This is a genomic window from Kitasatospora purpeofusca (assembly GCF_000718025.1).
GTDB lineage: Bacteria > Actinomycetota > Actinomycetes > Streptomycetales > Streptomycetaceae > Kitasatospora > Kitasatospora purpeofusca.
Genome location: NZ_JODS01000008.1, coordinates 167,758 through 254,065, shown reverse-complemented (window position 1 = coordinate 254,065; position 86,308 = coordinate 167,758). Strand labels below are relative to the sequence as shown.

The window sequence follows — 86,308 nt, the reverse complement described above, 5'->3', positions numbered from 1 at the left end:
CCCACCCACACCGCCCCCGACACCCCCGCGGCCGCCACCCTCCTCCTCACGCCCCCGTGACTCAGGACCCGGCGACCCGGTCGAAGAGCTCCAGCCGCGCCCAGGTGGCATCCTCGAACACCGAACACAGCCCGGCCCCACCCGGACTCCCCTCGGCGAACAGCCCCGCACGGTCGGCTCGCACGACCAGCACATCGTGGGCGTCGACGAAGTCGCAGACCCCCCGGTTCTCGATCGTGTCCCACAGCGCGTCAAGGCTCCGCCCCTGCCACCTCGGCAGCGCCCGCGGCTCGACCGCACGGATCGCATCCCGAAAGTCCTCGAGGCACTCGACCCGGTACCCCCGGACATCAATCACCAGCTCACTCACACCCACCGCCGCCCCCTACCCAGCCCGCACCGGCCCACCCCCGCCCCGAAGAGTCGTACACAGCGCCGACGAGGTCGCCCGCCGATCACCCGCACGACAGGAGCGAAGTGCGTCCGCAGTGACGAAGCCCACGCCGACCCACCGGCGGTCGAGCACCCCGGCGACGCCCCGACTGCCCCTGGTCCGCGTCCGGTCCGGAACCACCGACCAGACGGGAAAACCTCATCCGACGGAGACAGGGGCGCCGATGAGCGTTCGAGGGAACGAAAACAGCCCCTGACATGCGTTTCCGCATGTCAGAGGCTGTTTCTCTATCCTGTGGTTGGTGCAGGGTTCGAACCTGCGTAGCTTGCGCGACAGATTTACAGACCGCTGACCAGGCGAGCCCTGACCTGGCCACTCTCGATCGGAGCCCGGATCCGGTCCGCCACTGGTCCGGATCATGATCGGATCCACGACACCCGACCACAGTCCGGCACGGGTCCCCTCTGCCGTCAGCGTGGCATTCCCTATCCCCGATCCACTCACATCAGCAGCACCACACCCTTGGCCACGACACGGCCAGCCACCTGTCCCGCCTCACCCGCACATCGGCCCGCCGAACCTGTGCCTTCAGTCGAACTGATACGACATGCGCACCTCAATAGGGAACTTTTCGCATAACCAGTACAGACCTCGAGGACGAGGTCTATCATTTGCGACCAAAGCCGACCTCTCGCACCATGTGATCGTGGAGAGTACATGAGCTCGACCGCAACCCGCCTCACTTGCTTCGCCCTCCTGTCCTCGATTGAAGAGGACCTAAGATTGGCCATCTTGCGAGTCTGTGAGGACGGTGCGGATGATGCCCTTTCCATCCTCGGTGGAGAACGTCACGAAAAAGCTATCTCGCGGATAAGTCGGGACATTGGCACACAGTCCTCGCCCTCGCCCATTTCAACACTGGTCAATTATCTTGACTTCGCGGACGCATTCGAGGTTCTTTCTCGCCTAAAGTCCCGCCTGGACGAAGACCTCCAAACCTCACTCGCCAAAATTTCTCCCAACTTTTCGAAGATCATACAGATCCGAAACCGGGTGGCTCATTCGCGCCCAATGGAGATAGATGACATGGCATCTATCTACGATGTGGCGAAAGACATTTGCAGTTCCTACCCTCAACTCTGGGGCCTGACGTCAGAGACCATGCACAAACTTGAGCGCGAGCCAGCTTATGTGCTGGGCCTCAAGATTAACCTTGTCGCAGACCCCGACAGCGCACCACAGCACAACCTTCCCGCACCAGAGTTCGATGAGACCGGATTCTTTGGCCGACGGAAGGAGCTAGACAGAATCAAGAAGGCAATCAAAGGCGCCTATCCCGTAGTTTCAATTCTGGGCGACGGAGGTATCGGCAAGACCTCTATTGCCCTTAAGGCAGCCTATGAACTTCTAGATGACCCAAAGAACCCATTTGACGCTTTCGTTTGGGTCACTGCGAAAGCTACTGCACTCACCGTTAACGAGATTCAGAGAATCAGTGGAGCGATCGAAAGCTCGCTTGGCCTATTTGCGTCTGCCGCGGAGCAGCTCGGCGGAGAAAAGGCGTCTCAGGCGAGCGATCCAATTGGCGAAGTCCTATCGTATCTTGAGCACTTCAAGGTCCTTCTGATACTCGACAACCTTGAGACTGTGCTCGATCAAAGGCTGCGCGACTTCCTACTCGACCTTCCTCTCGGCAGCAAGGTCATGATCACAAGCCGAATCGGGCTCGGGATTGAAAACCCGGTTGCCCTTTCCCCGCTTTCGGATGATGACTCCACTCGTTTGTTGCACGCGCTAGCCCGTGTTCGGGAAGTGACGGCACTCAAGGGGCTGCCAGCCTCCAGTATTGCCAGGATGGTTCACGCTATGAAAGGCCATCCCGCGTACATTCGCTGGTTCGTGGCCGGCGTGCAGGCAGGGCGACGCCCTGAGGAACTGCTCCACGGGAACGACCTTCTGCTGGACTTCTGCATGTCCAACGTCTACGAGTACCTTGGTGGCGAGGCACGATCGGTTCTGCGCTCAATGCAGGTTCTGCCGGGACGCCGGAGTCAGGCCGAGCTTGCGTTCCTAAACAGCTACTCCGCAGGAAAAATTCAATCCAGCCTACTGGAGCTCATGACAACAAACTTTGTTCAGATGCAGGGCTCATCTTTCGGCCCTACAAGCGAGACCACTTATCAACTCACCGACTTCGGAAAGCAATATCTTGACAAGCGGCACGCAGTGCAAGCGAATGAGCGCCAGTGGTTCGAAAATCGAAGCAGGGAACTGACTTCTCTTGGCATGACACTTCAGGCCGAAAGCACCGCATCGCCGTATGATCCGAAAACAATTGATATTCAGGGGCCTGGAGACTTCAGCGTAGCTCGCCTACTTCGTGAAGCACTTCGCGAATATGATCAGGGAAACTACGACGGTGCGCTCATAACGTGTCGCGAGGCCCAGCTACTCGCACCCAATTATCATGAATCCTGGCGGGTTGAGGCATTCATTCACCTTGCGCGCAGGGATAACTATGCCGCAAATGCCGCATACGAGCGAGCGCATGAATTGGCCCCCGATTTCGCCACTCTGAACTATTTCTATGGCACCTTCCTGGTCGATGAGGCAATTAACCTTGAGCTAGGCCTCAAGCTCCTCCAAAAGGCAGCGGTGACAGAAGATGTTCCCCCTGCCGTAATTATTCAAATCGTTTGGACTCACATTCAGCTCGGCGACTTTCCTTCTGCTGTTGCAAGCGCTTCCCATGCATTGTCGATTAGGCCTACTATCGCCGACGGCGAAGTGGCGCTCACCATGGGATGTCGCGCAGGATTTTATGGCGCCAAGAACTTCCTTGACGGATTCCAAACTGGTGCAGCTGTCGAGCTTATCGAGGCTGTCGTTGAGATCGCTGATATTGCTAAGGTTGAGATGATCGCGGCAGAGGCATCTGACCGTCTCGTGCAACTCATCGAAATCAGCGATTCATTGAGCAGGAAGCTCGACGAAGATTTTCTTGCAGCTAGCTGCGACGGCTTTTCTTCCCGCCTCAGAGATCGCATTAGGGCAGCGGACGTTGGGTTTCTTGAGCGAAGGACCGGGAGCGTCAAGGCTGTCAAGCAGGACAAGATGTTCGGGTTCATCGAATCATGGGGCCGAGACTACTTCTTCCATCTGAACGACCTCTGTTCTGCCAGTGACTGGCAATACCTCGCCGAGGGAGTGACTGTGGCATTTACTCCGGATGAGGAAAATCTTCGGGGGCCACGCGCCGCCGACCTTCGATGGCTGGGCTAGCTGTGCTGCTAACTGGTTAGCCGCGGTACCGACCGGCTAGTTTTAGCTTGACGCTGGGCCAGAAACTCCATTTTACGCCGTGAAGGCGAGTTCGGTCTGGGGGGCGGTTTGCCGCCCAGACCTATGGCTCGTGCTCTAGTTGCGCTTCTGGCATCGGTTGACGGTGGTCAGGCCGTGAACATCAGGCCAGGCCATCCGCAATGAGCTCCATCGAATGCACAATCACAACAGCGCCGGCGGTGGCCAGCTTGGCGTCCTTCCCCGGCTTGTTGGCGTAGCCGATCGTCGCGACACCGGCGGCTTTCCCGGCTTCAACATCACGCGCCGCGTCGCCAATGAAGATGCAGTGCTCCGGCCCAGTCCCCGCGGCCTCCATGGCTTGTAGTAGGAGGCGCGGGTTCGGCTTCATCGAGGAGGGGTCACCCGGGGTACGACCGAAAACGCTGGCCATGTAGTCGCCGAGGCCGTGCTCGGCCAAGTACGCCTCGATGGCTCCGCCGGCGTTGTTGCTGACTACGGAGACCAGGCGACCAGAGCGGGCGGCAGCCCGCAGAACCGATTCTCCGCCTGCGGTCGGCCGGGCGACCCGGACGGCTTCAGTCTCCAGCGCGGCCAGCGCGGCGTCCGTGGTCGCCGTGAGGTCGGGCCGGGCGTCCGCGACCAGGCGGAGCAGGGCAAGCGGGTCGGCCTCCTCCTCCGCCCCGGCCAGGGCCTGCTCGCCCGCAGCGAGCAGGCCCTCACGGAGTCGGCGCGCAACCTCCGGGGCGGGGAGGCCGGCGAAAACCGAGCAGACCGGACCGTCAAAGTCGAGGAGCACGTGCTTCACCGGCCGCAGCACGTCGGCGAGTTGCTGAGGAGTGGCGATCATGACTGCCGCTCGTAGGCGATCGTGCTCCACACGCTGTCGAACCACATCTGGGCCTGCTGGACGTACTGCGAGCCGAGCGAGGCGTCGTCGGGGCCGGCGGCGTGGTGGAACAGGGTGGTGTCCTTGCCGGTCACGTCGTAGAAGGTGTGGTCGGTGTCGTCGATCGCCACGGTGCGCTCGCGGAGCGGGTAGAAGCCGAAGAACGCCTCCTGCCGGTTCAGGATGTACAGCTTGAACAGGCTGGACGCCCGGTGGACCTTGACCTGCACGCTCGCCTTCTGGACGAGCCCCAGCTCGGCCAGCATCTCCACCGAGTGAGCGATCCCGCCGGCATTCGTCAGGGCGATATTGCGGGCGCGCTGCCGGAGGGCGGCCTCGTCCTGGAGCCCGTCGACAAGCACCGGCACGGCCATGGGTGCCGTGGTGTCCGGCAGCAGCAGGCGGACCGTGATGGACTCCGGGGCCAGCCGGCCGGAGCGGACCTTGTCGAGCGGCTCCTGCAGCGCGTTGTGCAGCGTCTCGCTGGAGAACCCGGCGAAGTCGAGGGTCACCTGCTGCTGCTCGAAGGCCGCTTCGAGGTGAGGCCGCAGCCCGACCGGCCGAGATGTCCGCTCCCGCACGAAGGAACCGCTCCCCTGTCGGGTCACGATCAGCCCCTCGGTGCGGAGCAGGTCGAGCGCCTTGTCCACCGTGCCGCGCGCCACGCCGAAGTGCTTCGCCAGCTCGGGGCCTGAGGGGAGCTTGTCGCCGGTCTCGAAGCCCGGCTTCTTGGTGAGGATCGAGGCCCGCAGAGAGCTGCTGACCTGCTGATACGGGGGGCGAGAGTCGTCCGGGTCCAGGGCCATGCGGCCATGCTAGTCGTGTTGTGCAACACGAGCGAGAAACCCAACTCTCTTGAGCTGCCTAGGCAGGTTCTCTATGTTGTGAGTGTCGCACCGAGTGAGACAGGGGTGACACGGAGGGGCCTTCTTTGGGCTGCTCTGACCTGCACGAATGCGCCCGTAGATGGCCGGCCTTCCGCCGCGCCCAGGGCGAAGGGGCCCGGGACAGATCGGGCCGAGGCATCCCGGCGCCTTGTCAGATCGGAGACCTAGATCAAAAGGCCGCGCCCGCCTGCAAGGTCGCAGACCTGCTGGCCGTCCTGGGCAACCGGGACGGCCAGTGCTGTTGATCAACGTTGGCCGGGCCTGTGAGAACGGGGCCGCCGCGCCTTCCTTGGCCGGAGCGCGGCGACCCCTCACGGGCCCACACCCCAGAGAAGAGGTAGGCCCATGAGGCTGATTATCGCGGGCCAGACGGCCGCGGACGAGGACGAGTGCGCCGAGCTGGCGCTCGGCGTGGACGAGCAGCTGTTCGCCGGGGTCGCCGGTGAGGGTGAGATCGAGCGCGAGGCCCGGATGGACGCGGCGCACGCGATGCTGGCGGACCTGCGCCGGGAGGACCCGGAGCTGGCCGCGTCTGCTGCGGTCGGCGCCGGTGCCGTTGCGGCGCCCGGCGGTCGTCCGCCGCACGGCGAGCGCCGTCCGGGTGGCGGCGTGAACGCCGGCGTGTTCGCCGCGCTCGCGGCTGCCGTGAGCGCGCTCACCGGCCGCTCGCAGCGGCCGGTTCGGGGGCCGCGATGAAGGCGACGATGAGTCCCGCTCAGATCCGCTCGGCCGAGCGGGCGCTGTCCGTCGGGACGTGGGCGATCACGTTCGGCGCGGTCCTCTACAGCGTGCTCACGGTGACCCCGCTCATGGCCGGCCACACCCCGAAGGGCTGGGAGTGGACGGCGCCGATCCTGCCGCTCGTCGTGGACGCGGCGGTGGTGATCGTGGTGCGGATGGACGCCACGCTCGCCCGGCTGAACGGTGACGGCGGGCGCTGGCCGGTGGTCCTGCGCTGGATGACCGGCCTGATGACAGTGCTGCTCAACGTGGGTCTGTCCGCCCTGGACCGGGACGCGGTCGGGGTGGCGGTCCACTCGGTGGCGCCGCTGCTGCTGATCGTCACGGCCGAGACGTCGCTGGCCTACCGGCGGGCGATCGGCGCCGCGCTGGCTGCCCGTGAGGTCGCTGAGCGGGCCGAGCGCGAGCTGCGCGAGCAGCGGGCGGAGGCCCGGCGCCGGGAAGAGCGGGCCGACCGCATGGAGCGCTTCGAGGCCGCCGAGCGGGCCGAGCGCGAGCGCCGTGAGCACGAAGCCCGGCTCGCCCGTGAGCAGCGTGAGCACGACGCGAGCATGGCCCGCGACCAGCGCGCGGAGACCGCCCGCCGCGAGGCCGCGGCGCGCGAGGAGCAGGCCCGGCAGGAGGCCGCCGAGCGGGCCGAGCGCGAGAGGCGTGAACGGGAGGCGAGCGAGCGTGAGCGCCGTGAGCACGCCGCCCGGGCCGACCGTGAGCGGCGTGAGCGGGAGGCCGCCGAGCGGGCCCGCGCCGAGCTGCTGTCCGCCGGCCCGGCCGCCGAGCGGCTGCCGGAGGAGCGGGCCCGCGAGGTGGTGAAGGCCGCTGCCGAGGCCGGGTTGCCGCAGCGCCAGGCGGTGGAGCTGACCGGCTGGTCCGTCGGCTGGATCGCCGCCCGCTACAAGGAACACCCCGCCGTCCGGCCCGCCCTCCACGCCGTCCCCACCACGACCGCCGAGGAGCAGGCATCGTGACCGAGTCCGTGTCCGACCCGCAGTTCGTCACCTACATGGCCGCCTTCCGGGCCGCCACGGAGCACACCGCCACCTGCCCGTTGTGCCAGGACGGGCGGCCGTGCCCGGTCGGCGACCCGATCCACCGCGTCTTCCTCACCGCGAAGGCCGCTTGGGAGGGTGAGCAGAGGTGAAGGCGATCACTTCCCTGCCGCTGGTCGGCACCGTCCGCCGTAACGGCGTCGCGTACCGCGTCGCCGACCCGGTCCCGCTGGACGTGGTCAGCGGCCTGATCCGCGAGCCGTGGTGCTCGCGCCTGGTCGTCACCGACGCCCGCAGCGGCGGCGCGTGCCCCGGCGAGTTCACCGCGATGTGCGTGGTCGACGGCGAGCCGTTCGTCCTCGTCGGCCGCATCGGACGCAGGACCGACTGATGTTCGGCCGCGACCCGAAGCCGCCCCAGTCCGGCCAGCGGCGGCGCGCGAAGGCCGTCCGCGAGGCGGACCGCGCCGGGCAGCGCCGGATCGACTCCCGCCGCACCAGCCGGTCCACCACCGCCTGGCACCGCACCGAGGCGCCCCGCGCCTGGTGGCGCTCCTCCTGACCCACTCCCCGACGCGCGCCCCGCACACCCTCGGTGTGCGGGGCGCGCATCCTCTCCGACCCGGGAGTTTCCATGGGCTACCTGCTGAGCCTGTTCCTCGTCCTCCTCGACGCCGCGATCGCCGGCGTCGCCGTCCGCGAGCTGATCCGCCGGGGGCCGAACCGATGACCACCCCGCACAACGGCGACTGGGACGACGACCTGGCCGACGTCCTGCAGAGACTCGTCACCCTCGCCCCTCCCACCTCCGCCCCGCCCGTTCCGCCAATGCCGTCCACGCCGCCGACGGTCCCGCCCCAGAGCCCGCCCGCCGCGGCGGGCACCGGTCCGGTGGTCGACGAGTGGTGGCGCAAGTCCGGCCCCGTCGTGCACACCCCCGTCCCGCTCGGCGGCGACCAGCCCGCCGGACGGCCGTCCTTCGAGGCCGCCGCGCAGGCGTTCTGGGCCCCCGTCGGCCGGATCCTCACCGAGCAGGTCCCCACCATCGCCTCGCAGGTCGGCCAGCAGGTCACCCAGCTGATGACCGAGACCGAGGCCCAGCGCGCGGCCCGCGAACAGGTCCAGTACGAGACCCTGATCGCCCAGCAGCGCGCCGAGCGCGACGCCGCGTTCGCCACCGCCGGCGAAACTGCCGAGCAGCGGGCCGAGCGCCACCGCGTCGAGCAGGTCCTCGAGCCCGGCCACCGCCGGGACGATCTCGTCGGCATGGTCGACCTGCTCGCCGATCGGATCGGCGAGACCCCCGACGAACGAGCCGCACGCCGCCGGGCCGAACACGAACTGGACCGGCAGCGGACCCGCGCCCGGGAGGACGCCGCCCGGGCCGCCGCCGGGGAGACCCCTGAGCAGCGCACCCGCCGCCACCGCGAACAGCAGCTCGCCGACCGGCGCGAGGCCCGCACCCGGGCCCGCCGCCAACGCCGCCGCGCCGCCCGCACCACCGGCCCCTCCGACCGCGTCCGGCGCTTCCGCCGCTGGTGCGTCCTCACCGCGATCAGCGCCACCGGCGGCTGGGCGACCGGCCTCGTCTCGCTGATCGCCCCCGGCGGGCCCTTCGTCGGCCTGCTGGTCGCCGCCTTCGGTTGGGCCCTGGACCTCCAGGTCCGCGACCGCGGCCGCCAGCGCGTCTCCGAGGTCACCGGCCCCTTCCCCCTGATCACCCTGATCACCCTGCGCGTCCCGGTCGCCTCCGGCCTCGCCGTCGCCCTCGGCCTCGGCCCCGTCCTCGCCGCCCTCCCCCTCAACTGAGCCAAGGAGACACCCATGAGCAGCCTCATCGCCCTCGGCACGGGCGGCGCCGCCACCGTCACCACCATGTACCTCTACGTCGGCGTACGCGGCAAGAACAAGATCAACGTCGCCGACGAGCACGTCCCCTACTGGGCGTTCGGCATCGGCCTGCTGTCGGCCAACGCCGGCACCGCCTTCCAGCAGCTCGCGGGCATCGGCCAGCAGCTCAGCAGCTCCTTCCAGGGCAACGCCGCCCTCGGGGAGTGGCAGACCGGCGCCACCGCCGCCGTCCTGACGATCGCCGTGTTCGGCCTCAAGCCCAAGCCGTGGAAGGACGCGCTGTGCGGCGCCGTCGCCCCGTCCCTGTTCGCCGCCGCCGGCGGCCTCTGGGCCCTGCCGGCCAGCATCCTCAGCGGGCTCATCACCTCGTTCATCGGCTGACCGCCATGACCGAGAAGATCTTCCCCACCGACACGGTCGTCGCCACCATCCTGTATCCCTTCACCGGCCTGGTCGCCGGGACACCCGTCCTTGTGCGCAAGCTGATGGCACCCCAGCGCGAGCGCCGGGCCGAGGCCACCGCGCTCAAGGGCAAGCAGGACGAGATCGCCGCCCTGGCGGCCGAGGCCACCGAGGCCGCGTTCGCCAGGAGGCTCGCGGCCGAGCCCGACGCGGCCAAGCGCGCCGCGATGCTCCAGGCCCAGGAGGCCGCGCAGGTCACGGCCCGCCAGGTCGAGCTGGAACGTGCCAAGGCCGACCGCAAGGCGAAGCGCGGCAAGCTCGGCGACGCCGCCGGCGCGGCGGCCCTGCTGCTGATCGTCGGCGGCCCGCTGGTCTGGTCCCTCGTCGGCCCGTGGATCCGGCCCGCGATCGGGCTGCTCATAGGCGGGTGGTGGATCGCCGCGCTCATCCACGCCCCTTCCCGTGTGAAGGCCCCCGAGGCCACCAGGGAGGACGTGGACGAGGGCGTCGACGCCCCGGCCACCGACGCCGACCAGGAGCAGCCCGAGCCGTCCTACGCCACCCTCTCCCCCGACCAGTTGGTGGCCGCGGTCGAGCGCATGGTCGCGATCCGCGCGCTGAGCGACGGCGGAGCCGGGAAGGTCCACCTCTCCGAGGTCCTCGCCAGCCTCCAGCGGCACGGCCTCTACAACAGGCTGGACGCCCGCGATTTCGGGGCCGTCGCGCGGGCCGCCGGCCTTCCTTTCGAGAGGGGCCTGCGAGTGAAAGGCAAGGGGGTCTCCGTCGGCCTCACCGCGGCGGCGTTGAGGGACTACCTCGGGTACACCCCCCGGCTGCCGCCCGAGATGGTCACCGACCACACCTCCGCTACCGCCGTCTGACCGTCCCGCCACCGGTCCTTCCCGGGCCCAACCGGACGGAGCTCTCGCGGACCTCCCGGCGCCCCTTCCTCCACCCCGCTCCCCCGCCCGTCCCAGGCCCCCTCCCGCCCGGCAACACCCGGCTCGTGACCTGCGACAACAACACAGCAACACCCCCGACAACACGCCGACTACACCCCCGGCAACACCTTCCGACCGCCCTCCTCTTCGGCCCGCGCCCGGTACCGCCCGGGCGCGGGCCGCCCCGCTCCGCACGAAAGAAGCCGCGTTGAGCACCCAGCCCACCCACCCGAACGTGATCCCGTTCCGGCCCGAGCCCGCCGAGATCAAGGCCGCCGAACAGGCCGTCATCGGCGCAGCCTTGCTCGACCCCGTCCAGATCCCCGCGCTCGCCGCCCAGCTCGGGGACCCGGGCGCGTTCTACCACCCCGCGCACGAGACGATCTGGCGGGCCATCACCCGCATGGCCGACGGCGAGCGCCCGGTGGACCCACTGCTGCTGACCGGTGTCCTGCGCGCGCAGGGCGACCTCGGCCGCATCGGCGGCCCCGGCTACCTGCACGCCTGTGTCGAGGCGACCCCGACCGCGGCGAACGGCGACTACTACGCCGAGATCGTGCGCGCGGCAGCCGAGCGGCGCCGGATCAACACCGCGACCAGCCGCCTGGCCTACATGGCCGGCGACGGATCGGCCGACCTGGACGACGTGCGCGCCGCCGCCCTGGCCGCGCTCGCCGACCTCGCCACCGGCGAGAGCTGGCTCGACCCCGTCCCGCTCGGCTCCCACACCGGCCTGCCCACCTTTCCCGTGAAGGCCCTGCCCGGGTGGGTCGGTGCGTACGTCGATGCGGTTGCGGAGTTCACGCAGACCCCACCCGATGCCGCCGCGACCATGGCGCTGGCCGCGCTGTCGACGGCCGCCGGCGGGCGGGTCGGCGTGGAGATCCGGCCCGGCTGGCGCGAGCAGTCGAACCTTTACCTGACCTGCGCGATGCCCCCGGCCAGCCGCAAGTCCGACGTCTTCGCGTTCACCATGGGCCCGGTCTACAAGGTCGAGGCCGAGCTGCAGGCCGACGCCCGGGCGGCCGTCATCGAGGCCGAGACCACCCGGGACGCCGCCCTCGCCGAGGTCGAGGCGCTGATGGCGAAGGCGCGCAAAAACCCGGAGGCCGACCGGACCCAGCTCGTCGCGGAGGTCTCCGCCGCGAAGATGCTCGCCGAGCAGATCGTGGTCCCGCCGACCCCGCGCCTGACGCTGTCCGGAGACATCACCGCCGAGACCGTCACCCACCATCTCGGCGTCCACCGGTGCCTGGCCGCGCTCTCGCCCGAGGGCGACCTGTTCGACAGCATCGTCGGCCGCTACAGCAGCAAGCCCAACCTCGGCGTCTTCCTCCAGGCCCACAAGGGCGAGCGGCTCCAGACCGACCGGATCACCCGCGAGCAGCCCACCGTCGACAAGCCCGCGCTCACGATCGGCGTCACCCCGCAGCCCGCCGTGCTCCAGGAGCTCGGCGCCGCTCCCGGCGCCCGGGACCGCGGCCTGCTCGCCCGCTTCCTGTACTCCCTGCCGCCCTCCAACCTCGGCTGGCGCAAGGTCCGTACCGACCCGATCCCCGACGCCGTGGCGAACGCCTACGACCGCAACCTGACCCGCCTGCTCCGCGCCATGACCGACCTCCCCGAACCCGTGGTCGTCGTCATGGACCGCGCCGCAGACCTCGCCGTGGAGAAACTGCAGGAACGCGTGGAGGTCCAGCTCCGCCCCGACCAGCCGCTCGCCCACATCAAGGACTGGGCAGGCAAGCTCGTCGGCCACATCGCCCGCATCGCCGTCCTGCTCCACCTCGCCGACCACATCGCCGGCGACCAGGACAGCAACGCCTGGCGCGCCGACCTGCAGGCCGCCACCGTCGACCGGGCCGCCGAGATCGCCGACTACTACACCGCGCACACCCTCGCCGTCTTCGACCTCATCGCCGCCGACCCCGCCACCGAGGACGCCCACGCCCTCCTCCAGTGGCTCCGGCGTCCGAAGAAGGACGGCGCCCACCGCACCCACATCAAGGCCCACGACGCCGTCGCGTCGTCCCGGCGGTTCAAGAAGGTCGCCGACGTCGAGCCTGCCCTCGCTCTGCTCGAACAGCACGGCTGGCTCCGCACCGACCAGTCGCCCGCCGGCGGCCAGCGCGGACGCCCGCAAGCCGTCACCTACCGTGTCCACCCCGCCGTGAGCACCCCCACGGACGGGGCCGAAGCCCCGTAATCGTCAGGGATGTCAGGGCAAACCCCTGACCAGCCAAAACAGCTCCGGACACGACGTCAGGGATTGTCAGGGATGTCAGGGAAAGGGGCTGTTTCCCTGACATCCCTGACAATCCCTGACGCCCTGCCAGGAGCCAAAACCGCAGGCCAGCGATTTCCCCTGACATCCCTGACACTTTCCGCCCTCCGTGCCCATCCGCGACAGGGCCAGTAACACTCCGCAACCACCATTCGCACTCGCCGATGGAGTCGCCGCCATGCCCACGCAGGACCCGAAGCTCAAGCTCGCCGAGGTACTCGACGAGCTGGAGATGTCCCGCTCCGCCTTCTACCGCATGGTCGCCCGCGGGAAGGGCCCGAAGCTCATGAAGCTCCCCAACAACCAGATCCGCGTCCGCCGCAGCGACCTCGACGCCTGGTGGGCCGCGCAGGAGGTCGCCGCCTGATGCCCACCTCGTACAAGGTGAAGTTCTGGGACCACCGCCACCGGCCGGACCGGCGGACGCCGTGGATGGTGCGGTGGACGGTGGCCGGCCGGGAGTTCTCCGAGTCGTACCTGACGAAGACCCAGGCCGACGGCCGGAAGGCCGAGCTGCTGGTCGCCGTCGCCTCCCACCAGCCGTTCGACGTCGAGACGGGCCTGCCGCTGGCCGAGCTGCGGAAGCGCCAGCAGGAGGAGAACGCCGTCACCTGGTACCAGCACGGCCGGAACTACGTAGAGGCCCGGTGGGACGGGGCTCCGGCGAAGACGCGGACGACCTGGGCCGACGCGCTGGCGAGCGTGACGTTCGAGCTGGTCAGCAGCAAGGTCGGGATGCCGGACAAGCGAGTCGTCCGGCGGGCGTTGTACGGCTGGGCCTTCAACGTGAACCGGTGGAGCGAGGAGCCGCCGGCCGAGGCCGCCAAGGCGCTCGCGTGGGTCGCGCGGCACTCGGTCGACGTCTCGGAGTTGGAGGACCCGAAGGTGGTCCGGAAGCTGCTCGCCGCGCTCTCGGTGAAGCTGGACGGCACCAAGGCCGCCGCGTCCACGATCCTGCGTAAGCGCCGGATCCTCCACCATGTCATCGGCCGGGCGGTCGAGGACGGGCTGCTGACCGCCAATCCTCTGCCTCTGGTCCAGTGGCAGCCGCCACAGGTCGAGGAGGAGGTCGACCCCGAGTACGTGATGAGCCCGGAGCAGGCCGCCGCGATGCTGGAGGCGGTCGGGCGCCAGGGGCGGCGCGGGCCGCGGCTGGTGGCGTTCTTCGGGTGCATCTACTACGCGGGGATGCGCCCCGGGGAGGTCGTCCACCTGCGCAGGGACCGCTGTGTGCTTCCTGCGGAGGGGTGGGGGAAGCTCAACCTCAACGGGAACAGCCCCCGGGTGGGATCAGCCTGGACCGACAGCGGCACCTCGCACGACCCCCGGGGCCTGAAGCACCGCGCCGAGAAGGCCACCAGGCCGGTCCCGATCCCGCCGGAGCTGGTGGCTCTGCTGCGGGAGCACATCGAGGCGTACGGCACGGCGCCGGACGGCCGGCTGTTCCGGACCTTCCGCGACGGCATGGTGCAGGAGAGCGGTTACGGGGTCGTCTGGGCGGCGGCCCGGGCCGAGGTGCTCAGTCCGGACGAGCAGGCCACCCCGCTCGCGAAGCGGCCGTATGACGGTCGGCACGCCGGGATCTCGCTGTGGCTGGCCTCCGGGGTAGCGCCCGCCGAGTGCGCCCGTCGGGCCGGCCACAGCATCGCCGTCCTCCTCCGCGTCTACGCGAAGTGCATCCACGGTGACGAAGACCACGCCAACGAGCTGATCGCCGAACGCCTCCAGCGCAGGCCCCGCTGATCCTGGTCCGCGCCTGGTCCGGAACCGCTGGTCAACGCCGGGATCCGGGCGGAACCAGGTGAGACAAACCGCCCAAAACAACCAGACATCAATATCACTGTTCGACCATGACAGAAGGGCCCGTGAGCTGCGTTTCCGCAGGTCACGGGCCCTTCTCTATCCTGTGGCTGGTGCAGGGTTCGAACCTGCGTAGCTTGCGCGACAGATTTACAGTCTGCTCCCTTTGGCCGCTCGGGCAACCAGCCAGGATGTTTGTCTTGCGGGGCTTGCCCCGTTCGACTGGGTAAACCTTACCCGATGCCGGGGGGTGGTTCGCCACCTGGTTCCGCGGGGCCGGATGGGCGGGTGCGGTGCGGGCGTCCCGGGCGGGGGTGGGGGTCGGCTGGATAGGCTGGGACGGCGGACGCCCGGTGGGGCGGGCCGTGTCAGTGCAGCCAGAACATCAAGGAGACCAACACCCATGGCCGACTCCAGTTTCGACATCGTCTCGAAGGTCGAGTGGCAGGAGGTCGACAACGCGATCAACCAGACCTCCCGCGAGATCTCCACGCGCTTCGACTTCAAGAACGTCGGCGCCGAGATCAAGCGCTCGGGCGAGACGATCGAGATGAAGGCCAACGGCGAGGAGCGCGTCAAGGCGATCCTGGACGTGCTGCAGAGCAAGTTCATCAAGCGCGGCCTGTCGCTCAAGGCGCTGGACGCGAAGGAGCCGCAGCTGTCCGGCAAGGAGTACAAGATCTTCGCGGACGTGAAGGAGGGCATCTCCCAGGACGATGCCAAGAAGGTCGCGAAGATCATCCGGGACGAGGGCCCGAAGGGCGTCAAGGCCCAGGTCCAGGGCGACGAGCTCCGGGTGACCTCGAAGAGCCGTGACGACCTCCAGACCGTGCAGGCCCTGCTCAAGGGCAAGGACCTGGACTTCGCGCTCCAGTACGTGAACTACCGCTAGTCGCGGGTCGCCGCCCGCGCGGCGACCGGTCGAGGGCGTGGTGACGAGGGCAGCCTCGTCGCCGCGCCCTCGTCGCGTTTCTCCCGGTCGGCGGTGGGGGTCCGGGCAGCGGACGGCCCCGGTCGGGAGCCCTGGGTGGGCTTCCGGCCGGGGCCGTCGTAGAGCAGGCCGTCGTGGAGCGGACCGTCGTCAGCGGGTGGCAGCTGCGGCGGCCGCCGCGTCGCCGAGGGCCTTGGTCCGGTCCTTGAGGGTGGCCAGCTGGTCCGTCAGCGAGGCCGGCGGGGCCGGGGGCGCGAGGCCCGGGGCGGTGACGGTCGGTGGCGGGGTGGGGAGGGTGGGCGGCGTCGGGAGCTGGCCGAGCAGGCCCTGGAGGGTGCTCTCCAGCGAGGCGAGGAGCTGCTGGACGGCACCGAGGTCGACTCCGCCGAGCAGGGCGGGGACCGCCGAGAGCAGGCCGCCGACGAGGTCGAGGACACCGCCGAGGGCCGAGGTCGGGTCGGGGGCGTCGGCCGGGAGCGCGGGGGCGGACGGCAGCCCCGGGGCGGAGGGAGCCGCGGGAGCGACGGGAGCGGCAGGGGCCGCCGGAGCCGCCGGGATCCCCGGAGCCGTGGGCAGCGCGGGAAGTCCGGGGAGTCCGGGGAGACCCGCCGACGACATCGGGGCGGCCGGGAGGCCCGGGACGGTGACGGGGGTCACCGAGCCCATGGAGAAGGTGGTGCGGTGGGGGGCGTCGGCTCCGGTGCCGACGGCGGCGGAGGCTGTCGCGACCGGGGTCAGCGCGAGGGCTGCGGTCAGCGCGGCGGCCATCCAGGTGGTGCGCATGGGGGATGCTTTCCTCTCGGTACAGATCGGGCGTCAGGCCCGGTCGGAGACCGGGCATCAGGCCTGATTCACACCGTGGGGCAGCCCCGTTGGCCCAGCCACCGCGTGTACGCCGAACGGTGCACGACACGCGGCGACACGCGACGACACGCGGTGGCCGGGCGGGCGGGCGACCGGACGTCAGGTACCGGAGACCCAGGAGGCCGTGGCCCGGTGGGCCCCGAGGCCGACCGCGTCGAACTCGTCGCGGGCGGCGCCGTCCTCCCCCACCCGGGCGCCGAGCCGCCGCAGGACCCGGGAGATCGGGCTTCCCTCGGACGGGAAGGGTTCGAACTCGCCGCTGGCGATGGGGCCGAGGTCGAGTCGGCCGTCGGCCCAGACGGCGGCGCGCTGGGTTCCGGTGCCGCCGAAGTAGTCGGCCTCGACGCAGGCGATCGGCGCGGCCTTGGACCAGGCGGCGAGCCGGCGTTCGAGGCCGTCCGGGAACCAGTCGAACGGGACCGTGCCGACCGCGCGCGGAGCCGCCGGAGCGGACGGGGCCCCCGGGGCGGACGGCGTTCCCTCACCACCGCGGAAGGCGGCCAGGAATTCGGGGGTCGCCGGTATCAGTGCCAGCCCCTGGGCGAGCGGCCGCGGGCGGGCGGCCGGAACCTCGGCGGCCGCCACCGCGACCAGCTCCGCCGGGCCGATCAGCGCCTGAAGTTCGTATGACATTCAGTCATCCTGAACCATGGCACCGACAGTCCGCCCGGCGTTTACGATTCCGTGCCCGGGCCGCCGTCGTTCCGGGAGCCGACGGCCGGAGTCGGCACTGAGGCAGGGTCCGAGGCAGGGGCCTCGCCGGCCGCCGGGGCGGGGCCGACGCCGTACAGCAGGGTGAACATCGTCACGTCCACCGCGTCCTCGGCGGTGCTGTTCCCCTCGGCGTGCAATTCGTTGATCACCGCCGCGAGTTGGCCGCGCAACCGGACCAGTCGCTCGGGGGTGACCCGGTAGGTGAAGTGCGAGAACAGGCCCGACTGCGCGCCCGAGTCGTCCCGGGAGAAGTCGACCCGACCGGCCATCGCGGCGGCGCGGAAGTCACCGCGGACCCGGTCCATCGCGGCAAGCATCGCGTCGTAGGCGTCGACCCGGGTCGGGGAGTCGGACGAGAAGATCTCCGGGGCGAGCCGGAGCGACTCCTGGGCCGGGCTGTAGCGGCTCTCGACGATGCCGGAGACCAGCCGGGTGCCGGCGACCCGGATCAGCCCGGCCTTCTCCAACTGCTTGATGTGGCGGTAGAGCTTGGTCTGCGGCTCGTCGAGCGCGGCCGCGATCTCCTTCGCGGTCAGCGGACCGGTTGCGGCGGAGGTCACCAGGACGTCGAGGATCGCCAGCCGCAGCGGGTCGGCCAAGGCCTTGAGGGTGGCGGCGTCCTCCACCCGGCGCTCCTTGAGCACGGCGGGACCGGCGCTGTCCCCGTTCTCGGCGTTCTCGGCGTTCTCGGCGTTCTCGACCACGGCCTCACCCTCGCAGATGGCCGATGCTCCGGGCAATCGCACCTTCACCCTTGCGCAAGCGCTCACCATCACGCCATCATTCACGATGTTGTGAATGGTTACGCCGCAGTGATCGGCGGCCGACGGAGGGGCGGGCGAATGAGCACGGGCACCACGACGACGAGCACGAGAACCAACGCGGCAACGAACGCGGCTCCGGCGGCCCCGCCCGTCCCACTGCGGCGCAACTGGCGCTTCCAGGCCCTGTGGGCCGGTCAGGCCGGCTCCACCCTCGGCCTGCAGATCATCGACACCGCGTACCCGCTGCTGCTCCTGGCGCTCACCGGCTCCTCGACGCTCGCCGCCGCGTTCGGGGCGCTGCAGATCGGCGCGTCCGTGCTCTTCGGCATCCACGGCGGCTCGGTCGCCGACCGCTACGACCGCCGCCGGATCCTGATCGTCGGCGACACCACCCGGCTGATCGCCTGCGCCAGCGTCCCGCTCGCCATGGCGCTGGGCCGGCTCACGGTCGCGCACAGCCTGCTGGTCGCCGTGGCGGTCGGCGCGACCATCGCCTACACCGGGCCGGTCCGGCTGCTCGCGGTGCGCTCGGTGGTCCCGCCGGAGCAACTGCGGCAGGCGCTGGCGCAGGACGAGGCGCGGATGAGCGGGGCGGGCCTGATCGGGCCGCCGCTGGCGGGCGCGCTGTTCGGGCTGGGCCGGGCGGCGCCGTTCGTCGGGACGGCCCTCACCTCGTTGCTCTCGCTGGTCGTGGCGCTGCTGGTCCGCTTCCCGGGCCGCCCGCAGTCCCCGTCCGACACCGGCGAAGCCGACGGAACCGGCGGAACGGGCGGGACAGCCGGAACCGGCGGAACAGCCGACACCCGCTCCGCCAAGGGCGCCGCCCTGGCCGGCTACCGCTACCTGGCAGGCAGCGCCCTGCTCCGCCCGATCCTCGCCGTCGTCCTGCTGATCAACCTCGCCGGCACCGCGATGCTGCTGCCGGTCATGGTCGTCCTGCGCGGCCAGGGCACCTCGGACGCCGGGATCGGCCTGGCGCTGGCCGGCGAGGCGGTCGGAGCGCTGGCCGGCGCCCTCCTGGTGCGCCGGCTGCACCGGCTGGCCGGGCCCGGGGCGCTGCTGCTCGCGGTGTCCTGGCTGACCGTCCCGGTGATCCTCGCCCCGCTGCTGCCCGGCGGGCCGGTCACCGTCTTCGCGGGGCTGTTCCTGGTGGGCCTGGGCGTCCCGACGCTGCGGGTGATGATCGACCTCCTGGTGTTCCAGCAGGTCCCGGACGCCCTCCGGGGCCGGGTGATCGCCGCGACGATGACGATGTTCACGGTCGGGATGCCGGCCGGGATGGTCGGCAGCGGGCTGCTGCTCGACCACCTGTCGCCCGCCGCCGCGCTCGGCACGGTGGCCGCGCTGCTCGCCGCGGGCCTGGTCCCGGCGACGGCCGGGCGGACGCTGCGTCGCGCCACCTGGCCGGACCGGACGGCGGCGTGACCCCGACGCGGGACCACCGGCCCCCACCGCCCTCCTGACCACCGCCCTCCTGACCCCCACCCTCCTGACCCCCGCTCACCCGGCCGGCCGCACGCCGCATGCGCCCGCATCGCCAACCGGGTGAACTGGCCGGGTACGGCCCGCCCCGGGGCCACCCCCGGACCAGTGCTGTCGGGCCACCCCAGGAGGACCCATGAGTTCCATGGACATACCGTCGTCCGGCCGGGGCAGTCCCGGCACAGGCGCCCCGGACGGCCCGTCGTCGCGGTCGGCCCGCGAGCGCACCGGTGCGGTGGCCACCAGGATCGCGAACGCGCCCCGGATGTCCTGGCTGACGCTCGCCCTGATGACGACCAGTTCGGTGGCCAGCCTGCGCGCCGCGCCCACCATGGCGGTCTACGGCCTCGCCTGCGTCTTCCTCTACCTGCTCCCGGCCGTCGTCTTCCTGCTGCCGACCGCGCTGGTCTCGGCCGAGCTGGCGTCCGGCTGGGAGGGCGGCGTCTACCGCTGGGTGTCGGAGGGCCTGTCGAAGCCGCTCGGCTTCCTCGCCGTCTGGTGCCAGTTCGCGATGACGATCTTCTACTACCCGTCCCTGCTCGCGTACGTGGCCTCGACCATCGCCTATGTGGTCAATCCCGCGCTGGCGAGCAACGGCCTGTACACCGCGATCGTGATCATGGTGCTCTACTGGGCCGGCGTCTGGGTGTCCTCCCGGGGCACCAAGGCGGTGGCCGGTCTCTCCTCGATGGGCCTGGTCATCGGAACGCTGATCCCCGGCACGCTGCTCGTCGTGCTCGGCATGGTCTTCCTCGGCCAGGGCAACCAGTCCGCCGCACCGATGAACGCCGCGCACCTGTTCCCGCAGTGGACCGGCCTGGCCAGCCTGGTGCTGATCGTCAACAACTTCCTCAGCTACTCCGGCATGGAGATGAACGCGGTGCACGTCTCCTCGCTGCGCGACCCCGCCAAGGAGTTCCCGCGCGCGATGTTCACCGCCTCGGGGATGGTGCTGGCGATCTTCATCCTCCCGGCACTGGCGATCAGCTGGGTGGTGCCGTCCGCCGAGCTCAGCCTGACGGCCGGCGTGATGCAGGCCTTCGACTCCTTCTTCCAGTACTTCCACATCGGCTGGCTGACCCCGGTGATCGCGGTCGCCCTGGTCACCGCCTCGCTCGGCGGCATGCTCACCTGGCTCGCCGGGCCGTCCAAGGGCCTGCTGCTGATCTCCCGCCAGGAGGGCTACCTGCCGCCGTTCCTGCAGCGGCTCAACAAGGAGGGCGTCCAGCAGAACCTGCTGGTCACCCAGGGTGTGGTCACCACCGTCATCGCCCTCGCCTACGCGCTGATCCCGAACGTCTCCAGCGCCTACTGGATCTTCTCGGTGATCACCACCCAGGTGTACCTGATCGTCTACCTGCTGATGTTCGCCGCGGCGATCCGGCTGCGCCGCACCCAGCCCGACCACCCGCGCGGCTACCACGCGCCGGCGCTGGTGCCGATCGCCGTCACCGGCCTGGTGGCCTCGGCGGCGGCGATGGCGATCGGCTTCGTGCCGTCCTCGCAGTTCGGCAGCGGCTCGGTCTGGTCGTACGTGCTGATCGTCGGCGGCGGCCTGCTGGTGCTGGGCCTGCTGATCCCGTACCTGTTCCTGCGGCTGCGCAAGCCGGAGTGGCGCTCGCCCGACGCGCAGGCCGAGCTCGCCGCCCAGGAGGCCGCCGAACTCGGCGGAGCCGGGGCGGACGGCCCCCGCAAGGACGGAGGTGCGGCATGACCAGCCTGATGGCCTCCCGGCACCGCTGGATCTACCTCGGCGCGATCGTCCTGCTGGTCGGCATGCTGATCACCGGCCTGCTCACCTACACCCAGCTGCACCAGACCAACGAGGCCAACCGCAAGGCCCAGCAGCTGAGTTCGGCACTGAGCGCGGCCGGCTACCCGGTGCCGACGCAGAACCAGATCGTGCACACCCTGGGCGAGGACGGCGGCGCCGTCTGCGAGGACCCGGCCAACGCGCTGAAGCAGGCGCAGTGGACGTACGGCATGTCCAACGGCGCGTCCGGCCCGGGCCAGCGCCCGGTGCTGTCCGACCGCGAGGTGGTCTTCGCCGAGTCGATCGTGCTCTCGGTGTACTGCCCGGACAAGCTCGCCGCGATCAAGGACAAGATCGACGACCTCAAGCTCCACGACACCGTGCGCAACTGACGCCCGGCCACAGCTCCCGGAGGAGCCCCCATGACCGACGAACTCGCCCGCCGGATCGCCGACCTGATGCCGCGGGCCAAGGCCGACCTCGCCGAGCTGGTCGCCCTCCCCTCCGTCGCCGACCCGCGCCAGTACCCGCCCGAGAACTGCCGCCGGGCCGCGGAGTGGGTCGCCGCGGCCTTCACCGAGGCCGGACTGCGCGACGTCCACCTGGAGGAGACGCCGGACGGCAGCCACGCCGTGGTCGGCCACCGCCCGCCGCCGCCCGGCGCGCCGACCGTCCTGCTCTACGCCCACTACGACGTCCAGCCCCCGCTCGACGACGCCGCCTGGACCTCCCCGCCGTTCGAGCTCACCGAGCGCGACGGCCGCTGGTACGGGCGCGGCACCGCCGACTGCAAGGGCAACATCGTCATGCACCTCACCGCGCTGCGGGCCCTCGGCGACGACCTGCCGGTCGGCCTGAAGCTGGTCGTGGAGGGCTCGGAGGAGCAGGGCACCGGCGGCCTGGAGGCCTACGTGCCGCCGCACGCCGGTGAGTTGCACGCCGACGCGCTGCTGGTCTGCGACACCGGGAACGCCGCCGTCGGCGTCCCCACCGCCACCACCTCGCTACGCGGGCTGGCGAACGTGGTGGTCACCGTCTCCGCGCTCGGCGGCGACATGCACTCCGGCATGTTCGGCGGCCCGGCCCCGGACGCGCTGGCCGCGCTGATCCGGGTGCTCGACTCGCTGCGCGACGCCGACGGCGGCACCCGGATCGACGGGCTGGACTGCGCCGGCACCTGGGTCGGGGTCGGCTACGACGAGCAGCAGTTCCGCACCGACGCCGGCGTGCTGGACGGGGTCCGGCTGACCGGCTCCGGCACCGTCGCCGACCGGCTGTGGGCCCGGCCCGCCGTCACCGTGCTCGGCATCGACTGCCCGCCGGTGGTGGGGTCCGCCGCCGCGATCCCGGCCACCGCCCGGGCCCGGGTCAGCCTGCGCGTCCCGCCCGGGACCGACCCGGGCGCGGCCCGCGACGCGCTCACCGCGCACCTGGAGGCCGCCGCGCCGTGGGGCGTGCGGATCGAGGTGACCCCGGAGAGCACCGGTTCGCCGTTCCGCGCCGCCACCGGCGGGCCCGCGTACACGGCGCTCGACAAGGCGATGCAGGAGGTCTACGGGCGGCCGATGTCCTTCCTGGGCCAGGGCGGCTCGATCCCGCTGTGCAATGTGTTCGCCCAGGCCTTCCCGGAGGCGGAGATCATCCTGATGGGCGTCGAGGAGCCGCGCTGCCTCATCCACGCGCCCAACGAGAGCGTCGACCCCTCCGAGATCGAGCACATGGCCAACGTGGAGGCGCTCTTCCTCCGGCACTACGCCGACTCGCACCGGCCGTGACCGAACGTCACCCGCACCCGAACCCGGACCCGTACTCGTGACGAACACGCACCACCCGTGCTGGAGTTGACGCGCACCCGGCCCGCCCGTCGACCGCCCCGCACAGTCAGGAGACCCGCATGCCCCCGCCTGGAGAGTCCCGCATGCCCCGCCCCTTCACCGCCGAGGACTACCGCACCCGCCTCGACCGGGCCACCGCCGCCGCCACCGCCGCCGGACTCGCCGGACTGGTCGTCGGCCCCGGCCCCGACCTCGTCCACCTGACCGGCTACCGGCCGACCGCGATCACCGAACGGCTCACCGCCCTCGTCCTCACCGCCGGACGCGAGCCCGTACTGATCGTCCCCGCCCTGGAGCGCCCCGACGCCGAGCGGGCCGAGGGCGCCCCCGCCGTCCGGCTGCTCGACTGGACCGACGGTCAGGACCCGTACGCCGCCGCCGTCCCGCTGCTCGACCCGGCCGGGCGCTACGGCGTCTCCGACAACACCTGGGCGATGCACCTGCTCGGCCTCCAGTCCGCCCTGCCCGGCACCGGCTGGACCTCGCTCACCGAGACCCTGCCGATGCTGCGCGCGGTCAAGGGCCCCGACGAGCTGGAGCGCCTCGCCGCGGCCGGCGGCGCCGCCGACGCCGCCTACCGGGGCATCCTGGAGGTGGAGTTCGCCGGCCGTCGGGAGACCGACGTGGCCGCCGACCTCAGCGCGCTGCTGATCCAGTACGGGCACAGCCAGGTCGACTTCACCGTGGTCGGCTCCGGCCCCAACGGCGCCAACCCGCACCACGAGGCCGGCGAGCGGGTCATCGGGGCCGGCGACACCGTCGTCCTGGACTTCGGCGGCCTCAAGGACGGCTACGGCTCCGACACCACCCGCACCGTGCACGTCGGCACCGACGTCCCGGACGAGGTGCGGAAGGTCCACGACGTCGTCCGGCAGGCGCAGCAGACCGCGTTCGAGGCCGTCCGGCCCGGGATCGCCTGCCAGGAGATCGACCGGATCGCCCGCCGGGTCATCACCGAGGCCGGGTACGGCGACTACTTCATCCACCGCACCGGCCACGGCATCGGCATCACCACGCACGAGCCGCCGTACCTGGTCGAGGGCGAGCAGCAGCCGCTCGTCCCCGGCATGTGCTTCTCGATCGAGCCCGGTGTCTACCTGCCGGGCCGGTTCGGGGTGCGGATCGAGGACATCGTCACGGTCACCGAGCAGGGCGGCCGACGGTTCAACAACACCCCGCACGAGCTTGGCATCGTGTCCTGAGGCCGAGCCGGGACCACCCGGTCGGCCCCTGCCGCACTGCACCAACCGGGGCAATTCTGAACCCTTCCTGAACGGACCGGACGTTCGCACCGAGAGTTCTCCAAGAATGCCTTGCTAGCTTCGATCGGCATGACCAGAATGCTCCGCCCGGCGCCGCCCACCCCGTCCGCGAGCGCCGGGCGGCTGCGTCCGGCCACCGGCTCCCGGAGCGGCCCGCGCACCGGCGCCGCCGCCCGCCTCCGGCTGCTGGCGTGGCCGCTCTACCTCGCCGCCCTGCTGTGGTACCTGCGCGCCTACGGCCTGCCGTACACCAATGACCTGGTCTTCCTGTGGCTGATCGGCGCGCTGCTGGCCGCCGGTGTGCACAGCGGGCACGGTCCGCGCGGGTTCCTGCTGGTGCTGCGCGACTGGGTCCCGGTGATGGCCGTCGTCTGGACGTACTCGCTGCTGCGGGGCTACGGCGCGCGCACCCCCTGGGGCCCGTACCTGTGGCCGCAGCAGCGTGCCGACGAACTCCTCGGCTTCGGCGAGACCCTGACGGTCCGGCTCCAGCACGGGCTGTACACGCCGGGCTCGCCGCACTGGTACGACTACGCCGCGGTCACCGTCTACATGTCGCACTTCTTCATGGTCTTCGTGGTGCTCGCGGTGCTCTGGCGCCGCCGCCACGACCGGTTCCGGCACCTGCTCACCTGCTACCTGGTGCTGACCTTCGCCGGTTTCGCGACGTACATCCTCTACCCGGCGGTGCCGCCGTGGCTGGCCTCCCAGGAGGGGCACCTGCCGGCCCTGACCCGGGTGGTCTCGGACGTGCTCGGCCAGAGCGGACTGCCCCGGGCCGCCTCGGTGTTCGAGAACGGCAGCCAGTTCGCCAACGACGTCGCGGCGATGCCCTCGCTGCACTCGGCGTACCCGGCGATGCTGCTGTTCTTCTTCTGGCCGACCGCCGCGCGCTGGCTGCGGGTGCTGCTGGTCGCCTACCCGCTCGCGATGACCTTCACCCTGGTGTACGGGGCGGAGCACTTCCTGGTGGACGTCTTCGTCGGCTGGGCGTACGCGGCGGTGGCGGTGTACGGCGTGCGGTGGCTGCGGGAACGGCGGCGGACCAGGTCGCTGGCGGCGAGCCGGCCGGCTCCGGCCCCGGCCGCTACGGGGGCGGGCGTCCGGGAGGTCGTCCGCACCGGCAGACTGGACCCGTGACCGAAAAGCCGACCAGGGCCCCCGCACCGGGCGCGGTGCCCAAGCCGACCGCCGAGCAGCTGCTCGCCGCCCGTGACAGCACGATCGAGGACATCACCGCCCCCGGTCTGCGCGTCCTGTTCTGCGGCATCAACCCGGGGCTGTGGTCCGGCGCCACCGGCCACCACTTCGCCCGGCCCGGCAACCGCTTCTGGCCCGCGCTGCACCGCTCCGGCTTCACACCCCGGCAGTTCCGCCCGGACGAGCAGCGGCAGCTGCTCGACCTCGGCCTCGGCATCACCAACGTCGCCCCGCGCGCCACCGCCAAGGCCGACGAGCTGACGGCCGAGGAGCTGCGCGCGGGCGGCGCGGCGCTCGCCGAACGGGTGCTGCGGCTGCGGCCGCGCGTCCTGGCGGTCCTCGGCATCGGCGCCTACCGCACCGCCTTCGGCCGGCGGACGGCGTCGATCGGACGGCAGGAGCAGGGCATCGGCGACACCGCCGTCTGGGTGCTCCCGAACCCCAGCGGCCTCAACGCCCACTACACCCTGGACGCGCTGGCGGCGGAGTTCGCCGGGCTCCGCGCGACGCTGGACCACGCGGAGCCGGACCGTACGGACGCGGACACGGCCGACCCTGCGGCCGGCCGCGCCTGAGCCTCAGGCCGCCGCCAGCCCCTCCGGCAGCTCCCGGCCGCGCAGCTCCCGCAGCTCCCGGATCAGCGCCCGCACCGCCGCCGTGCCCGCGAGCTCCGGCGTCGTCACATACCCGACGTAGCGGCTCGGCGGGTTCGGGCCGAGGTCGGTGACGGCCAGCCCGGGCGGGGCGCCGAGCAGGGCGGTCCGGGGCATGATCGCCATCCCGAGGCCCTGGGAGACCAGCGAGACGGCCACCGTGTCGTCCTCGACGTCGATGGTCGAGGGCGGGATCCAGTCCTGCCGGCCCCACCAGTCCCGGGTGTAGGAGCCGCAGTTCTCGTCCCAGTCGACCAGCGGGAGCCCGCGCGGCGCCGGGTGTCCGGCCGGGTGCGCGAGCGCGTAGGTCTCCTCGAACAGCCGGGCCGCGACCAGGCCGGGGACGGGCAGCGGCGCGGCGGGGTCGAGGGTCGCGAGGCCGAGGTCGGCCCGGCCGTCCGCGACCTCCCCGGCGGTGCCCCGGCCGATCTCGCGGACGATCCGCACCCGCGGCGTCAGCCCCGGGTGATGTGCGGTCAGCCGGGCCAGGACCGGCGGCAGCAGATGGGCGGCGACACTGCGGAACGCGGCGATCCGCAGCGTCCCGGTGACCTCCCCGGCCGGGTCGCCCGCACCGGTCGCCCGCACCTCCGGGCCCATCACCGCCAGCAGCCGCAGGATCCGCCGGGCGTACGCGACCGCCCGTTCCCCGGCCTCGGTGGGGCGCGCGCCGTGGCGCCCGCGCTCGAACAGCACCGCGCCGAGCTTCCGTTCGCAGGCGCGCACGGCGTGCGAGACGGCGGACTGGCTGCTGTCCAGGCGCGCGGCGGCGGCCGTGAAGCCCTGCTCCTCGGCCACGGCGACCAGCACGCGCAGTTCGTGCGGGGCGAGATCGGTCATACGGGTGACGCTACCGGATCCATCGATTCCGTTCATGGAACCGGCCCATCCATCGACGGCGGCCCCTGCCCGGCCGCCCGCCGGCTTCCTACGGTGATCTTCACCGCCCCGTTCGCACCCCCTGGAGCTCCCGTGTCCCGCCCCACCGCCCGCGTCGTCCACCTCGTCTCCCGCCCGACCGGCGAGCCCACCGCCGACAACTTCGCCTTCGTCGACGAGACCGTCCCGCCGCTCGCCACCGGCGAGGCCCTGGTCGAGAACATCCACCAGTCCGTCGACCCGTACATGCGCGAGGAGATGGACGAGACCGGCGGCTGGCAGCTGCACGCCCCGCTGGAGGGTCGCACCCTGGGCCGGGTCGTCGAGTCCCGGACGCCCGCGCTGCCCGTCGGCACCCTGGTCCACCACCGCCGGGCCTGGCGCACCCTCTCCGTGGTCACCCCGGACGGGACCACCGTCCTGCCGGACTTCGCGGGCGTCCCGCTCAGCGCCCACCTCGGCATCCTCGGCGGCACCGGGCTGTCCGCCTGGGTCGGCCTGACCCGGATCGCCCGGCTGCGGCCCGAGGAGACGCTCTTCGTCTCGGCGGCCGCGGGCGGCGTCGGCACCGCCGCCGGCCGGATCGCCCGGCTGCTCGGCGCCGGCCGGATCGTCGGCAGCGCCGGCTCCGCCGCCAAGGTCCGCCACCTCACCGAGCACCTCGGCTTCGACGCCGCGTTCGACTACCACGAGGCGCCGATCGCCGACCGGCTGCGCGAAACCGCCCCGGACGGCCTGCACGTCTACTTCGACAACGTCGGCGGCGACCACCTGGAGGCCGCCATCGACACCCTGCGCGACGGCGGCCGGATCGCCTGGTGCGGGGCGGTCGCCCAGTACAACAGCCTCCAGACGCCGCCGCCCGCGCCGCGCAACCTCTTCGACGTGGTCGGCAAGAGCCTGCGGCTGGAGGGCTTCCTGGTCCGGAACCACCTCGATGCCCGGCCCGAGCTGTACGACTTCCTCGTCCCGCACCTGCGCTCCGGCGCCGTCCGCTCGGACGAGACGGTCGTCCGGGGCTTCGAGCACGTCGTCGACGCCTTCCTCGGCATGCTCAAGGGCGCCAACACCGGCAAGATGATCGTCCAGCTCGCCGACGAGCCGCGCTAGGACGCGTCCCGGCCGGGCAACGAGAGCTCCAGCGCCGCCAGCCGTGCCGGGTCCGCGACCACCTCGAACCCGGCCACCCGGCCGTCCGCGACCTCGAACCGCAGCAGCAGCCGCAGCCGCCCGTCCGGCGCGATCGCCGCGCAGACCTCGCCGTCCACCAGCACCGGCGCCGCGAACCGCGCCCGCAGGCCGATCACCCGGGTCTCCCGGGCCACCGCCCCGGCGCCGCGCAGCAGCGCCGGCCGCCCGGCGGGCAGGGCGGCCGGGTCGGCCCGGCGCACCACCTCCGGGGCGAGCACGGCGAGCAGCGCGTCCAGGTCGCCCCCGCGGGCGGCGGCCAGGAACGCCTCCACCACCGCCCGCCGCGCCGAGCCGGACGTGCCGCTCGCCGTGCCCGTCGACTCCCCCGTGCCCGTCGCCTCCCCCGTGCCCCGGACCCGCTGCCGGGCCCGGCTCGCCAGCTTCTTCGCGGCCGCCGTGTTCCGCCCGACGATCGCACCGATCTGCTCGAACGGCACCGCGAAGCCGTCGTGCAGCACGAAGGCGACCCGCTCCGCCGGGCCCAGCCGGTCCAGTACCACCAGCATCGCCCGGCCCACCTCCTCGACCAGCTCGGCCTCCGCCTCCGGGCCGTCCACCGCCTCCTCGACCACCACCGCCTCCGTCCGCCGCCCCCGCAGCACGTCCAGACAGATCCGCGACACCACCGTGGTCAGCCAACCCGGCAGGTTCTCCAGCTCCGCCGCGTCCACCCGCTCCAGCCGCAGCCAGGCCTCCTGCACGGCGTCCTCGGCCTCCGCCGTCGACCCGAGCATGCGCCGCGCCACCGCCCCCAGCCGCCCCCGCTCGGCCTCGAACCGCACCGCCAGCTCCTCGCGCCCGTCCATCGGTCACCTTTCCGTCCGCGCCCTCGTCACGGGGTTGACGATGCCCGCTCCCCGAAGGTGACCAGGAGACCTCCGATGCCCGCCTTGCTCCACCTCGACTCCAGCGCCGGCCCGCTCGACCGGTCCGTCAGCCGCCGCCTGACCGCCCGCTTCGCCCGCGCCTGGCAGGCCCGCCACCCGGACGCCGACTACCGCCACCGCGACCTCGCCGCCGACCCGGTCCCGCTCGTCGGCCCCGGCTACGCCTCCCTCGGCATCCGCGTCGAACGCCGGTCCGCCCCCGTCCCGCTGCCCGACGTCCACACCCTCGCGGCCACCCCCGACGAACAGCACGAGTGGTTCCTCACCCACCCCCTGATCACCGAGCTGCACGCCGCGGACACCCTGCTGCTGGGCGTCCCGATGTACAACTTCACCGTCCCCGCCGCCCTCAAGGCCTGGATCGACCGGATCACCTTCCCCGGCGCCCACACCGGCCGCCTCACCGCCACCCGCGTCGTCGTGGTCACCGCCCGCGGCGGCGGCTACGGCCCCGGCACCCCGCGCGAACGCTTCGACTTCCAGACCCCGTACCTGCGCGCCTGGTTCACCGAGCACCTCGGCGTCCCGGACGCCAACCTCCGCTTCGTCCACGCCGAACTCACCCGCGCCGCCGACATCCCCGCCCTCACCCCCTACCGCGACCTCGCCACCATCTCCCTCGGCACCGCCCGCACCACCCTGACCGCCCTCGCCGACGCCTGAGCCCGGCGCCACCGCCCTGGGCCCGAGTCCGGCGCCCGAGTCCGGGGTCCGAACCCGGCGCCCGAAACGAGGGAGGGCCGGCGGGAACTCCCGCCGGCCCTCCCTCGACCGTTCCTACCGCCCGCCCCAGGGCTCGTCCGTCGACACGATCTCCCGCCCCAGCGGCGTCAGCGACACCGGGATGAGCTTGAGATTGGCCCACCCGAACGGGATACCGATGATCGACAGGAACAGCGGAATGCTGGTGATCAGATGCATCAGCGCCAGCCACCACCCCGCGCACACCAGCCAGATCACATTCCCGACGCACGACGGAGCCCCGGCGTCCGTCCGCTCCACGGCCTTGCGCCCGAACGGCCAGATCACGAACCCGGCCAGCCGGAACGACGCGATGCCGAACGGGATGGTGATGATCAGGATGCAGCAGATGACGCCGGCGATCACATAGCCGATCGCCATCCAGATACCGCAGAAGATCAGCCAGATCACGTTGAGAACGAAGTCGATCACCTTCATGTCCGGCACCCTCTCACGCGCGACGACTGGCCCCTACGACCCCGATGCCCGCTGAGCTGCGTGTCTACGCACCCGGGGACCGCACCTCAGGGAGAACTCGGGGTGCGGGCACGGGGCGGTCAGCGCTTCCGGGCGCGGTGCTCCCTGAGCAGGGCGGTGAGGCGGGCCGGGTCGGCGCCGCCGTTGAGCTCGGCGAGGAGCGCGTCCGGGCAGAGCTCGTAGTGGTCGCCCCACCAGCGGCCGGCCTTGTTGTCCCATATCCGGTAGCCGCCGGGGACACCCCGGGCCACATAACGACGTTTGGCCATGGCCGGACGGTAGACCGGGGGCCGGTCCGGCCGCCACCGGGTTCAGAGCGGGGTGACGGCCTTGAGGATGAGCAGGAGGGCGACGGCGGCGTTCAGGGCGGAGAGGGCGGAGGCGGCGGTGCCGAGGGCGGCGACCAGGGCGGCGAGGCCCGCGGGGGTCCGGGCGGGGGGCCAGTTGCGGGCGGTGGGCACGGGGCCGAGGAGGGCCGCGACCCGGCGGGGGACGGGGCCGGGGGCGGCGAAGGCGGGGAACACCGTGTAGGCGGCGGGGGCCGTGCGCGAGGCGAGGGCGGCCCGGGCGACGGCGCGGGCGGTGACCCGGCGGTCGCCGACGGCCTGCGCGGACTCCTCGTCGGCCCAGCGCTCCGCGCTGTAGGCGACGGCCCGCTGGAGCGGCCGCAGGAACGGGTTGACGCAGCCGGCCAGCTGGGTGGCCAGCAGGTGGCGGTGGTGCCGGTGGGTGAGGTGGGCGCGTTCGTGCGCCAGCAGCGCCGCGCGCTCGTCCTCGGCCAGGCCGTCGAGCATGCCGGTGGAGACGACCACCCGCCCGGGCGAGCGCGGCGAGCCGGGCAGCGCGTAGGCGTACGGGGCCGGGTCGGGCAGCAGGGCGACGTCGGAGGCGGCGGGCAGGGCGCGGCCGAGGGCGCGCCGGGCGCGGGCCCGGATCCGCAGGTGCCGGACCAGGGTGCGGCCCACCGCGAGCAGGACGACGGCGAGGACGATCAGCGCCGCCGTGCCGACGGTCTCGTGGTACGGCAGGGCGTCCCTGACCTCGGGGTCGGACCAGCTGTCGGGCAGCGGGTTGCCGGGGAGCTGCGCGGTGCCGACGACGCCGATCAGGCCGAGGCTGACCGCGCTGCACAGCGCCATCACGATGCTGAACCCGGTGAGCAGCCGGGCGGCGCCGCGCGGGTGGAGGTGCTGCTCGGTGAGACGGGCGATCGGCAGCGCCGTCAGCGGCAGGACGAGCGGGAGGAAGACGAAGAAACCCACGGTGAGGAGGTCAGCCTTCGCGGTCGGGGGCCGGGGCGACGGCACTGTCGAGCAGGGTGCGCAGCAGTTCCTCGTCGTGCGGGAGCAGGGCGGTGACGAAGCTGGCGAGCACGGCGTCCCGATCGGGTTCGCCGTCCAGGACGCGGCGCATCCGCAGGGCGGCGAGGCCGGCGGCGTCCGAGGAGGCCTGCCAGAGGTAGGAGCGGCCGGCGCGGGTCCGGCTGACGGCGCCCTTGGCGTGCAGCCGGGAGAGGATCGTCATCACGGTGGTGTAGGCGAGGTCGCCGTCGAGACGTTCCTGGACCCAGCCGGCGGTGGCGGGGCCGGGGGCGTGCTGGAGCACCGCCAGTACCTGGGCCTCCAGTTCGCCCTGGCCGCGCCGCCGGGCCCGCGGGTCGCCGGCCACCGGGGCGTTGGTGTCCTCTGCGGTGTCCGCGGTGTCCTCTGCCATGCCGGTCATCCTAACGAGAGGGCGCGGGGCCCGGAATCAGCGCTGTGGTTCGCGGACGTTCCGCTGCCGGTCGAGTGCGGCGATCTCGGGGTGGTGGAGGTCGAAGGCGGGCGATTCGGAGCGGATCCGGGGCAGGGTGGTGAAGTTGTGCCGGGGCGGCGGGCAGGAGGTGGCCCATTCCAGCGAGCGGCCGTAGCCCCACGGGTCGTCGGCGGTGACCCGCTGCCCGTAGCGGGCGGTGTGCCAGACGTTGTACAGGAACGGCAGGGTGGAGATGCCGAGCAGGAAGGAGCCGATGCTGGAGACGGTGTTGAGGGTGGTGAAGCCGTCGGAGGCGAGGTAGTCGGCGTAGCGGCGGGGCATGCCTTCGGCGCCGAGCCAGTGCTGGACCAGGAAGGTGCTGTGGAAGCCGACGAAGAGGGTCCAGAAGTGGATCCGTCCGAGCCGCTCGTCGAGCATCCGGCCGTTGAACTTGGGCCACCAGAAGTGGAAGCCGGCGAACATCGCGAAGACCACCGTCCCGAACACCACGTAGTGGAAGTGCGCGACGACGAAGTACGAGTCGGAGACGTGGAAGTCGATCGGCGGCGCGGCCAGCAGCACGCCGGTGAGGCCGCCGAAGAGGAAGGTGACCAGGAAGCCGACCGTCCACAGCATCGGGGCCTCGAAGCTGAGCGAGCCCCGCCACATGGTCCCGATCCAGTTGAAGAACTTCACCCCGGTGGGCACCGCGATCAGCATCGTCATGACCGCGAAGAACGGCAGCAGCACCTGTCCGGTGACGAACATGTGGTGCGCCCAGACGGTGATCGACAGACCGGTGATGGCGATGGTGGCGGCGATCAGGCCGCTGTAGCCGAAGACCGGTTTGCGGCTGAACACCGGGATGATCTCGGTGACGATGCCGAAGAACGGCAGCGCGATGACGTAGACCTCCGGGTGCCCGAAGAACCAGAACAGGTGCTGCCAGAGCAGCGCCCCGCCGTTGGCCGCGTCGAAGGCGTGCGAGCCGAACCGCCGGTCGGACTCCAGGCAGAGCAGCGCGGCCGCCAGCACCGGGAAGGCGAAGAGCACCAGAACGGCGGTGAGCAGGATGTTCCAGACGAAGATCGGCATCCGGAACATCGTCATCCCGGGTGCGCGGAAGCAGATGATCGTGGTGACGAAGTTGACCGAGCCGAGGATGGTGCCGAAGCCGGAGAAGGCCAGGCCCATGATCCACAGGTCCGCGCCGATGCCGGGGCTGTGCTCGGCGCTGTTGAGCGGCGCGTAGGCGAACCAGCCGAAGTCGGCCGCGCCGTCCGGGGTGAGGAAGCCGAGGACGGCGATCAGCGAGCCGAACAGGTAGAGCCAGTAGGCGAGCGCGTTCAGCCGGGGGAAGGCGACGTCGGGGGCGCCGAGCTGCAGCGGCATGATCCAGTTGGCGAACCCGGCGAACAGCGGGGTCGCGAACATCAGCAGCATGATCGTGCCGTGCATGGTGAAGAGCTGGTTGAACTGCTCGTTGGAGAGGAGTTGCAGCCCGGGGCGGGCCAGCTCGATCCGCATCAGCATCGCCATCAGCCCGCCGACCAGGAAGAACGCGAAGGCGGTGGTGAGGTAGAGGGTGCCGATCCGTTTGTGGTCGGTGGTGGTCAGCCAGCCGACCAGGGCCCGGCCGCGCCGGCGGCGGGCGGCGGCGCGGCGCCGTTCCAGCCGCGGGGAGCGCGAACGGCGTGGGGGCTGCTCCACGAGGTCCTTCGGCAGAAGCGTCACGTGCCGCGCCTTCCAGGTCCGGGGCAGGGGTCGGACCAGCAGTACCGCTCGGCCCGCCGGGGCGGCCGGGGGCGCGCGGGGCGGGTCACCCGAACAGGTGCGGTCGGGTTGCCGGGCGGCGGGCGGGGTCGGACGGTCGAAGTCCGTACGTCACTCCGCACACCTGTCCGGGGCGCTTGTCGGGCCCCGGCGTCCGGTCCTGGAGGAATCCATGAGCAGCAGCACGTCGTCCACGCCTCCCGACCAGCCCCCGCCCTGGCGCTCGGGCACGGGCCAACCGCCGCCGACGTCGCACGGCGGGTTCCGCGACTGGGCGCCCGGCTTCGTGGTGTTCGCGGGTGTCCTGATGCTGATCAACGGCATCATGGAGGTCCTGCGGGGCATCATGGCGGTCCACGACGACGAGGTCTTCCTGACCACCGACCGCTACGTCTTCCGGTTCGACCTCACCGGCTGGGGCTGGATCCACATCGTCGTCGGCGCGCTGGTGGCGCTGGTCGGCGCGTTCCTCCTCACGGGCGCCACCTGGGCCCGCTACGCCGGTATCGCGCTCACCGCGGTGAGCGCCGTCGAGAGCTTCCTGGCGATGCCGTACTACCCGGGCTGGTCCATCGTGGTGATCGCGCTGGACGTCTTCATCATCTGGGCGTTGTGCATCCACAAGCCCGACGCCGCCGGGCACTGATCCCGCCGACCTTGGTGGTCCGGACCCCGCCCGGGTCCGGACCACCACGTGTCACGCCCGTGCCCGCTGGGTGAGCGCGATGCAGAGCAGCACCACCACCGCCGTCACCGGCGCGGCGGCCGGCAGCACCTCGCCCAGCAGCAGCACCGACCAGATCAGCGTCAGCAGCGGCTGCGCCAGCTGGAGCTGACTCGCCCTCGGCACGCCGATCGCCGCCATCCCCCGGTACCAGACCACGAACCCGCCGAACTGCGACACCACCGCCGTGTACGCCAGCCCGGCCAGTGCCTTCCCGCCGAGCTCCACCGGCTCGGCGGGCAGCGCCAGCGCCGTGGTCAGCGCGGTGACCGGCAGCGCCGCGACCACCGCCCAGCCGATCACCTGCCAGCCGGGCAGTTCCCGGGAGATCCGCCCGCCCTCCGCGTACCCGGCCGCGCAGATCAGCAGCGCCGCGAACAGGTACAGGTCGGCGAGGCCCGGCAGCCCGTGGCTCTGCAGCAAGGTGAAGCCGAGCACGGCCACCGCCCCGGCCAGTGCCGCGCCCCAGAACAGCCGGGACGGCCGGGCGCCGGAGCGTCCGGCCCGCAGCGCGGCGACGGCCGCGGTGGCCAGCGGCAGCACCCCGATGACGACCGCCGAGTGCGCGGTCGAGGAGGTGCGCAGGGCCAGCGTGGTGAGCAGCGGGAAGCCGAGGACGCAGCCCGCCGAGACCACCAACAGGCCGGGCCAGTGCCGGCGCTCGGGCAGCGGGACGCGGGCCGCCGCCAGGCAGAGCGCGGCGAGCACTCCGGCGAGCAGGCCGCGCAGGCCGGTCGCGCTCCAGGGGCCGAAGCCGGTCAGCGCCCAGGCGGTGGCGGGGAAGCTGAAGGAGAAGCAGAGGACACCCAGGGCGGCCTGCGCGGTACCGGCGGAGCCGCCGGTACCGGGTGCGGCCTTCGGCGGCGCGGCGGCCGGAGTCGCCGTGGCCGACGCGGTCGACAGGGCCTCGTCAGTCGCGTCTGCGGTCGCCCCTGTGGTCGCCCGGGCCGTCGTCCGCGCCGTAGCGGGCCGGTCCGCTATCGCCGAACCGAGGGTAGCGCTATCTTGTGCTCTCATGAATGAGCGTAGCAGTGTGACCGAACTCGCCGACAGTCTGCGACGGGAAGTCGAGCGCTACCCGGAAGGGCGGAAGCTGCCGTCGAGCCGGGCCCTGATGGAACGCCACCAGGTCAGCCCGGGCACGGTCTCCCGCGCCATCGCCGTCCTCGCCGCCGAGGGCCTGGTGATCTCCCGCCCGGGCGCCGGGGTGTTCCGCGCGGCGGCCTTCACCACCGTCCCCGCGGCCGGCGCCCGCAGGGCCCCGGCCGGTACCGCCCGCCCCGGCGACCTCTCCTGGCAGGAGATCGCCCTCAGCAGCGAGACCGGACCGCGCGACCTGCTGGCCGCCCCGGTGTTCGCCACCCTGCGCGTGCCGCCGCCCGACGTCATCGACCTCAACAGCGGCTACCCGCACTCCTCCCTGCTGCCCGAGCGGCTGCTCGCCGCCGCCCTGGCCCGGGCCGGACGCCGCCCCGGCGCCTGGGAGCGCCCGCCCACCGACGGCCTCACCGAGCTGCGCGGCTGGTTCGCCCGCGACATCGGCGGCCACGACGGGCCGATCGCCACCGGGGACGTCCTGCTCACCTCCGGCGGGCAGAGCGGCCTCACCGTGGCGATGCGCTCCCTCGCCGCACCCGGCGCCCCGGTCCTGGTGGAGTCGCCGACCTACCCGGGCATCCTGGCGGTCGTCCGGGCGGCCGGGCTGCGGCCCGTCCCGGTGCCGGTCGACGCCGACGGCGTCCGCACCGACCTGCTGGCGGAGGCCTTCGAGGCCACCAGGGCGCGGGTCTTCGTCTGCCAGCCGCTGTTCCAGAACCCGACCGGCGCGGTGCTCTCCCCCGAACGCCGGGCCGAGGTGCTCCGGATCGCCCGGGCCGCCGGGGCCTTCGTCGTCGAGGACGACTTCTCCCGACTGCTGGTGCACGCGGACGCCCCCGCCCTGCCCCGGCCGCTCGCCGCGGACGACCGCGACGGGGTGGTGGTGCACCTGCGTTCGCTCACCAAGGCCGCCTCGCCCAACCTGCGGGTCGGCGCCCTCACCGCGCGCGGCCCGGCGCTCGCCCGGCTGCGGGCCACCCAGGTGGTGGACAGCTTCTTCGTGCCCCGGCCGCTCCAGGAGGCGACGCTGGAACTCGTCGCCGACCCGGGCTGGGCCCGTCATCTGCGCACGCTCGGCACCGAGCTGCGCAACCGCCGCACCGCCGCCGTCGCCGCCCTGCACCGCGAGCTGCCGGGTGTGCTCGGCAGCTACCGCCCCGGCGGCTACCACCTGTGGCTGCGGCTCCCCGAGGGCGTCGACGACGGTGTGCTCACCGCCGCCGCCATGCGGGCCGGCGTCCAGGTGACCCCCGGCCGGCCGTACCACGCCGCCGAACCGCCGGCCGCCAATCTGCGGCTCAGCTACGCCGCCGCCGAGAACTCCGCCCAGGTGGTGGAGGGCGTGCACCGGCTCCGGGCGGTACTGGACGAGGTCGCGACGGGCTGACGGCCGCCGCGCCCTTCCCGGCGTCGCTACCGGAGCCGCTACCGGTGGCCGGCCATCCGCTCCAGCCGGGCGATCCGCTCGGCCATCGGCGGATGGGTCGAGAACAGCTTCGTACCGGCCTCGCCCGGGCGGAACGGGCTGGCGATCATCATGTGGCTGGCGGTCTTGATCTGCGGCTCCGGCGGCAGCGGCAGCTGCCGGGTGCCCGCGTCCAGCTTGCGCAGCGCGCTCGCCAGGGCCAGCGGGTCGCCGGTGATCCGGGCCCCGTCGGCGTCGGCCTGGTACTCCCGGGAGCGGCTGACCGCCAGCTGGATCAGCGAGGCGGCGACCGGGCCGAGGATCATGATCGCGAGCAGCCCGAACAGGCCCGGGCCGTCGTCGTCGTCACCCCGGCCGAACGGGATCAGCCAGGCGAAGTTCACCAGGAACATCACCACCGAGGCGAGCGCGCCGGCCACCGAGGAGATCAGGATGTCCCGGTTGTAGACGTGGCTCAGCTCGTGGCCGAGGACACCGCGCAGCTCGCGCTCGTCGAGCAGCTGCAGGATGCCGTCGGTGCAGCAGACCGCCGCGTTGCGCGGGTTGCGGCCGGTGGCGAAGGCGTTCGGGGCCGGGGTCGGCGAGATGTAGAGCCGCGGCATCGGCTGGCGCGCCGAGGTGGAGAGCTCCCGGACGATCCGGTACAGCCGCGGCGCCTCGATCTCGCTCACCGGGCGGGCCCGCATGGCGCGCAGGGCGAGCTTGTCGCTGTTCCAGTAGGCGTAGGCGTTGGTGCCGAGGGCGACCAGCAGGGCGATCACGAAGCCCGTACGGCCGAAGAAGGAACCGATCACCAGGATCAGCGCCGAGAGGCCCCCGAGCAGGGCGGCGGTCCTCAGTCCGTTGTGCCGGCGATGCACGGGTGGCCCTCCAATGGTGCGTGGGGAAGCCCTTTCTGCCTCGTCCCTCCTGCCCGGTCAACGGGTGGGGGCCGGGGCCTTGTTCCCTTGTGACCGGCATGACACCCGACCGGGGGACCCGGCCCCGCCCCGGCGCGTCCGCCGGGCGGGGTTCAGAACAGCGAACCACCGACCACCTGGAGCACCAGCTGCGGGGCCACCGAGAGCACCACCGCGACGGAGGCGGTGAGGCCCAGGGTGGCGGTCAGCGACACCGGCAGGCGCCGCTCGGGGGCCGTGGCCGCGCGCTCCCCCGCCCCCTCCGCGGGGGCCGCGTCCGGGGCCGGGGCGAACAGCACGGCGGTCCAGCGCAGGTAGTAGTACAGCGCGACGACCACGTTGACGGCCATCACCACGGCCAGCCAGCCCAGCCCGGCGTCGACCGCGGCGCGGAACACCACGACCTTGCCGAACAGGCCGATCACGCCCGGCGGCAGCCCGGCCAGGCAGAGCAGGAAGAACGCCAGCGCCAGCGCCGTCCAGCGGCGCCGGGCGAACAACCCGCGGAAGTCGTCCACCCCGGCCTCGGAACGACGGCCGACCGCCGCCACCACGCCGAAGGCGCCCAGGTTGACCACGCCGTAGATCAGCGCGTACGCGGCGGTGGCGCCCAGCGGGTCGGTCGTGGTCGGCGCGTAGCCGGCCGCGGCCAGCGGCACCAGCAGGTAGCCGGCCTGGCCCACCGAGGACCAGGCGAGCAGCCGGACCGCGCTGTAGCGGGTGTCGAAGCGCTGGCGCAGCGCGCCCGCGTTGCCGACCGTCATGGTGACGGCGGCCAGCACCGCGAGCACCAGGCCCCAGGTGTGCGCGTACGGGCGGAAGGCGATGGTGGTGACCAGGGCCAGTCCGGCCAGACCGGCCGCCTTGCCGACCACCGAGAGGTAGCCGGCCACCGGCAGCGGGGCGCCGGTGTAGGTGTCCGGCACCCAGAAGTGGAACGGCACGGCGGCGACCTTGAAGGCGAAGCCGGCCAGCGTGAGCACCGCTCCCGCCTCGGCCAGCGGCTTCAGCTGCGCGGGGGCGTGCTCCAGCCCGGTGGCGACGGCGCCCAGGTGCAGGCTGCCGCTCGCCGCGTAGACGAAGCCGATGCCGAGCAGCATCACGGCGGTCGCGGTGACGGAGGACAGGAAGAACTTGAGCGCGGCCTCGGCGCCCCGGCCGTCCCGGCGCAGCGCGACCAGGGCGAAGGCGGGCAGTGAGGCGACCTCCAGGGCGATCACCAGGGTGGCGAGGTCGCGGGAGGCGGGCAGCAGCGCGGCGCCGGTGGCGCTGGAGAGCAGCAGGAACCAGTACTCGCCGCCGGGCAGCTCCTCGCGCTCCACCGTGTGGGCGGACAGCAGGGCGGCGATCAGCGCGCCGCCGAGCGCGAGCAGCTGGAAGACCAGCGCGAAGTGGTCGGCGACGTAGGAGCAGCCAGCGTTGTCAGTGGCCCCTGTTACGTTCTGCGCACAGAAGGTGGCTCGGGGTGATCCACCGATGAGCGGGAGGAGCGAGACGATGGCCAGGGCGAGTGCGGCGGCGGTGAGCCGGCCCAGCCAGCGCTTGTGCCGCGCGGGCAGGAAGAGGTCGGTGACCAGCACGGCGAGGGCGGCCAGCGCGGCGATCAGCGGGGGCGCGATCGCCACCCAGTCCACGGACTGGATCAGGCTGCCCGGGTTGGCGACGGCGAGGGAGGTCACAGTGGTCTGCCCCGTGGAGTGAGATCCGAGTGCGGTGCCGAGCATGGTCAGCCACCGCCGAGCAGGTGCTTGACGGCGGGGTCGGAGAGGCCGAGCAGGAGCGCGGGCCAGAGGCCGGCGAGCAGGGTGAGGGCGGCCAGCGGCGTCCAGCTGACGGCCTCGTAGGGGCGCAGGTCGGCGAGCTCGGCCACCGGCGCGGGCTGCTTGGGGTCGCCCATGCAGACGCGCCTGACCACGATCAGCAGATAGGCGGCGGTGAGGAGGGTGCCGAGACCGGCCAGGACCATGTAGGTGACGAACGCGGGGCGCGAGAGGCCCTCGGCCGGGTCGAACGCGCCGAACATCGCGAGCAGCTCGCCCCAGAAGCCGGCCAGGCCGGGCAGGCCGAGGCTGGCGACGGCGGCGAAGGCGAGCAGCGCGCCGAGCCGGGGCGCCCGTCCGTAGAGGGCGGCGCCGGTGGCGCCGGCCAGGGTGTCGAGGTCCGCCGTGCCGTAGCGGTCCTTGAGCGCCCCGACCACGAAGAACAGCAGGCCGGTGATCAGACCGTGCGCGATGTTGGCGAACAGCGCGCCGTTGACCCCCACCGGGGTGAGGGAGGCGATGCCCAGCAGGACGAAGCCCATGTGGCCGACGGAGGAGTAGGCGATCAGGCGCTTGAGGTCGCCCTTGGCACCGGTCCGGGCCAGGGCGAGGCAGGCCAGCGAGCCGTAGACGATGCCGACGGCGGCGAACGCGCCCAGGTAGGGGGCGAGCGTCGTGGTGCCGTCGGGGACGACCGGGAGGAGGACCCGGACCAGACCGTAGGTGCCCATCTTCAGCAGCACACCGGCGAGCAGGACGGAGCCCACCGTCGGGGCGGCCGTGTGCGCGTCCGGGAGCCAGCTGTGCAGCGGCCAGGCGGGGGCCTTGACCGCGAGCCCGACCATGATCGCCAGCGCGGCGATCACCTGGGTGGAGTGGCTCAGGCCGGAGCCGTGGGCGGCGGCGAGGGCCTGCATGTCGAAGGTGCCCGCCTTGAGACCGACCAGCAGGAAGCCGAGCAGCATCACGGCCGAGCCGAGCAGCGTGTACAGGATGAACCGGTTCGCGGCCGGCACCTTCGCGCCGCTCCCCCAGCGGGCGATCAGGAAGTACATCGGGATCAGCACGATCTCGAAGGCCAGGAAGAAGAGCACCAGGTCCAGCACCGCGAAGGTGGCCAGCATGCCCACTTCGAGGAGGAGGAACAGCCCGACGAAGGACCGGGCCGAGGGCACCCCGGCCCCGGACGGCAGCCGCCGCTCCGAGTACAGCGCGCAGAGGAAGGTGAGAAGCGAGGTCAGCACCAGCAGCGGCAGCGAGACGCCGTCCACGCCGAGGTGGAGGCGCACCCCGATGGCCGGGATCCAGGCCAGATCGGTGGTGGCCTGCATCCGGGCGGGCTCGTCGTGGTCGAAGCCGACCGCCAGGGCGACGGTGAGCACCAGGACGGCGCCGGTCAGCACCGTGCCGAAGCGCAGCGCGCGCCGGTCGGCGGCGGCCGGGTCCGGACCGAACACCGGGGCCAGGGTGAGCGCGGCGCCGAGCAGCGGCAGCACCAGGAGGGCGATGAGGACCGCGTTCATCGGGGACTCCTAGCGACAGCGACAGCCACGGCAGCGGACGAGGACGGGAGGTACGGCATCGGCTACACCGCCACCAGGACGGCCAGCAGGACGACACCGGCGAGCAGCGCGCTGAGATAGGTCTGCGCGTTGCCGGTCTGCGCCAGCCGGACGACCCGGCCCAGCAGCTCGGCCCCGGCACCGCTGCCGCGCACGTACGTCTCCACGACCTCGCGGTCGAGGAAGCGGACGAGCCGGGCGGCGGCCTCGACCGGGCGGACGAACAGCGCGCTGTAGAGCCGGTCGACGCCGAAGCCGTGCCGGGCCGGGCCGAACAGCGGGCCCAGCAGGGCGCGCCCGGGATCGGCGACGATCACCTCGGCGGCCGGGGCTCCGGCCTGCTCGGGCACCCGGCCGGGCTCGGCCGGGGCGGGCAGGCCCTCGGTGGTCCGGGCGGTGGCCGCGCGCCAGGCGCCGTAGGCCAGCAGCACACCGACCACGGCCAGTCCGGTGCCGGTCACGGCGGTGACCGCGGAGGGCTTCAGCGAACCGCCGTCCAGCAGCGCGGGCAGCCAGTCCGAGCGCAGGCCGGCGATGCCGAAGCCCATGGTCGGCACGGCCAGCACCCACAGCGGCCAGCGCATCGCGGGCGGCTCGGCGACCGCCGGGTCGGCCTCGTCCGGCTCGGGCGAGTACGGCGCGTCGGGCTCGTGGTCGGCGACGGCCGGGGCCCCGCCCGCGGCGGGGAGCGCCGCGCCCGCCGGGCTGTGGAAGGTCACCAGGAAGAGCCTGGCCGCGTACGCCGCCGTGAGCAGCGCGGTGAGCCCGGCCGAGATCAGCACGATCCAGCCGGCCGCCTGCGGCACCGCCGAGGCCGGGCCGAGGCCGTTGGTCAGCGCCTCGCCGTTGGCGGCGTGCTCGGCGGCGGTCAGCACCGCCTCCTTGCTGAAGAAGCCGGAGAACGGCGGCAGGCCGATCAGGGCGATCAGCGCGATGGCCATCGTCCAGTAGGCGTCCGGGACGCGCTTGCGCAGCCCGGGGATCCTGGACATCGCGGAGATCGAGTTGGTGTGCGCGGCGTGGATCACCACACCGGCGGCGAGGAACAGCAGCGCCTTGAACGCGCCGTGGCTGACCAGGTGGAAGACCGAGGCCTCGCGGTCGCCGCTGGCGAGCGCGCCGGCCATGTAGCCGAGCTGGCCGACGGTCGAGTAGGCGAGCACCCGCTTGAGGTCGTCCTGGGCCAGCGCGCAGAGCGCCGAGCCGATCATCGTCACGGCGGCCATCACCGCCAGGACCACCAGCGCCGCCCCGGACAGCAGGAAGACCGGCAGCAGCCGGGCCACCAGGTAGATGCCGGCCGCGACCATGGTGGCGGCGTGGATCAGCGCGGAGACCGGCGTCGGACCGGCCATCGCGTCCGGGAGCCAGGTGTGCAGCGGGAACTGCGCGCTCTTGCCCGCCACCCCGGCCAGCAGGAGCAGCGCGATCAGCGTCGGATGGCCGAGCCGCCCGTCGCCGGCGGCCCGCAGCACGTCCTCGATCCGGAAGCTACCGGCGTCGGCGCCGAGCAGGAAGATGCCGAACAGGAACGGCACGTCGCCCAGCTTGGTGACCAGGAAGGCCTTCAGCGAGGCGGAGCGGGCGTCCTCGGTCTCCCAGTGGTGGCCGATCAGGAAGTACGAGCAGATGCCCATGACCTCCCAGCCGACCAGCAGCACGATCAGGTCGCCGGAGTACACGACCAGGAACATCGCCGCCGTGAACAGCGAGACCAGCGCCGCGTACGAGGGGTAGCGCGGATCGTCCTTGAGGTAGGCGGTCGAGTAGACCTGGACGCAGGTGGCGACCAGGCCGACCAGCACCGAGATCAGCGAGCTGTAGCCGTCCAGGTGGATCGCGAGCGAGATCTCCGGTCCACCGGTCGGGGTGAGCCGGGTGGCGGCGTCCAGCACCTGGCCGGTGCCGAGCTGGATCGCGACCACCAGGGCGAGCACGGCCGAGACCGCGACCGGCACGATCGCCAGCGGCCGGGCCAGGCCCGGGGAGCGCCGGCCGACGGCCAGGGTGGCGGCCGCGCCGAGCGCGGGCAGGGCGGGGACGAGGGCGGGCAGGGCGAGGTTCATGCGGTGGCCCGGCCCTTCAGCGCCTCGGTCCCGACCGGCGCCTCGTCGACGTCGGCGGTGGATTCGGCCGGGTCGCCGAGCGCGATGGCCCGGTCGATGTCCGCCGTGCCCCGGGCCCGGAAGAGCAGCAGGACGATGGCGAGCCCGAGCCCGATCTCGGCGGCGGCGATCGTGATGGTGAACAGGGTGAGCGCCTGGCCGGCGTGCAGCGAGTCGCGCAGCCAGGCGTCGAAGGCGACCAGGTTGAGGTTGACGGCGTTGAGCATCAGCTCGACGGACATAAGCACCAGGATCACGTTGCGCCGGGCGAGCACGCCGTAGACGCCGACGCTGAACAGCAGCGCGGCGAGGACGACGGGGTAGGCGAGGTGCATCAGCTCTCCTCCGCCGGAGCGGTCTCGGGGGCCTCGGCCGGGGGCGCGGCGGCCGCCCGCTGGGCGACCGTCCCGTTGGAGCCCACCGGACGGCCGGCCCGGATCCGTCCGGACCGGGGCGCCGGGACCCGTCGGCCCGCGCCGCGCGACAGCACGATGGCGCCGACCAGCGCGGCCAGCAGCAGCACCGAGAGCGCCTCGAAGGGCAGCACCCAGGTGCGGAACAGGCTGGCACCGGTCACCGCGGCCGAGCCGCCGCCCGCGCCGAGGTCGATCCAGGAGGTCCGGAAGGCGTCCACGACCAGGGTCACCAGGGTCCCGGCCGAGGCCAGCGCGACCACCAGGGCGACCCAGCGGTTCTTCGAGTCGGCGTCCGGCGAGCGCCCGATCGGCGCCTTGGTGAGCATCAGTCCGAACAGCACCAGCACGACCACCGAGCCGAGGTAGATCAGCACCTGCACCCAGGCGACGAACTCGGCGGTGAGCAGCAGGAACTCCACCGCCAGCCCGCCGAGCGCGGCGACCAGCCACAGCGCGGCGTGCACCAGCTGCTTGGTGGTCACGGCGACCACGGCCGAACCGAGCACGGCGATGCCGACCAGCAGGAAGACGATCTCCACCCCGGTCGGGGAGAGGAAGGAGCGCGCGGCCGGGTCCAGCGGCCCGGTCGCGGCGAGCAGGGCGGCGGCGCTCACTGCGCGTCACCCCCCTGTTCGAGAGCCGCGGCGGCGGCCGCCGCGAGCTTGTCGGCGGCCTTCCGCGCGCTGGCGATCTCCTTGGGCTCCTCGGCCGCCGGGTCCAGCGCCGGCGGTACCGGCACCGTCCACATCCACTCCCGGAGCCGGTCCCGCTCGTGGGTCAGTTCCAGGATGTCGGTCTCCGCGTACTCGAACTCGGGCGACCAGAACAGCGCGTCGAACGGGCACACCTCGATGCAGATCCCGCAGTACATGCAGAGCGAGAAGTCGATGGCGAACCGGTCCAGCACATTGCGGGTGCGGGCGCGCGCGTTCGGGTCGGCGGCCGGCAGCGTCTCCTTGTGGGAGTCGATGTAGATGCACCAGTCCGGGCACTCACGGGCGCAGAGCATGCAGACCGTGCAGTTCTCCTCCAGCAGCGCGATCACCCCGCGCGAACGGGGCGGGAGCGAGGGCTGCGCGTCGGGGTACTGCGCGGTGACGGTCTTCCTCGTCATCGTCCGCAGGGTGACGGCCAAGCCCTTGGCCAGGCCCGCACCGGGGAAACTCATGAGATCGCCACCTTGATGATGCCGGTGAGGGCCAGCTGGACGAGGGCGAGCGGGATCAGCACCGTCCACGCGAAGCGCATCAGCTGGTCCTCGCGCAGCCGGGGGTAGGTGACCCGCAGCCAGATCACCACGAAGGCCAGCGCGAAGGTCTTCAGCAGGGTCCACAGCCAGCCGAGCTGGTCCGGCAGCGGGCCGTGCCAGCCGCCGAGGAACAGCACCGCGGTCAGCGCGGAGACCACCAGGATGCCCACGTACTCGGAGAGCAGGAACAGCGCGAAGCGCAGCCCGGTGTACTCGGTGTACGCGCCGAAGATGATCTCCGAGTCGGCGACCGGCATGTCGAACGGCGGGCGCTGCAGCTCGGCCAGACCGGCCGTGAAGAACACGAAGGCGCCGATGATCTGCCACGGGATCCAGTACCACTGCCAGGCGTCCACGATCCCGGGCAGCGAGAGCGTCCCGGCGGCCATCGCCACCGAGGCCGCGGCGAGCACCATCGGCAGCTCGTAGGACATCAGCTGCGCGGCCGTGCGCAGACCGCCGAGCAGCGAGAACTTGTTGGCCGAGGCCCAGCCCGCCATCAGCTTGCCGATCACGCCGACACCCATGACGGCCAGCACGAAGAACAGTCCGGCGTCGATCGCCTGCCCGACGAAGCCGTCCGGGCCGACCGGGATCGCCAGCAGCACGAAGAGGTACGGCAGCAGCGAGACGGCGGGGGCCAGCTGGAAGATCCGGCGATCGGCCCCGGCCGGGACGATGTCCTCCTTCTGCGCGAACTTCACGCCGTCCGCGATCAGCTGCGCCCAGCCGTGGAAGCCACCGGCGTACATCGGGCCGAGCCGGCCCTGCATGTGGGCCATCACCTTGTGCTCGGTCTGGCCGATGACCAGGGGGAGGGTGAGGAAGACGACCAGCGTGGCGACGCAGCGCAGCACCGTGTCGAACAGGTTCACGCGCCGTCTCCGTCCTGGCCGGCCGACTCGGCCGGCGGCTCACTCGTCTTCCGCTCCCCGGCGGCGGGCCCGTCCGAGGGCTCGGACGCGGGCTCGGACGCGGGCTCGGGCTCGGTCGGCCCGTCCGAGGGCTCGGCAGGCTCTGCGGCGGGCTCGGCCGTCGGCTCGTCGTGGGCCGGCACCGGGTTGTGCCAGGGCGCGTCGGAGGACCGGGTCCGGGACGGCGCGGGCCGCGCGGGCCCGGGCTCCGGAGCGTCGGCGGCCGCGTCGGCCTCCGCCTGGCTCACCGAGCCGTCGGACACCGACCTGGTCCGCCGGGGCCGGTCCGCCCGCACCGGCGGTGCGGCGGCGCCCTCCACGGCAGCTCCCTCGACGGCAGCGCCCTCGGCAGCAACACCCTCGGCAGCGGCTTCCTGTGCCGGAGCGGCGGCCGCCTGGCTCGCCGACCCGTCGGAGACCGACCTGACCCGGCGCGGACGGTCCGCCCGCACCGCGGCAGCGCCCTCGGCCCCGGCAGCACCTGCGGCACCGGCCGCGCCCTCGGCACCCGCCGCACCCGCCGCACCCGCGGCGGCCCGCGGCGTCCGGGCCGCGCCCGCGGCCCGGGCACCCCGGGCGGGACGCTCGGCCACCGGCGGCAGGGTGCCCTTGAGCGGCCCCCACTCGTTCGGGTCCGGCACCCCGGCCGGCTGCATCTTGCGCCGCGCCGGCCCGTCGCCCTCGGACTCGCCCGGCTCCTTGGCGCCCGGCCAGGCCTTGGCGACCCGCGCCGCGAGCACGAACTCCTTGCGCAGCGGGTGCCCCTCGAAGCCGTCCGGCAGCAGCAGGGTGACCAGGTGGGGGTGCCCGGGGAAGTCGATGCCGAACATCTCGTGCGTCTCGCGCTCGTGCCAGGCGGCCCCGGCGTACACGGCGACGGCGGTCGGCAGCGCGGCACCGGCGCGCGGCACCCGGGTGCGCACCGCCAGGTGGCGCACACCGGGGGCGTCGACGGCGGCGAGGTGGGCGACCACCGAGAAGCCCTCGGCGAGCTCGTCGACGGCGCTGAGCCAGTCGAAGAAGGTCAGGCCCAGCGTGTCCCGGGCCGCGGTGAGCGCCTCGATCCAGTGCTCGGCGGGCACGTCGACGGTGATCAGCCCGTATGCCTCGGCGCCGGTCGCCCACTCCCCGACCGACGCCGCGTACTGCTCGGCCGTGGTCACGAGACCCCTCCCTCGACGGTGCCGGCGGCCCCGGCCGGACCGGTACCGGCATCGCCGGCGGCCCCGGGCCCGGGCACCGGCGGACGCCGCAGCGCCGCCGCGGGCGCGGCGTAGCGGTCGGGCAGCGACTCGGCGGCGATCTTCTCCTGGAGCTTGAGGATGCCCTGGAGCAGCGCCTCGGGCCGCGGCGGGCAGCCGGGCACGTAGACGTCGACCGGGATGATCTGGTCGACGCCCTTGGTCACGGAGTAGGAGTCCCAGTACGGGCCGCCGGAGTTGGAGCAGGCGCCGAAGGAGATGACGTACTTCGGCTCGGGCATCTGCTCGTAGAGGCGCTTCACGGCGGGCGCCATCTTGTCGGTCACCGTCCCCGAGACGATCATCAGATCGGCCTGCCGGGGGCCCGGCGCGAACGGAATGACACCCATCCGGATGAAGTCGTGCTTGGCCATCGACGCGGCGATGAACTCGATCGCGCAGCAGGCGAGGCCGAAGTTGAAGCACCAGAGGCTGTAGCGCCGCCCCCAGTTGAGCACCACCTTGACCGGGTCCGGCGCGAGCCGGGCCAGCGGGCCGATGCCGCGCCGCTCCGCGGCGGCACCGGGGCTCGACGGGTCCGGCACTCCCAGCGGAACCGGACCGCCGGCGGCGCCGTGCCCGTGCGAGTGGGTGTGCGTCACGTCCATTCGAGAACGCCCTTCTTCCAGGCGTAGAGCAGGCCGACCGCGAGGAAGCCGATGAAGACGAACATCTCGACCAGCGTCCCGGCGCCGTACCCGGCGGTGGCGAAGACGGTCGCCCACGGGAACAGGTAGATCGCGTCGACCGCGAAGATCACGTACAGGAAGGCGTAGACGTAGTAGCGGACCTGGGTGTGCGCCCAGTCCTCCCCCACCGGGTCCACGCCGCACTCGTAGGCGAGGAGCTTCTCCGGCGAGTACACCACCGGCCGGAGCAGTCGGTTGGCGGTGAACGCCACCGTCACGAAGAGCACGCCGACGACGGCGAGCAGGCCCATCGCGGCGTACGCGTCGAAGTAGCCGCTGCCGGCCGCCGGGTCGGCCGCGACCGAAGCCGCCTGCTGCCCCACCATGCCTCGCCTCCACATCGGCCGCGGAACCCGCCCTCGGGGCGGTTCTACGACGTTCCTTTACACGCCCATAACCATCGCCAGTGCGTGAGTCTAAGTGCACGGCCCCCGTGCCCGGCATCCTGCCCGGTCCTCAAGACATCCGATGGACGGCCGGTGGACACCCGGCGGCACACGGCGGTCACCCCGTCGTCACCCGGGCGCCCGGAACCGGCCGGTCGGCGCGGGGTGGGGATAACCCCCGGCCGGGGAGACGGATCACCCCCATGGCCCCGCCCGCCCCCGACCGGCGAAGCTAGGGGCACAGCTCGACCGAGAGGGACGGAAGACCGAGATGAAGCCAAAGGACCGCCACGCCGGGGACACCGGCACGCAGACACCGCCCGCCGGACGCACCCCGCTGTACGGCGCGCGGATGTGGCGGCAGGTCGGGCGGCTGCTGCTGAACCTGCCGGTCGGCATCGCGGGCTTCGTCTTCACGATCGTGACCCTGTCGATCGGCCTCGCCCTGTCCGTCACCGTGATCGGGCTGCCGCTGCTCGCCGCCGGCCTGGCCGGCTGCCGGCGGATGGGCGGGTTCGCCCGCGGTCGGGCCCGTTCCCTGTACGGCTCCGGGGTGCACGAGCCGGAGCCGGTGCAGCGCCGGCCGGGCGTCACCGGCTTCGCGATCGCCCACCTGACCGACTCGCTCTCCTGGCGCTCGGCGCTCTACCACGTACTGATGCTGCCGTGGGGGATCCTGAGCTTCGCCGTGACCATCGTCTTCGTGCTGGTCGGCTGGCCGGCCCTGCCCTGGGTGGTCCGCGCCGAGTCGGCGGTGGACCGGATGCTGGTCGAGGTCCTGCTCACCCCGGGCGCGCTCTCGGAGCGGGTGCGCGAGCTGGAGGACGACCGCGGCACCGTCGTCGACACCGCCGCCGCCGACCTGCGCCGGATCGAGCGCGACCTGCACGACGGCGCCCAGGCCCGCCTGGTGGCGCTGGCGATGGACCTCGGCATGGCCAAGGAGCGGCTGCTGGAGCCCGAGAACCCGCAGGACGTGGCCGCCGCCGCGAAGATGGTGGACAACGCCCACGGCGAGGTGAAGCTGGCCCTCCAGGAGCTGCGGGACCTCGCCCGGGGCATCCACCCGGCGGTACTGACCGACCGCGGCCTGGACGCGGCGCTCTCCTCGGTGGCCGCGCGCTGCACGGTGCCGGAGGGGGTCAAGGTGCACGTCGACCTGAAGGCCCCGGACGGCGGCACCGGCCGGCCGGACTCGGCGGTGGAGGGCATCGCCTACTTCACCGTGAGCGAGCTGCTGACCAATGTCTCGAAGCACTCCGGCGCCCGCTCCGCCACCGTGGACGTCTGGCGGGCCGGCGACCACCTGATGCTGCTGGTCCAGGACAACGGCAAGGGCGGCGCGGCCCCCTACCCGGGCAGCGGCCTGGCCGGACTGGCCGACCGGGTGCGGGCGGTGGACGGGGTGTTCCTGGTGGAGAGCCCGGAGGGCGGCCCGACCTCGGTGACGGTCGAGCTCCCCTGGCACACCCGCACCGCCCGCCGCTGACCGCCCGACTCCCACCCCGAGCCCCACGGGAGAGGCGAGGGGGCGACTCCCGCCCCGAGCCGAAGGGGCGCGCCGGTGCCGAAAGGGAGAGTGCGAGGGAGCGACGCAGGAGCGAGGGAGCGCCGACCGTCGGCACCGGACGAGAGCGCCCCGGAGGCGAGCGGGCGACAACACAGCCCGGACGGCGGGCGACCCGCCAACCCTTGCGCGGTGTGCGGGGCGCCCGCCGTCCGGGGGCTCTGGGCGGGCCGTAGGGCGTGTCTTCCGGATCCCTTCAGGCGGGATCCGGAAGACACGCCCTACGGCGTCGCCAGGGTGCCGAGGGTGACCTCGGCGGTGGTGCTCCTGCCGTCCCGGCTGTAGGTCACGGTGACCTTGCTTCCCGGCGCGAGCGAGGCCAGTGCGGTGGTGAGCGAGTTCAGCGAGTCGACCGGGGTGTCCCCGATCTTCGTGATCACGTCCCCGGGCTGGAGGCCGGCCGAGGCGGCCGGTCCGCCGTCCGCGACGGCGACCACGACGGCGCCGGCCGGACGGAAGTTCTGGTCGAAGTAGGTCCGGGCGGTGATGCCGAGCGCGGCCCGGCCGGAGTTGGTGACCTTGCCGTCCTTGATCAGCTGACCGGCGATGCTGGTCACGGTGGACGCCGGGATGGCGAAGCCGATGCCGGGGGCGGCGGCGCCGCTGGAATCCGGTTCGGTGGCGGCGAGCGTGTTGATCCCGATCACCTGGCTGTCCAGGTTGACCAGCGCGCCGCCGCTGTTGCCGGGGTTGATGGCAGCCGAGGTCTGCACCATGTTGCCGATCACGGCGCCCGGCGAGCCCTCGGTGCGCGGCTCGGAGACGGTCCGGCCGGTGGCCGAGACGATGCCCTGGGTGACGCTGCTGGAGAGTCCGAGCGGGCTGCCCATGGCGAGGGTGATCTGGCCCAGCTCGACCTTGTTGGAGTCCCCGAAGACGGCCGGCCTGAGTCCGCCGGGCGGGCTGCTCAGCCGGATCACCGCCAGGTCGGAGTCCGGGTAGCTGCCGACGAGGGTCGCGTCCAACGGCTTGGTGCTGCCGGCCAGGGTGACCGTGAAGGCGGTGGCGGTACCGACCACGTGGGCGTTGGTGACGATGTCGCCCTTGTCGTCGTAGACGATCCCGGAGCCGAGGCCGGACGCGGTGGTGATCTGGACCACCGAGGGCAGGACGTCCTTGATCACCTTCTGGTAGTCGGACTGGAGCTGGTTGCCTCCGCCCGGCTGGGCGGAGGCGCTGCCGGAGGCGGTCGCGGACCCGGCCGCCCCCGAGGACGAGGACGACGACGCGGCCGAGGACGACGACGAGGACGAGCCGCTGCTGCACCCGGCCACCGCGAGCGCGGTCAGCGCCGCGACGGCGGCGGGCGCGAGCAGCCTCCGGTCGAAGGCCTTCGGCCCGGTCGGGCGCGGTCCGGCCGGAATCGGACGGGTGGGCTCCTTCTTGCGGTTCACCGGTGACGCCTCCGGATTCCTCGGCACACGGCCGCACAGGGCCGCACTGGGCCGCTCGGACAGGACGCAGAGATCTTTGTCAGCATTTCACCGAAATGTCCGATTGCTCGGCTCCGACTCGCCCGTGGCACCGGTACGAAACCCGCACACCCTAGGATTCGGCCATGACTTGGTTGATCACCGGCGGTGCCGGATACATCGGCGGGCACGTCGTGCAGCAGCTCCTCGACGCGGGCGAGCGCGTGGCCGTACTGGACGACCTGAGCACCGGTGACCGGGCCCGGCTGCCGAAGGAGGTCGTCCTGGTCGAGGGGTCGACCCTGGACCGGACCGCGCTGGACGCGGCCATCCGCGACCACGCGGTGGAGGGCGTCCTCCACTTCGCCGCCAAGAAGCAGGTCGGCGAGTCGGTCGAGCAGCCCTTCCTGTACTACCGGGAGAACATGATCGGCCTCCAGACCGTGCTGGAGGCCGCGGCCGAGGGCGGCGTCAAGCGCTTCCTGTTCTCCTCCTCCGCCGCCGTCTACGGCATGCCGGACGTCGACCTGGTCACCGAGTCGACCCCGTGCGCGCCGATGAGCCCCTACGGCGAGACCAAGCTGGCCGGCGAGTGGCTGGTCGCCGCGGCCGGCAAGGCCCACGGCATGTCCACCGTCGCACTGCGCTACTTCAACGTGGCCGGCGCCGCCTCGCCGGAGCTCTCCGACGCCGGCGTCTTCAACCTGATCCCGATGGTCTTCGAGCGGCTCACCGCCGGCCGGGCCCCGCTGGTGTTCGGCGACGACTACCCGACGCCGGACGGCACCTGCGTCCGCGACTTCATCCACGTCTCCGACATCGCCTCGGCCCACGTGGCCGCGGCGAAGCGACTGGCCGCCGACCCGGCCGGCGAGACCTCCCTGGTACTCAACATCGGCCGCGGCGAGGGCGTCAGCGTGCGGGAGATGCTGGACGTGATCGGCAAGGTCACCGGCTACGACACCACGCCGGAGATCACCCCCCGCCGCGCCGGCGACCCGGCCCGGGTGGTGGCCTCGGCCGACCTGATCCGGCGCGAGCTGGACTGGACCGCCCGCCACGAGGTCGAGGACATGGTCGCCTCGGCCTGGGAGGGCTGGTGCAGCCGCCACCCGGAGGCCCGCAAGTAGTCCGCACCCGGCACCGGACGCGGCGGGGGCCCGTGCCCCCGCCGCGTCCGGGTCAGTGCGAGGGCACCGCCGTGCCGTAGAAGGCGTCCAGCGCGTACACGCAGCGGTCCTTGCTGCCGACGAACACCTTCCCGCCGACCGCGACCGGCGAGCCGGTCAGCTCGCCCTTGGTGCCGAGTTCCCAGCGCAGCTGACCGCTGGCCAGGTCCAGGGTGTGCAGCGAGTGGTCCCGGCTGCCGAGGTGGACCAGCCCGTCGGCGACCGCCGGGGAGCCGACGATCTCGCCCCGCGCGGTGTAGCGCCAGCGCTCCCGGCCGCCGGCCGCCTCCAGCGCGTACAGCACCTCGCCGCTGCCGACCAGCACCGTGCCGTCGCCCACCACCACCGGCTCGGCGCCCTGCCGGGTACCGGTGGCCGCGCGCCAGCGGTCCCGGCCGGTGGCCGCGTCCAGCGCGTACACGGTGCCCAGGTAGTCGGCCACGTAGACCGCGTCCGCGTCCAGCGCCGGCGGGGTGAACAGCACCACCGGGGCCTCGAACCGCCAGCGCTCGGCACCGCTCGCCGCGTCCAGCGCGTACACCCTGGTCCCGGCCGTCACGTAGAGCACCCCGGCCCGCTCGACCGGGCGGGACGGCACGTCCTCGCCGACCGGGACCGACCAGCGCAGGCCGGAGCCGCGCGGGTCCACGCAGCGCAGCCGGCCGCCGCCGTAGTAGTAGGCCGATCCGGCCACCAGGGCGGGCCCGGACTGCGGGTTCTCGTAGTCCTGCTGGGCGTCGTCGGCCCGCCACAGCTCGGCGCCGGTGACCGCGGAGCGCAGCTGGACGCCGCCGCCCCGGACCCCGCAGCAGAGCACGCCGTCGGCCGCGTCCAGGGTGTACACCCAGCCGTCCAGCGAGTGCCGCCAGCGCTCGGTGCCGTCCGCGACGTCGACCGTGTAGAGGTGGGGGCCGTCGGCCGCGTGCACCCGCCCGGCGTCCACGGCCAGTGCCCAGGCGACGTCCCGGGTCTTGTAGCGGCGCTGCCCGGACCCGATGTCCAGGGCGTGCACCTCGAAGCTGGAGACGAACAGGGTGCCGTCGGCGACCACGGGGGTGCCCCAGACGTCGTTGGACATCCGGAACCGCCAGGGGCGCCAGCGGGCGGCGCGGGCCGGGGGCGGGGTGATCCGGCGGACCCAGTCCGTCTCGGCGGGCGGTGCGCCCGGGCCGGTCTGTTCGGCTCGCGGGCCGGGTCCTATCCGGACCGAGGCCCCGGGCAGCCGGACCTCCGCCTCGTCCTCACCGACCGGCCGGCGGTGGCGGCTGGGGGCGGAGATCTTCTCGGTGGCGGCCTCGGTGTCCGGGCCGGGCGGCGCGCTGTGCACCGGGCCGGCGGACGGCGGCGCGTGCCCGGCCACCTGCCGGGTGCGCGGGTCGTCCTGGCCGGGCCGCGGCACCGGTGGCAGGACGGAGTGCGGCGCCGACCCGTGGCCGGCCCCGTGCTGGAGGTGCGGCTGCGGCGGGACGGCCGGCGGCTGGGCGACCGGGGGGCTGGGTGACCGGGGGCTGCGCCGCGGGTGCCGGGCGGCGGCGCTTCTGCTCGATCAGGGCGAGCGCGTTGGGCGGCAGCCAGTCCCCGGCCTCGCCGGAGGCGTCGTCCCGGGAGAACAGGTGCGGGGCCAGCTCGACCTGGATCTGCTCCGGGGTCGGCCGGTGCTCGGGGGCCGGCCGCATGCAGGCCCGCACCAGGTCGACCAGCTCGGCCGGCAGGCCGGAGAGGTCGGGCTGCTCGCGCAGCAGCTGGAACACCGTCTCCACCGGGTTGGCGCCCCGGTAGGGCGGGTGGCCGGTGGCACAGAAGACCAGCAGCGAGCCGAGCGAGAAGACGTCGCTGGCGCCCGTGACGCCGCGGCTGTCCCTGGCCTGCTCCGGCGACATGTACGCCGGGGTGCCGACCGCGACATTGGTCATGGTGAGCCGGGTGCTGGAGACCCCGGCGGCGATCCCGAAGTCGATCACCCGGGGGCCGTCCTCGACCACCAGGACGTTGGAGGGCTTGAGGTCGCGGTGGACCAGCCCGGCGGCGTGGATGGACTGCAGCGCCTCGGCGATGCCGGCGACCAGCCAGCGCACCGCCCCGACCGGCAGCGGCCCGCAGTCGGTGACCAGGTCCTCCAGGGACGGCGCCGGCACGTACGCGGTGGCCAGCCAGGGCACCCGGGCGTCCGCGTCGGCGTCGACCACGGCCGCGGTGTAGAACCCGCCGACCGTCTTGGCGGCCGCGATCTCCCGTGCGAACCGGACCCGGAACAGCTCGTCCTCGGCCAGCTCCCCCCGCACGGTCTTGATCGCCACTCGGCGGCCGGACGCGGACCGCGCCAGGTAGACCAGGCCCATTCCCCCCGCCCCGAGCCGCCCCAGCACCTCGAAGGGCCCGATCCGCCTCGGATCGTGCGCCGTCAGCTGGTCCACCCGCTGCCACCTCCCCGTATTGAGCACCGCCCGCGTGGTGCCGGGCACCCACCGCGTGGTGCCGGACCCGATTGTCCAATGCCGCCCGGTCCATCTCCAACCTCCCCCGCCCGGAACGCCGTCCGGCCGGCCGGAGGGGCCACAGCCCGGTCAGCGGCTCCGGAACGGCCGGATCCTGACGTCCGCTCCGGCCCGGGCTTGCGCCCGACACGCCCGGGGCCACCGTGAGGGGCGACTCACACCCCCGATTACTTCGTCACGCTCCGTTACTCGATAACCCCTCAGCGAAGGGGTCGTCACCCTGTGGCGTCATCGGTGCACGGGGGGGCGTCATGACGCCCTCCGGAGGCCGATGAATATCCGTCCGAAGGCCCCCGAGCCCCTATACCAACCCCCGGGCGGAGTAATTGTCACATCACCGAATCGCGCCAAGATCGGGCCACGGTAAGCTGACGGCATGACAGGACAAGTTCGCACCGTCGACGGTCGCGTCGCCGGGCGACGCGGACAGGAGACGCGGCAGAAGCTGCTCGACTGCCTCCGCGAGATGCTCAGCACGTCGCCCTATCGGGACGTCAAGGTCATCGACGTCGCCCGTATGGCGGGTACCTCCCCCGCGACCTTCTACCAGTACTTCCCGGATGTCGAGGGCGCTGTCCTCGAAATCGCCGAGGAAATGGCCAAGGACGCCGACACGCTCAAAGAGCTGGTGGCCGGAAAGTCCTGGGCAGGGAAGTCCGGCACGACCACTTCGGAAGAACTGGTCGACGGATTCCTCGCCTTCTGGCGCAAGAACGACGCCATTCTCCGAGTGGTCACGCTCGGTGCCGCGGAAGGGGACAAGCGGTTCTTCAAGATCCGCATGACTGTCCTCAACGCGGTCGCCAAGCCACTCGCGGAAGCCGTCAAGGAACTCCAGGCGAAGGGACAGGCCGACAAGTCACTGGATCCGGCCGCCGTGGCCGGGTCACTGGTCTCGCTGCTCGCCTCCGCGGCCGAGCACCAGAAGGCCTTCACCTCCTGGGGCGTCAAGGTCAAGGACCTCAAGCCCAACCTCGCTCCCCTGGTGTACCTGGGCGTCACCGGCAAGAAGGCGCCCAAGTAGACCGATCCGCATCGACCCACCCTTCCGCTTCGCACGCGCCCCGGCCTCCTGTCCGGGGTACGACGGACGGCGGCCGTGTCCTCGGGGGAGGTCCGCCGGCGGTCCGCTGCGTGCCACGACATGCCTGTGGGCGGTCACCCCGTGCAAGGGGGTGACCGCCCACAGGCATGTCGTGCCGTTCCAGGGGCCCCGGGGGGGCCTAGAGCGGCCTGCGGGGCCTCCGAGGGCCCCGGGCAGGGACGGGCGGGGATGTCACGGGCAGCGGACGACCTGGCCCGCGTAGGCGAGGCCGCCGCCGAAGCCGAACAGGAGCACCGGGTCGCCGGGCGACAGCTCGCCCCGCTCGACCAGCTTGGAGAAGGCCAGCGGCACCGAGGCCGCCGAGGTGTTGCCGGAGTCCACGACGTCCCGGGCGACCACCGCGTCGGTGATCCCCAGCCGGGACGCGATCGCGTCGATGATCCGCAGATTGGCCTGGTGCGGCACGAAGCCCTTGAGCTCGGACGGGTCGATCCCGGCCCGCTCGCAGGCCTGCCGGGCCAGCGGGGCGATCTGCGTGGTCGCCCAGCGGAACACCGACTGGCCCTGCTGGCTGATCACCGGGTCCCAGCCGGTGATCACCACGGCGTCGCCCCGCTCGGGCTCCGAGCCCCAGACCACCGGGCCGATGCCGGGCTCGGCGCCGTCCTCCTGGGCCTCGACCAGCGCCGCGCCGGCGCCGTCGCCGAAGATCACACAGGTGGACCGGTCGGTCCAGTCGAGGGTGTCCGACATCCGCTCCGCGCCGATCACCAGGGCCCTGCCGGCCGCCCCGGCCCGGATCGCGTGGTCCGCGGTGGCCAGCGCGTAGGAGAAGCCCGAGCAGACCGTGTTGATGTCGTAGGCGGCCGGGGCGCGGATCCCGAGCCGGGCGGCGACGGCGGCGGCCGTGTTGGGGCTGCGCTCCACCGCGGTGCAGGTGGCCACCACGACCAGGTCCACCTCGGCGGCCGAGCGGCCGCTGTTCGCCAGCGCCTTCTGGGCCGCCTCCGTGGCGAGGTCGACGACGGTCTCGTCCTCCGCGATGTGCCGCGTCCGGATGCCGACGCGGCTGCGGATCCACTCGTCGTCGGTGTCGACCAGCTTCGACAGGTCGTCGTTGGTGAGGACCTTGGGGGGCTGGTAGTGGCCGAGTGCCACGATGCGCGAACCGGTCATACTGCCCACTCAACCCGGTTACCCGCTGGTCAGTCGGGCGCGACCGGCTACAGGATCCGCGCCGGGATGCTGTAGGAGGCCGACAAGGACCGTTGCGGCAGGCGGGTCCCGATCGGACACGCAAAGACGGTCGTGGACGAACGACCGCCCGCTCCGGGCCGCTCAGGCCGCCAGCGAGCCGGCGTCCCCCATCACGATCACCGGGTGGGCCGCCGGGTCGAGAGTGCGGATCAACTCCGCCATTTTGTCCTCCGGCACCGAGACGCAGCCGTGGGTCGGCCCGCCGTGGTCGACGTGGATCCAGATCCCGCCGCCCTTGGTCGAGCCGTTGGGGCGGCGCGGGTCCAGCGGGGAGTTGCCGGGCACCCGGTTGTAGTCGATCGCGACCACGTAGTCGAAGGATCCGGCCAGCTGCTCGCCGGCGAAGCCCCGGCCGGAGACCACGAAGTTCGAGTCCCGGTCGTACGGGAGCTTGCTGCCCGGGTCGGCCTTGCGGCCGCCCGCGTCGGTGAGCGAGAAGACGCCGATCGGGCTGCGCAGGTCGCCCTCGTTGTGGTCGGTGGTCCAGCCCTTGAAGGCGTTGTGGCCCTGCCAGGTCTCGCCGGCCAGCCAGCGGCCCTCACCGGTGCGGGTCCACAGCGTGACGGCGCTCCGGTTGGTGTCCTTGCCCTCGCCGGAGGCCAGCACCACCTGGGTGGTGTCGGCGGGTATCCGGCCGGCGAAGGAGGCACCGAGGCCCGGGATGACGGCCACCGAGCCGTCGCTGCGCTCGCTGCGGTCGGCGGCGGGGGTCTCGGTCTGCCGGGCGTCGGCGGCCCGGGCGGCCGGGGCGGCGGTCGGCGAGGGCCGGTCCGCCGTCGGCTGTCCGGCGACACCCTCGGCGCCGGGACCGTCGGCGCTGGTCACACCGGGCTTCGCGGCGTCCTCGCCGACGGTGTACCAGCCGGCGGCGGCCGCCAGCAGCAGGGCGGTGCCGGCGGTGACGGCGCGGCCGGTGCGCTTCTTCCGGGGCTTGCGGCGGTGGCCCCGGGCGGCCGCCCGCGGTCCGGGGACGGCGGCGGCGCTCCGCTGCTGCGGCAGCGGCACCGCCGGCGGAACCGCCGGGTCCTGCGGCTCGGGCCGGTACACGTCCGCGTAGCCGTCCTGGTAGGTGTCCTGGTGGACGCCCTGGTGGATGTCCTGGTAGCCGTACCCGTCCTGCGGGGCGGTCCGGTACACCGGCTGCTGGTCGGCCGGGAAGTCGTGGAGGGCCGGCTCGGCGGCGTACGCCTGGAAGGGCCGGTCGTAGACATCGTGGTCGGCGAGGCTCCGGTAGCCGTACCCGGGGTCCTGGGCCTCGTGGACGGTGCCGTATTCCTGCGGGTGCTCGCCGTACGACGGCTGCGGCGCCTCGTGCACCGGCTCGTACGACGGGTACGGGGAGGTGCGACGGTGACCGGACATGTGGCCGATCCTGCCAAACGGAGGCCGCGTTGGGAAACCCGGGGGCTGTGCGGGCCCGGTGAAGAAGGCACGCCGCCCGGGCCGCGGGGCCCGGGCGGCGGAGCGTGCGTCAGAGGCGCATCGCCTGCGGGGTCTCCCGGCGGCCCAGGTCGGGGCCGTCGTACTCGCGGATGATCTCGTAGCGGGTGTTGCGCTCGACCGGGCGGAAGCCGGCGTCCCGGATCAGGCCGAGCAGGTCGTCGCGGCCCAGCTTGTTCGGGGTGCCGAAGTTGTCCGCGTCGTGGGTGATCTTGTACTCGACCACCGAGCCGTCCATGTCGTCCGCGCCGTGGCTGAGCGCCAGCTGGGCGGTGGTGACGCCGTGCATCACCCAGAAGACCTTGACGTGCGGCACGTTGTCGAAGAGCAGCCGGGAGACCGCGAAGGTCTTCAGCGCCTCGGCGCCGGTGGCCATCTCGGTGCGCGCCATCAGCTTGTTGCGCACGACGCCGTCCTTGGAGTCGTGGAAGTCGTGCTGGTAGCGCAGCGGGATGAAGACCTGGAAGCCGCCGGTCTCGTCCTGGAGCTCGCGCAGCCGCAGCACGTGGTCCACCCGGTGACGGGGCTCCTCGATGTGGCCGTACAGCATGGTGGCCGGGGTCTTGAGGCCCTTGCTGTGGGCGAGCCGGTGGATCCGCGACCAGTCCTCCCAGTGGGTGTCGTGGTCGACGATGTGCTGGCGGACCTCCCAGTCGAAGATCTCCGCGCCGCCGCCGGTCAGCGACTCCAGGCCGGCGTCGATCAGCTCGTCCAGGATCTCGTCGGCGGGCAGGCCGCTGATCCGCTCGAACCAGTGGATCTCGGTGGCGGTGAAGGCCTTGAGCGACACGTTCGGCAGCGCGGCCTTGAGCTCCCGCAGCGAGCGCGGGTAGTAGCGCCACGGCAGGGTGGGGTGGAGGCCGTTGACGATGTGCAGCTCGGTGAGGGAGTCGACCTCCATCGCCTTGGCGAGGCGGACGGCCTCCTCGATGCGCATCGTGTACGCGTCCTTCTCGCCCGGCTTGCGCTGGAACGAGCAGTACGCGCAGGAGGCGCTGCACACATTGGTCATGTTGAGGTGGCGGTTGACGTTGAAGTGGACGACGTCGCCGTTCTTCACCGTCCGCACGTGGTGGGCGAGCCCGCCCAGCCAGGCCAGGTCGTCGCTCTCGTAGAGCGCGATCCCGTCCTCCCGGGTCAGCCGCTCCCCCGCGTAGACCTTCGCCTCCAGCTCGCGCTTGAGCCCTGCGTCCATGCGGTGCCCCGCCTCCTCCGACTTCGAATCGTTGCCGGAACGAGCGTACGCCCCCACCCGCGTCGACTCGCGGGCAGCCGCCCCGCGCGGGTCAGCCGGCCAGGAGTTCCGCGAGCAGCGCGGGCTCGATGTTGCCGCCGCTCACGACCGCCGCGACGGCCCGACCGCCGGTCTCGGCGGCCCGGTGGAAGTACGCGGCCGGGGCTACCGCGCCGGACGGCTCGGCGACGATCCGCCCGCGCCGGGCCAGCAGCGCCACGGTGGCGCGGATCTCGTCCTCGGTGACGGTGACGATGTCGTCCACGTAGGCGGTGATGTGCTCGTACGGCAGTACGCCCACCGAGGGGGTGCGCAGACCGTCGGCGATGGTCCGGTAGGTGTCGGCGACCGGCCAGGTGATCCGCTCACCGGCCCGCAGGCTCGCCTGGGCGTCGGCGGCCAGCTCGGGCTCGACACCGATCACCCGCACCCCGGGGCGGGTCAGCTTGAGCGCGGCGGCCGTGCCGCCGATCAGCCCGCCGCCGCTGACCGGGACGAGCACGGTGTCCAGCTCAGCCGGGGCGTCGTCGGCGATCTCCAGGCCGACCGTGCCCTGACCGGCGACGATGAACGGATCGTCGTACGGGGGCACCCAGACGTAGCCGTGCCGCTCGGCCAGTTCGCCGGGCACCACGTCGCGCTGCTCCGGCGACACCAGCAGCACCTCGGCGCCGAAGGACCGGGTGGCCTCGACCTTGACCGCCGGCGAGGTGTCCGGCATCACGATCACGGCCTTGATCCCGAGCAGCTGGGCGGCGTACGCCACCGCCTGCGCGTGGTTGCCGCTGGACTGGGCGACCACGCCGCGGGCGCGCTCGTCCTCGCTCAGCGCGGCGAGCCGGTTGTACGCGCCCCGGGTCTTGAACGCCCCGGTCGGCTGGAGGTTCTCCGGCTTCAGCCAGAGCCGGCGCTCCCCGTCCGCCGCCCAGGGCGCGGGGACCAGCGGGGTGCGCACCGCGACCCCCTCGATCCGCCTCCGGGCCGCGCGCAGCTCCTCCAGACCGACCAGTGCCATGTCCGCCACTCCCCCGTGTGCTCTCGTTCGTCCGGGCCGCCCCGCGGCGGTCACTCGCCGCGACGGTTGTCCGTCGCGGCGGTCGCTCCCCGCGGCGGTTACTCGCCGTCGGCGAAGGGCAGCTCGCTGACCCGGCTCTCCCACTTGGTGGAGAGTACGACGGTGGTCCGGGTCCGGGCCACACCCTTCGTACCCGAAATCCGCTTCACCACCGACTCCAGGCCCTCGACGTCCGGCACCCGGACCTTGAGCATGTACGAGTCGTCACCGGCGATGAACCAGCAGTCCTCCACCTCGCCCAGGTCCTTCAGCCGGAACGCGACGTCCTCGTGGTCCGCCGCGTCGGTCAGCTGGAGGCCGATCAGGGCCGTCACGCCGAAGCCGAGCGAGGCCGGGTTGACCGTCGCCCGGTAGCCGGTGATCACACCGGCCTGCTCCAGCCGGTTGATCCGGTCCGTGACGCTCGGGCCGGAGAGGCCGACCAGCCGGCCCAGCTCGGCGTAGGACGCGCGGCCGTTCTCCCGGAGCGCCTGGATGAGCTGTCTGTCCACCGTGTCCATATACCGTCCGCGTCCTTCCGAACCTCACCAGACCCACAGATCATTATCCGGATTCAAAGGCGCCATGCTCGCACCAACCCGGATATCGCAGAGAACATACTCTCCCGTCCTGCGGCTCCTCACTCCCCCTCAGGCCGGGCGCTCCGCCGCGCGCGCCGCGCCGCCCAACTCACCCTCCCAGCGCCGGTACAGCGTGTGGGGCACGCCGACGGCGTCCAGGACCCGTCCGGCGACGAAGTCGACCAGCTCGCGGACGGTGGAGCCGCCGGCGTAGAACCCGGGCGAGGCGGGCAGCACCACCGCGCCCTGCGCGTCCAGCTCCACCAAGTGCTTCAACGTCACCCCGTTGAGTGGTGCCTCCCGGACGCAGACGACCAGCGGACGCCGCTCCTTGAGGGTGACGCTGGCCACGCGCTGGAGCAGGTCCTTGCTGAGGCCCAGCGCGATCCCGGCCACCGCGCCGGTGGTCGCGGGCACCACCAGCATCCCCTTCGCCGGGTACGAGCCGCTGGACGGCCCGGCCGCGAAGTCCCCGGCCGGCCAGTACCGGACGTCCTCCAGGTCGTCCTCCGCCGTCCCCAGCCACAACGCCAGGTCCGCGCGCCAGTGCGCGTCCCGGAAGGCGATACCGGTCTCGTCGAGGATGGTCAGCCGGGCCGCGCGGCTGACCACCAGGTCGACGGACTCGCCGGCGGCGAGGAGGGCGCGGATCACGGACGCGGCGTACGGGGTGCCGGACGCGCCGGAGACCCCGACGATCCAGGGGCGGCGCACGGGCTGCTCAGGCTTTTCCATAGTGCTTCCTTTCTATCCCCACCCCGCCCCGGCCCGCCCTGGGAGGATGGCCGCATGGCCCCGACCCTCGTCGACCTGACCCACCAGGTGACCACCGCGATGCCGGTCTACCCCGGCGATCCGGCCGTCCTCCTGGAGCCCGCCCTCACCACCGCCACCGCCGGGGTGAACGTGCTCGCCGTGCACCTCGGCTCGCAGTCCGGCACGCACGTCGACGCGCCGTACCACGTCGACGTCACCTGGCCGACGCTGGACGGCCTGCCGCTGGAGCGGTTCACCGGCCCGGCCGTGGTGGCCGACCTGCGCGGCCTGGAGCCGCGCGCCGAGGTCACCGCCGAGCAGCTGGCGCCCGCCCTGGAGCTGGCCGGCGAGGGCACCGTCCTGCTGCTCGCCACCGGCTGGGCGCGGCACTGGGGCACCGACACCTATCTGGCCCACCCGTCCCTGACCGCCCGGGCCGCCGAGGCGATCGTGGCGGCCGGGGTCCGCACGGTCGGGGTGGACGCGCTGAGCGTCGACCCCACCCCCGATCCCGGCCCGGGCGACCCGGCGGTGGCGGCGCTGCTCGCCGACCTCACCGACGAGCACGACCAACCGGCCGCCGAGGAACCGACCCTGGCGGCCCACCGGGTGCTGCTCGGCGCGCCGGGCGGCGGGGTGATCGCGGAGAACCTGACCGATCTGCGGCCGCTGCTGGCGGCGCAGGAGGCCGGGCGGGCGGTCGAGGTGTCGCTCTTCCCGCTCCGGCTGGTCGCGGCGGACGGGGCTCCGGTCCGGGCGGTGGCCCGCCTGGGGTGAACCCCTGGCCGCACTCGGGCACTTGGTCTAGACCATCATCGGCGGGCGGCGGTACGCTGTCCGGCCATGGCAGAGATCATCGGAGTCGTCGAGCAGCTCTGGCGCTACCCCGTGAAATCCACCGGCGGCGAGCGGCTCGACGCCGTCGAGGTGGACGACCGCGGGCTCGCGGGCGACCGGCTCTACGCCGTGCGCGACAGCCAGGGCAAGCTCGGCTCCGGCAAGAACACCCGCCGCTTCCGGCGGATGGACGGTCTGCTGCGCCTCTCCTCGCGGCTCGGCCACCGGCTCGACGGCCCCGAGCTGTTCGACCCGCTCGGGCAGCCGGTCGCCGACCCCACCGCCTTCCTGCGCGCCTACCTCCAGCGCGAGGACGTCGAACTCGCCCGCGAGGACGCCGTCTCGCACTTCGACCAGCTCCCGGTCAGCGTGCTCACCACCGCCACCCTGGACTGGGTCGCCCGGGCCGTGCCGACCGCCGCGGTCGACGTCCGCCGCTTCCGCCCGAACATCCTGCTGCGCACCCCGCCCGGCACCCCGCCGTTCAGCGAGGACACCTGGTTCGGCCGGGAGGCCCGGGGCAGCGCCCGCTCCGGCGCCCGGCTCGCCTTCGTCCGCGCCAGCGAACGGTGCGCGATGGTCACCGTCGCGCAGCCCGGCCTGCCGCACGCCCCCGAGATCCTCAGGGCCATCGCCCAGGCGCACGACACCCGGCTCGACGCCCTCGCCGAGGTCGCCGCCCCGGGGCGCCTCGGCGTCGGGGACACGCTGACGATCGGCTGACCGCCCGGCCGTCACCCCACCGTCCGTCAATTCACTCCTCCGCTCCACCACTTGACTGACGTACGCCTATCCTGTCTTACTGTCGTAGGACAGGAGAACAACTGGTGATCGAGTTCGTGCTCGACGGCCGCTCACGGGTGGCCACGTACATGCAGCTGGTGCTGCAGGTGAAGCAGGCGCTGCGGGTCGGACTCGCGCAACCGGGGGACCGGCTCCCCAAGGTGCGCGACGTCGCCCAGGCCCTGGCGATCAACCCCAACACCGTGCTCAAGGCCTACCGGGAGCTGGAGTTGGAAGGGCTCGCCGAGGGCCGACCCGGCGTCGGGACGTTCCTGGTCCGCACCCTGGCCGGACCCGCCCTGGCCCACCAGGCCGAACTGCGGGCGGAGTTGACGGCCTGGCTGCACCGCGCCCAGGCCGCCGGACTCACCCGCGAGGACATCACCGCACTCGTCGACACCACCCTGCGAGCCACCCCGGAACGGCCGCCCACCGACGGCGCCGCACCGGCCTGAACGTCATCATGGGGGAGAACAACATGACGGAATCAGCCCTGAACACCGAGGCGTTGGGCAAGCGCTACGGGCAGACCTGGGCACTCCGGGACTGCTCGCTGGAGCTCCCGGCCGGGCGGATCGCCGCCCTGGTCGGGCCCAACGGCGCCGGCAAGTCCACCCTGCTCCACCTCGCCGTCGGCCTGCTCCGGCCCGACACCGGGCAGGTCCGGGTCTTCGGACGGGACCCGCGCGAGGACCCCGACGCCCGGGCCGACCTCGGCTTCGTCGCCCAGGACACCCCGCTCTACCCGGACTTCACCGCCGCCGAGCTGATCACCATGGGCCGGCGGCTCAACCCCCGCGGCTGGGACGACTCGATCGCCCGCGACCGGCTCGCCCGGCTCGGCCTCCCGCTGGACAAGCGTGTCGGCCGGCTCTCCGGCGGCCAGCGCGCCCAGGTCGCGCTGGCGCTGGCCCTGGCCAAACGGCCCCGGCTGCTCCTGCTCGACGAGCCGGTGGCGGCGCTGGACCCGCTCGCCCGGCACGAGTTCATGCAGGCCCTGATGGGCGCCGTGGGCGAGTACGGCACCACCGTCCTGCTCTCCTCCCATCTGCTGAACGACCTGGAACGGGTCTGCGACCACCTGGTGCTGCTGCACACCTCGCAGGTCCGGCTCTCCGCCCCGGTGGACGACCTGCTCGCCTCGCACTGCCGGCTGGTCGGCCCCAGGACCCCGGACGGCGCCGCCGTCCCCGGGGTGGCCGAGGTGGTCCGGGCCAGTCACACCGAACGGCAGTCCACCCTGCTCGTCCGCACCGACGGCCCGGTCGACGAGAACCGCTGGACCGTGCACCAGGTCACCCTGGAGGACCTCGTCCTCGCCCACCTCGGCACCTCCGCCCGCCCGACCGCCTCGGAGGTGGCCGCATGATCTGGCTGACCTGGCGCCAGCACCGCAAGCAGGCCCTGTGGACGGCCGCGGCGCTCCTCGCGCTCGCCGCCGTCCTGGTCCCCACCGGCCTGGCCATGCGCTCCACCTTCCAGGACTCCGGCCTCGGCGCCTGCCTGCGCGCACTGGGCCACGCCGAACTCGTCGACAACGGCGGCTGCGAGGCACTGAGCCAGCGATTCGGGAACAAGTACGACTCGACCGCCTTCCTGGCCGTGCTCCTGGTCCTGCTGCCGGTCCTCGCCGGCGTCTTCCTCGGCGCCCCGCTGGTCGCCCGGGAGGTCGAGAACGGCACCCACCGGCTGGTCTGGACCCAGGGCATCAGCCGCCGGCGCTGGATCCTCACCAAGTTCGGCCTGGTCGGCGCGGTCACCCTGGTCCTGTCCGTCGGCTACGCGCTCGGCGCCGCCTGGTGGCTGGAGCCGCTCGCCGACAACGGCCTCGGCCGCCTCCGCTACCTGGTCTTCGACGTCCAGGGCATCGCGCCGATCGGGTACACGCTGTTCGCGGTCGCGCTCGGCATCCTCGCCGGCACGGTCGCCCGCCGGGTGCTGCCCGCGATGGGCATCTCGCTGACCGCGTTCATCGCCGTCCGCGCCCTGGTCGAACTGTTCGCCCGCCCGTACTTCCTGCCGGCGAAGACGCTCACCTACGCGATCGACAGCCCGCTGATGGCCAACCGCTTCGCCGGCTCCTGGATCTACCAGGAGGGCGTCCGCAACGGCACCGGCGCCCTCGTCCTCCCGGACGGCCGGATCGGCTGCGGCCCCGAGGGCGGCGACAGCGCCGGGTGCCTGGCCCGCATCGCCCAGGACTACGGCCCCGCTCCGCTCACCAACTGGCAGGAGTACCAGCCGGCCGACCGCTTCTGGACCTTCCAGGCGATCGAGACCGGGATCTTCCTCGCCCTGACCGTCCTGCTGGTCACCGTCGCCGTCCGCCGGGTCCGCCGGATCTCCTGAGACCGGGGCGGGCCGGGCACGGGGCCGGCCCGCCCCTTCCCACGGCCCTCCTCCCGACCCGCCGCACCAGTGGGATCAGCGGCGCGCCGGCAGCAGGCACACCGGGTGGCCGGCCGGGTCGGCGTAGACCAGCCACCCGCCGGCGTCCTGGAGCAGGGTCGCCCCGAGGGCCCGGACGGCGGGGTCGGCGGTGGCGAGGTCGGGCACGTCGACGTCCAGATGGACCTGCTGCGGGTGCTCCGGGTCCGGCCAGCGGGGCGGGCGGTACCCGGCGACCCGCTGGAAGCAGAGCACCCGGCCGTCGGGGGTGTGCAGGGTCGACCAGTCCTCTCCCAGCGACCAGCGCGGATCCGGGCGGTCCACCTCGCCGCCGAGCAGCCCGGCGTAGAACCGGGCCAGCGCGGCCGGGTCCGGACAGTCGAGCACGACGCACTGCAACCGGCCGATCATCGGGGCTCCTTGGGGAGGGTCCGGGGTCGGCGGCCGCAGGCTCCGGTGGCCGTGCTGGACAAGCCGACCGAAGATCGTAAACATGCTCGGATGACCACTCCGGACGAATCCGTGCACGCGCGCCTCGACCGACTGCGCCGCGACCGCGGGCTGCTCACCCCCGCCGAACTGCTCGACCTCGCCGAGCGCGGGGTCGCGGTGCTCGACCCGTTCTCGGTGATCGTCTCCCGGCGGGTGGAGATCGGGCCGGACAACGTGCTCCACCCGGGCGTGGTGATCGAGTGCGACGAGCGGAGCCACTGCTCGATCGGCCCCGGCAACGTCCTGTACGGCGGCACCAGGATCGCCGCCACCGACGGCGGCCGGGTCACCGTCGGCGCCCGCTCGCTGATCGGTGACGGCGGCACCCGGATCCTCGCCGGGGCCCACGAGAGCATCGAGATCGGCGACGAGGTCCGGCTGACGGACGGCGCCGAGGTGCTCGGCCACAGCCTGCTCGGCCACGGCTCCCAGATCCTCGGCCCGGTCTCCGCCCGCTCGGTCGAACTCGCCCCCGGCCTGCCGTACACCTACCCGGACCCGGACGGCCGCGGCGGCGTCCTCAAGGGAATCGGCCGGGTCTCGGGCGTCCTGGTCGGCACCGGCGAGGTGCTGGGCGACTACGAACCCGGGCGCCAGCGGCTGTACCACCCGGAGGCCCCGCGGCTCGGCCCCGGCCCCACCCTGGAGCGACTGACGGCCGAACACGCGGGCCGCGTCCTCGCGTTCGAGCGGGACAACCGGGGCTTCTTCGCCGACTCGGTGCCCGACCGGAGGAACGAGTACTTCACCCCCGACGGCTTCGCCGACCGGCACCGCGCACTGCTCGCCGAACAGGCCGAGGGCCGCTGCCACTTCCACGTCGTCCTGAACAGCTACGGCCGGATCGTCGGCCGGGTCAACCTGGTGGACGTGGCCGACGGCAGTGCCGAACTCGGTTACCGGGTGGCGGAGGCCGACACCGGTCAGGGCGTGGGCCGGGCCGCCGTCGAACAGGTCCTCCGACTGGCCGCCGGGGCCTACGGGTTGAGCTCGCTCACCGCCGTGAGCTCGCCGGACAACGAGGCCTCCCGCGCCCTGCTCGTCCGGACCGGGTTCACCGAGGCGGGCGAGCGAAGCGTCGACGGCAAGAAGGTCATCGTCTACCACCGGGCCCTCTGAACGGCGGTTCGGCCGCCCGGCCAATGGGCAGCAATCCCAGCGTGACGATCCCTCACCGCTTGGTCGGCTCCGGCGCCCACAAGGTCCTGGTCCTGCACGACTGGTTCGGCACCAGCGCCGGCTGGGGCCCGTTCCCGGACTACCTGGACGGCTCCGCCTTCAGCTACGCGTTCCTCGACTACCGGGGCTACGGCGACCGCAAGGACGTGACCGGCGCCTACACCCTGGCCGAGATCGCGGACGACGCGCTCGCGCTGGCCGACCAGCTCGGCTGGCCGGAGTTCTCGCTGGTCGGGCACTCCATGGGCGGCAAGGCCGTCCAGCAGGTGCTCGCCCAGGCGCCCGGCCGGGTAAGGAAGTTGGCCGGGCTGGCGCCCGTTCCGGCCGGCCCGTACCCGATGGACGCGGACGGCGAGGCGCTGTTCTACGGCGCCGCCGAGGACCGCGCCAAGCGGTACCGGATCCTGGACCTGGTGACCGGGCGGCGGGCCGGGCGGGTCTGGCTCGACCTGATGGTGGACCGCTCGCTGGAGCTGTCCACCCGGGAGGCCTTCGGCGGCTACGTCCGCGACTGGACCACCGCCGACCTGGTGGACCGGGTCGCCGGGAACCCGGTGCCGGTACGGGTGTTCGTGGGCGAGCACGACCTGCTGCTGACCGCCGAGGCGATGCGCGGCACCTTCCTCGCCCACTACCCCAACGCGGAGGTGGCGGAGCTGCCCGGCAGCGGCCACTACCCGATGCACGAGACCCCGGTCGCCCTGGCGTCCGCCCTGGAGGCCTTCCTCGGCGAGTAGCGCTCCGAGCTGTCCTGCTGTCCTGGCTACCCGAGCTGCCGGATCCGCTCCCGGACGGCGGGCGAGGCCTTGGCCCAGGAGCCGCTGTCGAAGGGTGGCATCGGGTCGTACTCGGCGTGCAGCTGGATCGCCCGGGCGGTGGTCTCGTCGGTGAGCAGGGCGGCGAGGTGCAGCGCCATGTCGATACCGGCGGAGATCCCGGCGGCGGTGACGATGCGCCCCTGCCGCACCACCCGCTCGGGCAGGTAGGTGGCGCCGTGGGCCGCGAGTTCGCCGGCGGCCGCCCAGTGGGTGGTGGCGTCCAGGCCGTCGAGCAGCCCGGCGGCCCCGAGCAGCAGCGCGCCGGTGCACACCGAGGCGGTGAACCGGGTGGTCGCGTGCGTCCGGCGCAGCCAGTCGAGGAGCGCGGCGTCCGCCATCAGCGGCCGGGTGCCGTGCCCGCCGGGGACGAGCAGGACGTCACAGGACTCGACGTCCGCCCGGCCGGTGGGCACCTCCAGCCGCATCCCGCCGATGCTGTCGGCCACGACCCCCTTCTCCCCCGCCGAGACGAACCGCACGGTGGCGCCCGGGAGATGGCCGAGCACCTGGTACGGGCCGATCGCGTCCAGCGGCTCGAAGTCGTCGAAGAGCAGGATGACGATGTCCATGTGCCGCAGCGTAGACGCGAGTCGGCTCCGCGTACCGCCCCTGGGCAGCGGATTCACGAGAACGAGTGGTCTGCACCACTGGCCTTTACCGGAGCGCATCCAACTCCGCGCCGAGGGCCGCGCGGATCGGGTCGTGGGCGGGGGTGAGGGCGTGCGCCGGGTCGGTCCAGCGGTCGCGCGGGTAGAGCCAGACCGGCAGCCGGACGAGGTCGGCGGGCTCCCAGTCGTAGCGGGGCCAGACGTGGGCGTGCAGCATCGGGTCGGTGTTGCCGAGGATCTCCAGGTTGACCCGCCGGAACGCCGGATCGGCCGCGCGGCAGGCCCGTTCGACGGCCTCGCCGAGGCGGTCGAGGTCCTCCAGGTAGGCGAGCCGGCGCGGCCGGGGCAGGTCGGAGAGCCGCTGCGCACCGGGCTGGTCGGTCAGCAGGATCGCGTAGCCTGGCAGGAACTGCACGTCCCCGATCACCGCGAACCCGGACTCCAGCCGCCGGACGACGGTGGGGTTCTCCCCGCGCAGCGCGCTGCCGACGCGGTCGGACTTCCAGTCGTTCTCGTTGTCGATCATGGATCGATGCTAACGACCCCCCGGCGGCAGGCGATCGGGGTCATGGGGACGCGGAAACGCCCGGCCGGGAGGTCCCGGCCGGGCGCGCGGTTCCGAGGACGTGTCAGAACTGGGTGGTGACGGTGACGCCGCTGAAGTCGGTGACGGCGTACAGGCTGAGGTAGCGGTATCCGGCCGTCGGGTTGGTGACGGTGACGGACTGGGTGGTGCCGGTCGCCGTCGAGGAGGCGGTGAAGGCGGTCGGCGAGGCCCAGGTGTCGGCGTTGTAGTACAGGTGCGCGGTGCCGGTGCCGCCGGTGGCGGTGACCTTCAGCGTGGTGGTGCCGGCCGGCAGGTAGATGTACATGTAGTCGGAGTTGCCGGCGGTCGCGGCCCGGCCGGCCCGGGAGCAGTTCTGGCCCATCGCGTCGTTCCGCGCGTCGGTGCAGGTCGGCAGCGCGACCGGCGGCGCGCTCACGGTGACGGTGGTCGGCGTGGTACCGCTCCGGCCGTTGCTGTCGGTGGTGGTCAGAGCGACGGTGTAGGAGCCGGCCGCCGCGTAGGTGTGGCTGGGGTTGCGCTCGTCCGAGGAGCTGCCGTCACCGAAGTTCCAGTGCCAGGCGGTGATCCGGCCGGGGCCGGTCTGCACGGACCGCTCGCTCACGCTGACGGTGGCGCCGTTCACCGCGGTGTCGAACAGCGCGGTCGGGCCGGTCGCGTAGCAGGCGCCGCCGGCGCAGGCGTCGAGCCAGGCGTCGAAGTCGGCGTCGTACGAGGTGCCGACACCGTTGTAGACCGCGTAGCCGCCCGGGTAGTCACCGACCCGGAAGCGCTCCAGCATGGCCTGGACGTCGGCCGGGTGCTTCTCCACCATGTACCGGACGGCCAGGTAGCCCCACGGGTAGGTGCGGGTCGAGTCCGAGTTGCCGTAGGTGCTCTGGAAGAGGGTGCTGAGCGGGTAGGTGTGCTTGGCCGCCTGGGCCATCGCGTCGGTGTCGGTGGCACCGCGGTAGGTGTACGAGACGTACTCGGCGAGGCCCTCGATCCACCAGAGGTCCGGGACCGAGGTCTGGGCCGCGAACTTCCCCTTCATGTCGTAGATGCCGTCGAGGTAGTGGGTGTACTCGTGGTTGAGGTTCCACACCCGGGCGGGGTCGCTGACGTTCCAGGCCTTCTGGTACATCACGGTCACGGCCTGCTTGTTCGGGTCGGTCGCGTCCATGAGGGTCTGGCCGCCGTTGTCGGTGCTGTTGCCGAAGATCGCCCACGAGTAGGTGGTGTAGTCGGTCTTGTTGGCGAAGATCCCGAAGGTGACGGTCTTGGCGTACTGGTTCGGGATCGGCCCGTTGTCCTTGACCAGGCCGTGGAAGAACGCGTCCTGCTTGCGCAGGCTCTCGCAGGCGGTGGCCAGTTCGGCGGCCGACAGGGCCTGGGCCTGGAGGGTGCGGTTGTCGCAGACCAGCTGGTTCGGCAGGACCACCGAGGTGAGCTTGGCCGGCAGGTTGCAGATGCCGTAGTAGGAGCACTGGCCGCCGTTGTAGTACGAGGCCTGGACGGCCGTGTAGACGTACAGCGCCCCGTACGGCGTGAGCAGCGGCGCGGAGTCCAGCACCTTCTTGACCAGCGGCTTGGCCACGGTCTCGGCGGCGGGGCTGGTTCCGGCGAACCGGGCCAGGTCGTTGCCCGCGTTGGTGTCGAGGACGGCGTTGGGCCCACCGAGCAGGTCCCGGTGCTTGACCGCGAAATCGGCGAGCGAGTTCACGAGGCCGGGATCGGCCGCGAGCGTCCGGACGAAGTCGGCGTTCCGGTAGCCCGACCAGAGCGGGTAGAACAGCACGGAGTTGACGGCGCTGATCATCTGCGGGGACGCGCTGTAGCTGTTGTCGAACTCGTCCAGGATCCGCTTGTAGGCGCCCGCGTAGCGCGACTGGACGTTGGCGCTGTCGGTCAGCCACACCACCTCCTTGAGGACGCTGCCGTTGGCGTCGGTGACGTCGCGCCACCGGGTGCCGGCGAAGAGCGGGTCCAGGGCGGAGGTGACGGCGGTGGTGAGCTCTCCGGTGTACGGACCGGCCTGGGCCGGGTTGTAGAACTGGATGTAGTAGCCCACCTGCAGGTACTTGACCAGCTGGGTGATGCCGGTCGAGTTGTCGCCGCCGTAGCCGCCCGCGAGGTCCTTGAGGGCGGCCGCGACGGACAGCATCCGGGACTGCTGGAAGATGCTGGGGTCGGCACTGCCGCTGGTGTACAGCGACTTGATGCAGTCCACGGTCGAGCTCTTGACGAACGCGACCAGGTCGGCGCCGGTGCGGGCCGCGAAGTCGGTCGGGGTGCAGCTCTGCACGGCGAGGGACTTGAACTCGGCGGGGGCGCCGGCCTCGGCCGGATCGTTCAGGCGGGTCGCGCCGATCAGCGCCGGGGGCAGTGCGGCGGCGGGCTCGGCGAGGTCCTCGGACCCCGTCCCCGCGGCCGGGGCGGTGAGCCCCACCGGGCCGGCGGAGGCCGGGGCCGGGGCCGAGCCGACGGTGGCGGCGGTGGCAGGGGGTGCCGCGAAGGCCTGGGTCGGCAGCACGGCGGTGGCCGTGGCGCAACAGGCGACGACGCCGGCTGCGAGCATGGAGAGTCTGGTGCGCAGGAGCACGCCTGAATCCTTCGTGAGTGGGGGCAGCCCGAGTTGGGGTCGGGCTGAAGGAAGGAGATCGGCGTGGATCCTGTCATCGACCGGTGATTAGAACAATGTCACAGGTTATATTGCATGAGATTTTCAGCCACCCGCCCGCTCGCACCACCCTCCGCGCGGCCGACCTGCGACGGTTCCGGCCGGAACGAACCGGCAGGCGGGCGATGACGGGGCGTCGGACCACGAGCCGGGCGGCCGCACCGGCCGGCGGGCCGTCCGGTCTGGCCGATCTGCGCCCCCGAACACCCGGCGGACCCGCCCCGCCACCCGGTGATGCAGGTCACATTCGGTGCTCCGATGAGTTTCCGCTCCGGCACCGGTCCTACGAGCATGACGAACACGATGACCGCGCAGGCCGCCACCGCTACGGCCGCCGCCCGCCCGCTGCTGACCGCCGGCGCGGTCGCCGGTCCCCTCTTCCTCGCCGTCGGCGTGGTCGGCGGGCTGACCCGGGAGGGCTTCGACTTCACCCGCAACGCGCTCAGCCAGTTGAGCCTCGGCGACCTCGGCCGGGTCCAGCAGACCGCGTTCCTGCTCACCGGCGCGCTGCTGCTCGCGGGCGCCGTCGGACTGCGCCGGGCCCTGCCGGGGAGCACCTGGGCACCCCGGCTGGTCGGGGTGTTCGGGGCGAGCTTCGTCCTCGACGGCTTCTTCGCCGCCGACCCCGGGGCCGGGTTCCCGGTCGGGGCGCCCGAGGGCCGGGTGACCGAACTGAGCGGGCACGGCCTGGTGCACCTGGCCGGCGGGACGATCGGCTTCCTCGCCCTGTGCGCGGCCTTCCTCGTCCTCGCCCGGCACCTGGGCGGGCGCTGGGCCCTCGCCTCGCGCGTGGTCGCGGCCGCCGTCCTGGTCGGCTTCGCCGCCTCGGGCGCCACCGTGCTGGCGTTCACCCTCGCCGCCGCACTCGGACTGGCCTGGCTGACCGCTGTCGCGATCAGGCTCCATGCGTAATGATCATCAATCAGTGGACGACCGGACGGACTTCGAGGAGCACCGCATGACCACCCCCAACGGCCCCGCCAGCTACTTCCCCGCCATCGAGAAGAAGTACGGGCAGCCGATCGCCCACTGGCAGGAGCTGATCCGCTCCTCCCCGCTGACCAAGCACATGGAGCTGGTCGCCTGGCTGAAGCAGGACCACGGCCTCGGCCACGGGCACGCGAACGCCCTCGTCAAGCACACGCTCGACGAGGGCGGGAAGTAGGCCGCGGGGCGCGGCCTCAGATGCCGAGGCCGCGCACCACCAGGTCCACCAGTGCGAAGAAGAACAGCGAGATGCCGACGAAGCCGTTGGTCTGGAAGAACGCCCGGTTCAGCCGGGACAGGTCGTTCGGCTTCACGATGGTGTGCTCGTAGACGAAGGCGCCGGCCACCACCAGCAGGCCGATCCAGAACGCGACCCCCGCGTCGGTGAGCACCGCGTACCAGCCGAGCAGCAGCGTGGTGAGCACATGGCAGCCGCGCGCGCCGCGGATCGCGGCCGGGATGCCGAACCGGGCCGGCACCGAGCGCACCCCGCCCGCCCGGTCGGAGGCGACGTCCTGGCAGGCGTAGATCAGGTCGAAGCCGCCGATCCAGATGCCGACGGCCGCACCGAGCACAACCGCGTCCCAGGACCAGGTGCCGGTGACGGCCAGCCAGGCGCCCACCGGGCCCATCGCCTGGGCCAGGCCCAGGATCGCCTGCGGGAAGTCGGTGAACCGCTTGCCGTACGGGTAGACCACCATCGGCACCACGGCGACCGGGGCCAGCGCGAGGCAGAGCGGGTTCAGCAGCGCGGCCGCGCCCAGGAAGACCACCAGGGCGACCGCCGAGCCGACGTACGCGGTCTTCAGGGACACCGCGCCGGTGACGAGCTCGCGCCCGGCCGTGCGCGGGTTGCGGGCGTCGATCTCCCGGTCGATGATCCGGTTCGCGGCCATGGCGAAGGTCCGGAGCCCGACCATGCAGACCGTGACGACGAACAGCTCGCCCCAGTGCACCCGGCCGTCGGCCCGGAACATCGCCGTCAGCGCCGCGATGTAGGCGAACGGCAGGGCGAAGACCGAGTGCTCGATCATCACCAGCCGCAGGAAGGACTTGACCTTGCCGGGCGGGACCTCGGGAAGTGCGGCGGCGGTGCTCACAGGCCGTACTCCTTCCAGCGACGGCTCACCAGGGCGGCGGTCTCCGGGTCGGAGGAGACCATCTCGGGCCAGCCGCCGTCGCGGGTGTAGCCCTCCTCGGGCAGCTTGCGGGTCGCGTCGATACCCGCCTTGCCGCCCCAGAACTGCTGGTAGGAGGCGTGGTCGAGGTGGTCGACCGGGCCCTCGACCACGGTGAGGTCGCGGCTGTAGTCGACGTTGCCGAAGGCCCGCCAGGCGACCTCCTGGTAGTCGTGGACGTCGCAGTCGGAGTCCACCACGATGATCAGCTTGGTCAGCGACATCATGTGCGCGCCCCAGATGGCGTGCATGGTCTTCTGGGCGTGCTTCGGGTACTTCTTGTCGATCGAGACGATCACGCAGTTGTGGAAGCCGCCGGCCTCGGGCAGGTCGTAGTCGACGATGTCCGGGATGATGATCTTCAGCAGCGGCAGGAAGAAGCGCTCGGTGAACTTGCCCAGCGGGCCGTCCTCCGTCGGCGGCCGGCCGACCACGATGGACTGCAGGATCGGGCGGCGGCGCATCGTCACGCAGTCGATCGTCAGCGCCGGGAACGGCTCCTGCGGCGTGTAGAAGCCGGTGTGGTCGCCGAACGGCCCCTCGGGCAGCATCTCGCCCGGCTCCAGCCAGCCCTCCAGGACCACCTCGGCGTCCGCGGGGACCTGCAGCGGGACGGTCTTGCAGTCCACCATCCGCACCCGCTCGCCCGCGACGAAGCCGGCGAACAGGTACTCGTCGATGTCGCCCGGCAGCGGCGCGGTGGCCGCGTAGGTGACGGCCGGCGGGCAGCCGAAGGCGATCGCGACCGGCAGCCGCTCACCGCGCCTGGCGGCCACCGCGGCGTGGTTGCGGCTGTCCTTGTGGATCTGCCAGTGCATGCCGATGGTGCGGCGGTCGTGCCGCTGGAGCCGGTACAGGCCGAGGTTGCGGATGCCGCTGTCCGGGTCCTTGGTGTGGGTCAGGCCCAGATTGAAGAAGGAGCCGCCGTCCAGCGGCCAGGTGAACAGCGCGGGCAGGTCGTCCAGGTCGACGTCCTCGCCGGTGAGCACCACCTCCTGCACGGGCGCGTCGCCGGACTTCACGTTCTTCGGCGGCACATGGGCCATCGAGGCCAGCTTGCCGAAGGCGTCCCGGAAGCCGGTGAAGCCCTGCGGCAGCTCCGGCTTCAGCAGGCCGGCGATCCGGTCGGCGATCTCCTCGGGGCCCTTGAGGCCGAGCGCCTTGGAGAGCCGGCGCTCGGTGCCGAAGACGTTCATCGCCAGCGGCATCGACGAGCCCTTGACGTTCTCGAACAGCAGGGCCGGGCCCTTGGCCTTCTGCACCCGGTCGACGATCTCGCCGATCTCCAGATAGGGGTCCACCTCCGCCTTGATCCGCTTGAGGTCGCCTTCGCGGTCGAGGGCCCGCAGGAACGAGCGGAGATCGTCGTATGCCATGCCTGCCAGTATCCGCCACCCGCTAGCCTGGCCTGTGTCAAGGGCCCCCTCGAAGCGGCACCGGTCGACGGGCCGGCCCGCCGCCACGAGAACGCGCCCGCCACCGACGTCACCCGGGGGAGACCGCCGCCGTGCTGAGGATCCTGACCTTCGTACTCCCGCTCGCCCTGTGGGTGTGGGCCTTCATCGACTGCCTGACCACCCCCGAGGACGAGGTGAAGCACCTGCCCAAGGTGGTCTGGGTGATCATCGTGCTGCTCTTCCCGCTCGTCGGCTCGATCGCCTGGCTGGTGGCCGGCAAGCAGCGCGGCGCGCTGCGGACCGCGCCGGCGGGCGGCGGCGCCGACGGACCGGCCCACGCCCCCCGGCGCGACGGCCGGCCGTTGGCACCGGACGACAACCCGGAGTTCCTCGCCTCGTTGAAGAAGCACAACAACGAGCACGAGGACATGCTCAAGCAGTGGGAGGCGGATTTGCGCCGCCGCGAGAACGAGCTGCGCGGCAAGGACGACCCGGACGAAGGCCGTCGCGGCTGAGCCCGCGTCGCTCGGACAGCCCACCCGGCATCCACCGGGTGGGCTGCGGTCTTTTTGGTGCATCCCTACGACTGGTCGGACACCACCGGCCCGCCGGCACGGCCTTCACCGCCGCATCAGGCGTCCCGCGGACACCCCCTCGGGAGACCCGGCCCTCCTTGACAGGTACAGCTGTGACCTGCATGTTTCCTCAGGTTGCGCTCACCCGACCGCCATCTGGACGACAGCTCGGGGTAATCGAACAGCTACCGGCCGGACGGGCTGAAACGCTTCGCTTTCTGTGCAGCCCTGACATCTAAACGGACGCGACCTTGTACGGAATCGACGCCGAAACCAGCGCGCGGCCCCTCGTACAGTCATAAGTGAAGAAGTGATTCGCAGCCGGGGGCATCGCAGACGTTGGCTGTCGGACAGTTCCCTCACCTTTGGAGTGGTTCGAGATGACGGTTGTGCACCAGGCACCGGTCGACGACGACGTCCCGGAGATCCCCACGGACGTCCGGGGAAGAGTCGCGGAACTGCACGAACTCCGCGAGCAGGTCCGCCGGGGCCCCAGTGAGAAGGCCACCGAGGCCCAGCACGCCAAGGGCAAGCTGACCGCCCGCGAGCGGATCGACCTCCTGCTCGACGAGGGCTCGTTCCGCGAGGTCGAGCCGCTGCGCCGGCACCGCGCCACCGGCTTCGGCCTGGAGGCGAAGAAGCCGCACACCGACGGCGTGATCGTCGGCTGGGGCACCGTGCACGGCCGGACGGTCTTCACCTACGCCCACGACTTCCGGATCTTCGGCGGCGCGCTCGGCGAGGCCCACGCGCAGAAGATCCACAAGATCATGGACATGGCCATCGCGGCCGGTGCCCCGCTGGTCTCGCTCAACGACGGCGCCGGCGCCCGCATCCAGGAGGGCGTCACCGCGCTCGCCGGCTACGGCGGCATCTTCCAGCGCAACACCAAGGCCTCCGGCGTCATCCCGCAGATCTCGGTGATGCTCGGCCCGTGCGCCGGCGGCGCGGCCTACTCCCCGGCCCTGACCGACTTCGTCTTCATGGTCCGCGAGACCTCGCAGATGTTCATCACCGGCCCGGACGTCGTCCAGGCCGTCACCGGCGAGAAGATCAGCCAGAACGGCCTCGGCGGCGCCGACGTGCACGCGGGCGTCTCCGGCGTCTCGCACTTCGCCTACGACGACGAGCAGTCCTGCATCGAGGAGGTCCGCTACCTCCTCTCGCTGCTGCCGCAGAACAACCGCGAGATGCCCCCGCCCGTCGTCAACGACGACCCGGTGGACCGCCGCAACGAGACCCTGCTCGACCTGGTGCCGGCCGACGGGAACCGGCCGTACGACATGCGCAAGGTCATCGAGGAGATCGTCGACCACGGCGAGTACCTGGAGGTCCACGAGCGCTGGGCCACCAACGTGCTCTGCGTGCTCGCCCGGATCGACGGCCACGTCACCGGCATCATCGCCAACCAGCCGCAGTCGCTGGCCGGCGTCCTGGACATCAACGCCAGCGAGAAGGCCGCGCGCTTCGTCCAGATGTGCGACGCCTTCAACATCCCCCTGGTCACCATGCTCGACGTCCCCGGCTTCCTGCCCGGCGTCGACCAGGAGCACGACGGCATCATCCGGCACGGCGCGAAGCTCCTCTACGCCTACTGCAACGCGACCGTGCCGCGGATCCAGCTGATCCTGCGCAAGGCCTACGGCGGTGCCTACATCGTCATGGACTCCCGCTCGATCGGCGCCGACCTCTCCTTCGCGTGGCCGACCAACGAGATCGCCGTCATGGGTGCCGAGGGCGCCGCGAACGTCATCTTCCGGCGGGACATCAACGCCGCCGACGACCCGGACGCGATGCGCACCCAGAAGATCAAGGAATACAAGAGCGAGCTGATGCACCCGTACTACGCGGCCGAGCGCGGCCTCGTGGACGACGTCATCGACCCCGCCGAGACCCGACAGGTCCTGGCGTCCTCGCTGGCGATGCTGCGCACCAAGCACGCGGACCTGCCGAGCCGCAAGCACGGCAACCCCCCGATGTAGCAGCGCCGCCCGGCCGAGCAGTACGGCCGGCCCCGCCGACGCCCACTCACCACTGACGCCGGGAGAAATCCGGACCATGACCGCTTCCGCCGAACCACTCGTCCGAATCGTCCGCGGCTCGCTCTCCGACGAGGAGCTCGCCGCCCTGACCGCCGTGCTGATGGCCCGCGCCGCGGCCGCCCAGCAGGCGGCCGCCTCCTCGCCGGTCGAGCCGATCGCCAACTGGCAGCGCCTGGAGCGCCGTCCGGCGTACTTCTCGCCGGTCAGCTGGCAGTGGGCCGCCTGACGCCTCGCCCGAGGGCCCGCACGGAGACCGCTCGGCCGTCGGCCGGCCACCCGCAGTACCGGGGTGGCCGGCCGACGGCGTTCCCCGGGACGGGGGCCGGGGAACGCGGGCCAGGGACCGGGGGCGGCCGGCGGGGGCTGGCGGGGGCCGGAACTCCGCACTGCCGCCCGAAACGGCTCGAAAGGGTCCCTACCGGACGGTATGCGGGCCGCCGCCCGGCCCGCCGCCGTAGGATCCAGCAGCTGACGACCGGAACCACCAGGGAGGCTGCGATGGCCAGGCAGGCCCGCGCGCTGGCGACCCGCCAGACGGTGCTGCGCGCCGCGGCCGAGGTGTTCGACGAGCGCGGCTACGCGGGCGCCACCATGGCCGAGATCCTGGACCGGGCCGGGGTCACCAAGGGCGCGCTCTACTTCCACTTCCCGTCCAAGGAGGAGCTGGCGCTCGCCGTGATCGAGGGCCAGGGCGCCTGGCTCGCCACCTGGCAGCCGGCCTCCGACAGCCCGATGCAGACCGTGATCGACCTCGGGCACGCCTTCGCCCACTCGCTGCTGGACGACCCGCTGCTGCGCGGCTCGATCCGGCTGACCATCGAGCACGGCACCTTCACCCAGCCGCAGATCGGCGCCTACCAGGGCTGGACGGACGCGGCGCGGGAGCTGCTGGAGCGGGCCCGGGACGCCGGCGAGCTTCGGCCGGGGGTACGGCCCGCGGCCGCCGCGGGCGTGATCACCGGCGCGGTGACCGGCATCCAGCTCAGCTCGCAGGTCCTGACCGACCGCAAGGACCTGCTGCAGCGGATGGCCGACCTCTGGGCGCTGCTGCTGCCCGGACTCGTCGAGCCGCGGACCCTCGCCCGGCTGAACACCTCCGACCGGGGCCGGGTCACGGCTCAGATCCGGTAGTCCGCCACCCGGTCGGCCGGGACGAGCGACGGCAGGGCCACCGTCCAGAGGCCCCCGACCGCCTCGGCGGCCAGCCGGCCGGTGGACTCGGCGGCGAACAGCACCAGCCCGGCCGCCAGGGTGGTCAGCAGCCCGGCCGCCTGCTCCCGGTCCAGCCCGGGCCGCAGCTCGCCGGCCGCGGCGGCACGGTCGAGCAGGGTGCGGAAGACGGCGGTCAGGCTCCACCACGCGTCCGCCGAGGGCTCCGGCGGCGAACCGGCCGGCGACACCACCGCCCCCACCCCGCAGCCGGCCGGACGGCCGCCGAGGCCGAGCAGCACACCGGCCCGGACGACCACGTCCTCGCGCAGCAGCCGGGCCAGTTCGTGGGTGAGGTCGAGGAGTTCCTGGACGGCCGGCCCCCGGCCGCGCAGCGCGCGCAGCACGGCCAGGCCGATGCTGTCGGCCGCCGCGGTCCGGACCCCGTCCGCGAGCGCCTGCTTGGAGACGAAGTGGAAGTAGAGCGCGCCCTTGCTGACGCCCGCCCGGCGGCTGATGTCGACCAGGCTCGCCGACTCGAAGCCCGCGTCGGCGAAGGTGTCCGCCGCCGCCAGCAGCACGGCCTGCCTGGTCCGTCCCGCCCGTTCCTGCTTGGCCACTCGGTCCCTCCGGCCCCGGCCGTGGCGAGCTCCGGCTCGCCCGGTTGCTGTCACGGCGCCGTCGTCGATGGTGCGGCGCCTCTGCGGACCGCCGGTGGCGCGCCGCGCCCACCCGAAACCGCATGGTTGGTATCTAATCTAGCCCCTGCCCGGCCCCCGCCGTCCAGAGGGGACCGACCCCCGCCCAAGGTCCTGGGCGGGCCGCCCAGGGCGTTACCGCAGGCCGGAACGCGGGTACGGTGAACCCGCCGGGTGCGCGCCGGCGACTACCCCGCGGGGGGAGCAGAAACCGGGTGGCCTGTATGTTTTGCGCAGGCCGCCAGTACGGCCGGCCGACCGACACCCGGGAGTGGGGCCAGTCATGCCAGTGTTCACCGCGATGGACGGCGACGCTCCGTATCCCCACCCCGGCCCCGGCCAACCGGGCCCGCGCCGCTACGACTTCCACGAACGGACCGTCTCCCGCCAGCTGGTCCACCGCTCCTCCGTCGCCGAAGTACTCATCACCGGCTGGCAGTCCACCGGTCCGTACGACTTCCTGCTGGGCGCCCAGTGGCCCCGGCTGCACGGCTTCTACCGGCTGCCCGGCGACCGGCACCACGACCCGGTGCTGATGGCCGAAACCGTCAGGCAGGCCGCCCTGTTGGTCGGGCACGCCGGTTTCGGTGTGCCCCACGACCACCACGCCGTACTCGACGAACTCGGCTACACCCTCGGCCCGGCCGGCCTCGACGGCCTCGCGGTCGGCGCCGCCCCCACCGAGCTGATGCTCAGGATCAGCTGCCACGACGTCCGGATGCGGCACGGGCGGCTGGTCGCGCTGCGGGTGCACGCGGAGATCGAACGGGACGGCCGTCCGGTCGGCCGCGGTGTCGGGGGCCTGCGGATCCTCTCCCCGGCCGCCTACGACCGGCTGCGCGGCCCCCGCCGCCCGGCCGCCCCGCCGCGGATCCCGGAACAGGTCGTCGCGCCGGAACTGGTGGGCCGCCAGCAGGCCGCCGACGTGGTGCTCGGCCCCGCGCTGCTGCCCGGCAGCTGGCTGCTGCGCGCCGACGCCGCCCACCCGGTGCTGTTCGACCCGATGGACCCGGCCCCCGGGCACCTGCCCGGGATGCTGGTCCTGGAGGCCGCCCGGCAGGCCGCGCAGCGTCTGCACCACCCGGACCGGGTGGTGCCGGTGGACCTGGTGACGGCCTTCCACGACCCGATCGCGCCGGACCGCCCCTGTGTGGTGCGGGCCGTCCAGGAGGTCGGACCGGAGTCCGCCCAGGACGGCTGCGGCGGGCGCCGGGCGCCCGTCCGGGTCGTCCTGGTCCAGGACGGCCGCACGGTGGCCGAGGTCCGGCTGACCGGCGCCCCGGCCGACGGCACCCCCGCCGGTGGCGGCAAGTCCGCGGCGGCCCCGGCCCCCGCCCGCCGCGGCCTGCCGCTCGCCAGCTGAAGCGGCACCCTCCGGCTCCCCGCTCCCCCGTACCTCCCGCGCCCCGCCCCGCGTCCGCTACTGCCGCCGGGTCAGGCCGCCACCAGCGCCGACGACGGCCGCCCCGCGTGCATCACGCTGAGGTTCTCCGCCAGCCGCCCCGGGTCCTGCGCCAGCCAAAGCCGCAGCGCGGCACCCAGCATCGCGCTGGCCGAACCGATCCGGACCTGCGTCACCTGGGCGATCCGGGCCGCGCCCGGCACCAGCAGATCGGCCAGCGGCGTCGGCAGCCAGACGGTCAGCGCGCACGGCGCGGGGGCCGCGAGGGCACCCAGCAGCCGGTGGGCGTCGGCCGGCGAGACGAACGTCGGGATGATGTCCAGCAGCCCGTCCGCCACCACCTCGGACACGTCGCTGCGGTGCCCCTGGGCGAGCCGACGGAGCAGCAGCTGCTCGGCGGCGGTGATTCGGACGGTCAGCATGACCTCGTCGCACTCCATTGCGCGATTTCCTCCTCAGTTCCTCCCCGTGCCGGACCGGGTGGCCCGGCACGCACTACCCCCGTCGCACCTCGGCCCGGCTTCCTGGTCTGGAGCGCCGGGCCGGTGTGTGGTTCCCGTTCCGGTCAGAGCCCCGCGTAGGAGTGCTTGCCGGTCACGAAGATGTTCACGCCGTAGTAGTTGAACAGCCAGCAGGCGAAGGCGCCGAGGGCCAGGTAGGCGGCCTTGCGTCCCTTCCAGCCGGCCGTGGCGCGGGCGTGCAGGTAGCACGCGTAGGCGACCCAGGTGATGAACGACCAGGTCTCCTTCGGGTCCCACTCCCAGTACTTGCCCCAGGCGGCCTCGGCCCAGATCGCGCCCGCGATGATGGTGAAGGTCCAGAGCGGGAAGACCAGCGCGTTGATCCGGTAGGACAGCTTGTCCAGGGTCGAGGCGGCGGGCAGCCGGCGCCAGATCGACGGCGAGGTGCCGAGCGGGCCCTTGGCCAGGCCGGCCGCCATCCGCTTGTCGAAGGAGTCCTTGCCCAGGTAGAGCAGGGTCGTGATGAACGCCGCGTAGAAGGCGCCGCCGCAGATGATCGCGGTGGAGACGTGGATCGCCAGCCAGTAGGAGTGCAGGGCCGGCACGAGCTGCTCGGACTCGGTGTAGAGCACGGAGACGGCGACGCCCAGGGTGAGCAGCACCGCCAGGGTGACCGGCAGACCGAGCCAGCGGACCGGCTTCTTCGCGATCATCAGGCCGAGGAAGGCCAGCGTCATGGCGAGCGCGAAGGCGCAGGAGAACTCGTACATGTTGCCCCACGGCCAGCGGGACACCGAGAGGCCGCGGGTGAGCACGCCGCCCGCGTGCAGCAGGGCGGCGAGCACGGTGAGCGAGACCGCGATCCGGCCGGACAGGTCGGCCTTCTCGCTGCTGCCGGCCGCGCCGGGGCCGTCGAGGTCCTCGTCGCCGCGCCCGCTGGTCACCACCGTCGCGCCCTCGCCGGCCAGCGCCGTGCGGGTGAGCGTGGTGGTGCCGCCGCCCGCCGAGGCGACGGTGACGGTGACCTTCTTGGCGCCCTTGGCCCTGGCCTCCGCCGCGGCGACGGCCCCGGCCAGGCCCGCCTGCTCGGTGGAGCGGACGGCGACGGCGCCCTTGGCACCGAAGGTCCACTCGAACATGTAGGCGAACATGGCGATCAGGTAGACCGCCATCGCCGAATAGATCAGCTTGTTGGACAGGTCGGCCAGCTGCGGGTCGACCGACGAGGCGAGGTGCACCGTCTACTCCTTGGAGTTCTGATCGGCGGGAACTGCGGATTCTGCGGGTGCCGAGGCCTCGTCGGCCTCCGCGGAGCCGTCCTCGGACTCGTCGTCGGATTCGTCGTCGGACTCGTCGTCGGACTCGTCGTCGAGCGCCGGGGCGTCGTCCTGGAGGTCCACCGCGAGCGCGGCCAGCTCCTCGGCGATCTTCGCCGACTCGCTCCGGCCCAGCCCGGCCAGTTCGACCTGAGTCCCGCCGCCCGGCAGGGCCACCGCCCGCACCCAGATCCGGCGCCGCTGGATGAACAGCGAGCCGATCAGGCCGGCGATCGCCAGCACCGCGCCGGTCAGCGCGATCGCGTTCCCCGGACGGTGCGAGACGTTGAAGCTGGCCCACTGCTTGTAGCCCTCGAAGGTGACCGAGCCGTAGCCGTCCGGCAGGGCCCAGGCCTCGCCCGGCTTCAGCCGGACCTTGGCCGGCTGGCCGTCCTGCTGGAGCTGGGTCAGGTTCTTCGTGTTGAGCTGGTAGATGTTCTGCGGCAGGCCGGAGTCGGTGCCCAGGTCGCCCGCGTAGGCGTTGAGCACGAGCACCGGGTCCGCGTCACCGGGGAACAGCGAGCGCGGGCCGGTGTTCCGGTCGAAGGCCACCGGGGCGGTCGGCAGGAAGAAGCCGGACAGGCCCAGCTGGGTCCGCTTCCCGTCCTTGTCGCCGTAGTCGGACACCTTGATGACGCCGGTGGAGGTCAGGTTGCCGTCCTGCGGCAGGAACGGGGTGGCGCCGGTGTAGACGACGTCGCCGGCGGCGTTGCGCACGGTGATCTTCGGCGCGTAGCCGTGCCCGATCAGGAAGAACTTGCTGCCGCCGATCTCCAGCGGGTGGTTGACCTCGATCTTCCCCTGCTTGAGCTTCGCCGGGTCGCTGCCCTCGTAGTAGTCGACGTTCGCGGTGAACTCCCGCGCGCTGCCGATCTGCGAGCCGTTGTTCTGGAACTTCGAGGTGAACCTGTTCAGCTTCACGTAGAACGGGTCGAGGTCCTCGGTCCCGTAGAACCGGGTGCCGGTGAAGTCGTCGAGCTGGGTGATCGTGTTGGAGTAGCCCTCGCCCTCGACCAGCAGCTTGCCGCCGGTGCCGCTGGCCAGGCTCGCCCAGGCGAAGCCGCCGAGCAGCGCGAACAGCGACAGGTGGAAGACCAGGTTGCCGACCTCGCGCAGGTAGCCCTTCTCGGCCGCCACCGCGCCGCCGTCCAGGTGCGCCCGGAAACGCCGCGCCCGCAGCAGCCGGTGGGCGGCGGCGTTGACGGTCGCGGCGTCCGCGTCCGTCCGCCAGGCCGCGTACACCGGCATCCGGGTCAGGTTGCGCGGCGCCGCCGGCGGCCGGGCGCGCAGCACCCCGACGAACTGCCAGGTGCGCGGCACGATGCAGCCGGCCAGCGAGACGAACAGCAGGATGTAGATCGCGGAGAACCAGACCGAGCTGTAGACGTCGAACAGCTGGAGCTTCTCGTAGATCGGCGCGACCGTGGTGTGCTGCGCCTTCCAGGTCTCGACCTTGAACTGGTTCTGGCCGTTCTGCGGGATCAGCGAGCCCGGGATGGCCGCCAGCGAGAGCAGGAAGAGCAGGATCAGCGCGACCCGCATCGAGGTCAGCTGGCGCCACATCCAGCGCAGCCAGCCGACCACGCCGATGCCGGTCGGACCGTCGGACTCGGCCGGGGCGGTGGTGAGCCGCTCGGCCGCTTCCTCGGTGGCGCCCTGCGCCGTGTCACCGACCCGATCACGGTCGGTCGTCGTGTTGGTCACGGGTCAGATTCCGATCTGGAAGCCGGCGAACTGGTTCTGCAGGTCACTCACCATGGCGTCCCAGACTCCGGTGACCAGCAGCAGACCGACCACGACGAGCATGCCGCCGCCGATCCGCATGACGAGCGGGTAGTGCCGCTTCACCCAGCCGAAGGCGCCCAGCGCCCGGCGGAAGGCCAGCGCGGCCACGATGAACGGTACGCCGAGACCGAGGCAGTAGAAGACCATCAGCAGCGCACCGCGCTGGGCGTCGGCCTGGTTGAGCGCGAGGTTGGTGACGGTGGCCAGGGTCGGCCCCATGCACGGGGTCCAGCCGACCCCGAAGACCACCCCGAGCAGCGGCGCGCCGAGCAGCCCGACCACCGGGCGGCGGTGGGTGCGCACCTCGCGCATGCTCAGACCGGGCACCAGCCCCATGAAGGCCAGGCCCATCACGATGGTGAGCGCCCCGAGCACCTTGCTGATGACCGCCTGGTGCTCCTTGAGCGTGTCGCCGAACTGGCCGAACAGCGCGCCGCTGGAGACGAAGACGGCGGTGAAGCCGAGGATGAACAGCCCCGCGCCGGCCAGCATCCGGCCGCGCCGGGCCCCGCGCGCGTCGGCGAGGTCGGCGGCCGAGAAGCCGGTCACGTAGGAGAGGTAGCCGGGGACGAGCGGCAGCACGCAGGGCGAGAAGAACGACACCAGGCCCGCCGCCAGCGCGATCGGCGCCGCGACCAGCAGCGCCCCGCTCTGGATGGTCCCGATGTTGTCGGCGAGCTGCAGCGTCCCGCTCACCGCTGCTGCTCCGCCAGCACCGGCTGGAGCATCGTCTCGAGGGCGTCGTCGGTCTGGCCGCCGACGGCGCGGGCGGCGAGCCGGCCGTCCCGGTCGACCACCAGGGTGGTCGGGATGGACTGCGGGTTGAGGCTGCCCTTGGGGAACTTGAGCAGCTGGGCGCCGGCCGGGTCGTAGATGCTGGGGAAGGTGACGCCCTT

Annotated in this window: 87 protein-coding genes and 1 tRNA gene (1 of these 88 cut by a window edge); 41 read left to right on the top strand and 47 right to left on the bottom strand. The window is 72.5% G+C overall.

Annotated features, from left to right (window positions below; genetic code table 11):
• Positions 1-61: 61 nt before the first annotated feature.
• The gene (locus IF01_RS0115010; protein WP_094745545.1) at positions 62-370 is read right to left on the bottom strand and encodes a hypothetical protein; all 309 of its coding nucleotides are present in this window, start codon (positions 368-370) and stop codon (positions 62-64) included.
• 741 nt (positions 371-1,111) lie between these two features.
• On the opposite strand from IF01_RS0115010, the gene IF01_RS45485 reads away from it, so the two are divergent.
• Positions 1,112-3,676 carry an NB-ARC domain-containing protein gene (locus IF01_RS45485; protein WP_078879973.1) on the top strand — a complete coding sequence of 855 codons (2,565 nt, stop codon included), beginning with the start codon at positions 1,112-1,114 and terminating at the stop codon, positions 3,674-3,676.
• A 181-nt stretch (positions 3,677-3,857) separates the two neighbouring features.
• Here IF01_RS45485 and IF01_RS0115005 read toward each other — a convergent pair whose 3' ends face one another.
• Both IF01_RS0115005 and IF01_RS0115000 read right to left on the bottom strand, forming a co-directional pair.
• Positions 3,858-4,544 carry an HAD family hydrolase gene (locus tag IF01_RS0115005; protein ID WP_030393892.1) on the bottom strand — a complete coding sequence of 229 codons (687 nt, stop codon included), beginning with the start codon at positions 4,542-4,544 and terminating at the stop codon, positions 3,858-3,860.
• Positions 4,541-5,389 (bottom strand): GntR family transcriptional regulator, encoded by an 849-nt coding sequence (locus IF01_RS0115000; protein ID WP_030393891.1) that lies wholly within the window; start codon positions 5,387-5,389, stop codon positions 4,541-4,543. Before IF01_RS0115000 ends, IF01_RS0115005 begins: the two co-directional genes overlap by 4 nt.
• Positions 5,390-5,815: 426 nt before the next feature.
• On the opposite strand from IF01_RS0115000, the gene IF01_RS43910 reads away from it, so the two are divergent.
• The 11 genes from IF01_RS43910 (at position 5,816) to IF01_RS0114940 (ending at position 14,417) form a co-directional block, all read left to right on the top strand.
• On the top strand, positions 5,816-6,166 hold the full coding sequence (locus IF01_RS43910; protein ID WP_051755351.1) for a hypothetical protein: 351 nt from the start codon (positions 5,816-5,818) through the stop codon (positions 6,164-6,166).
• 8 nt (positions 6,167-6,174) lie between these two features.
• Positions 6,175-7,176: a hypothetical protein gene (locus IF01_RS0114990; protein ID WP_030393889.1), complete on the top strand. Its 1,002-nt coding sequence runs from the start codon at positions 6,175-6,177 to the stop codon at positions 7,174-7,176.
• Positions 7,173-7,349 carry a hypothetical protein gene (locus IF01_RS48950; RefSeq protein WP_167349744.1) on the top strand — a complete coding sequence of 59 codons (177 nt, stop codon included), beginning with the start codon at positions 7,173-7,175 and terminating at the stop codon, positions 7,347-7,349. The genes IF01_RS0114990 and IF01_RS48950 overlap by 4 nt, the downstream gene beginning before the upstream one ends.
• On the top strand, positions 7,346-7,588 hold the full coding sequence (locus tag IF01_RS48260) for a hypothetical protein (RefSeq protein WP_030393888.1): 243 nt from the start codon (positions 7,346-7,348) through the stop codon (positions 7,586-7,588). The genes IF01_RS48950 and IF01_RS48260 overlap by 4 nt, the downstream gene beginning before the upstream one ends.
• Positions 7,588-7,758 (top strand): hypothetical protein, encoded by a 171-nt coding sequence (locus IF01_RS48255; protein WP_157855229.1) that lies wholly within the window; start codon positions 7,588-7,590, stop codon positions 7,756-7,758. The genes IF01_RS48260 and IF01_RS48255 overlap by 1 nt, the downstream gene beginning before the upstream one ends.
• Positions 7,759-7,922: 164 nt before the next feature.
• On the top strand, positions 7,923-9,005 hold the full coding sequence (locus tag IF01_RS0114965; RefSeq protein WP_030393887.1) for a hypothetical protein: 1,083 nt from the start codon (positions 7,923-7,925) through the stop codon (positions 9,003-9,005).
• 15 nt (positions 9,006-9,020) lie between these two features.
• Entirely contained in the window at positions 9,021-9,428 is a 408-nt protein-coding gene (locus tag IF01_RS0114960; RefSeq protein ID WP_030393886.1) for a hypothetical protein, read from the top strand.
• A gap of 5 nt (positions 9,429-9,433) precedes the next feature.
• A complete protein-coding gene (locus IF01_RS0114955) occupies positions 9,434-10,330 on the top strand; it encodes a hypothetical protein (protein ID WP_030393885.1) in 897 nt (298 codons plus the stop codon).
• 268 nt (positions 10,331-10,598) lie between these two features.
• On the top strand, positions 10,599-12,596 hold the full coding sequence (locus IF01_RS0114950; protein WP_051755349.1) for a YfjI family protein: 1,998 nt from the start codon (positions 10,599-10,601) through the stop codon (positions 12,594-12,596).
• Positions 12,597-12,852: 256 nt separating this feature from the next.
• Positions 12,853-13,041 carry a helix-turn-helix transcriptional regulator gene (locus IF01_RS0114945; RefSeq protein WP_030393883.1) on the top strand — a complete coding sequence of 63 codons (189 nt, stop codon included), beginning with the start codon at positions 12,853-12,855 and terminating at the stop codon, positions 13,039-13,041.
• Positions 13,041-14,417 (top strand): tyrosine-type recombinase/integrase, encoded by a 1,377-nt coding sequence (locus IF01_RS0114940; RefSeq protein WP_030393882.1) that lies wholly within the window; start codon positions 13,041-13,043, stop codon positions 14,415-14,417. Before IF01_RS0114945 ends, IF01_RS0114940 begins: the two co-directional genes overlap by 1 nt.
• A gap of 164 nt (positions 14,418-14,581) precedes the next feature.
• Here IF01_RS0114940 and IF01_RS0114935 read toward each other — a convergent pair.
• Positions 14,582-14,662 (bottom strand) — tRNA-Tyr (locus IF01_RS0114935).
• A 215-nt stretch (positions 14,663-14,877) separates the two neighbouring features.
• On the opposite strand from IF01_RS0114935, the gene IF01_RS0114930 reads away from it, so the two are divergent.
• Positions 14,878-15,366 carry a YajQ family cyclic di-GMP-binding protein gene (locus IF01_RS0114930; protein ID WP_030393881.1) on the top strand — a complete coding sequence of 163 codons (489 nt, stop codon included), beginning with the start codon at positions 14,878-14,880 and terminating at the stop codon, positions 15,364-15,366.
• Between the two features lie 189 nt (positions 15,367-15,555).
• On the opposite strand, the gene IF01_RS48250 is transcribed toward IF01_RS0114930, so the two are convergent.
• The 3 genes from IF01_RS48250 to IF01_RS0114915 form a co-directional block, all read right to left on the bottom strand.
• Positions 15,556-16,188 carry a hypothetical protein gene (locus IF01_RS48250; RefSeq protein WP_030393880.1) on the bottom strand — a complete coding sequence of 211 codons (633 nt, stop codon included), beginning with the start codon at positions 16,186-16,188 and terminating at the stop codon, positions 15,556-15,558.
• Positions 16,189-16,368: 180 nt separating this feature from the next.
• Positions 16,369-16,902: a hypothetical protein gene (locus tag IF01_RS0114920; protein WP_030393879.1), complete on the bottom strand. Its 534-nt coding sequence runs from the start codon at positions 16,900-16,902 to the stop codon at positions 16,369-16,371.
• A 41-nt stretch (positions 16,903-16,943) separates the two neighbouring features.
• Positions 16,944-17,687 (bottom strand): ArsR/SmtB family transcription factor, encoded by a 744-nt coding sequence (locus tag IF01_RS0114915; protein WP_051755347.1) that lies wholly within the window; start codon positions 17,685-17,687, stop codon positions 16,944-16,946.
• Positions 17,688-17,825: 138 nt separating this feature from the next.
• Between IF01_RS0114915 and IF01_RS0114910 the strand changes: the two genes are divergently transcribed.
• The 7 genes from IF01_RS0114910 to mug all read left to right on the top strand — a co-directional run bounded on the left by IF01_RS0114910 (position 17,826) and on the right by mug (position 25,854).
• Positions 17,826-19,172 (top strand): MFS transporter, encoded by a 1,347-nt coding sequence (locus IF01_RS0114910; RefSeq protein WP_078879971.1) that lies wholly within the window; start codon positions 17,826-17,828, stop codon positions 19,170-19,172.
• Positions 19,173-19,365: 193 nt separating this feature from the next.
• On the top strand, positions 19,366-20,943 hold the full coding sequence (gene gadC, locus IF01_RS0114905) for a glutamate/gamma-aminobutyrate antiporter GadC (protein ID WP_051755345.1): 1,578 nt from the start codon (positions 19,366-19,368) through the stop codon (positions 20,941-20,943).
• Positions 20,940-21,374: a hypothetical protein gene (locus tag IF01_RS0114900; RefSeq protein ID WP_030393875.1), complete on the top strand. Its 435-nt coding sequence runs from the start codon at positions 20,940-20,942 to the stop codon at positions 21,372-21,374. The genes gadC and IF01_RS0114900 overlap by 4 nt, the downstream gene beginning before the upstream one ends.
• 30 nt (positions 21,375-21,404) lie before the next feature.
• Positions 21,405-22,757 carry a dipeptidase gene (locus IF01_RS0114895; RefSeq protein WP_030393874.1) on the top strand — a complete coding sequence of 451 codons (1,353 nt, stop codon included), beginning with the start codon at positions 21,405-21,407 and terminating at the stop codon, positions 22,755-22,757.
• 143 nt (positions 22,758-22,900) lie between these two features.
• Entirely contained in the window at positions 22,901-24,019 is a 1,119-nt protein-coding gene (locus IF01_RS0114890; protein ID WP_369826173.1) for a M24 family metallopeptidase, read from the top strand.
• Between the two features lie 129 nt (positions 24,020-24,148).
• Positions 24,149-25,219 (top strand): phosphatase PAP2 family protein, encoded by a 1,071-nt coding sequence (locus IF01_RS0114885; protein WP_078879970.1) that lies wholly within the window; start codon positions 24,149-24,151, stop codon positions 25,217-25,219.
• Complete coding sequence (gene mug, locus IF01_RS0114880; protein WP_078879969.1) at positions 25,216-25,854, top strand: G/U mismatch-specific DNA glycosylase; 639 nt, start codon at positions 25,216-25,218, stop codon at positions 25,852-25,854. Before IF01_RS0114885 ends, mug begins: the two co-directional genes overlap by 4 nt.
• A gap of 3 nt (positions 25,855-25,857) precedes the next feature.
• On the opposite strand, the gene IF01_RS0114875 is transcribed toward mug, so the two are convergent.
• Positions 25,858-26,772 carry a LysR family transcriptional regulator gene (locus IF01_RS0114875; RefSeq protein ID WP_030393870.1) on the bottom strand — a complete coding sequence of 305 codons (915 nt, stop codon included), beginning with the start codon at positions 26,770-26,772 and terminating at the stop codon, positions 25,858-25,860.
• A 132-nt stretch (positions 26,773-26,904) separates the two neighbouring features.
• Between IF01_RS0114875 and IF01_RS0114870 the strand changes: the two genes are divergently transcribed.
• Entirely contained in the window at positions 26,905-27,921 is a 1,017-nt protein-coding gene (locus tag IF01_RS0114870; protein WP_030393869.1) for an NADP-dependent oxidoreductase, read from the top strand.
• Here IF01_RS0114870 and IF01_RS0114865 read toward each other — a convergent pair.
• The gene (locus IF01_RS0114865; RefSeq protein WP_030393868.1) at positions 27,918-28,808 is read right to left on the bottom strand and encodes a sigma-70 family RNA polymerase sigma factor; all 891 of its coding nucleotides are present in this window, start codon (positions 28,806-28,808) and stop codon (positions 27,918-27,920) included. The genes IF01_RS0114870 and IF01_RS0114865 overlap by 4 nt on opposite strands.
• A 75-nt stretch (positions 28,809-28,883) precedes the next feature.
• On the opposite strand from IF01_RS0114865, the gene IF01_RS0114860 reads away from it, so the two are divergent.
• The gene (locus IF01_RS0114860; protein WP_030393867.1) at positions 28,884-29,552 is read left to right on the top strand and encodes an FMN-dependent NADH-azoreductase; all 669 of its coding nucleotides are present in this window, start codon (positions 28,884-28,886) and stop codon (positions 29,550-29,552) included.
• Positions 29,553-29,666: 114 nt separating this feature from the next.
• Here IF01_RS0114860 and IF01_RS0114855 read toward each other — a convergent pair whose 3' ends face one another.
• The 5 genes from IF01_RS0114855 to ctaD form a co-directional block, all read right to left on the bottom strand.
• Complete coding sequence (locus IF01_RS0114855; protein ID WP_030393866.1) at positions 29,667-30,068, bottom strand: YccF domain-containing protein; 402 nt, start codon at positions 30,066-30,068, stop codon at positions 29,667-29,669.
• Between the two features lie 119 nt (positions 30,069-30,187).
• The gene (locus IF01_RS0114850) at positions 30,188-30,376 is read right to left on the bottom strand and encodes a hypothetical protein (RefSeq protein WP_030393865.1); all 189 of its coding nucleotides are present in this window, start codon (positions 30,374-30,376) and stop codon (positions 30,188-30,190) included.
• Between the two features lie 42 nt (positions 30,377-30,418).
• Entirely contained in the window at positions 30,419-31,369 is a 951-nt protein-coding gene (locus IF01_RS0114845) for a M48 family metalloprotease (RefSeq protein WP_030393864.1), read from the bottom strand.
• Between the two features lie 10 nt (positions 31,370-31,379).
• On the bottom strand, positions 31,380-31,820 hold the full coding sequence (locus tag IF01_RS0114840) for a BlaI/MecI/CopY family transcriptional regulator (RefSeq protein WP_078879968.1): 441 nt from the start codon (positions 31,818-31,820) through the stop codon (positions 31,380-31,382).
• Positions 31,821-31,856: 36 nt separating this feature from the next.
• On the bottom strand, positions 31,857-33,515 hold the full coding sequence (gene ctaD, locus IF01_RS0114835; protein ID WP_244215509.1) for an aa3-type cytochrome oxidase subunit I: 1,659 nt from the start codon (positions 33,513-33,515) through the stop codon (positions 31,857-31,859).
• Between the two features lie 271 nt (positions 33,516-33,786).
• On the opposite strand from ctaD, the gene IF01_RS0114830 reads away from it, so the two are divergent.
• Positions 33,787-34,260, top strand: a complete 474-nt coding sequence (locus IF01_RS0114830) for a DUF7144 family membrane protein (RefSeq protein ID WP_030393861.1) — start codon at positions 33,787-33,789, stop codon at positions 34,258-34,260.
• 51 nt (positions 34,261-34,311) lie between these two features.
• Here IF01_RS0114830 and IF01_RS0114825 read toward each other — a convergent pair whose 3' ends face one another.
• The gene (locus tag IF01_RS0114825; protein WP_078879967.1) at positions 34,312-35,355 is read right to left on the bottom strand and encodes a DMT family transporter; all 1,044 of its coding nucleotides are present in this window, start codon (positions 35,353-35,355) and stop codon (positions 34,312-34,314) included.
• Between IF01_RS0114825 and IF01_RS0114820 the strand changes: the two genes are divergently transcribed.
• Complete coding sequence (locus IF01_RS0114820) at positions 35,354-36,823, top strand: aminotransferase-like domain-containing protein (RefSeq protein ID WP_030393859.1); 1,470 nt, start codon at positions 35,354-35,356, stop codon at positions 36,821-36,823. The genes IF01_RS0114825 and IF01_RS0114820 overlap by 2 nt on opposite strands.
• Positions 36,824-36,861: 38 nt before the next feature.
• Here IF01_RS0114820 and htpX read toward each other — a convergent pair whose 3' ends face one another.
• The 11 genes from htpX to IF01_RS0114765 form a co-directional block, all read right to left on the bottom strand.
• Complete coding sequence (gene htpX, locus IF01_RS0114815) at positions 36,862-37,722, bottom strand: zinc metalloprotease HtpX (protein WP_030393858.1); 861 nt, start codon at positions 37,720-37,722, stop codon at positions 36,862-36,864.
• Positions 37,723-37,874: 152 nt separating this feature from the next.
• Complete coding sequence (locus IF01_RS0114810) at positions 37,875-39,440, bottom strand: NADH-quinone oxidoreductase subunit N (RefSeq protein WP_030393857.1); 1,566 nt, start codon at positions 39,438-39,440, stop codon at positions 37,875-37,877.
• A gap of 47 nt (positions 39,441-39,487) precedes the next feature.
• The gene (locus IF01_RS0114805; RefSeq protein WP_030393856.1) at positions 39,488-41,044 is read right to left on the bottom strand and encodes a complex I subunit 4 family protein; all 1,557 of its coding nucleotides are present in this window, start codon (positions 41,042-41,044) and stop codon (positions 39,488-39,490) included.
• A 62-nt stretch (positions 41,045-41,106) separates the two neighbouring features.
• The gene (locus IF01_RS0114800) at positions 41,107-43,149 is read right to left on the bottom strand and encodes an NADH-quinone oxidoreductase subunit 5 family protein (protein WP_030393855.1); all 2,043 of its coding nucleotides are present in this window, start codon (positions 43,147-43,149) and stop codon (positions 41,107-41,109) included.
• Entirely contained in the window at positions 43,146-43,523 is a 378-nt protein-coding gene (gene nuoK / locus IF01_RS0114795; protein WP_030393854.1) for an NADH-quinone oxidoreductase subunit NuoK, read from the bottom strand. The genes IF01_RS0114800 and nuoK overlap by 4 nt, the downstream gene beginning before the upstream one ends.
• Positions 43,523-44,218, bottom strand: coding sequence for an NADH-quinone oxidoreductase subunit J family protein (locus IF01_RS0114790; protein WP_051741586.1), 696 nt, complete (start codon positions 44,216-44,218; stop codon positions 43,523-43,525). Before IF01_RS0114790 ends, nuoK begins: the two co-directional genes overlap by 1 nt.
• Positions 44,215-44,772 carry a NuoI/complex I 23 kDa subunit family protein gene (locus tag IF01_RS0114785; RefSeq protein ID WP_030393852.1) on the bottom strand — a complete coding sequence of 186 codons (558 nt, stop codon included), beginning with the start codon at positions 44,770-44,772 and terminating at the stop codon, positions 44,215-44,217. Before IF01_RS0114785 ends, IF01_RS0114790 begins: the two co-directional genes overlap by 4 nt.
• Positions 44,769-45,728 (bottom strand): NADH-quinone oxidoreductase subunit NuoH, encoded by a 960-nt coding sequence (gene nuoH, locus IF01_RS0114780; protein ID WP_369826180.1) that lies wholly within the window; start codon positions 45,726-45,728, stop codon positions 44,769-44,771. The genes IF01_RS0114785 and nuoH overlap by 4 nt, the downstream gene beginning before the upstream one ends.
• Entirely contained in the window at positions 45,725-46,930 is a 1,206-nt protein-coding gene (locus IF01_RS0114775; RefSeq protein WP_030393850.1) for an NADH-quinone oxidoreductase subunit C, read from the bottom strand. The genes nuoH and IF01_RS0114775 overlap by 4 nt, the downstream gene beginning before the upstream one ends.
• Positions 46,927-47,616: an NADH-quinone oxidoreductase subunit B gene (locus IF01_RS0114770; RefSeq protein ID WP_030393849.1), complete on the bottom strand. Its 690-nt coding sequence runs from the start codon at positions 47,614-47,616 to the stop codon at positions 46,927-46,929. The genes IF01_RS0114775 and IF01_RS0114770 overlap by 4 nt, the downstream gene beginning before the upstream one ends.
• Positions 47,607-48,023 carry an NADH-quinone oxidoreductase subunit A gene (locus IF01_RS0114765; protein ID WP_030393848.1) on the bottom strand — a complete coding sequence of 139 codons (417 nt, stop codon included), beginning with the start codon at positions 48,021-48,023 and terminating at the stop codon, positions 47,607-47,609. The genes IF01_RS0114770 and IF01_RS0114765 overlap by 10 nt, the downstream gene beginning before the upstream one ends.
• A 331-nt stretch (positions 48,024-48,354) precedes the next feature.
• Here IF01_RS0114765 and IF01_RS0114760 point away from each other — a divergent pair, with 331 nt between their 5' ends.
• Positions 48,355-49,572, top strand: coding sequence for a sensor histidine kinase (locus IF01_RS0114760; RefSeq protein ID WP_078879964.1), 1,218 nt, complete (start codon positions 48,355-48,357; stop codon positions 49,570-49,572).
• 299 nt (positions 49,573-49,871) lie between these two features.
• On the opposite strand, the gene IF01_RS0114755 is transcribed toward IF01_RS0114760, so the two are convergent.
• Positions 49,872-50,966, bottom strand: a complete 1,095-nt coding sequence (locus IF01_RS0114755; RefSeq protein ID WP_030393846.1) for a S1C family serine protease — start codon at positions 50,964-50,966, stop codon at positions 49,872-49,874.
• A 242-nt stretch (positions 50,967-51,208) separates the two neighbouring features.
• Here IF01_RS0114755 and galE point away from each other — a divergent pair, with 242 nt between their 5' ends.
• Positions 51,209-52,192, top strand: a complete 984-nt coding sequence (gene galE, locus IF01_RS0114750) for a UDP-glucose 4-epimerase GalE (protein WP_030393845.1) — start codon at positions 51,209-51,211, stop codon at positions 52,190-52,192.
• A gap of 52 nt (positions 52,193-52,244) precedes the next feature.
• Here galE and IF01_RS49915 read toward each other — a convergent pair whose 3' ends face one another.
• On the bottom strand, positions 52,245-53,558 hold the full coding sequence (locus IF01_RS49915; RefSeq protein WP_244215505.1) for a PQQ-binding-like beta-propeller repeat protein: 1,314 nt from the start codon (positions 53,556-53,558) through the stop codon (positions 52,245-52,247).
• Positions 53,473-54,645: a serine/threonine-protein kinase gene (locus IF01_RS49910; protein WP_037779813.1), complete on the bottom strand. Its 1,173-nt coding sequence runs from the start codon at positions 54,643-54,645 to the stop codon at positions 53,473-53,475. Before IF01_RS49910 ends, IF01_RS49915 begins: the two co-directional genes overlap by 86 nt.
• 457 nt (positions 54,646-55,102) lie before the next feature.
• On the opposite strand from IF01_RS49910, the gene IF01_RS0114735 reads away from it, so the two are divergent.
• Positions 55,103-55,750 (top strand): TetR family transcriptional regulator, encoded by a 648-nt coding sequence (locus IF01_RS0114735; RefSeq protein WP_030393842.1) that lies wholly within the window; start codon positions 55,103-55,105, stop codon positions 55,748-55,750.
• A gap of 252 nt (positions 55,751-56,002) precedes the next feature.
• Here the strand turns inward: IF01_RS0114735 and IF01_RS0114730 are convergent, their stop codons facing one another.
• The 6 genes from IF01_RS0114730 to IF01_RS0114705 all read right to left on the bottom strand — a co-directional run bounded on the left by IF01_RS0114730 (position 56,003) and on the right by IF01_RS0114705 (position 62,072).
• Complete coding sequence (locus tag IF01_RS0114730; protein ID WP_030393841.1) at positions 56,003-56,947, bottom strand: beta-ketoacyl-ACP synthase III; 945 nt, start codon at positions 56,945-56,947, stop codon at positions 56,003-56,005.
• A 162-nt stretch (positions 56,948-57,109) separates the two neighbouring features.
• Positions 57,110-58,390, bottom strand: coding sequence for a L,D-transpeptidase family protein (locus IF01_RS49270; RefSeq protein WP_078879963.1), 1,281 nt, complete (start codon positions 58,388-58,390; stop codon positions 57,110-57,112).
• A 109-nt stretch (positions 58,391-58,499) separates the two neighbouring features.
• Positions 58,500-59,663: an aminofutalosine synthase MqnE gene (mqnE, locus tag IF01_RS0114720; RefSeq protein WP_030393839.1), complete on the bottom strand. Its 1,164-nt coding sequence runs from the start codon at positions 59,661-59,663 to the stop codon at positions 58,500-58,502.
• Between the two features lie 91 nt (positions 59,664-59,754).
• Complete coding sequence (locus IF01_RS0114715; protein WP_030393838.1) at positions 59,755-60,717, bottom strand: threonine ammonia-lyase; 963 nt, start codon at positions 60,715-60,717, stop codon at positions 59,755-59,757.
• A gap of 98 nt (positions 60,718-60,815) precedes the next feature.
• Positions 60,816-61,277 carry an Lrp/AsnC family transcriptional regulator gene (locus IF01_RS0114710; protein WP_030393837.1) on the bottom strand — a complete coding sequence of 154 codons (462 nt, stop codon included), beginning with the start codon at positions 61,275-61,277 and terminating at the stop codon, positions 60,816-60,818.
• Positions 61,278-61,406: 129 nt separating this feature from the next.
• Positions 61,407-62,072: a UbiX family flavin prenyltransferase gene (locus IF01_RS0114705; protein ID WP_030393836.1), complete on the bottom strand. Its 666-nt coding sequence runs from the start codon at positions 62,070-62,072 to the stop codon at positions 61,407-61,409.
• A 54-nt stretch (positions 62,073-62,126) separates the two neighbouring features.
• Between IF01_RS0114705 and IF01_RS0114700 the strand changes: the two genes are divergently transcribed.
• The 5 genes from IF01_RS0114700 to IF01_RS0114680 all read left to right on the top strand — a co-directional run bounded on the left by IF01_RS0114700 (position 62,127) and on the right by IF01_RS0114680 (position 66,062).
• Complete coding sequence (locus IF01_RS0114700; RefSeq protein WP_030393835.1) at positions 62,127-62,870, top strand: cyclase family protein; 744 nt, start codon at positions 62,127-62,129, stop codon at positions 62,868-62,870.
• A gap of 66 nt (positions 62,871-62,936) precedes the next feature.
• Positions 62,937-63,653: an MOSC domain-containing protein gene (locus tag IF01_RS0114695; RefSeq protein ID WP_030393834.1), complete on the top strand. Its 717-nt coding sequence runs from the start codon at positions 62,937-62,939 to the stop codon at positions 63,651-63,653.
• A gap of 104 nt (positions 63,654-63,757) precedes the next feature.
• On the top strand, positions 63,758-64,168 hold the full coding sequence (locus IF01_RS0114690) for a GntR family transcriptional regulator (RefSeq protein ID WP_030393833.1): 411 nt from the start codon (positions 63,758-63,760) through the stop codon (positions 64,166-64,168).
• Between the two features lie 23 nt (positions 64,169-64,191).
• Positions 64,192-65,082, top strand: coding sequence for an ABC transporter ATP-binding protein (locus IF01_RS0114685; RefSeq protein ID WP_030393832.1), 891 nt, complete (start codon positions 64,192-64,194; stop codon positions 65,080-65,082).
• A complete protein-coding gene (locus IF01_RS0114680; protein ID WP_030393831.1) occupies positions 65,079-66,062 on the top strand; it encodes an ABC transporter permease in 984 nt (327 codons plus the stop codon). Before IF01_RS0114685 ends, IF01_RS0114680 begins: the two co-directional genes overlap by 4 nt.
• A 75-nt stretch (positions 66,063-66,137) precedes the next feature.
• Here the strand turns inward: IF01_RS0114680 and IF01_RS0114675 are convergent, their stop codons facing one another.
• Complete coding sequence (locus IF01_RS0114675) at positions 66,138-66,512, bottom strand: VOC family protein (RefSeq protein ID WP_030393830.1); 375 nt, start codon at positions 66,510-66,512, stop codon at positions 66,138-66,140.
• 90 nt (positions 66,513-66,602) lie between these two features.
• Between IF01_RS0114675 and IF01_RS51345 the strand changes: the two genes are divergently transcribed.
• Entirely contained in the window at positions 66,603-67,712 is a 1,110-nt protein-coding gene (locus tag IF01_RS51345; protein ID WP_341845488.1) for a GNAT family N-acetyltransferase, read from the top strand.
• 41 nt (positions 67,713-67,753) lie between these two features.
• Positions 67,754-68,509 (top strand): alpha/beta fold hydrolase, encoded by a 756-nt coding sequence (locus IF01_RS0114660; RefSeq protein ID WP_030393829.1) that lies wholly within the window; start codon positions 67,754-67,756, stop codon positions 68,507-68,509.
• A gap of 26 nt (positions 68,510-68,535) precedes the next feature.
• Here IF01_RS0114660 and IF01_RS0114655 read toward each other — a convergent pair whose 3' ends face one another.
• The 3 genes from IF01_RS0114655 to IF01_RS0114645 all read right to left on the bottom strand — a co-directional run bounded on the left by IF01_RS0114655 (position 68,536) and on the right by IF01_RS0114645 (position 72,344).
• Positions 68,536-69,159 carry a DJ-1/PfpI family protein gene (locus tag IF01_RS0114655; RefSeq protein WP_030393828.1) on the bottom strand — a complete coding sequence of 208 codons (624 nt, stop codon included), beginning with the start codon at positions 69,157-69,159 and terminating at the stop codon, positions 68,536-68,538.
• An 85-nt stretch (positions 69,160-69,244) separates the two neighbouring features.
• Complete coding sequence (locus tag IF01_RS0114650) at positions 69,245-69,724, bottom strand: HIT family protein (RefSeq protein ID WP_030393827.1); 480 nt, start codon at positions 69,722-69,724, stop codon at positions 69,245-69,247.
• Between the two features lie 103 nt (positions 69,725-69,827).
• Positions 69,828-72,344, bottom strand: coding sequence for a collagenase (locus IF01_RS0114645; protein ID WP_030393826.1), 2,517 nt, complete (start codon positions 72,342-72,344; stop codon positions 69,828-69,830).
• Positions 72,345-72,713: 369 nt separating this feature from the next.
• On the opposite strand from IF01_RS0114645, the gene IF01_RS0114640 reads away from it, so the two are divergent.
• Both IF01_RS0114640 and IF01_RS0114635 read left to right on the top strand, forming a co-directional pair.
• Positions 72,714-73,334, top strand: a complete 621-nt coding sequence (locus IF01_RS0114640; protein WP_030393825.1) for a DUF998 domain-containing protein — start codon at positions 72,714-72,716, stop codon at positions 73,332-73,334.
• Positions 73,335-73,380: 46 nt separating this feature from the next.
• Positions 73,381-73,587, top strand: coding sequence for a DUF4287 domain-containing protein (locus IF01_RS0114635; protein WP_030393824.1), 207 nt, complete (start codon positions 73,381-73,383; stop codon positions 73,585-73,587).
• Positions 73,588-73,603: 16 nt separating this feature from the next.
• Here IF01_RS0114635 and mqnP read toward each other — a convergent pair whose 3' ends face one another.
• Together mqnP and IF01_RS0114625 are read right to left on the bottom strand one after the other, a co-directional pair.
• Positions 73,604-74,509 (bottom strand): menaquinone biosynthesis prenyltransferase MqnP, encoded by a 906-nt coding sequence (mqnP, locus tag IF01_RS0114630; RefSeq protein WP_030393823.1) that lies wholly within the window; start codon positions 74,507-74,509, stop codon positions 73,604-73,606.
• Positions 74,506-75,963 (bottom strand): menaquinone biosynthesis decarboxylase, encoded by a 1,458-nt coding sequence (locus tag IF01_RS0114625; RefSeq protein ID WP_030393822.1) that lies wholly within the window; start codon positions 75,961-75,963, stop codon positions 74,506-74,508. The genes mqnP and IF01_RS0114625 overlap by 4 nt, the downstream gene beginning before the upstream one ends.
• A gap of 131 nt (positions 75,964-76,094) precedes the next feature.
• Between IF01_RS0114625 and IF01_RS0114620 the strand changes: the two genes are divergently transcribed.
• The 4 genes from IF01_RS0114620 to IF01_RS0114605 all read left to right on the top strand — a co-directional run bounded on the left by IF01_RS0114620 (position 76,095) and on the right by IF01_RS0114605 (position 79,732).
• Complete coding sequence (locus tag IF01_RS0114620; RefSeq protein WP_030393821.1) at positions 76,095-76,499, top strand: PLD nuclease N-terminal domain-containing protein; 405 nt, start codon at positions 76,095-76,097, stop codon at positions 76,497-76,499.
• Between the two features lie 440 nt (positions 76,500-76,939).
• Entirely contained in the window at positions 76,940-78,541 is a 1,602-nt protein-coding gene (locus IF01_RS0114615) for an acyl-CoA carboxylase subunit beta (RefSeq protein WP_030393820.1), read from the top strand.
• Between the two features lie 76 nt (positions 78,542-78,617).
• Complete coding sequence (locus tag IF01_RS0114610) at positions 78,618-78,827, top strand: acyl-CoA carboxylase subunit epsilon (RefSeq protein ID WP_030393819.1); 210 nt, start codon at positions 78,618-78,620, stop codon at positions 78,825-78,827.
• Between the two features lie 272 nt (positions 78,828-79,099).
• The gene (locus IF01_RS0114605) at positions 79,100-79,732 is read left to right on the top strand and encodes a ScbR family autoregulator-binding transcription factor (protein WP_037779812.1); all 633 of its coding nucleotides are present in this window, start codon (positions 79,100-79,102) and stop codon (positions 79,730-79,732) included.
• Here the strand turns inward: IF01_RS0114605 and IF01_RS43895 are convergent.
• On the bottom strand, positions 79,720-80,370 hold the full coding sequence (locus tag IF01_RS43895; RefSeq protein WP_051755343.1) for a ScbR family autoregulator-binding transcription factor: 651 nt from the start codon (positions 80,368-80,370) through the stop codon (positions 79,720-79,722). The genes IF01_RS0114605 and IF01_RS43895 overlap by 13 nt on opposite strands.
• A 361-nt stretch (positions 80,371-80,731) precedes the next feature.
• Here IF01_RS43895 and IF01_RS41750 point away from each other — a divergent pair, with 361 nt between their 5' ends.
• Positions 80,732-81,811, top strand: coding sequence for a ScbA/BarX family gamma-butyrolactone biosynthesis protein (locus IF01_RS41750; protein WP_078879961.1), 1,080 nt, complete (start codon positions 80,732-80,734; stop codon positions 81,809-81,811).
• 71 nt (positions 81,812-81,882) lie between these two features.
• Here IF01_RS41750 and IF01_RS0114590 read toward each other — a convergent pair whose 3' ends face one another.
• From IF01_RS0114590 to IF01_RS0114570, 5 genes are all read right to left on the bottom strand, one after another.
• Entirely contained in the window at positions 81,883-82,290 is a 408-nt protein-coding gene (locus IF01_RS0114590) for a hypothetical protein (RefSeq protein WP_030393815.1), read from the bottom strand.
• A gap of 125 nt (positions 82,291-82,415) precedes the next feature.
• A complete protein-coding gene (ccsB, locus tag IF01_RS0114585; RefSeq protein WP_030393814.1) occupies positions 82,416-83,549 on the bottom strand; it encodes a c-type cytochrome biogenesis protein CcsB in 1,134 nt (377 codons plus the stop codon).
• A 3-nt stretch (positions 83,550-83,552) separates the two neighbouring features.
• Entirely contained in the window at positions 83,553-85,331 is a 1,779-nt protein-coding gene (gene resB / locus IF01_RS0114580; protein WP_030393813.1) for a cytochrome c biogenesis protein ResB, read from the bottom strand.
• 3 nt (positions 85,332-85,334) lie between these two features.
• The gene (locus IF01_RS0114575; RefSeq protein WP_037779811.1) at positions 85,335-86,108 is read right to left on the bottom strand and encodes a cytochrome c biogenesis CcdA family protein; all 774 of its coding nucleotides are present in this window, start codon (positions 86,106-86,108) and stop codon (positions 85,335-85,337) included.
• Positions 86,105-86,308, bottom strand: partial view of a TlpA family protein disulfide reductase gene (locus tag IF01_RS0114570; protein WP_341845487.1) — the 3' end only. 402 nt of this gene lie beyond the right edge of the window; 204 of the gene's 606 nt are visible here — the last part of the coding sequence; its start codon lies off the right edge, out of view — the gene reads right to left on this strand; the stop codon is at positions 86,105-86,107. The genes IF01_RS0114575 and IF01_RS0114570 overlap by 4 nt, the downstream gene beginning before the upstream one ends.

Bases quoted from the DNA above. Each gene is read 5' to 3' on its own strand.
- IF01_RS45485 (WP_078879973.1), top strand. From the start codon at position 1,112: ATGAGCTCGACCGCAACCCGCCTCACTTGCTTCGCCCTCCTGTCCTCG.
- IF01_RS0115005 (WP_030393892.1), bottom strand. From the start codon at position 4,544: ATGATCGCCACTCCTCAGCAACTCGCCGACGTGCTGCGGCCGGTGAAG.
- IF01_RS0115000 (WP_030393891.1), bottom strand. From the start codon at position 5,389: ATGGCCCTGGACCCGGACGACTCTCGCCCCCCGTATCAGCAGGTCAGC.
- IF01_RS43910 (WP_051755351.1), top strand. From the start codon at position 5,816: ATGAGGCTGATTATCGCGGGCCAGACGGCCGCGGACGAGGACGAGTGC.
- IF01_RS0114990 (WP_030393889.1), top strand. From the start codon at position 6,175: ATGAGTCCCGCTCAGATCCGCTCGGCCGAGCGGGCGCTGTCCGTCGGG.
- IF01_RS48255 (WP_157855229.1), top strand. From the start codon at position 7,588: ATGTTCGGCCGCGACCCGAAGCCGCCCCAGTCCGGCCAGCGGCGGCGC.
- IF01_RS0114965 (WP_030393887.1), top strand. From the start codon at position 7,923: ATGACCACCCCGCACAACGGCGACTGGGACGACGACCTGGCCGACGTC.
- IF01_RS0114960 (WP_030393886.1), top strand. From the start codon at position 9,021: ATGAGCAGCCTCATCGCCCTCGGCACGGGCGGCGCCGCCACCGTCACC.
- IF01_RS0114955 (WP_030393885.1), top strand. From the start codon at position 9,434: ATGACCGAGAAGATCTTCCCCACCGACACGGTCGTCGCCACCATCCTG.
- IF01_RS0114945 (WP_030393883.1), top strand. From the start codon at position 12,853: ATGCCCACGCAGGACCCGAAGCTCAAGCTCGCCGAGGTACTCGACGAG.
- IF01_RS0114940 (WP_030393882.1), top strand. From the start codon at position 13,041: ATGCCCACCTCGTACAAGGTGAAGTTCTGGGACCACCGCCACCGGCCG.
- IF01_RS0114930 (WP_030393881.1), top strand. From the start codon at position 14,878: ATGGCCGACTCCAGTTTCGACATCGTCTCGAAGGTCGAGTGGCAGGAG.
- IF01_RS48250 (WP_030393880.1), bottom strand. From the start codon at position 16,188: ATGCGCACCACCTGGATGGCCGCCGCGCTGACCGCAGCCCTCGCGCTG.
- IF01_RS0114920 (WP_030393879.1), bottom strand. From the start codon at position 16,902: ATGTCATACGAACTTCAGGCGCTGATCGGCCCGGCGGAGCTGGTCGCG.
- IF01_RS0114910 (WP_078879971.1), top strand. From the start codon at position 17,826: ATGAGCACGGGCACCACGACGACGAGCACGAGAACCAACGCGGCAACG.
- gadC (WP_051755345.1), top strand. From the start codon at position 19,366: ATGAGTTCCATGGACATACCGTCGTCCGGCCGGGGCAGTCCCGGCACA.
- IF01_RS0114900 (WP_030393875.1), top strand. From the start codon at position 20,940: ATGACCAGCCTGATGGCCTCCCGGCACCGCTGGATCTACCTCGGCGCG.
- IF01_RS0114895 (WP_030393874.1), top strand. From the start codon at position 21,405: ATGACCGACGAACTCGCCCGCCGGATCGCCGACCTGATGCCGCGGGCC.
- IF01_RS0114890 (WP_369826173.1), top strand. From the start codon at position 22,901: ATGCCCCGCCCCTTCACCGCCGAGGACTACCGCACCCGCCTCGACCGG.
- IF01_RS0114885 (WP_078879970.1), top strand. From the start codon at position 24,149: ATGACCAGAATGCTCCGCCCGGCGCCGCCCACCCCGTCCGCGAGCGCC.
- IF01_RS0114875 (WP_030393870.1), bottom strand. From the start codon at position 26,772: ATGACCGATCTCGCCCCGCACGAACTGCGCGTGCTGGTCGCCGTGGCC.
- IF01_RS0114865 (WP_030393868.1), bottom strand. From the start codon at position 28,808: ATGGACGGGCGCGAGGAGCTGGCGGTGCGGTTCGAGGCCGAGCGGGGG.
- IF01_RS0114860 (WP_030393867.1), top strand. From the start codon at position 28,884: ATGCCCGCCTTGCTCCACCTCGACTCCAGCGCCGGCCCGCTCGACCGG.
- IF01_RS0114855 (WP_030393866.1), bottom strand. From the start codon at position 30,068: ATGAAGGTGATCGACTTCGTTCTCAACGTGATCTGGCTGATCTTCTGC.
- IF01_RS0114850 (WP_030393865.1), bottom strand. From the start codon at position 30,376: ATGGCCAAACGTCGTTATGTGGCCCGGGGTGTCCCCGGCGGCTACCGG.
- IF01_RS0114840 (WP_078879968.1), bottom strand. From the start codon at position 31,820: ATGGCAGAGGACACCGCGGACACCGCAGAGGACACCAACGCCCCGGTG.
- IF01_RS0114830 (WP_030393861.1), top strand. From the start codon at position 33,787: ATGAGCAGCAGCACGTCGTCCACGCCTCCCGACCAGCCCCCGCCCTGG.
- IF01_RS0114820 (WP_030393859.1), top strand. From the start codon at position 35,354: ATGAATGAGCGTAGCAGTGTGACCGAACTCGCCGACAGTCTGCGACGG.
- IF01_RS0114825 (WP_078879967.1), bottom strand. From the start codon at position 35,355: ATGAGAGCACAAGATAGCGCTACCCTCGGTTCGGCGATAGCGGACCGG.
- IF01_RS0114805 (WP_030393856.1), bottom strand. From the start codon at position 41,044: ATGAACGCGGTCCTCATCGCCCTCCTGGTGCTGCCGCTGCTCGGCGCC.
- IF01_RS0114800 (WP_030393855.1), bottom strand. From the start codon at position 43,149: ATGAACCTCGCCCTGCCCGCCCTCGTCCCCGCCCTGCCCGCGCTCGGC.
- nuoK (WP_030393854.1), bottom strand. From the start codon at position 43,523: ATGCACCTCGCCTACCCCGTCGTCCTCGCCGCGCTGCTGTTCAGCGTC.
- IF01_RS0114785 (WP_030393852.1), bottom strand. From the start codon at position 44,772: ATGAGTTTCCCCGGTGCGGGCCTGGCCAAGGGCTTGGCCGTCACCCTG.
- IF01_RS0114770 (WP_030393849.1), bottom strand. From the start codon at position 47,616: ATGGACGTGACGCACACCCACTCGCACGGGCACGGCGCCGCCGGCGGT.
- IF01_RS0114765 (WP_030393848.1), bottom strand. From the start codon at position 48,023: ATGGTGGGGCAGCAGGCGGCTTCGGTCGCGGCCGACCCGGCGGCCGGC.
- IF01_RS0114760 (WP_078879964.1), top strand. From the start codon at position 48,355: ATGAAGCCAAAGGACCGCCACGCCGGGGACACCGGCACGCAGACACCG.
- galE (WP_030393845.1), top strand. From the start codon at position 51,209: ATGACTTGGTTGATCACCGGCGGTGCCGGATACATCGGCGGGCACGTC.
- IF01_RS0114735 (WP_030393842.1), top strand. From the start codon at position 55,103: ATGACAGGACAAGTTCGCACCGTCGACGGTCGCGTCGCCGGGCGACGC.
- IF01_RS0114730 (WP_030393841.1), bottom strand. From the start codon at position 56,947: ATGACCGGTTCGCGCATCGTGGCACTCGGCCACTACCAGCCCCCCAAG.
- IF01_RS49270 (WP_078879963.1), bottom strand. From the start codon at position 58,390: ATGTCCGGTCACCGTCGCACCTCCCCGTACCCGTCGTACGAGCCGGTG.
- mqnE (WP_030393839.1), bottom strand. From the start codon at position 59,663: ATGGACGCAGGGCTCAAGCGCGAGCTGGAGGCGAAGGTCTACGCGGGG.
- IF01_RS0114715 (WP_030393838.1), bottom strand. From the start codon at position 60,717: ATGGCACTGGTCGGTCTGGAGGAGCTGCGCGCGGCCCGGAGGCGGATC.
- IF01_RS0114710 (WP_030393837.1), bottom strand. From the start codon at position 61,277: ATGGACACGGTGGACAGACAGCTCATCCAGGCGCTCCGGGAGAACGGC.
- IF01_RS0114705 (WP_030393836.1), bottom strand. From the start codon at position 62,072: ATGGAAAAGCCTGAGCAGCCCGTGCGCCGCCCCTGGATCGTCGGGGTC.
- IF01_RS0114700 (WP_030393835.1), top strand. From the start codon at position 62,127: ATGGCCCCGACCCTCGTCGACCTGACCCACCAGGTGACCACCGCGATG.
- IF01_RS0114695 (WP_030393834.1), top strand. From the start codon at position 62,937: ATGGCAGAGATCATCGGAGTCGTCGAGCAGCTCTGGCGCTACCCCGTG.
- IF01_RS0114685 (WP_030393832.1), top strand. From the start codon at position 64,192: ATGACGGAATCAGCCCTGAACACCGAGGCGTTGGGCAAGCGCTACGGG.
- IF01_RS0114680 (WP_030393831.1), top strand. From the start codon at position 65,079: ATGATCTGGCTGACCTGGCGCCAGCACCGCAAGCAGGCCCTGTGGACG.
- IF01_RS0114675 (WP_030393830.1), bottom strand. From the start codon at position 66,512: ATGATCGGCCGGTTGCAGTGCGTCGTGCTCGACTGTCCGGACCCGGCC.
- IF01_RS51345 (WP_341845488.1), top strand. From the start codon at position 66,603: ATGACCACTCCGGACGAATCCGTGCACGCGCGCCTCGACCGACTGCGC.
- IF01_RS0114655 (WP_030393828.1), bottom strand. From the start codon at position 69,159: ATGGACATCGTCATCCTGCTCTTCGACGACTTCGAGCCGCTGGACGCG.
- IF01_RS0114650 (WP_030393827.1), bottom strand. From the start codon at position 69,724: ATGATCGACAACGAGAACGACTGGAAGTCCGACCGCGTCGGCAGCGCG.
- IF01_RS0114640 (WP_030393825.1), top strand. From the start codon at position 72,714: ATGACGAACACGATGACCGCGCAGGCCGCCACCGCTACGGCCGCCGCC.
- IF01_RS0114635 (WP_030393824.1), top strand. From the start codon at position 73,381: ATGACCACCCCCAACGGCCCCGCCAGCTACTTCCCCGCCATCGAGAAG.
- IF01_RS0114625 (WP_030393822.1), bottom strand. From the start codon at position 75,963: ATGGCATACGACGATCTCCGCTCGTTCCTGCGGGCCCTCGACCGCGAA.
- IF01_RS0114615 (WP_030393820.1), top strand. From the start codon at position 76,940: ATGACGGTTGTGCACCAGGCACCGGTCGACGACGACGTCCCGGAGATC.
- IF01_RS0114610 (WP_030393819.1), top strand. From the start codon at position 78,618: ATGACCGCTTCCGCCGAACCACTCGTCCGAATCGTCCGCGGCTCGCTC.
- IF01_RS0114605 (WP_037779812.1), top strand. From the start codon at position 79,100: ATGGCCAGGCAGGCCCGCGCGCTGGCGACCCGCCAGACGGTGCTGCGC.
- IF01_RS41750 (WP_078879961.1), top strand. From the start codon at position 80,732: ATGCCAGTGTTCACCGCGATGGACGGCGACGCTCCGTATCCCCACCCC.
- IF01_RS0114590 (WP_030393815.1), bottom strand. From the start codon at position 82,290: ATGGAGTGCGACGAGGTCATGCTGACCGTCCGAATCACCGCCGCCGAG.